Here is a 113762-nt window from a genome sequence, read left to right on the forward strand (position 1 = left end):
GAAGAGGAGAAGCTCCATTTCGAAGCGCATCCGGCGCTGGCATCCGCGAACCGGCCGTTGCTGGAGCTGCGGACGATGACGTTCCGCGATTATTCGGCCGCGCCGGCACATGGGCTGCCGACGATCGTCGATGCGCCGTACGCGGGGCACAGCGCGATGATCGCCGACTACCAGCCGGGGCAGAGCCTGATGCAGACGCTGCGCGAGCACGGCGTGACGCGTCTGTACCTGACCGACTGGCGCTCGGCCACCGAGGACATGAAGGACCTCGAGATCGACCAGTATCTGGCCGAGCTGAACGTGTGCGTCGACGAACTCGGCGGCCGCGTGAATCTCGTCGGCCTGTGTCAGGGCGGCTGGATGTCCGCGATGTACGCGGCGCGTTTCCCGCACAAGGTCGCGAGCCTCGTGCTGGCAGGCTCGCCGATCGACACCGATGCGGGCGACGGCCCGATCAAGCGGATGGCGCACACGTATCCGACGTCGTTCTACGAGGAACTCGTCGCGATGGGCGGCGGGCTGATGCGCGGACGCTTCATGCTGCGCGGCTGGAAGAACATGCATCCCGACCAGCACTATCTCGCCGAGCACGTCGACCTGTACGAGCATCTCGACGATCCCGAATACCTGCGCAAGCGCGAGGTGTTCGCGAACTGGTACGAAAGCCCGATCGACCTGCCGGGACGCTGGTACCTGCAGGCGATCGGGCAGATCTTCAAGGAGAACCGGCTCGCGAAGGGCTCGTTCGTCGCGCTCGGGCGCACGCTCGACCTGAAGGACATCGCATGCCCGGCCTATCTGCTCGCCGGCGAGGCCGACGACATCACGACGCCGGAGCAGGTGTTCGGCGCGCGCGATCTGCTCGGAACGCCTGCGTCGAGGATCGAGAGCCGGCTCGTGCCGGGCGGCCATATCGGCCTGTTCATGGGGACGCGCACGCTGAAGACGGTGTGGCCCGACATCGCGCGATGGATCGCGGCGCAACGCTAGGCCGGCGGGGGGCGACATGACATTGCGACACAAGCGGGGGCTCGTCGTCGGCATCGCGAACGAACGGAGCATCGCGTGGGGATGCGCGCGCGCGTTTTGCCGGGCGGGCGCCACGCTCGCGGTGACCTGGCAGTCGGACAAGACCTTGCCGCACGTCGAGCCGCTGTTCGCGCAACTCGACGCGCCGATCCGGATGCCGCTCGACGTCGGGCGGCCGGACCAGATGGCGGCGGTGTTCGACGCGCTTGCGGCGCAATGGGGCGCGATCGACTTCGTGCTGCATTCGGTCGCGTTTGCGCCGAAGGCCGATCTGCAGGGCCGCGTGGTCGACAGTTCGCCGGAAGGGTTTGCGCTCGCGATGGATACCTCGTGCCACTCGTTCATCCGGATGGCGAGGCTGGCCGAGCCGTTGATGACGCGCGGCGGGAGCCTGATGGCGATGAGCTATCTCGGCGCGGAGCAGGTCGTCGCGAACTACGGGGTGATGGGGCCGGTCAAGGCCGCGCTCGAGGCGAGCGTGCGGTACCTGGCGGCCGAACTCGGCGGCGCGGGCATTCGCGTCAACGCGATTTCGCCGGGCGTGCTGCCGACGCGCGCGGCGTCGGGCCTGCCGGACTTCGGCCGGCTGCTTGACGACACCGCGCGCCGGGCACCGCTGCATCACGCGCTCGACATCGACGACGTCGGTGCGTTCTGCGCGTTTCTTGCCAGCGACGGCGCACGGGCGATCACGGGCGGCACGCACTATGTCGATTCCGGTATGCACATGCTCGGTTAGGCTTCCGCATGCATATGAGGCGATCGTCGATCGAGATCCTGCCTCGAAGAGCAGATCCGCTCCGCCGTGCTCACGATGCTGGCCGAGGCGGGCGACAGCGCGCCGGCTAGCAGTACCGTAACCGACTGAATCGCCCGGAAAATGCCGGTTAGCGCGGAAGAAAGATAAAAGATCGAGGGCTCGCGAACAGGCCGATTGCGTGCAACCCCAATAGCGGCAAGGGCCGGCTGCAGGCAACTCGGCACCCTGAAGTCGCCACATTTCGCATGAAAAGGACGCATACCCCGCCCGCGTCATCAAGGGCCAAACCAACGAACAAACGCTCGGGTTGCGACAAATTGCACCGGATACGCCCTTGATTCAAGGGGAAGCGCTACGGGTTTGCACTCGAATCAATTGCAATGCGATTATTTGTATTCCATTGCAATTTTGATGATCCTATCCTTCGCAACATGAATTGACCGGCGGCAACGGCAACCGGTGCAACCTGGCGAGGAATGGAACATGGAAGTCGAGGTCGGACTGATCGCAGCACTACAAGCGAAATTGGGCGCAGATGCGGTGCTGACCGCCGAAACTGACATGGCGGGCTTCGTCGAGGACTTTAGAGGGCGTTACAAGGGCCGCGCGCTGTGTGTCGCGCATCCGTCGTCGACGGAGCAGGTCGCTTTCATCGTCAGACAGTGCGCCGCGCACGGCGTGTCGGTCCTGCCGCAAGGCGGCAACACGAGTCTGTGCGGTGGCGCAGTGCCGCGCAGCGCGGGTCCGGCACCTGTGATCGTCAGCCTCGCGCGCATGCGGCGCATCCGTGCGCTTGATGCCGCCAATCGCTCGATGGAAGTCGAAGCCGGTTGCATTCTGAAGACCGTGCAGGACGAAGCGGCGGCGGTCAATTGCCTGTATCCCGTGAGCCTGGGCGCGGAAGGTTCCTGCCAGATAGGCGGCACGCTGTCGACGAATGCCGGCGGCACGAGCGTGCTGCGTTACGGCAATACGCGCGACAACGTACTCGGCTTGGAAGTCGTGCTCGCCGACGGCAGCATCTGGAACGGGCTGCGTAGCCTGCGTAAGGACAATACCGGTATCGATCTCAAACAGGTGTTCATTGGTGCGGAAGGCACGCTCGGCATCGTCACCGCCGCGACGCTCAAGCTGCATCCGCTGCCCACTCACCACGCGCTCGCGTGGTTTGCACCGGTCAGCCCCGAAGCGGCTCTGCGCGTACTCGGCATGTTCCAGACAAACTGTGGATCGCGTCTGTCTGCTTATGAATTGATGAACGCGCGGCAATTGCAGCTCGTGGTCGAGCGCGTGTCGGACCGTCGCAACCCGCTGGCGGAAACGCATGCGTGGCACGTACTGGTCGAATTGTCGGATACGCGCGATGGCGCGGAGATGGAGGCCATCCTGCAGCGCACGCTCGAGGAAGCCGCAGAAGCGGATCTGATCGAGGACGCGATCATCGCCATGAGCGACGCGCAGCGCGCGAATCTCTGGGAAGTGCGCCACAGCGTGACCGAGGCAAACAAGGGCGCGGGCGTGGGCTTGACGACAGATTGTTCGGTGCCGATCTCCGCCGTGCCGACCTTCATCGACGATGCCACGCGCGCCGTGCATGAGATCGCGCCAGATCTGGACGTGGTGATCGTCGGGCACATGGGTGACGGCAATATTCACTTCATCCCGATGTTTTCCTTCTCGGCATGGCAAGCGCTGGCCGATGCGCCGTCGATGGGCAGTGCGCTGCGTCGCGCCGTCAACGACGTGGCGCATCGGCTCGGCGGTTCGTTCAGTGCGGAGCATGGCATCGGCGAAACCGGTCTCGTCGAAATGGCGCACTACAAGTCGTCGGTCGAACTGGCCGCGATGCGCGCCATCAAGCAGGCGCTGGACCCGAACAATCTCATGAATCCGGGGCGTCTCATTCCCTGAGCTTGGCGGATGTGATCGGAGCGCAGGCCAGCTCGTCAATCGGTCGATTACTGCGTTCAATGATTAATACGTAGTACAAATCTTTGGAGTTCACGATGAAGTCGAAGAAATCCGAGCACTGCACGATCGAAAATCCGGCACGCCGAAGCGTGATGAAACTGGCGGCCGCCGGTGCGGCGTCGGTGGCGTTTCCATTTGTCTGGACTCCGGCGCGTGCAGCGAACAAGCGCATCGTCGTTCGAGACGACGGTGGGATCTATACGAAGGCGTACCGGGCCGTCTACTACGAGCCGTTCGCCAAGGCGACCGGCATCGAGGTGGTCGGCGTGCAGGCGAACGCGGAACCGACCGCGCAGATCAAGAGCATGGTGGACGCTGGCAGCTACACCTGGGACATGGCGAAGATCAGCCAGCCGGCCGTGCTGATGCTCACGGCGGGCGGCAAGGAATATCTCGAGCGCCACGGACTCGAAGCCGATCCGGCCGTATCGAAAGTCCCCAGCCAATATATGTCGCCGTTCGCGGTGGGCACGAACGTGTATGCGACCGTACTGGCGTATCGCGCCGATGCGTTCAAGGGCCGCAAGGCGCCGTCGTCGTGGGCCGATCTCTGGAACGTGAACGAGTTTCCGGGTCGCCGCGCCATGCGCAAATATCCGTTCGACACCATCGAGGAAGCACTGATGGCGTCGGGCGTTCAACCCGGCCAGGTGTATCCCTGCAATCTCGACCGCGCGTTCGCGAGCCTCGACAAGATCTCGAAGCACGTCGATGTCTGGTGGACGACGGGCGCACAGGTTGAGCAGATGCTCGGCTCCGGCGAAGTCGCGATGGTCGCGACCTGGGCGTCGCGCGCGCAATCGGCGATGGCCAACGGTGCACCGGTTTCCATCGTCTGGAACCAGAACATCTGGGGCTGTGACAGCTGGGCGATCCTGAAAGGCACGCCGAACGCGAATGCCTGCCGCGAATTCATCAAGTTCGCGACCGATCCGAAGCGCCAGGCGCAACTTGTCGATTACTTCCCGGCGGGCCTCACACTGCCTGCGGCGTTCAATTATGTGAAGCCCGAAGTCGCGAAAAATTGTCCGACCTTTCCGGACAACATGAAGACTGGTGTCCATATCGATGCGAAGTACTGGCTGCAAAACCAGAGTACTGCGCTGGAACGATTCAACCGTTGGATTCTTTCCTGATCTTTCAGCACTTTCCGGATTTCGACGCGAATGTCAGCTACCAATCTCACTGTCAACGGACTCAGCAAGCGCTACGGCGATTTCGTCGCGCTTGCCCCGACGGATCTCGACGTCGCCCAGGGCGAATTCCTGACCCTGCTCGGGCCGAGCGGATCGGGCAAGACCACTTTGCTCAGCCTGATCGCGGGGCTGTCGCATCCCGATAGCGGCAGCATTCACATCAACGGGACCGACGTAACCTACGGCGCGCCGTACGAACGTGACATCGGCATGGTGTTTCAGAACTATGCGCTGTTCCCGCACATGACGGTGGGCGAAAACATCGCGTTCCCGTTGCAGATGCGCAAGGTCGACGCCGCCGCGACGCGTAAGCGCGTCGCCGAAGCACTGGAGATGGTGCATCTTCCGCACTTGGCCGGGCGTTATCCGCGCGAGCTGTCCGGTGGCCAGCAGCAGCGGATCGCGCTGGCGCGTTGCATGGTGTATCGCCCGTCGATCATCCTGATGGACGAGCCCCTGGGCGCGCTCGACAAGAAGCTGCGCGATCACATGCAGCTCGAAATCAAGCGCATTCACCGCGACCTCGGCACCACGATCGTCTACGTGACACACGATCAGGAAGAGGCGATGACGATGTCGGACCGCATCTGCCTAATGAACGCCGGCGCGATCGCACAACTTGGCACGCCTGCTGATCTGTATTTTCGGCCCAAAAGCGTGTTTGTGGCCGATTTCCTCGGCGAATCGAATCTGCTCGACGCCACGGTGTCGTCGCGCGACGACGAACGCGTGGGTATCGCCATCGGCGGGCGCCACTGCGGTCACGCGATGGCGTACGACGGCAGCCTGCGCCCCGGCAGCAAGGCGCGGATCATGATCCGTCCGCAGAACCTGCATGTGGAAGCCGGCAACATCGGTGCGGACCAGCCGAACCAGGCGGAGTCGATGCAGGCGCGGCTCACCGACATCATGGTGACCGGCGGCATGACGAAGCTGTATTTGCAGGCCATCGAGCCCGTGAACGGCGGCACGGAAGTGATCGCCGCGTTCCCGACCAACCGGCTCGGCGAGCAATACGAGATCGGCCAGGCGCTGCGCCTGCGCTGGTCGGCGTCCGATGCCGTCGCGATTGCGGAGTAAGTCATGAATCCTTTCGCGCTCACTGTTCCCGCCGAGGCGAACCGCACTGGCCTGCAACGGCTGCGCTGGCGCCGCGCGCTGCGCATCGCCGCGATGGTCGCGCCGATCGTCGTGCTTCTGGCGGTGTTCCTGATTTACCCCGTCGGGCAATTGCTGCTGCTGAGCATTCGCGACGACAGCGGCTTCTCGCTCACCGAATACCGACGGCTGTTCGCGTCGCCCGTCTACATCGAAGTGCTGTGGGTGACGATGAAAATCTCGCTGCTCACGACGTTCTTTTCAGTGCTGACCGCTTATCCCGTCGCGCTGTTCATTTCGACGCTCACGCGCGAGCGCAAGAGCAAGGTGTTGTACTGGGTGCTGCTGTCGTTCTGGACCAGCTTTCTCGTACGTACGTTCGCATGGGTGGTGCTGCTCGGGCGCAACGGCGTCATCAACTGGACGCTGATGCATCTCGGCATCATCGATCAGCCGCTCGATCTCCTCTACAACCTGTCCGCCGTGATCGTCGGCATGGTGCATGCGCTGATGCCGCTCGCGATCCTCACGATGCTTTCAGTGATGGAGAATATCGACCGTCGCCTGCCGACCGCTGCGGCGACGCTTGGCGCGCGCCCGGGCACCGTGTTCTGGAAGGTGTATTTCCCGCTCTCGCTGCCGGGCGTCGCGTCGTCGGCGCTGATGGTGTTCGTCACCGCGATCGGCTTCTTCATCACGCCGGCGCTGCTCGGCGGCCGTCGCCAGACCATGATCACGCAGCTCATCATCGACCAGGTGATGCAGGCGCTGAACTGGCGCTTCGCTGGCGCGATCTCGGTGCTGTTGCTCGTGGTGGTGCTGGTGGTGTTCGTGGTCTACGACCGCATGGTGGGCCTTTCGGCGATGGCCGGCGGCAGCTCCACGACGGGCACGCCGCAGAGCGGCCGCCGCTGGAGCCGAAAGGCAGGCGACGTCGTGCTGACCGCGCTCGGAAATCTGACCGACGCCGTGTTGCATATTGTGCCGACGCCGCGCCGCAGCGCGAGCGGCGACAAGCAGCGTTCGCTCCGCACGGTGGTCTGGCTGATCCTGATCTTCTTGAGCGCGCCCGCGTTCCTCATGATTCCGCTGTCGTTCGACTCGCTCTCGGGTCTCGCGTGGCCGCCCCACGGCTTCTCGTTGCAGTGGTATCAGCAGGTCGCGGATTCGCCGCTCTGGATGCAGGCCGTCACGCGGTCGCTCTTGGTCGGCGTGGGCACCGGCGTGCTTTCGATGGTGATCGGTACACCCGCCGCGTTCCTGCTCGTGCGCGGCGGCCTCAAGTGGAATGCGGCGATGCTGGCCTTCGTGCTCGCGCCGATTGTGGTGCCGCGCATGATTCTGGCGGTCGGGGTGTTCTACTTCTTCGCCCGCATCGGCCTGGTCGGCTCGTCGTTCGGGCTGATACTCGCGCATACGGTCGTGGCTGTGCCCTACGTCGTCATCACGATGATGGCGGTGCTGCGCAACTACGACGTGCGTCTCGATCTCGCCGCGCAGAGCATGGGCGCACGCCGTTTCACGACACTGCGCCGCGTGACGTTCCCGATTCTCGGCGCGGGTTTGATGTCGTCGTTCCTGTTCGCGTTTGCCACGTCGTTCGATGAACTCACGATTGCGCTGTTCACCTCGGGCGGTTTGAGCACGACGCTCCCCAAGCAGTTCTGGGACGAGACGACCATGCAGATCTCGCCCGTGATCGCTGCCGTCTCGACGTGCTTGTTTGTCTTCATTTCGGTGCTGATCGCGGTTGCAGACCGCCTGCGCCGCCGCAGTCTGGCTTCCTGACTGGTTTTCCTTGAGAGATTGATTGAATGATCACTTCACAAAATCTGCGCGGCATCCTGCCCGCGATCCCGACGCCGGTCCATGCGGATGACACGATCGACGTCGACGCCGCGCGCAACCTGCTGCGTTACCTGCTCAAACAGGGCATCGACGGTCTGGTTCCGCTCGGCGGCACTGGCGAATACGGCGCGCTCCCGCGTGCTGAACGCATCCGCATGGCCGAGTTGTCGGTCAAGGAAGTCAACGGCGACGTGCCGGTGATCGCAGGCGTGCTCGACCCGGGCTATCACGACGCATTGCAGGCCGGCAAGGAGTTCGCCGCCGCGGGCGCGGACGGGCTGCTGGTGCTAACGCCGTACTACACGAACCCGACCCAGCAGGGCATTCGCGACTACTTCTTGCGCTATGCGGACGAGTCGCCGGTGCCGATCCTGATCTACGAAATTCCGTACCGCACGCGCATTGCAATCGCGCCGGAGGTGCTGCACGAGTTGTCTCGTCACGAACGCATCATCGGCATGAAGGCATGCAACACGGACATGTGGCACTTCCTGCGCACGGTGGCGGGCGTCGACGAATCGTTCTCCGTGCTGAGCGGCGAGGACACGCTGTTCCCGATGCACCTCGCGGCAGGCGCGCGCGGCGGCATCGTCGTGACCGCGACGCTGTTGCCGACCGCGTGGCGCAAGATTCAGGAACATGTCGAGAACGGCCGCATCGGGCAAGCGCTCGAATTGCATCGGTCGCTGATTCCTCTCATGAATCTCGCGTTCGCGGAGACGAATCCGGGGCCCATGAAGGCAGTGATGGATCTGATCGGCGTCGACGCGCCGCATATGCTCGCACCGCTCGTGAAGCCAGATGCCGCGCTGGCCACGAAGCTGCGTTCCGAGCTCGCGAAGCAGCTCGCCCTGTTCGAGCCGGGGGTTGCCGCCTGAGCGGCGCTGCTACGTCAGCGACGGAAAGTGGAAAGCCGTGACTTCGAAATGGAAGTCGCGGCGACCTGAATGTGTTTGGCGAGTTCGGCTTCGGCGCGCTCGATCGACCAGCGCGAGGTGGGCACGGCGATGTTGATGGCGGCGACTGCGGTGCCACCATGATCGGTGATCGGCGCGGCTACGGCGATGTCGCCCAGCACGGTTTCGTTCTCGACGATGGCATAGCCGCGCCGCGTTGCGAGCCGGATGCGTTCGAGCAACTTGTCGGGATTGATTTCGGTGTAGGGCGTGATCGGTTCAAGGCGCGTCTGGGCGAGGATGCGTTTGACCTGCGCCTCGGGCAAGCGCGACAGGATAGCGATACCGGATGCGGTGAACATGGCTGGCAGGCGCGCACCCACGACGATATCGACATTGACGAGGTGACGGCCCGGGAAGCGCGCGACGAACACGATTTCAGTGCCGTCGAGCTCCTGGAGATTGGTGGTCTCGCCGATTTGTCGGCTGATTTCGAGGAGATAGGGCGACGCCTTGTCGACGAGTTCATTGGCGCGAATGTAGTTGTATGAAAACTGCAGCACCTTCGAGGTGAGACCGTAATTTCGGGTGTCCGGCACGCGATAGAGATAGCCGAGTTCCTCCAGCGTATGCACGACGCGCTGGGTGGCGCTGCGATCGAGATCGGCTACGCGCGCGATGTCGCCTAGCGTCATGTGACGGCTCGGTCCGTCGAAGGCGTGCAGCACGCGAAACGTCTTTTCGGTCGAGCCGATGAACAGCGACGAACGCTCGGCTTTGCGTGCGCTTTCCGTTTTGCGCGGGGATTCGGAGGTAGTTTTCGGCATGGACAGTCCGTAGGAGACGGATGGCGGCCAGGTGGCGACGCATCGATTTTCAATCAGTGTAATTGTAATGCAATTATTTTCTCTCGGAACTTCAGGGGCCGACATGCTGGCTTGTATTGACGATTACCGCCGTGCCGCTCGGGCACGCCTTGCCGGGATTGCATGGGATTACCTCGAAGGCGCGGCCGAAGATGGCGATTCGATGCGCGCGGCGCGCAACAGCTACGGGCGATGGCAGTTCAGGCCGCGTGTCCTGGCGAATGTGGCCGCGTGCTCGCCGGCCACTTCGATATGGGACCGCGAAGTCGCTGCACCGATGATCGTCGGACCAACCGGGCTCAATGGCCTGTTCTGGCCGAGGGGCGACGAGATACTGGCGGCGGCCGCAGCCGAAGCGGGTTTGCCGTTCGTCGTGTCCACGGCGGCAACGTCGTTGCTGGAGGACGTGCGTGCCGCTGCACCGGATGCGGATCTGTGGCTTCAGTTGTACGTGCAGCGCGACCGCGCGATCGCCGAGGACATGATGCGGCGCGCGAGCGATGCGGCGTTCAGCACGCTGGTGTTGACGGTCGATACGCCCGTTCATGGCAATCGCGACCACGATGTGCGCAATGGCTTTCGCATGCCGCTGAGGCCGTCGGCGAAGTTGTTGCTGGACTGCGTCCGGCATCCGCGGTGGTCGTGCCAGATGCTGTGGCACGGCGTGCCGCAACTGCGCAACATCGCGAAGAGCGTGGGCGAAGCCGAGAACCTGGACCGGCAGGCCGCGTTGCTGAGCCGAGAGATGGACCTGGCGTTGCAATGGTCCGATGTCACGTGGATACGGCGTCATTGGCGCGGGCGCGTGGTCGTTAAAGGCATTCTGGATGTCGATGACGCACTTCTCGCTCGCGACGCCGGCGCGGATGGCGTCGTGCTGTCGAATCATGGCGGCAGGCAGCTTGCGAGCGCGCCTGCGCCGCTCGACGTGCTGCCGGAGATTCATCGGCAGGTGGGCCGCGATCTGCGCGTTTTCGTCGATGGTGGCGCGCGGCGCGGTTCGGACGTCGTCAAGGCGGTCTCGCTTGGCGCGACAGCGGTGCTGCTCGGACGCGCACCGCTCTACGGGCTGGCCGCGCGAGGCAAGGGCGGTGTCTCGCATGTGCTCGCGCTGATGAAAGCGGAAATGAATACGACGATGACTCTGCTTGGACGAACCCGAGTCGAGAGCTTGAATCGCGAGTGTGTACGGCCTATTGGGACTTCATTGGCGGAAGTCGATTAAGCGAGTCTGACGAATACTTTTGTACTTGTCTCGCTTATTCGCTTAGATCTACTTATGCGCAGAACTGCGTGCACTGCAAGACCTGCGACATCAAGGACCCCACGCAGAACATCGTGTGGGTCACGCCGGAAGGCGGCGGCGGGCCGAATTACCCGAATATGTAATGACGCAGCCCACCGATCGCGCTGCGTCGAAATCAATGAACACCTCATCCAGATAGCGAGCCACTCATGAAGATTGCATTTATCGGCGCAGGAAATATGGCGAGCGCGCTTATCGGCGGATTGATCAGCCGTGGTGCCGCTCCGGGCGATATCGCCGCGATCGACCCGGGCGCGGAAGCGCGCGCGAAATGCAGCGCGACGTTCGGCATCGACGCGCACGAACGCATCGATTCGGGGCTGTCGGAAAGCGACGTGATCGTGCTGGCCGTCAAGCCTCAACAGATGCAGGCAACCTGTGCATCGATCTCGCCACTGCTGCGGGGACAGCTCGTCATTAGCGTTGCTGCGGGCGTTCGGGTGCGGGAACTGTCGAACTGGCTGGGCGGGCACACACGCGTGGTGCGCGCCATGCCGAACACGCCCGCGTTGATCGGTTTGGGCGCTACGGGTCTTTTTGCATCCCCGGAAGTCGGTGGCGATGATCGCGAAGACGCATCGACGATTCTCGGCGCGGTGGGCGTTGTCAGCTGGTTCGACGCCGAGGACGATCTGGATTCGGTGACGGCGATCTCGGGTAGCGGGCCCGCTTACGTTTTCTATTTCATCGAAGCGATGCAGGCGGCCGCTGAAGAGTTCGGATTCTCGGCGGCGCAGGCACGCGCGCTGACGCTTGCGACATTCAAAGGCGCCGTGCAACTTGCGTTCGAATCGACCGATCCAGTGAGCGTGCTGCGCGAACGCGTGACCTCAAAGGGGGGGACAACGGCTGCTGCGCTCGCCGCATTCGCGCGGGCCGATGTCGCCACGAGTATCAAGCGCGGTGTGCTCGCGGCGAAAGTTCGCTCGAAACAGCTCGGCGACGAATGGGTTTCTGTATAACGACGCGATTCGCCGGCAGAGTCGAAAGATCCAAAGCGAAAAATTGCGCATTTCCACCCGACAAGCGGCTTTGTCACGTGTTCGAGCGCGGCGTGATCTAAGCTATGAAACGATCCGCCGTTGGTGCGACAAGTTCGGCGTCGGTTTCGCCCATCGGATCAAGGCCAACCGGCGGCGCCTTGGAGCCACCTGGCACCTCGACGAAATCTTCGTGACGCTGCGTGGCGAGCCGCATTCGCTGTGGCGCGCGGTCGACGAGCAGGGCACCGAAATCGACATCTTGCTGCAGAATCTACGCAACAAGGCCGCAGCCAAACGCTTCTTTCAGCGAGTGCTGCGCTCGTGCTCCGCACCGAACAAGATCGTCACCGATCAGTTGCGCAGCTATCCGGCGGCCAAGGCAGATGTTCCGGAACTCGTAAACGCGGAGCATATTTTCGTCAAAGCGGCTGCCCGCGTGAACAACCGAGCGAGAACAGTCATCAGCCTACACGCGAACGCGAGCGCCGCATGCGAGGTTTCCGGCTTCCGACTGCCGGAGCGCACGCAGGCATTCCTGGGCATTAATTTTACATAATGCTGATGATCAACTTTTTTGTGTGTAGCAGCTATATCCTAATGTCGTGTTCGGGGGTTTCGGCGCGTGCTGGCGGCGGTTCGAACTGCCGGAGCGCATCGTGGGGCAACCTGGAGTGCTCAGGGGTAAAAGTGTGCGGTTTAGAGCGGTTTACATCCCGGGCGTATAGATTTTTTACCTCACATTTCAACCACATACATCATTTCGGGACAAAAAATATCACATTCCAACCACATAGATTTCCGCATCGTTGATACGGTCGATCCATTCACATGGTTGACGGCACCAGATCGCCCGCAGGATGGTTCTCTCGTCTGAGCGCTGCGCGTGCAGCCGGCAACGACTGCGATGTGATTCCGCGTTAGGAGGAGCCGAATATTGGACAGGGCATCAGTATCGATTGGACGGTTGTGCAGATGAGGCCAGCGTTTTGCAGAACCGTTGCACGAGCGGCGCAGCGACGGGCTGCGACGGTAGCTGGAGTGACGACGAACAGGCGGTCGAGAAAATGTCCTTGAGATGGTGGAACATATTGAAATCGGATGACGTAGTGCCCAGCAAGGGAGCTTGCCGGCCGATAACCGTGGAACAGTCGATGAAATGACTGTTCCATTCCGAGACATTGGCCGTGGACAAATGGCATCCTATGTTGCCGGGACGGGCCGGGACGGCAATTAGCGCCACGGTGGTATCAAGTGAGTGGCGGAATTACCTCAAACTCACCGTTGACAAACCAGTCACTATTTTTGATCTGTGCCAAAGCTGCAGTTGGGTCAGAAGACCAGAGTACCAGTGCCAACGACTCTTGTGCACGGCTGCAAGTCACGTACAGGAGGCGCAGCGAGCGATCAATAGTTGTTTCCTTGCCGCTGTCAACATTCTCCCAGTCCCTGCTACTGAGCTTCGACCCTCCAAAAATCTTGTCATAGGAAATTTGGTTGCCATTGGCCACCTTGTCGTCCATCACCACCATGACATGGCGGAATTCAGAACCTTTGACGACCTGATGAGTGGCAAGTGTCGAATTTCCTTCAAGATACTTTCGGTACTTCTGGAGCTGATTCCAAGGAGCAGCAAACAGCTTGCACCATCCGCGACGCATTCGATCTTGCTTGGACTCCTCTTCTCCTCGACCGGGGGCAGGAGGTGGGGGAGACTTGTCGGCGTATGCGACTAAAAGGCGATCGTCAACTTCAAACAGATTTGCGCTCAAAACCGTTGCGAGCACATCGCTCACAGTAGATTTCGGGTCTGTGCAAACGGTGGCGAAAGCGGTGACGGCTTGACGAATTTCGTCGACACGGCATGCGCGTAACGCTGCGTCCTCGGGCATATCGTCGAGGCGACCAGCGCATAGCGCCCTGGTTTGAGACGTCGCACTTTGGTGGCCTCCTTCCTGAGGTCGCGCAGCAGCCCGGCCAACCCCGTACGAACATAGTGCTTGACCTGGACGATCGTGCTCGTCGCGGTGCCTGCATAACGCAGATCTATGCCGCGGTCCTTGCCGGACTTGAAGTCTTCGATGCTGACGCCCCACTCCGCTTGCAGCAGGTCACGGGCAAGCAACTCCAGATCATGAGGGGATAACTGATGGAAATCGTACGCGGCCATTCTTGTTCTCAGATGTTGTTGTGTTGACATCCCGTCATGGCTACGCCTAGACGCGTAGGAACTGCGCGTGGCACTTTGCCGTCTCGACCCACACCCGGCGCCGCTCGGCGGTGACATACATGCAAGCGACCCACGATTCGACCCAAGACATCTTCCTACCTTGATCTCTCGGCGCGCCCAAAACAATACCGACGTGCGACAAACGTATCACTGACGTCGCGGCACGGCTAGAAGCATGGGAGGGATGTTGGCCGTGACGGTGCGACCCTAGCAGCCATTTTTGGCCGGTTGCCGACGAATGCAGCCGGCGCTTGCCGGGGCACGTCTTCGCAGAAATCTGCTTAAACACCGAAGCCGAAGATTCAAACAGCGATTTGGCTACTCGACATTGATCCCCCGCAATTACTTTTCAATTACTGATAGCTCTAGACTTCGTGCAGCGCTTCATGCGAGCAAAGGTAAAGCGAAGAACTAGCGCGGTGAGGTCACACCGGCACGACGGGTACGAGCTAATACCCTCTCAACCACTTGCTCAGTTCAACGCCAGTATTGCGCTTCTCGTCAATAACCATCCAGACTTCCTTCTGATATCCGTCGAGCTTTCCCCAGACGATGCGGTCGTACAGCCCGAGATACTCCCACGACGCCCATGCCTGATCGAAGCTGGAGTCTGACGCTGGAAACAGCGCAATCTGCGATGGAGTCTTCGTACCATCGGCGATGCCGAGTTCCCAAGGCACCCATTTGCTATCCCTGCTGTTCTTGCTGGCGAGAAGTACGAATCGGCTGGTGTCGCGGATCCGCGTCTTCAATAGTGCCGCTGTTTCCTCACTCGTGTAGGGAGGCATCTCCGGATCGATTTCATCGACGTAGACCTTTGCGCCGTGATTCTCGAGCACCCGGATCGCACCCGCGACAAGCTCATCGTCCTTGCTGGAGTGGGAGAGGAAGGTTGCGCCCGCCAGCGATCTCGAAGCTGCGTTTCGGCGCAATCTCGCTGCCTCAAACCCACCCAGTTCGGCAGCGAAACTGCGAAGTTCGCCCCGAGTAATATATTGCGCCATTGCTTTTTTAAACTCGTTTATCGATCCGCGCGAGAATCGCAGACACTAAATTCACGATCTCCCCAATGCAAATGTCAGGGCGCGCCAGTTCCCTGAGTTCCTCGTCCGTGGGACGCATCGCATTTCTCCCCGACGCGTCGACTCCCGAACCGATGAGACGATCGGAGATGTGAGCCGCAGCGCCGCCGGTCGTGCCAATGGGAATAACAAAACTGTCTGCCGCCATCGCGGCCTCAAATTCATCGAGAACGCCATCAGCCATCACCGTGGCGCCGGTATCGGAATCGATCTTCATGCCACCGACGAACACCACGACGCCCGCTATCCGCGCCAGCTCCGCACGCAGGGCGGCCCACTGGCCACGATCCGGCGCCGCACCAGAGATCGGCTGGGGAAAAGGACGGGCAATGAGCCGGCGCTCAAGGTCCCATCCGCCGTCGGAGCGAAGGGCATCAAGAAAGCCCGCGATAGAGGCTGATCCGACAACGACACCCGTCCCGCTGACGAGATCGCAGCCGCGGGCCCCCACGAGTTGACCGATGGCGTGCGCGACGCCGTAGACTTTGGCGATGTCAGCGCTGGCCTCAGGGGGCCAGCTACCGCTAACCCATACCCGCCGCGCGGCCACGCGCCGTTCGACCTGGCGCAGAAGCTCGGGCACCTCCGCATAATCGTCGATCTCGACCACTACTAGGCCATAGCGCTTCAGATCGCGGCTCCAGAGCCTGTGCTGAGTGCTGCGCGCTTCGAATTCGGCCTCCGATTTGTAGTCGTCGCGCTGCGGCGGCCGCACGATGGCGAAGTGCTCTGGCGGCGCGGACGTAAAGCTCTCGCGGATCAGCGATAGCACGTGCCGGATGTTCGGATCCGTGAAGCTAATTCCGAGGAAGAGCATCGACATGCTCGAGAGATGCGCGTGCAGGAGCGGGAGGAATGCTCCGCGCTTCGACCGATACAGTTCATAGTCGTCGGTGGAGATTACTACGTCATCGAGGCGCTCGACCGAGCCATGCATCTTGAAAAGGCGGGAAGCGCCGGGCGTCGCACGTAGGGCAAGGTCGGCCGCTCCGGAGACGGTGTCGATCGGCCGGTTTACCGCGCCGAATGCGCGTTCGACCAGTCGATCGTAGTTGGTCGTCCAAATATACTTGACCGGCAGTCTCGAGATGATTTCGAGGGTCGGAGGAATGGGATGTTCGACGCCGATCTGCGCCTTGATCACGTTGCGGACCTGCGTAGCCGACCCGTTCTCCTGGATGCTCCACTGGGCTAGCGCTGCTAGATCGTGCAGCTCACCCGACTTTACACCCAGTTCTTCGCCGACCTCAGTCAAGAGCGACGCCCACGACGGATAGCCCGCGCCCATGGAAACCCCGGCACCGACGAAGACTGCACCGCCCCCTCCGATGAGAGCCTCGGTATAGTCCTTCAGGAATCGCTTCGTCGTCGCCGCGACCATCATTCGCCCTCCTACTTGTTAGTTGCGGTTGCGGATGGCGATCGCTTCCTCGATCCACTTCTCTATGCCGTTCGAGATTGAGGCGTAAACGGCCTTGCTGTCGTTGCCTTTGGGAGTAATCAGCGGCACAACAGAGGAGAGCTTGCGACTCGAATTGCGAAAGGTGATCGCATCGAACGGGTTGGCGCCCGCAGCAGATGTCTGGCTGTTGCGGTCGAGCAGCCTGTCGACGCGGATGCCCAGGACGCCCCGCTTGTCGTTCCAAGCTTTTACGATCTCATGTTGGACCCAAGGGCGGTTGGCAGTCTGGGAGCCGACCAGCACGACAACGCAGCTCTTGCCGTCCATGTTGTCGGCAATCCATTTCTCGATAGCAGCGTTGCCCTTTCGCTTCACTTCCTCCCATGCGTTGGGGGTGCACAGCGACTGCCCCTCGAGAGCTCCCATGTTCCGAATCTGCTGGGTGCGCCAGTAATCGTTGTCAAAGTGGAAGCTGAAGAAAACACGACGTGTCACGCAAATCTCCCTATTTGTAATCAACGGTCAGGGGCTACTTATCGCTCATCATATCCACCTTGCTCGCGGCCTAGGATATCCGATGAGCCGGGTCACCAACACAGCTGAGACGTTGAAAGCTTGATAGCAATGATAACCCAACAATTGGATTGTTATACGCGGAAGAGATTTTTCGACGGATCTAGATAATCACCTATTGCTCAATAGTTGTACAAGTGAGGCGTTGTTCGATGATGGTTGATTCCTAGCAAAGAGCACAGTCCCAGTTACCTCCCGCTGTCCAATTTGGTCGATGAACCATCCGCGAGTTTGCCCGTTCCAGTGACTGCTTTCGATGTTCTACCACCGCTTAACTGTCCACCCGCAGCTTAGGTTGAACATCGCTCCATGGCTGATTATCGACGAATCCAGCCAGCCGTCACTGCTCGTGAGCGGCTCTTCGGGTTAGCCGGAAATTTGTGACGTCTTTTTTGATATCCAACAGCCGTTCGTCCACTCGCGTGTAGGAATCAAAACAGCACTGCCCTTCCGGAAGCCCAGCGGCGACATGAGGACCAGGTCGTGCCACAATTCGCGTGCACGGACACCAACCTTGAACGGAATCTCATTCCTTGACCTCTACGATAAACGACGGAACCCACAATATGAAAACCTCTCCCGAGGTTGAGCAGCGCGTGCAGGACTTGATACGTGGCCTCGAAAAGGACCCAGCCATTAACTGTCCTATTACGTTTAACTGGCACGGTAATTCCGACCTCGCTAACGCAGCGAGCATGCGCGTGCGGGTGTTCGCGCAAATGATGCGTGATGAGCGCAAGGGCGTTTCCTTCAAGGGCCTCAAGGGTATAACGTTCCACCACGATTATGAGCAAGGGCTGCGTGACGCGGTCGGCAACGCAACCGGCGTCCCAAAGCCCACTCGCGAAGCCAGTGGTTTGAGCATCGGAATGATGGTCGTCACCGCGGCCGGCCCGGAGCTTGTGCTTGATGAATCAGTTGCGCTGGCATTGGCCGCCTATGACGAACCAGGCAACGCGTGGGCCGAACAGACTATTCGGCACGAGCTGTGCCACGTCGACGATTTCATATTCAAGAAGCAACTTCTAGACCTTTATCCCGAGCAAAGCACGCTCACACGCTTCGAGAACAACTTCTACGGTCCCGCTCTCACCATGTGGGATGAGTTCTACGCGAACCGTTATTCATTCGGCAGTTGGTCCGAACCCCGGCTCTTTCTCGACCTGCTCCGGGACTCCGTCAACGACGTGCGGCCGCAACTGATAACTGAAATTCGGCGCTACCGAGGTCATCAGAGACTCGATGACCTGCTCGCGTTCGCAGTACCGAAAATGAAATTTCTGGCCCAGTGCTTTGGGTACGCGGCTGGGGTACTGGCTGCACAGCACACGACGCTCCTCGAAGAGGCCCCGCTCGAGCATGCCTTGCTCAAGAAATACGGGATGCTTGATGCCTGGGAACAATGCTACGTGACGCTGCTGGACCTGGACGCACGGCGCCCCGACTGGCAATCGATTCTCGAGCTTAAAGCACTTTTCCCGTGCTGCTCGGCCTTGTTTGCGAGTCTCGGCTTTGAATACCGGCCACACGGGACCGAAACGTGGGTTTCCATTCCCGAGACGTCAGAAACCGACCCGCGGCTCGCAGCCCTCGCCGAACTCCGAAAATAGGCAGCGCACGTTGCCGCGTACCCCGTAAGTTGATGAATTATGAGGCAGAAAAGCGCATGAGATGATTAAAATATGGTGGCTTTTGAAGCCCAAGATGCCCGAGTGCAAAAGGGGTACCTCGCTTCGTCGTATAGGTAGTCCTGGAAGCAATGGCAAAACGGGTTGCCACTCCTGCTGATGCAATTCCACGAGGGTCGTAGCCAGTACACCTGCTGAGGCACTCGATGCGCTCAGCAGGTCAACGCAAAGCTGCTCGAAGTTTGCAAAGTGTAATGTTGAGGTTGCTCTGTCAAGTCGGCAAACTACTCGGCGAGATGCCTCGAAGAGGAAGTCGCGGAGCAAAACGAGCCTCTGCCGACCATCCAAGACCTGTTCCACACTCCAACCGCATAGATTTTCAACCCCAAAGCCCGTCTACATCCCAACCGCATACTTTTGTTCGACGGAAAAAAGACGTACATCTCAACCGCATAGTCTTTCTCGTCGTGCCGAGTCAAACGTGCCGCGGAGCAAAAATATGTGCGGTAAAAAACCATGTGGTTTAGGTTTCCTCCTACCCGCAAACCCTTGTCGCTGCGAGATCCACACACTCACACTTTTCCTCCGGAGCACTCCTGGACTGATCACCATGAGCATGCGGGAGCTGGATCGTCTGAAGGTCGTGGAAGCTGTGGTCGAGCAGCGTCTGATGCCTTGGCGGGCCGCGGAGCGGCTCGGGATCAGTCGACGGCAGATTGAACGGCTGGTCGCCCGGTATCGGGCTGCTGGCCCGGCCGGTCCGATTTTTCCAGCGTAGGAGACTCCCAACGAACTTCGTAGCTTCCATCCATTGCGTTTACTGCCGAGGCGGCGCCAATTGCCACGCTCGCAACACTGCACGCCATGAAGAAAGCTTTTTCAGCTTGTACACCTGCTTCGGCTGCCGGCCGTGCGGAGCACTGGCTAGCGCGCCAGGTTGGTTTCCTGTTTATCGGCTTGCACGGCGATTACTTGATCAACTGCATCCCTGCGACCTTGGCGGCCCCGACATCAAAGGTAGCCGTGTACTCACAATCGGCTGCATGGCCGGAACGCTCGATCAGGCAGTCTGCGAAATCCGCCTTTGAAGATGCCGCGTACACGCGAAGTGCCTTTCGCACCGTGTCCGCACCTTCAACTGCCAGTTCCTTGGTGCCGATCATCGAGTCGATGATGTCCTTCATCTGCTCGCGCTCAACGCCGTAGCACCGCCCGAGCACCCACACAACTTCGACCAAGGCGACCTGCGAAACGTATCCCGGCCGCTCGGTCGACAGAGACTCCATCAGCGCCGTCGCCTTCCTCGACTGTACGTCGTCGTCCTGGGCGAAGTAGCGGACCAGCACGTTCGTATCCAATCCGATCATTTCGCGGATGCTCCTTGGTCCGCGATGGCTCGATTCATTTCCTCGATCGACACCGGTTTCGCGGGCTTTTTCACGATGCCCTTGAGCGACGCAAGCGACCGCGTGGCCGGATAGACCTCATACCTGCCAGTTCCCTCGTTAAAGCTGAACTCGATCCGGTCGCCGGCCTGCAAACCAAGCTGATTGCGCACGTCCACGGGAATCGTGACCTGACCCTTTGATGTGATGGTTGCTGCTGTCATGATGGTACCTCCTATATTCCTTACTTTAAGGTAAGGCGATCGCTCACGCAAGGGCAAGATCGATGCATCCACCACACTCGGTCCGACAGGTTCGGCGACCGTCGCACCTTCCCCTGGAAGCCGTTGTCCGGCCCGGGGCCGCCGGCACCCTCCCGATTCTTCCTGGAGCACGTCCATCATGAAAATTTCGTCCACCCGCAGCGGCGCCGTTTCCGAACACACGCAGGACAGCCCGGCCGGGCATCCCGCAGGAAAACCGCGGGCGCCTGCCGCATCGTTAGGATAGCTTTCCGATTTGTCAGCGATGGCTCGCCCGAAGCGGGGTGCAGGTGCAACGGGCCCCGCGATGGGTGCGGACAATGGCACCACGCCGTTTCATGCCGGCACGCAGAACGATTGCGGCCTGCATACCATCGCGTCCCTGACCGGCTGGTCCGAACCCACGGTGGTGCAGAAGCTCGGGCTGTCGGAGCAGGACGTGAACGACATCAGTGCGCACGGCATGCAGCCCGATACGGTGACCGCCGCGTTCAAGCACATCAACAACGGCAACGTCGAGCATCGCCAGGGCACCGCCGACGATCTCGTCAAGGGGCTGGCTCAATTCCCGGAAGGTCACCAGTTCGCGCTCGGCATGCAGCGCGATTCGGGCATCGGCCACCTGGTGTCCGCGAAACGTGTCGGCGACCGCCTCGATATCACCGATCGTCAAATCAACCAGACGACGTCGGTCCGCAGTGAGCAGGAGCTTCAGCAATACCTGCAGCAACAGGGCGCGTCGAAAATCCACACCTGGTACGACAAGTAAACGGGGCACCGGCAACCGGTGCCCTGCCCGATGCCGGCCGGGCATCGCCGAGCAGCGCCTCGGCGGCGGCTCGCGGCTTCCATCTGCCGATCATGCGCCGGACAGGGAGAACGGCATGCCACGCCTATCGTCCGCCGTGACCTGCATCTGCAAGCGCGCGGATGAGCCGGTTCTATCTGGTCGGCGTTCAATGGGAGAAGCCCGGGCGATCCAGGACGCGTTGACCCGACACTCCATGGACGGACGCATGCCGGACCGTGCGATGCTCGATCGAGGCTGACACGACGACATCGGGCTGCGGAACCCGTTGCCGATTCGACACGAGCAATTCGTGCGTCGACAATGGGAAGCCACGACTGCGGAGCGGGAAACACTGAGTCACGCGGGTGCGCAGGCAGACCGCCTTTCCGCGCGCTACGATTCGATCGTCGCATTGCCCGACGCGCTGTCGGGCAACATCCGGCATCAAGGGACCGGACCATTCGTCCGCGTTCGCTTGACCGCGATTCAGCGCGACGGTGCGCCCGCATGCCGTGCTCGCGAGCGCACCGCCCCTTCCATTCGACAATACGCTCGGCTCTACAGCCCCCTCCCCTCGTCCAAGCTGAAAAACCGACACGACCTCCACGAGTTCCCGGGACTGCTGACGCAGACTGATGGCCGCTGCCGCCGTTTGCTCGACCAACGCGGCGTTTTGCTGCGTCGTACGCTCCATCTGGCCGACGGCTTCGCCGATCTGGGCCACGCCGAGCGATTGCTCGGTGCTGGCGGCGCTGATTTCGCTCATCGTCTCGGTGACGCGACGGATCGAGTTCACGACTTCGGTCATCGCCACCCACGCGCGCTCGACTTCCGCCGAGCCTTGAGCGACGCGCCCCGCGCTCGAGCCGATCAGCTTCTTGATCTCCTTGGCCGCATCGGCCGAACGTCCGGCCAGGCTGCGCACCTCGCTGGCAACGACCGCGAAACCTCTGCCCTGCTCGCCGGCACGCGCAGCCTCGACCGCGGCATTCAAGGCCAGGATGTTCGTCTGAAAGGCAATGCTGTCGATGACACCCGTGATATCCGAGATTCGATGGGAACTGTCGTGGATGCCCTTCATGGTCGCCACAACCTGGTTGATCACTTCGCCGCATTGCGCGGTAACCGTGGACGCGTTCACGGCCAATTGATTCGCTTCGTGAGCGTTATCGGCATTCCGGGCCACCGTGGAACTCAGTTCTTCCATGGACGCGGCGGTTTGCTCGAGCGCACTGGCCTGGCTCTCCGTGCGGGAGCTGAGATCGTCGTTGCCCTGTGCGATTTCGGCACTCGCCGCCGCCAGGTTATCCGAGCCGCGGCGCACATTGGAAACCACGCGAAGAAGTGCAGCCTGCATGTCACGCAAGCTGCCGAGCAATTGGCCGAGTTCGTCCGTGCCATGAACATCGACACGAACGCTAAGGTCGCCTCTGGCCACTCGATGCGCGACGTCCGTCGCGCGCATGAGCGGCCGGGTAATACTGCTGGTGATCAGCCATCCACATACCACGCTCAGCAGCATGCCGACCACGCCGAACGCGATCATCAACGTGCGCCCGAATTGATAATTTGCGTCGATCTCGGCCGCGAGTCCATCGATTTCCACGCGCTGGTACTTCACCAACGCGTCGACTTTTTCGACCAATTGCCGCGCGGTCGGTATGAACTGCTGTTCGAGCAACTGGTCGGCCTGTTCCGCTTTTCCTTCTTTCTTCAACGCATAGATCCGATCCCGGATAGCGAGGAAAAGCTCGCGTTGTTCGCCGATGGCAGCGAACAAGCGCTTTTCCGTGCCCGACGTCATCAGCGCCTCGATGGCCGTTTGCTTCGCCGCAGACACTTTCGATGCAGCAATGGCTTCGTCGTTGAAATAGCTGGCCAGCCCCGGATCGGCACTCTTGGCAATCGCGGTAGTACGCGTAACCGCGACGCTGATTTGCCGGGACCAGTCATTGACCAGCCGTTCGGTCTGCAACGGCTTGGCGACCAGGTCGCGGGTTGCCTGGGCAACGGAAGACAAACGCATCAGTCCGATGACGATCCCGATCAACGACATCGCCAATACCAAGGCAAAACCGAGCCCCAGCCGCTTGCCGATGTTCAACTTCGAAATAACGGTCAACATACCTTTCACTCGTTCATGTTGATGAAAAATTGATGAATTCAAGACACGTGATTAATTCGGTTTACTGAGTATTTTTATTATCGTCACGCATCGAATAAACGTGAGGAAAGATGCCGTTCTGGACAAGATCCGCGCTTTCCCGTAGCGCCACTCCAGGCGGACATATGTTCTGCCCGCGAAGCGCGGGCGCGTACCCGGCACTTCGCGCGCATCGTCATGCCGATTACCAGGTGTCGACTGAACCGATCTCGCCTCGGAACGAGAATCGTCGAATATCTTTCAAGCCAACTCGGCTATTCGAGGCGTTGCATCGAGTCCGCTGCCCGTCATGCGTAAAACAAGCCGACATCGCGTGTAGCGGGATACCTGGTCGCGCATGTCGTTCCTGCATACACGCAGGAATCCCGTAGCGACCGGGCCCGTTCTCCGTCATTGAAATGACTCGAATAAATCCAGAAAACCACACTCCGAAGCAAGACCATTTTTATCGCATCAGTAAATTAATACGTGCTCGGCGATCGCCTGCTTCAACTCCTTCAAAACAAGCGTGAGAAGACGAGATACTTGCATTTCGACCCCGTCGCCCTCGACGGTAACGAGAGCACTCACCCTGTTTCCTTCGATGCTGCCGAGCCAGTCGAGGTCTTGCGGACGTGTCGACCACAATAGCAACGGCACGCCTCGCGGCAATTGACTCAACCGGTCATCCCCGCTCGTCTTCGACGCATTGGACATGCTGCCCGACATCAGCGACTCGCTCCATGCACGGTGTGCATCAGCGGGATCGTCAATCTGGAGAAGCGCCACCTCCGGCACCGCCGTCAAGGAGGCTACGGTCGCTGAAACCGCGGCCACGCCAGGGCTTGGATCAACGACGACACACACGCGGGCCCGCTCCGAAGGCGGCAACAGCCAATTCCACATCGAGGCCTCCAACGATACCGCGTCCAGTTTCCTTGCACTCATTCCGACCTCGCCTCGCATTTCATCGAAACAGTCTCGGACCGCATCCGGTGAAGCAATCGCTCGATGCGCTGCCTATCGAAGATTCAACATCGATCGGCATCCCCGCAATGCACTCAAACTCAGCACGCCGAGCAGCATCAGGTAAAACGCCGGCGATGCCAAATTGCCTGTCTGATGTATCAACGATGCGACGATCAGCGGCGCGAAGCCGCCAAACAGCGTGACGCCGATGTTGTAGCTGATAGCCATACCGGTCGCCCGGGTTCCTGTCGGAAATACTTCCGACATCAACGCGGGTAGTGCGCCAAAATAGACCGCCTTCAGCGTCCCGATCCAGGCCATCATCGCAATGAGCCTTCCCAGATCGGGATGCGCCCCAAGCAATTTGAAGACCGGATAAATGGTCAAGATAAATGCTGTCCCGGCCCAGGTCATCAGTCTAACGCGGCCGATCTTGTCCGAAAGATAGCCAACGAACGGCGTGACGAACGTCAGGATGCCGCCGGTCAACATCGTTGCGATGAAGCCGAAACTGGCAGGCAGATGAAGCTCGCGTACCGCGTAGGTCGGAATATAAAGAATGACGTAACTGGCGCCAGTGGAAAGGACGAGCGTACCGATCGCCAACAACATTCTGGTTTTCTGATTGACGAACACCTCCCTTACCGGGAACGATTCTGGCCTTTCATGCCTTGCGCCATCGCTCTCATGCACGTGCTTTCGCAAGTACAGGCCGACGGGACCGATCAGCACGCCAAAGAGAAACGGCACGCGCCAACCCCATGAGTCGATCGCGTCTCCATCCAGGGTCAAGGTGAGGAGAACACCAAAACCGGCCGCGAGCATGTAGCTCAATCCCTGACTCGCGAACTGGAAGCTGGCGAACAATCCCTTGCGTTCGGGACACTGCTCCACCAGAAAGGCCGTTGTACTGCCAAATTCGCCACCCGCGGAAAAACCCTGAAGCAATCGAGCGCAGATCACCAGGATCGGTGCGGTCACCCCGATCGACTCGTAACTCGGCGTCAGTGCGATCGTCGTCGTGCCGACCATCATCGTAACAATCGAAACCATCATCGACGCCTTGCGACCGCGACGATCCGCATACGAACCCAGCACGAGCGCGCCGATCGGCCTGGCCAAATACGAGATCGCGAATGTCCCGAAGGTCAGAAGCAGGGATACCCCACTGCTCGACGCCGGAAAGAAAGCCTTTGAGATCGAGATGGCGAAGAATCCGTAAATCAGTATGTCGAACCACTCCAACGCATTGCCGACGGTTGCGGCAGACACCAGTCGAAAAACGTTTGGCGCTCGTTCCCTTGCCGGCGCGGCATCCACCATTTCCATCGTACGCATCTCATTCTCCGTTAACTTACGATAACAAGTGCATTAAAAATGGGCGTCTTATGCCCGGTCGATACGTGCTCCTTCCCTGCGTCGATCTCGGACGGCGGATGCCGACTCCCCGAGATCCCAGAATATGCCGGCCATGATCTGCAGCGCCTCACGAGCGACGCTTCCAAGCAGGTGTTCGTTCGGGGCATGCTGGGAGCAGGCTCCGTACGAGTGCGGAATCCAGATCGTTGGAAGGCCCAGAACCTCGGAAAAGACGTCGTTTGGCAGAGACCCGCCAAGATTGGGAAGCAAATCGGGATGCTTTCCCGTCGTCTGCTCGATTGAATCGAGCGCCCATGCGACCCACGGATCTTCCGGCGGCAGACGCGTGGCGCCCATCCGCTCGCCGATCGCAACCTCGACCCTGTCGAAGCCGCACGCGTCGAGGCGACGCCGTAGAACTTCTTCGATACGCTCGCAATCCGTACCGACGACGTATCGGAGTTGGCAATGCGCATGCGCAACGGGAGGAATCGCCCCGATCGGGCTGGTCGGGTTACCGGTGGTGAAGGCCAGTACCTCAAGGGCGTTCCATGCATAGACACGCTCTTGAGCCGTCAAGCCAGGTTCTCCCCAATTACCGTCGATCTCAGGATCGTTGGAACCGCCGCCGACGGCAATATTCTTCAGCGCTGTTTGTACCGCAACCGGAATAGGCTTCGGCAACAGCGCGTCGACGAGGATCCGCCCACGCCCGTCGACGAGCGATGAAATGGCGTTGGCGAGTACGGTTCCGGCATTGCTGAGCGCCCCTCCCCAATTTCCGGAATGATGGGCGCCCGAACGGAGCCGGACGGAAAGCGTGAAGTTGACGAATCCGCGAGACCCAAGAAAAACACAGGGGATATTCGATCTGGCCCGGGGGCCGTCCGAAGCGATCAGAAGGTCGGCCGCGAGAAGGTTCTTGTGCTGCTCGCACACCGTGCGTAGCCCAGGCGATCCTGTCTCTTCCCCCATCTCGAGCAGCAGCGTCGCATTGAAACCCAGACGTCGATTCCTGGCCTCGATGACTTGCTCCAACGCGGCCAGGTTGATGGTGTGTTGCCCTTTGTTGTCCGCCGTGCCCCGCCCAAACCACCGGTCTCCTTCAACCGTAATGTTCCATGGCGACATCTGGTCCATCCACTGTCCGTCATAACCACGAACGACATCACCGTGCCCGTACATCAGCATCGTCGGAAGCGAGGGATCCTCGATACGCGTCGCAATCAAAAACGGCGCATGCCCTTCAACGGGGTTTTCGACAATACGCGACTCAAAACCAATACGGCCAATCGATGGGGCAATCTCGTCGACGAGGTATGCTCGAAGCTCGTTCAATCTTCCGGAATCCTGACTTTCCGTCATCATGTGGACGCGACGCGCGAGATCTTTCAGGAATCCACCCGAATCGAAATAGTTTGTGGCAGAGTCGATTGCTTGGCGGCGCGTCATCGTGATCCTCGCGTGTATCGTGGAAGAGCGGTGTGTTCAACCCTGATGAGTCAAGCGTACGGAACCAAAATGCGCACTACAATTGACTTTTTCGCCTGCCCCGCTTTCCGATAACGCAAACTTGGCGGCCCGTCATGCACAACGCTGCACTCCGATACTTCCTTGCCGTTGCAAACACCGGTTCGCTGAGCGAGGCGTCCGACAAGTTGCACGTTTCGATCTCGGCGATCAGCCGCCAGATCACGAAGCTCGAGGAGGAGATCGGCTGCCCGCTTTTCGAGCGTCAGGCGCGTGGCATGGTCCCCAACAAGGCCGGGGAGCTGCTGGCCGCGCATGTCCGGAGAACCCTGCTCGAAGGTCAGCAGGTGATCGAGGAGATCAAGGCGCTGAACTCATTCGATCGAAGCACCATCCGCGTCTCGGCGTCGGAAGCGTTTGCCCGGGATGTTCTCCCTCGCGCCATCACGCAATTCCTGGAAAGGTCACCCGGTACCTGTTTCGAGGTCGCAGTGACTGCGCCTGGCGATGTGACGGCACACGTACGGAGTGGCGAAGCGGATATCGGTCTGACCTTCGGTGTCGTACGAGAGCCGGAGATCAACGTCGAGTACACGCAAAGCGCGCCCATTTGCGCCGTCGTGCCTCGCACTCACGCGCTGGCCGGGCACGCGACCGTGTCGATGGCCGAGTTGCGGAATTTCCCGATTGCCCTGCTGGACCGCGGCACGACGATCCGCCAACTTTTCGATACGACCGCCAGCCTCGAGAATCTGCTCTTTGAGCCCGTTCTGACCTGCAACAACTCGAGCACGCTGTATGCGTTCACTCAAATGTCCGGTGTGGTGTCGCTGACTAGCCGCATGACGGTGCAGGCACGTCTGACGGCGGACGGCCTGGTAGCAATTCCGATCGATCATCCGGGGATGTCGTTACGCGCGATCCAGATCCAGACGCTGGCCGGACGCGTGTTGTCCACCGTATTGGCGGACTTCGTTGGCGAATTGATCAAGCAGTTGCATACGGCCGAGTAGATACGCGGCGGCTTCGTACCGGCTCGTCGCCACCCAGTGCCGGCATGTCACGAACCGCGGCCGATCAAGAGAACACGAACCTGGGCAGGCCCCGTTGGCGTCTGCCCAGGGACGCGCCTTTCCTTTGGTTACCTTTCCTCGGAAGACAAGGAAAAGTGACCGCCGCCCCGCGTAGGGGCGACGCGAATAGACCGTCAGTCGGTAGACCGAATTGTCTGTATGTCCATCGCTTCCGACTCCATCTTGCAGGCGGAACGCAGCCAAGCCTTAACCGTTCTTGAACAAGAAGCTGTAGGCGTTCAGTGCGGGGACGCCGCCGAGATGCGCATACAAAACCCGGGATCCTTCCGGAAACTCGCCCCGGCGCACCTTATCGATCATCCCGTGCATCGACTTGCCTTCATAAACCGGGTCGGTCAACATCCCCTCGGTCTTCGCGCTCAGTCGAATCGCTTCGAGCGTACCTTCCGACGGGAGGCCGTATTCGGGGCCCCCGTAGCGCGTGTCCAGCACCACATCCGCGTCCTTGATCGGCCGATCGAGTTCCACGAGGTCGGCGGTTTGGCGTGCGATGCGAAGAATCTGCTCACGCGTCTGCTCGGGTTTGGCCGACGCATCGATCCCGATCACGCGATCCGCGCGTCCGTCCGCCGCGAACCCGACGACCATGCCGGCCTGCGTACTGCCGGTCACCGAACAAACGACGATGTAATCGAACTTGAATCCGAGTTCAGCTTCCTGGGCGCGGACTTCCTCCGCGAAACCGACAAACCCCAGGCCGCCGAGCCGATGCTCGGAACAACCGGCGGGGATCGGATACGGCTTCCCTCCCGCCTTGCGAACGCTCTCCATTGCGTCTTCCCAGCTGGGACGAATGCCGATGTCAAAACCGTCGCTGACCAGCCGAACGTCAGCGCCCATCATGCGAGACATCTGAATATTGCCGACGCGGTCATACACGGCGTCCGAGTAGTTGACCCAATTTTCCTGAACCAGCACGCATTTCAGCCCAAGATGAGCCGCGACTGCCGCGACCTGACGCGTCTGGTTCGACTGGATGCCGCCGATCGATACCAGCGTGTCGGCTCCGCTCGCCAGAACGTCCGGAACGATGTACTCGAGCTTCCGCGTCTTGTTGCCGCCGAACGCCAGACCGCTGTTGCAGTCTTCGCGTTTCGCATAGAGATGAACCTTGCCACCCAGCTCGGTGCTGAGACGGCGCAACTCATGGATGGGGGTGGGGCCGAAGGTCAACTTGTGGCGAGGAAAGCGATCGAGGTTCACGGAAGTTCTCCGAAAGATGGGTCGGTGGGTTCCGACGCCTGATGTCGTCAGGGCGACCGGGCACGATGAAATTCTAGTTAATTGACCACGAAACGTGCTTGCAAACATGCGTTCGTTGTCGTGCCTTGAAATGCAATTTCCGCCATCCGTACGAATGGTTATTTTTTTGAATCGATGAAATAGACAACAAAATTTCTCGACAAATCTCACCCCGATGACGCGAGCCGCGTCGCGCTTGACCGTACGGAAAAAGCGATCCTGCGAGCCCTTCAGAAGGACGCATCGATCTCGAACGTTGCGCTGGCGGCGAAGGTGAATTTGAGCGCGCCGGCCTGTCTGCGCCACGTGGAACGACTCAAGAGTCTGGGTCTGATCCGAGGAATCGTCGCGTTGCTCAACGCTCCTGCCCTCGACACAGGCATGGTCGTCCTCATCGGCGTCGTGCTGGATCGGTCGACTCCCGAATCCTTTTCCGCGTTTGAAAAAGCGGCCCAGAACGTATCCGGATGCGTGGAATGCCACGTGGTGACCGGCGAGTTCGACTACTTCATGATGCTGTGCACCCGCGGTAGCGAAAGCTTCAACCGACTCCATGCCGAGCAGCTTCTTTGTCTTCCCGGCGTGTGTCAGATTCGGACTTTCATGGTGCTCAAACAGGTTTTTCCTTCGACCCGGATCGCTATATAGCGGACGAGACAGGCAGCCATTTCCCGCACACCGGGGTGCAACAACCACGGCGGTCGTGCCACGACCGGTTCACCCAGGCCGCACGCCCGTGGCGGAAGCGAAAACACCGTCGCCCCGTGCCGCAGCGAACACGGCATCAGACCGGGCCGCCTGTTGATACAGCGAGCCATTCCGTTTTCGGAACATGACTTGCCGAGGAACAAAAATACGTGTGGTCGAAAACGATGTGGTTCATGTTTCCTTCTGCCCGCAAAACCTTGGCTTGACGAAGGTCAAACCCGTGAAGACCGCCCGTGCGAAAAATTGCATATGCACGATCGCCGGTTGCCCGCGGGAGACATTCATGAGCACCAGCACTTCCCCCTTCCACGCGGCACCCGCTCTCCAGCGGGTGCTGATCGCCGTCGACGGTTCGACGGCATCCGCTCACGCGCTCGCGTATGCCAAAGCGTTCCTCCCGTCGAATGCAGCGGTGCACATCATTAGCGTTGCGGAAAATCCGAGAACGCTCGTCCCGCTCGGATCGAAAACCATGGCGTTCCTCGAATCTGCGCGCGCCGAGTTGCTCGGGGATGCATCTGATACGGTGTCGCGCGCCAAAGCCGCAATGGATCGCGGCGACCTCGTCGTCGACACGGAAGTCATCGACCTCGCCACGCGTGGCGGGGATGTCGTGGATGCGTTGGCCGACAGCGCACAAGCCTGGCAGGCCGACCTCCTGATCGTCGGCACACGTCAGCATCACGGCCTGCTCGGCTGGATCGAAGGCACGGTTTCCGGCCCGCTCGGCAAGCTCGTCGGCTGCCCGCTGCTGATCGTTCCGGACGGTTTCGCGTCGGTTGCCGAACACCTGCCGCGGCGGATGGTGTTCGCCGTCGACGGAAGCGCGATTGCGTTCCACGCATTGCGAACGGGGTTGAAATTCTCGCGACCCGACACCGAATGCCGGGCAATCTACGTGCTCGATCGCCCGACATCGCTGGGTGATTTCGTCCCCGTCGAGACGCTGGAAGGCGCGTTGATCAGCGAAGGCAATCACGTACTGAAAAAGGCCATGACCCTGCTCGACGGCCCACCCGCCGGGCGCGCGCAGTCGCAACTGATTCGAACGGATCGCACCGGTGCGGACGTGCCTCACCTGATCGTGCAAGACGCGCTCGAATGGCATGCGGACCTGATCGTCCTGGGCACCCATGGGCGGCGCGGCGTCACGGGCTGGCTCGTCGGCAGCGTGGCCGGACGCGTTGCACGCATCGCGAAAACGCCGGTTCTTCTGGTGAGTGCGCCGCATGCGTGATGCGTTTCGCCGTCACGCATCCGCTCCGACGGCGTGGAACAGCTCCTCCTCCTGGGCGCAATGCAGGCGCACGATCGCTTCCAGTCCGTACAACAGGCGCTGTATCGCCTGCACCTGCATGGCGTTCGTGCCGTCGCGCGGCAGGTCCGCGACCATCTGCCGGAGCGATCGGACCATCTTGAAGATTTCCCGGTGCGCGCCGCTCATCGCAGCCAGCGGGTCCTCGCCGCCGAGAAGCGGGGCGAGGCGCGCGTAGACGTCCCGATCGTCGGCGCGTTCGTGCGGCAGCAGCCGTTCGTCGAGCGAGTCGATCATCTGGACCAGCTCGCTGGCGACGGCGGCCCCGGATAGTCGCGGCAAGCGATCCGCGAGATCCCTGATCTGGTCCAGCAACGGTGACAATGCCGTGTGCTCGCGCCTGAGCCGCTCGACGTCGGCATCGTCGAGCCGGGCGTTCGTCGGCCTCGGGCGAACCAGCGACACGCGCAACGCATTGACGATGACGACGACGTCGATGACTTCCTGAATCACCGCGCCGGCAATCGGCTGCAGGAATCCGGCCGCCGCAACCATCATCGCGGCGACCGACAGCGACATGCCGGCCACCACGCTCTCGAGTGCGATTCGGCGCGACCGTCGTGCGATACGGATCGCATCCACGAGTCGGTCCAGCCGATCGACCAGCAGTACCACGTCGGCCGCTTCGGATGACGCGGCCGCCCCCCGCGCCCCCATCGCGATACCGACGTCGGCGGCCGCCAGCGCCGGTGCGTCGTTCACGCCGTCGCCGACCATGATCATCACGCCCTCCTTGCGCGCGGCCTGGATCGCGACGAGCTTGTCCGTCGGCGTCTGCTCGGCACGCACGTCGGTGACACCCAGCAACTCGCCGACGGCCTGGGCGATGTCCCGCCGGTCGCCGGTGAGCATGACGAGGCGCTCGACGCCTTCTCGTTTCAACAGCCGCAACGCCCGCGGCGTTTCCAGCCGCACCTGGTCGGCCATCTGGATCGCGCCGATCATGATGCCGTCGACGCCGACGAACACGGCAGCCCCGCCCTCGTTGCCGACCCGCTTGAGGAATGCGTCGCTCCACGGCGCGATCGTCGAACAGGCGGACACATACCCGAACTTGCCGATCGCGACGGTCCGGTTGCCGACCCGGCCCGTCACGCCCTCGCCCGCCGTTTCCACGACGACCGACGGCGGCGACAGATCGATCCGGCGTTCCCGTGCGGCAACCGTCAGCGCATCCGAAATCACGTGCCCCGAAGCCTGGCCCAACGACGCCGCGAAACGCAGCACCTCGACCGCCCCGACGTCCGTCTCGCATTCGATCGCCACGATGCGGGCCCGCCCTCCCGTCAGCGTCCCGGTCTTGTCGAAGAACAGGATCGTCGCTTGCGCGAGGCGTTCCAGCGCGCCCCCGCCCTTGACCAGGATGCCGCGCTTCGAACAACGCGACATGCCCGACACGATGGCGACCGGGACGGCGAGGATCAACGGACAAGGCGTGGCCACGACGAGCACGGCGAGCGCACGGGTGACGTCCCCGGTCAGCACCCAGGTGATGCCGGCGACGAGCAGCGACGCGAGCACGAAGAAGGCGGCATATCGATCCGCGAGGCGCACGGACGGACTGCGCTCGCGCTGCGCGCGGGCGACCATGCGGACGATACCGGCAAACGTGCTGTCGCCCGCCGTCGTGCGGGCAACCATGTCGAACGGCGCGCCGGCGTTGACCGCGCCGCTGCATGCGTTTTCCCCCGAGCGCCGCCGCTGGATGGACGACTCGCCCGTCAGCATGGATTCGTCAAGTTCCGCGTCATCCGTCAACGTGCCGTCGACCGGCACGCATTCGCCGCTTCGTACGAGCAACCTGTCACCGGGAACGAGGGTCTCGACGGCAACGGAACGCCATTCGCCGTTCTCGAACCGGGTTGCCTGCCGGGGCGCGCGAGCGAGCAGCGCGGTCATCTCGCGTTGCGCGCGGTCTTGCGCATACCGCTCCAGCGTCCGGCCGCTTGCCAGCATCAAGGCAATGACCGCGGCAGTCAGGGTCTCGTCGAGCGCGATCGCCAAACCGATCGCGAGCCACGCCAGCACATCGATGCCGGCTTGCCGCCTCGCCACGGCCCTGCCAACGGATACCGTCAACGCGAACAAGACCGGCAGCGCGCCCAGCAGCCAGACGACGCGTGCGAACGAAGGCAGGCCGAACGCAATGCACGCGCCTCCTGCAGCGAGCGTGACGGCCGCCAGAATCAGCAACGCAAGATCGATCGACCAGGGAATGCGCGACATGACGATTGTTCCGATCGCCGTGCATGGAGGCGTTCACTGCATCCTGTTCAGGTTGCAGACGGCGTGACATCAGTCTAGGGAGCGTCGCGGTTCGACCGTTGACATGGGTCAGCACGATGCGCGTCCCGCGACATGCCGGCACGGCGCGTTGCTTGACGTGAGTCAAGCCGCCGGCCCCTTTCGTCAGCAAAATTGAACCGTGACACCGGATGGCCTGGAATCGAAATCGTGCTGACGCTGGCTATACTTTTTCTGCTGATTCTTCTGCTGAATCTCATGCCTGCGTTCGCCCCGCCTACCTGGATGGCGATGTCGTGGGTCGGGTTCAACCTGCCGGACGGCAATCCGTTGATCTTTGCCATCGTGGCGGCCGGCGCGGCAACGACCGGCCGCGTGATTCTGGCGACCTTCGCACGATCGCTCGTCCGCTCCCGCTGGATGCGGGAATCGGATCGCGAAAATATCGACGTCGCCGCACGCTGGCTGAGAAGGCACCGAACGCTCACCACCGGCGCGTTCTTCTTCTATGCGTTGAGCCCGCTTCCGTCGAACTATCTGTTCATTGCGTACGGACTGTCCGGGTTGCCGCTCAGGATCATCGCGGCGGCCTTCTTCTTCGGCCGCGCGACGACCTATGCGATCTGGGCGCATCTCGGCCGCTTCGCGTCGACCCGGCTCGACGTGGAATCCGAACTTGAAGGCACTTATCTCGGCGGATACTTCGTCGTCACGCAACTGGTGTTGCTGGGTCTCGTGTTCGTGTTGATGAAGCTCGACTGGCGCGCGCTTTTCAACGAACGCCGGTTGACGTTTCGGCGCGGCCATCGCCCGCGCAGCTCCGGTTGACATCGCAGGCAGACTTGCCTGCCCATGCCGCGGCAGGCGTTCCTGCCTCAATACAGCAGGAACGACGCCCGCTCGCGCGCGAAAGCGGCGTTTTGCGCCTCGACCACGCGTTCCATCTCGTCGAGCGACCGCCCGCCTCCAGCATGTCCGCCACCTCGCGCGAGCCGATCGATGCGCGGATCGCGTCGATCCGGAACTGCACCGGGTAACGCCGGTGCAGCGCCAGCGCGAGTGCCAGCCCGATCACGCCCGGCCGTGCCGGGCCCTGCGGCCGTTCGATGCGCACGCCTTCGCATATCCTGCCGCGATGCGGCTCCTCCGTCGGCACGAAGCGTACTGGCGAGAACGTCGCGTCCAGCCGCATCGCGCGAAGATCGTCGGTGAGGACGTGCCCATCGATCCACGGCGCGCCGACCACGCCGAACGGTGTCGCGGTGCCACGCCCGACGCTGACCGCCGCCCCTTCGACGAGCCCTGTCTCCGGGTAGAGCGACAGCGCGGCGTCATCGCGCAGGTTCGGCGATGGCGGCACCCGGCCGGGCCCGGTGTCGTCGAAGCGCATCGCACGGGCGTAGTTCGCCATCAGCACCACGGTCAGTGCCGCGCCGGTATGCAGGCGGTCGTTGAACAGCCGCGCCAGTTCGCCGAGCGTCATGCCGGGCTGAAGCGGCAACGGGAAGTACCCGGTGAACGTGGCCGGCCCGGCATCGGCCACGGGGCCGCCGAACGTATCGCCGCCCAGCGGGTCCGGGCGGTCGAGCACAAGCACCGGGCGATGCGCGGCGGCGCCCGACACGACGACCGCACCGGCAAGACGGCCGTCGGCGATCTCGGCGGCGATCGCCTCGTCGATCGTTGCGGCCGTGCCGGATTCCGCCCGCACGTCGGCCGGGGCAAGCGCGAACAGCAGCGCGCCGGTCAGCGCAGCGGCGCAGCGGCGCAGCGGCGCGGCGGCGCAGCGGGACCGTAGCGATCGAGCCGGTTTCACCGCATCCATTTCTTCGTGCCGACGAAACCGGCGCTACCGCGTTCGGCACCGAAATCCGCGACGCCGACGGCGCGCACGCCGCGCATTGCCGCTTCGCCGGTCGCGATCGAAAGTACGGCTAGCGCGCCGGTTGCTGCTGCGATCCGGCACACCCGCTACACAGACGCATCGCCCCTTGCCGTTCGGGGTCGTGCCAGTAGAAGCGCACGTCGACGGCGCCGCGCGCCGGTACGACGACGTGCCGCACCTCCTGAACGCCCCGGTCGTGCGCGGACACCGTATATCGCCCCGGCGGCACGCGGGCGAACAGGAACGGCCCGCTCGTATGCGCGTCGAGCATCGTCGACTTGCCGGACGACAGCGTGACGTCGACATCGGAAAGATAATGGCCCCGCTTCGAGGCGAACGTGATCCGCAGGTTGTATCGCGGTGCGACGTCGCGAAACGCGGCGACCTCGTCCTGACCGATGCCGCCGGTGACATAAGCGACGCCGTTGCGCACGATCGGCTCGGGCGATGTTTCAGCCAGCGCGTTCGCCACGAGATTCAGCAGGCAGGCTGCCAGCAGCAGCCTCTTCACGGTTCCGGTCCACATCTTCACTCTCCTGATCGAGCACGCAGGGCTGCCATGCCGCCCGTCCGGTCGCGGAACGGGGCGCGTGCGGTGACGTCGCTCGGGCGAGCCGACGACGCTGTCAGCGTCGCGCGGAACGTCGATTTCCCGTTGACTCAAGTCAAGTGCGCGTCTCTCGAAGCCGGGTGATGCGGGACGGGCGCGCGAGACGGTCATCGCGCCCGACCCGCCCCGAACGCGCGGCAAACCCGAAAACTCGGGGAAACAGCATGCGGACGGCGCAATCGTCCGTGACGGCTGTCAGCCGATATTGCAGGGCTCGTCGGAAATTTCCGACACGGCGGCCCGACGTCGGACAGCAAGCTCAGGCCACGCTGATTGTTCCGCGAAGCGTTGCTGCCAATACTGGAAACGTGACAGGACGCAATGCTTTCGCGGCCGGCGCCTGGTTCTTCCACCCCGCCGCCGCAGGACCGAGGAGCTGGCGATGATGGATCCGACCGCAGCACGCGCCGACGACGCCATGCCGGATGGCGAACCACCGGTCGGTGCGCACCTCGCGACCCGCCGCCCCGGTTACGTGCATCACGGGATCTACATCGGCGACGGCAACGTGATTCATTACGCGGGATGGTCGCGCCGTGCGAGCGGCGGCCCGGTCGAGGTCGTCACGCTGGACGGCTTCCGGGCCGGTTTCGGGCTCGCGGTCATCCGCCACGCGCGCACGCCGTACGACGGAACGGAGGTAGCGCGCCGCGCGGCATCGCGCCTCGGCGAATGCCGCTACCGGCTGCTCACGAACAACTGCGAGCACTTCTGCCTGTGGTGCCTGTTCGGTGTGGGGAGAAGCGAGCAGGTCGCGTCGTGCCTGCGCAACCCGGTGCACGGCATCGCGGTCGCCGTCATGCTCGCCGCGTGCATGCTGGCCGCGCGGTGGCATCCGGCGATGACCGCGCGCGAATGTCCGGTGCGGTGTACGGCCCAGTTTTGACGGCATGGCGGTCGTGCAGCCACGCGTCACGTTGACCCGCGCGAGCGCCCGCGCAAGTCGGCGCGCGCATCCCCCCACCGTTTCGCCCGCGCGATCGCGATGCGGCTCGCGCTGCCTTCGGTCCGCCCCTGCCGCAGCAGCGCACTGGCCATCTCGATCGCCTTGCCGCGAACCGGCGGCGGCAGATGCCGCATCGAAGGCGGATAACGTTCGTCATTCCACCGCATGATCGATTCGTCTCCTGAACATTCGCGCCGCCTTGCCCGTGCCGCTCAGCGCGGCAACGCGGCAGGATCGTAGCGATTGCGCGGGTTCCACAGCATCCAGCCGTCCGTGCCCGCCGCGTCGGCCGCGTCGACCTGTGCGCGGATCTCGTCGGCATCGAACGGCCGGCGATCGAACGCATAATCGCGAAACGCCTGGAGCCACGGCCGAAACCGGACATCGCCCAGGCCGGTCCGGCGCTTCGCCTCGGCCAGCGACCGCGCAACGATCTCGCCGGGATGCTCGGTCGGCTTCCGGCAGCCGGGCAGGCCCCACGTAAAGCCGGACGGATACAGCATCGGCGACACATAGTCGACGACCGGTCCGAGCGCGTCGAGCCGCTGCCCGATCGCGGTGTCGTCGGCGTTCCAGCAGACGTACCCGAAGATGTCGGCCGACACGTAGAGGTTGTACGGCCGCAGCCGTTCGCGCGCGCCGGTCAGGAATCCGGTGATCGCCGCGACCCGGTTGGCCTCGGTATTAGGCTCGGCGAACCGGAGACCGTTGGCGTCGGGGAAACGCAGGTAGTCGAACTGGATTTCGTCGAAACCCATGCGGGCAGCCTCCTCGGCGATATCGTAATTGTGTTGCCAGGCCGCCCGCGACGTCGGGTCGATCCAGCGCTGATGCTCGCGGTCCTGCCAGATCCCGCCCGCCGCGTCGCGCACGGCCCATTCGGGATGCGCGCGCGCCAGCGGGTCGTCCTTGAACACGACGATGCGGCCGATCACGTAAAGACCGCGCGCGTGGAACGTCCGCAACAGGTCCGGCAGATCGGGCGGACGAACGATGGCACCTTCGGTATTGCTCGCGGCACCGGAGATGTCGCGCGCCTGGCTGCGATAGGGCGTCACGCCGCTGTCGCCCTTCACGTCGACGACGAGCGCGTTGATCGCCGTCTTGTCCTGCAGGGACAGCGCCGCGTCGCGCAGCGTGTGGTCCGCCACGCCGTAGGCGGACAGATACACGGCTTTCGGACGCACCGGCGTCATCCGGATCGTCTGCGCGCCCTCGGCGGGCGCGAGCGTCGCTTCGGTTCGCGCGTAGCCGGGCGCCCGCACGCTCACGCGTGTCCCCGCCGCGTCGATCTCCAGTGACAACGCGCCGTCGCGATCGGCGGTCCGGTTCGCGCCCGCCGCATGGCCGATCGCGCCCGCCGCATGGCCGATCGCGCCCGCAAGCGGCTGCCCGTTCGCGGCATCGACGACGGTGATCGTGACGGGCGCCGCCCGGGCGGCGAAGCCGGCGAGCGATACGAGCAGGCAGACGATCAAGCGTTCAATCACGGTTTCCCCCGGCGGTTCTCAACAATCCGTTCATGCACCGTGTGTCGCAGTCGTCCGTCATCAGATAGCGCGGCAACGCCATTGCCGGGTCGGTGACGCGCACGGGGCGCGCGTCGAGCGTGAACGCCGCGACGTAGCCTTCGCGGGCGGCCAACTGGTCGGTCTGCGCATCATGGACGCCGAACGGCCAGGCCAGCAGCCTCACCGGCTTACCGGTTTCCGACTCGAGTCGATCTCGTGACCGGATCAACTGGAACGACACGAAGCGCCGGTAGTCGTCCGGCGTGAGCCGGGCACGCTCGGTGTGGAAATTCGGATGCCAGTACGTATGGGACTCGATGTCGAACCCGCCGGCCTGCCCGAGCGTGCGCAGCTGGTCCCATGTCATCGCGTAGCTGGCGTTGGAGATGGCGGACGGATAGATGAACAGCGTGACCGGCATCGGACGGGCGGCCAGCAACAGACGCAGCATGTCGTAGACGGAGCGATGACCGTCGTCGACCGTGATCGCGACCGCACGCGCCGGCACGGCATCGGCCTGGCCGCCGTGCCAGCGCACGACGTCGGCAAGCGGCACGATGCGGTAGCCGTTCGCGTCGATTGCCTGCAGCTGATGGCGAAAGGTTTCGGTACGCACCGTCATCGAATCCAGGCGCGTGGCGGCGAACCGGTGATAGACGAGGATCAGCACGCGCGGCGGTGGCGAGTCGACGGTTGCGACGTCGGCGGACGACACCGCCGACACGCACGACAGCAGGAGCAGGCAGGCGATCGAGCGAACGGCCATGGCGGACCTCGTGGAATGGCTGCCCCATTTTTCGCGATCGCGGCGCGAATACCGCTGAGCCAGATCAATGATCGATCGCGCATCGACGCGATCGTGCTTGCGTCCAGCCGGCGAACCGTCAGCTTGCCTGCGCAACCAGTTCGGCATGAATCCGCTCGATGTCGTCGCGGGTGCACAGCGCCGTCCCCGGATGCTCGACCGACGCGGACGATGCCGCCAGCGCGTAGCGGCACGCGTCGTCGAACGGCACGCCGCGCGCCAGCGCCCAGACCATGCCGCCGACGAAACTGTCGCCGGCGCCGACCGTGCTGCATACCGCCGTCGGCCTGGCGGGCAGGCGCAGCGTGCGGTCGCGCGTGACGACCCAGGCGCCGCGCGCACCGAGCGTCAACGCGACGATGTCGGCCTGGCCTCGCGCCACGAGTTCGCTCGCCTTGCGGCAGGCCGACGTGTCGTCGAGCGGTTCGCCGGCCAGCGCGCTCAGTTCGCCGAGACTGGGTTTCACGAGATGAACGCCGGCCTCGAGGGCCGCTTGCAGCGCGCGGCCCGCCGCATCGACGACCACCCTGCTTCCCCGTGCCCGGGCCGTTCGCGCGAGCGTCGCATACAGGTCGTCGGGCGCGCCGGGCGGCAGGCTGCCGCTCAGCACGAGGTAGCGCGGCGCGGGATGCACGGCGTCGATGCGGGCCGCGCAGTCCCGCCACTCGGCCTCCGTGACCGGCGGCCCGGGCATCAGGAAGCGGTATTCGCGTCCGGTCGCGGTCTCGGTCACGCACACGTTCTCGCGCGTCTCGCCCGCGATCCGGATGCGCACCGCCGGCAGGCGCTCCGCTTCGAGCAGCAGCGTCAAGACGTCGCCGGTCGGCCCGCCGGCCAGGTACAACGCGACGCAATCGCCGCCGAGCCGGTGAACGGTCCGGGCGACGTTGATCCCGCCGCCGCCGGGGTCGCGCCGCGGCCGTGCGCAGCGCAGCTTGTGGGTATCGACGATGTGCTCGACCGACGTCGAGACATCGACGGCCGGATTCAGCGTGACGGTCACGATATCGGTCATGGCAGGTTGCTCGTAGTCGATGGCAGGCGCGCAGGATGTCGGCGTGGCTCCACGTTACGTCCGACGCCGGTGACGGCGTTGACCGCCATCAAGCGGTGCCGCGAAAGCGCCCGGTTGCGCTCGATCAACGGCACGGCCGGGCAGGCGCCTACATTGAATCATTCGTTGTCGCCGAGCCCCGCCATGGATGAGCAGCCGCTTTGCACCACCGTGTTCGCCGAACGTTATGCGCAGCCCGGCGAAACGTCTCGCGCGGCCGTCTTCCGTCGGGTCGCGCATGCGCTGTCGCTCGCCGAGCCGACCGGATTGCGTGCGCAGATGGAGCAGGCGTTCTTCCGGAACCTGCAGCACGGCGCGATCGGCGCCGGCCGCATCCTGGCGAACGCCGGCGCACGGACGGGCGGGACGATGATCAACTGCTTCGTCCATCCGCTTGCCGTGTCGCCCGACCGGCCGGTGCAGACCGTCGACGCCGCGCTCGAGCAGGCGCTCGACGACGCGCGGCTCACGCTGTTGATGGGGGGCGGAATCGGCTACGACTTCTCGCCGGTGCCGCCCGCCGGTGCGTACGAACGGCGCCTGTCAGCCGAACGAGGGGCATGCGCGGCCATCGACCGCTTCGATGCCATGTGCGGCGCCCTGCCGTTCACCGGCCCGCGCCGCGGCGCGCAAATGGGCGTGCTGCGCTGCGATCATCCGGATCTCCTCGCGTTCGTCGCCGCCAAGCGCGCACGCATGCGCTGGCCGACGTTCAACCTGTCGGTCGGCATCACGGACGCGTTCATGGAAGCGGTCGCGCACGATCTGCCCTGGGCGCTCGTTCATCACGCGCCGCCCCGCGCCGCATCCGGTGCATCGATCCGGCGGCTGGATGGGCGCTATCTTCATGCAACGGTGCCGGCCCGCGCGCTCTGGCACGAGATCGTCCATGCCGCACGCGACAGCGCCGAACCCGGGTTGCTGTTTCTGGACACGATCCGCGAGGCGAATCCGATGCGCGCGCACGAGCGGATCGACGCGACGAATCCGTGCGGCGAGCAGCCGCTGCCGTCCTACGGCAGTTGCGTGCTCGGACCGATCGACCTGTCGCGGTTCGTCTCTCACCCGTTCGGTGTCGACGGCAAACCGCGCTTCGATGCCGCGGCGCTCGCCGACGCGGTGCGCATCCAGGTGCGCCTGCTCGACAACGTGCTCGACCTGACCGCGTGGCCGCTCGCGGCGCATGAACGGGAGGCGCGCCGGATGCGGCGCGTCGGCGTGGGCGTCACCGGGCTGGGCGACGCGCTGACGATGCTTCGGTTGCGCTACGACAGCATCGACGCGCGTACGGTGGCGGCCGGCATCGCGCGGACGATGCGCGAGCATGCGTTTGCCGCGTCCGCTGCGCTTGCCGCCGAGCGCGGCGCATTTCCCGCCTACGATCCGGCCGCCTATCTGAGCGGCCCCGCGTACCGCATGCGCCTGCCGCTGAAGGTCCATCACGCGATCGCGCGGCACGGGCTGCGCAACAGCCATCTGCTGTCGTTTGCGCCGGCCGGCAGCGTGAGCCTCGCCTTCTGCGACAACTGTTCGAACGGGATCGAGCCGGCCGTCGGCTGGACGCAGCGCCGCATGGTGCGCACGGCGGACGGGCGGATCCGTCCGTTTCGCGTGGAGAATCACGCTTACCGGCTGTTTCGCGAGCGGCACGGCGAGCACGTCGCGTTACCGGACTACTTCGTCACGGCGGCGGATATCGCACCGGCCGATCACGTCGCGATGCTCGCCGCATTGCAGCCGTGCGTCGACGCCGGCATCTCGAAGACCGTCACGATGCCCGGCCAGTGTTCGCTCGCCCAGGTCGATGCGCTGTTCTTCCAGGCCTGGCGCGACCGGCTCAAGGGCATCACCGTCTTCCGCCCCGATCCGCAGCTTGCGTCGGTCGTCGCGGATGACGCCGCACGACCGTGCAACGCCGTCTGCATCAGCTGTTGACCGGCACCATGGCCGACGGCAGGCGTCCGGCGTCGTTCCGGCGCTCGATCGCTCAGGCGGAGACGTCGTTGACGGCTTCCGTATCGGCTTGCGCCGGGCGGTGCTCCCCGTCGCCATCGTCCGGCGGCCCCATGAGGGCCACCAGCCTGTCGTGATCGATCGATTCGTGCTGCAACAGGCTCTGCGCGATCCGTTCGAGCGCATCGCGACGCGCGCCGAGCGTCGCCGCAACCCGCGCATGCGCGTCCTCGAGCAGCGCGCGCACTTCCCCGTCGATCAGTTGCGCCGTGTGCTCGCTGCAGCGACCGTCGCCCGGCGTCCACACGCCGGGCGACCCGCCCGGCGATGCCGCGTCGTCGAGCGTCATCAGGCCGATCGCGTCGCTCATCCCGTACTGCATGACCATGTGCCGCGCCAGCGCGGTCGCGCGTTCGAGATCGTTCTGCGCGCCGGTCGAGACGTCGCCGAACGCGATTTCCTCGGCCACCCGGCCGCCCAGCAACACGTCGAGCCGGTCGAGCAGTTCGCTCCGGCGCAGCACGTAGCGATCCTCGGTCGGCACTTGCTGCGTATAGCCGAGCGCCGCGATGCCGCGCGGGATGATCGACACCTTCTTCACCGGATCGCAGTGCGCACGGCTTTGCGCGACGAGCGCGTGCCCTGCCTCGTGGTAGGCGATGGTCCGCTTCTCCTGTTCGTTCATCACGCGGCTCTTGCGCTCCATGCCCGTCATCGCGCGATCGATCGCCTCGTCGAAGTCGGCCATGCCGATCGCTGGCTTGCCGAGTTCGGCCGCATGCAGCGCGGCTTCGTTGACGACGTTCGCGAGATCGGCGCCGACGAAGCCCGGCGTGCGCGACGCCAGCTCGGCCAGATCGACTTCCGGCGCGAGTTTCACGCGCTTCGTATGCACGGCCAGGATCTGCTTGCGTCCGGTCAGGTCCGGCCGGTCGATCGCGATGTGGCGGTCGAACCGTCCGGGGCGCAGCAGCGCCGGATCCAGGATCTCCGGCCGGTTGGTCGCGGCCATGATGATGACGCCCGAATTCGCCTGAAAGCCGTCCATCTCGACGAGCAGCTGGTTGAGCGTCTGTTCGCGCTCGTCGTTGCCCGACATCAGTCCGACGCCGCGCGCCTTGCCGAGCGCGTCCAGTTCGTCGATGAACACGATGCACGGTGCCTTCTGCTGCGCCTGCCCGAACAGGTCGCGCACGCGGGCCGCGCCCACGCCGACGAACATCTCGACGAATGCCGACCCGCTGATCGTGAAGAACGGCACGCCCGCCTCGCCGGCAACGGCACGTGCCAGCAGCGTCTTGCCGGTGCCCGGCGCGCCGACGATCAGCACGCCCTTCGGAATCTTGCCGCCGAGCCGCTGATAACGTTCGGGGCTGCGCAGGAACGCGACGATCTGCTGCAACTCGGCCTTCGCCTCGTCGATACCCGCGATGTCGTCGAACGTGATGCCGGTTTCCTGCTGCACGTACACGCGGGCCTGGCTTTTGCCCATGCCGCCCAGGTCCCTCATCCCGCCCGGCCGCCGCATCATGAAGTTCCACACCAGCAAGAACATGATCATCGGAAACATCCACGTCGCGAGCGTCGCGATCCAGCCCGAATCCGGCATCCCGCGATAGCGGATGCCGGCGGCGGTCAGCGCGGCGACCAGATGATCGTCGCCGACGCGGTTCGTCGTGAAGCGCCACGGCGGCCCGGCTTGCTTGACGGCGACCGCGTCGGAAGCCGGCAGCAGCGCGCCGGCTTCAGGCATGCGCAGCGCACCCGCGATCGACGACTGACCGATTTCGAGCTCGTCGACGAGCCGCGCGTCGACCAGCCGATGAAAATCGCTGTACGAAATCGATGTCGTCGCCGGCTGGGCCATCAGCAACTGATAGGCGATCAGGATGGCGAACGCGATCGGGATCAGCAACGCGGAGTAGTCGAATGGCTTCTTCATGACGTCGCGCCTGTGCGCCGGACTCGCGACCGCTCAAGCCGCGTCACGCGTCCAGCTCGCGCGCAGCAGGTCCTCGCTGTCGCGATAGTTGAATGCCAGCGCGCCGTGATGCGCATGCAGCAGCGCCTCGCCCATGCGCCTCACCACGTGCACGCCGGTGGTTCGAATCACGAGCGTGTCGCCGGATTGCTCGATCTCCATGATGCGTTCGAGCGCGTGCTCGCTCATTTCCAGACCGGCTTGCCGCTCGAGCAGTTCGAGGATCGCCGAGCGATGCTTGCGCATGTATTCGCCGCGCAGCACCAGTTCGCCCGCCGGCGCGTTTTCCCGCATGCGCTTGCAGGCCGGGCATTCGAGCTGACGCCGGTCGAGCGGCGTCGCGTACCAGGTCCAGCGGCCGGCATCGCAGACGGCCCCGCATCCGTCGCAGATCCGGTCGCCCGGCGGCCGTTTCGGCTCGCGGTAACTGTCCTTCGTGTGCGGTTGCATGCGCTTGTCGCGGCGCAAATAGTGGCGGCCGGGGCCGGAATGCGAGCGATTCATGGCTGCTTCTCCGTGGTAATGGACCGTACGGGCGCGACGCTCACGCGACGGTCAACCGGTCGACGACCTCGCGCACGCCCCTGACCGACGCCGCCGCGCCGCACGCGGCGCGTCGTTCCGCCAGCGACGCGACCGTGCCCGTCAGCGTGACGATGCCGTCGTCCGCATCGATCGAGATCCCGGCGGATTCGCGCTGCGCGCGACGGGCCAGTGCTTCGGCGATCCGGGTGCCCACGTCGGGCACCGTATGGTCGGCGCGCACCCGAATGCGGTTCGCGACACCGACGACGCCTTTCATCCGGCTCACCATCTTTTCCGCTGCGCGGCTCTGGTATGCATGATCGACCTCGCCGTCGAGCGTCACGCAGCCGTGATCGACCTCGACGCGAATCGCGTGATCGCGCAATGCCTCCTGCCAGCCGAGCGCGAACGTGATCGCGATCGCCAGTTCGTGGTCGGCACAGGCATCCTCCGGCGGCTCGACGTTCAGCTCGAGCACCAGCGCGCGCGCATCCGCGACATGCAGCGCGGTTTTCTGCGCCTCGAGTTTCTGGGCCCAGCTGTCGACCGTGCCGCGCAGCGTCACGATCCGGTCGCGTACGTCGACGTCGATCCGGCGCGCATCGATCGCCGGATTCCAGAACAGCGCCTGCTCGACATCCTGCTTGAGTGCTGCATCGGACTTCATGTCGGTCTCCCGTCCGGGCGCGTGCCGATCGCGAAGCGTGCGACCGGAAGCGTGCCGTACCCGATTCAGCATCGCGCATGGCGGCGCCGGCGGCTTGACGAGGATCAATCAACCGCGGGCTTGCCGGCACGGCGCGCGCATGCGTCACCGCTGAATTCGTCTGTTGATGCAGATCAACGGTGCGCCGCGGCGCGACTCGATCATGACCGGAGACGCCGCGAACGCCGCGACAACGCCGGCAGGTCGCGTCGAGAGGGTAGAACCGCTTCCCGGGAGACCGTCATGAACCGAAAGCAGTACCGCATCGCACTCGCGACGCTGAGCGTGTTCATCGCGCTGGCATCGCTGGCCGGCATCGTGCACGGCATGCTGTTCGACGAACGGGTGTTCAGGTATTCGATCGTCACGTTGATCCTGAGCATCCTGTCGTTCGTCGTGCTGCTGAATCTCGCGCCCGGCGACCGCCTGTAAATGGCGCATCGGCCGGACGATCTGGCGCTTGCCTGTCAAGCGAGGGTTCACTCGAAACGCATTACAGCGGCAGTGATGCAGATCAAGGGGGCGCGCGGCAATCGTCGGATATAAGTGAACCCGAAGCGGCGTCGCCATGAAGGCGGCGTCATCCAGTGTTCGCGTATCCGATGGGAGATCCCATGCGCGCCGTCGCGCTTCCGCCGCTGTTTCAGCCTGCCTTCGCGCGGCGCATGCGTCTCGTTGCGCTGGCCGCCGGTGCGGCCCTGCTGTCCGGATGCCTGTCGTTCGCGCCACCCGACGAACGTCCGGCCGCCCCGATCCCCGCCGCGTTCCCCGATCCGTCGGCTCGCGGCCCCGCCATTGCACAAGCGCCGCCTGCCTGGCAAGACTACTTCGTCGACGCACGCCTGCGCGCGTTGATCGAGCAGGCGCTCGCCAACAACCGCGATCTGCGTGCCGCCGTGGCCCGCGTCGAACAGGCGCGCGCCGTCTACGGCATCCGCGGCGCGGATCAGTGGCCGACGATCGGCGCCGGCGCGGCCTATGCGCGGTTTCGCACGCCCGGCGGCTTCCTGACGCCCGCGCCGATCGTCGGCCAGGTCTACGAGGTCCAGCTGGCCGAGACGCAATGGGAGATCGATTTCTGGGGCCGCGTGCGCAACCTGAAGGCGTCGGCGCTGCAGCGCTATCTCGCGAGCGACGCGGCCCGGCAGGCGATGGCGTTGAGCGTGATCACCGGGGTCGCGAACGCCTACCTGACCCTGTGCGAGATCGATGAACGGATCGCGCTGACGCGCGCGACGATCGATACACGACGCGAGTCGCTGCGGATTTTCCGGCTGCGTCATGCGGCCGGTGCGATCTCGCGCCTGGACCTCACGCAATCGGAGATCCTGCTGCAGCAGGCCGAGTCGCTCGGCACGCAGCTGGCGCAGGCGCGTGCATCGGCTGCCGATGCGCTGGCATTGCTGGTCGGCGCGACGCCGGAGCGGGCGGACACGCCGCTCACGCTCGACGACGGCGCCGTGATGCCGTCGCTCGCCCCGGGCCTGCCCGCCTCGCTGCTGACCCGGCGTCCGGACGTGATGGCCACGGAGCACGAACTGCAGGCGACGCGCGCGAATATTGGCGCGGCCCGCGCGGCGTTCTTCCCGCGCATCGCGTTGACGAGCGCGATCGGTTCGGGAAGCAGCGCGCTGCACGACCTGCTGTCGTCCGGAGCGGGCGTGTGGTCGGTGATTCCGAACGTCACGCTGCCGCTCGTCGACGGCGGCCGCAACCGGTCGAATCTCGCCCTCGCGCGCGCGCAGCGCGACGAGGCCCTCGCGCAGTACGAGCAGACCGTGCAGCGCGCATTTCGCGACGTGTCCGATGCCCTCGCCGCGCGCTACTGGCTCGCCGATCAGGTCGCGATCGAGCATGCCACGCTCGTCTCCCAGATGGAGCGGGCGCGCCTCGCGAAGCTGCGCTACGACAGCGGCGCCACCCGCTTTCTCGAAGTCCTCGATGCACAACGGGACCTGATGAACGCGGAGCAGCAATGGGTCATGACACGTCGCGCGTTGCTGTCAAGCCGCGTCGCGCTGTACGGCGCGCTCGGCGGCGGAACGACCGATACCGGCAAGACCGCCGCCGCACCGGACCACCTTTCCACCGATTCGGGTTCCCGACAATGAAAACCATCAAGCACCCTCTTCTGATCGGTGCCGGTGCGGCCGTGCTCGCGATCGGCCTCACGTATTACGGGTGGACCCGCTGGCGCGACGGACAGTCGGATGCGGGCCTCGTCAGCGGCAACGGCCGCATCGAGGCGACCGAGATCGACGTCGCGACCAAGCTGCCGGGACGGGTCACCGCGATGCTCGTCGACGAAGGCGACTTCGTGACGGCCGGTCAACCGCTGGCACGCATGGACGTCGTCGTCCTGCAGGCCCAGCTCGACGAGGCGCAGGCGCGGGAGCAGCAGGCCGTGAACACCGCGGCGAGCATCGACGCGCAGGTGGCGCAGCGCCGCAGCGACAAGGCGGCCGCCGCCGCGCTCGTCGTGCAGCGCGAAAGCGAGCTCGACGCCGCGATGCGACGCCTCGCGCGTTCCGAAACGCTGTCGCGGGACGGTGCGTCGTCGCTGCAGGAACTCGACGACGATCGCGCCCGCGCGGGCAGCCTGAAAGCGACCGTGAATGCCGCGCGCGCCCAGGTGGACGCCGCCCAGGCCGGGATCGACGCGACCCGCGCGCAGCTCGTCGCGGCGCGCTCGGCCGTGACGGCCGCGCAGGCGACGGTCGCACGCGTGCGGGCCGACATCTCGGACAGCGAGCTGACGTCGCCGCGCGACGGGCGCGTCCAGTATCGCATCGCCGAATCCGGTGAAGTCCTGCCGGCGGGCGGCAAGGTGCTCAATGTCGTCGACCTGTCCGACGTCTACATGACGTTCTTCCTGCCCGAAACGGTCGTCGGCAGGGTGCCGCTCGGCGCCGACGTGCGGATCGTGCTCGATGCGGCACCGGAATACGTGATTCCGGCCCGCGTGTCGTACGTGTCGAGCACCGCGCAATTCACGCCGAAGACGGTCGAGACGGCCACCGAACGGCAGAAGCTGATGTTTCGGGTCAAGGCACGCATCGACCGCGACCTGCTGCAGCGCCACCTGAAACTCGTCAAGACCGGCCTGCCGGGCGTCGCGTGGCTGAAGACCGATCCGGGCGCAGGCTGGCCGGCCCGCCTCGCGATCAAGGTGCCGCAATGAAGTCGACGTTGCCCGTCGACACCGGGGCCGGCGCGGCGGAAGATCCGCCGGCGTCCGCGCCATCGGGCATGGTCGCCCGGCTGTCGGGTGTCTCGTTGCGCTACGGCGCCACGTGCGCGCTGGACGACGTGACGCTCGACATCCCGGCCGGCCGCATGATCGGGCTGATCGGGCCGGACGGTGTCGGCAAGTCGAGCCTGCTCGCGCTCGTGTCCGGCGCGCGGGCGATCCAGCAGGGCCGGGTCTGGACGCTCGACGGCGACCTGTCGTCGCGCCGCCATCGCGCGCGGGTATGCCGGCGCATCGCCTACATGCCGCAAGGCCTGGGCCGGAACCTGTACGCGACGCTGTCGGTCGAGGAAAACCTGCAGTTCTTCGCGAGACTGTTCGGCCACGATGCGGCCGAGCGGCGCCGCCGCATCGACGCACTCACGCACAGCACCGGCCTTCATGCGTTTCTCGACCGCCCTGCCGGCAAACTGTCCGGCGGCATGAAGCAGAAACTCGGCCTCTGCTGCGCGTTGATCCACGATCCCGACCTGCTGATCCTCGACGAGCCGACAACCGGGGTCGACCCGCTGTCGCGCGCCCAGTTCTGGGAACTGATCGAACGCATCCGCGCCGCGCGCCCTGCGATGAGCGTGCTCGTGGCAACCGCCTACATGGACGAGGCACGGCGGTTCGACCGGCTGATCGCGATGGACGCCGGCCGCGTGCTGGCGACGGGCAGCCCCGCGGAGCTGCTCGCCCGCACCGGTTGCGACACGCTGGAAGACGCGTTCGTCGCGCTGCTGCCGGAAGCGCGGCGGCACGGGCACCAGCCGGTCCGGCCGACGCCGTTCGAGCCTGGCGCGGCCGCGGACTACGCGATCGAGGCCGACGCGCTGACGATGCGCTTCGGCGATTTCGTCGCGGTGGACCACGTGAGCCTGAAGATCCGGCGCGGCGAAATCTTCGGGTTTCTCGGCTCCAATGGCTGCGGCAAATCGACGACGATGAAGATGCTCACGGGCTTGCTCGCCGCGTCCGAAGGCACGGCGACGCTGTTCGGCCGGCCGGTCACCGCGAACGACATCGACACGCGCAGGCGGGTCGGCTACATGTCGCAGGGGTTTTCGCTGTACGGCGAGCTGACCGTCCGGCAGAACCTCGTGCTGCATGCGCGCCTGTTCGGCGTGCCCGAACCGGACCTGCCCGCGCGGATCACCGAAATGGTCGGGCGCTTCGGGCTCGCCGAGGTGCTCGACGCGCTGCCCGAACGCCTGCCGCTCGGCATACGCCAGCGGCTCTCGCTTGCCGTGGCGATGGTCCACAAGCCCGACCTGCTGATCCTGGACGAACCGACGTCGGGCGTGGATCCGGTGGCGCGGGACGACTTCTGGCGCTTGATGATCGCGCTCGCGCGCAACGATCGGGTCACGATCTTCATTTCGACGCACTTCATGAACGAGGCCGCCCGTTGCGACCGCATCTCGCTGATGCACGCGGGCCGCGTGCTGGCGAGCGCCGCGCCCGACGAACTGGTCCGCCAGCGCGGCGCCGGCACGCTCGAGGAGGCGTTCATCGGCTACCTGAGCGACGCGCAGCGTACCGACGCCGCGGACGGCGCGGACGGCGCACCGTCCGACGCCGGCTGGCTCGCCCCGCCGCCCGCGGCGGCCGGTGCGGGCGGCGGCGCCCATGCGGCGGCGTGGTTCAGCCCGGCGCGCGCCGGCAGTTATCTGTGGCGCGAAGTGCTGGAGCTGCGACGCGACCCGTTGCGCGCGACGCTGGCGCTGTTCGGCTCGCTCGTGCTGATGTGCGTGATCAGCATCGGGATCAGCCTCGACGTCGACAACCTGACGTTCGCGGTGCTCGACCGCGATCAGTCGATCCTGAGCCAGGACTATGCGCAGAACCTCGCCGGTTCCCGCTACTTCGTGCCGCGCGCGCCGCTCGTCGACGATCGCGACATCGAGCGCCGCATGCGCAACGGCCGGCTGTCGCTCGCGATCGAGATCCCGCCCGGTTTCGCTCGCGACGTCGCGCGCGGCCGCCGCGTCGAGATCGGCGCATGGGTCGACGGTGCGATGCCGATGCGCGCGGAAACGATCCGCGGCTACGTGGCCGGCATGCACGAGAACTGGCTGCGCGACCAGGCGAAGCGCCGGCTCGGCATGTCGCTCGCGCCGGCCGTCGACATCGCGATCCGCTATCGCTACAACCCCGACGTCAAGAGCCTGCCGGCCATGATTCCCGCGATCATGCCGATGCTGCTGCTGATGCTGCCCGCGATGCTGACCGCGCTCGCGGTCGTGCGGGAGCGCGAGCTCGGCTCGATCGTCAACCTGTACGTGACGCCCGTCACGCGGGCCGAATTCCTGCTCGGCAAGCAGGCGCCGTACGTCATGCTCGCCATGCTGAACTTCCTGCTGATGGTCGTGCTGGCCGACGTCGTGTTCGGCGTGCGGATCAAGGGCAGTTTCGCGACGCTGGCGGCCGCGGTGCTGATCTTCAATGTCGTGGCCACCGGCATCGGGCTGTTCGCGTCGACGTTCACCCGCAGCCAGATCGCCGCGATCTTCATGACGATCGTCGGCACGCTGATTCCCGTCGTGCAGTTCTCGGGCCTGCTCACGCCGCTGTCGTCGCTCGAGGGCAGCGGCAAGTGGGTCGGCACCGCCTATCCGGCCACCTACATGCTCGCGATCAGCCGCGGCGTCTACAACAAGGCGCTCGGGCTGGCCGACCTGTCGTCCCAGTTCTGGCCGATGCTCGCGGCCGTGCCGGTCATCATGGTGGCGACCGGCATCCTGCTGCGCAAGCAGGAGCGGTGATCATGTCACGCCTGCTCGTCATCTACCGGCTCGGCATCAAGGAACTGTGGAGCCTCGCCCGCGACCCGATCCTGCTCGCGCTGATCGTCTACACGTTCAGCGCATCGATCTACGTCGCCGCCACCGCCCGCCCGGAAACGCTGCACAAGGTGCCGATCGCGATCGTCGACGAGGACGCGTCGCCGCTGTCGGCGCGCATCGCGGCGGCGTTCTTTCCACCGCAGTTCGCGCCGCCGCCGATCGTCGGCGCCGGCGCGGCCGATCGCGGTCTCGACAACGGCGACTACACGTTCTCGCTCGACATTCCGCCGGACTTCCAGCGCGACGTGCTGTCCGGCCGCCGCGCGACGATCCAGCTCAACGTCGATGCGACCCGCATGACGCAAGCGTTCACCGGCGGCAGTTACGTCCAGCAGATCGTGGCGGGCGAGATCGATGCGTTCGTGCGCCGCCATCGCGGCACGTCCTTGCCGCCCGTCGATCTCGCGATGCGGATGCGCTTCAACCCGAATCTCGACGAAGTCTGGTTCGGCGCGCTGATGGAGCTGATCAACAACGTGACGATGCTGTCGATGATCCTCACCGGGGCCGCGCTGATTCGCGAGCGCGAGCACGGCACGATCGAGCATCTGCTCGTCATGCCGGTCACCGCGGCCGAAATCATGCTCGCGAAGGTTTGGTCGATGGGGCTCGTCGTCACGGTGGCGGCCGTCGCTTCGCTGACGTTCGTCGTGGGCGGCGCGCTGCACGTGCCGATTCCCGGGTCCGTGCCGCTGTTCGTGGCCGGGATGGCGTTGCACCTGTTCGCGACGACGTCGATGGGGATCTTCCTCGCGACGCTCGTGCGCAGCATGCCGCAGTTCGGCATGCTGCTCGTGCTGGTGCTGCTGCCGCTGCAACTGCTGTCGGGCGGACTGACGCCCCGCGAGAGCATGCCGCCCGTCGTGCAGGACATCATGCTGGCCGCGCCGACCACCCATTTCGTCGAACTCGCGCAGCGCATCCTGTATCGCGGTGCCGGGCTTGATGCGGTATGGACCCAGTTCGCGGCGCTGTTCGCGATCGGCTGCGTGCTGTTCCTGCTGTCGTTGACGCGGTTCCGCAAGACGATCGGCCAGATGGCGTGATCGGGGCATCGCCCCCGTGACGCCGGGATTCGTCCGTTGATACAGATCAAGCGGGCGGGCGCGCGGCACGCGATCATGAGGCCATGTGTTGCGCAATCCGCGGCCGCTGCGTCGACGGCAACGCCGTCCGCGGCGGCCGCCTCCCGGGAGAACGTCATGATGGGTCTGCCATACCGAAGCGCGCTCGCGACGCTCTGCGTGTTCGTCGCGCTCGCGTCGCTGCTGGGCGTCGTGCACGCGATGCTGATCGACTCGCGGGTCGTTCCGTACGCGGCCGTCGCGCTGGTTGCCGGCATCGTCGCGTTCGTCGCGCAGCTGGATCCCGCGTCGGCCGGGCGCTAGCGGCACGGCCGGGCGCGCGGGATTCGCGATCATGAACGGCATCCTCCGGCTCGCCCGGCCCGCACGCGGATCCCGCCATCCCTGATTTCGATCAACCGCCGCGCGCGCGTTCGGGATGTAATCGACCTACTGTTCCGTCGACTCGCGGTGAGGCAATCCATGAAACTGACTTTTCTCGGTGCGACCGAAACGGTGACCGGCTCGAAGTATCTGGTCGAGCACGGCAGCCGGCGCGTGCTGGTCGATTGCGGCCTGTTCCAGGGGACGAAGAACCTGCGGCTGCGCAACTGGCGGCCGCTGCCGCTCGCGGCCGACACGCTGGACGCGGTCGTGCTCACGCACGCGCACCTCGATCACACCGGCTATCTGCCGGTGCTCGCGCGCGAAGGGTATCGCGGGCCGGTCTACTGCACGGCGGCCACCGCCGAACTCTGCGACATCATGCTGCGCGACAGCGCGCGGCTGCAGGAGGAGGAAGCCGACTTCGCGAACCGGCACGGTTACTCGAAGCATCATCCGGCGCAACCGCTCTACACGCTGGACGACGCGCAGCGCGCGCTGCGCCTGCTGAAGCCCGTCGCCTTCGACGAATGCACGGCGCTGGGCGGCGGCGTGTCGTTCCGCCTGCTGCCGGCCGGGCACATCCTCGGCGCGGCGAGCGTCGTGATGCACTGGGATCACAAGGTGCTCGCGTTCTCGGGCGACCTCGGCCGGTACCACGACCCGATCATGCAACCGCCGCGCCCGCCCGCTCATGCGGACTACCTGGTCGTCGAGTCGACGTACGGCGACCGGCTGCACCCGGCGTCGGACCCCGAGAACGAACTGGCCGCGCTGTTCGACAAGACCTTCTCGCGCGGCGGGGTCGTCGTGATGCCCTGCTTCACCGTCGGCCGCGCGCAGGAAATCCTGCACTACATCGCGCGGCTCAAGGCGTCCGGCCGCATGGCGCGCGTCCCGGTGTTCCTCGACAGCCCGATGGCGACCGACGTGACCGAGCTCTATCGCCGCCATATCCTCGAACACCGGCTGACCGTTTCCGACGCGAACGCCCTCGGCCACGCGGCCACGATGATCCGCTCGGTCGACCAGTCGAAGGCGATCGCCGAACACCATGGCCCGATGGTCATCATCGCCGGCAGCGGGATGGCGACGGGCGGGCGCGTGCTGCACCACCTGACCCGCTACGCGCCCGATGCGCGCAACACGATCGCGCTGGTCGGCTACCAGGCGGCCGGCACGCGCGGCGCGGCGCTCGCCGCGCACGAGCCGACGCTGAAGATTCACGGCGAATACGTCCGCGTGCGCGCGCAGGTCGAGTCGATCACGACGCTGTCGGCCCACGCCGATTACGAAGAGATTCTGAACTGGCTCGGCACGATGCAGGGCGCGCCCGTGCGGACGTTCGTCACGCATGGCGAGCCCGCTGCCGCGGATGCGATGCGCCGGCGCATCTCGGAGCGCCTGCATTGGCCGTGCGAGGTGCCGACCTACGAGCAGTGCGTCGATCTCGACGAAGCCGAATCGCGCGGCACGCAGGAACCGGCCGCGCTGTCGTCCTGACCGCCGGCGAAGCGCCGGCCAGACGCCCGCCGCGCGTGACGGAGCCCGCAGCCTCCGCGGTTCCCGCCGCACGCGGCCCCGGGCGCGACACTCAGCCGATCTCGATGATGACCTTCAACGCGCGGGTTTGCGCGGCGCGCCCGAACGTGTCGTACGCGCTTTCCACGTCGTCGAGCGAAAACCGGTGCGTGATCAGGCGCGCCGGATCGAGGCGTCCGGCCCCCACGGTCTTCAGCAGCATCGGCGTGCTGACGGTGTCGACGAGCCGCGTCGTGATCGAGATGTTGCGATCCCACAGCTTCTCGAGGTGCAGGTCGGCCTTGACGCCATGGACGCCGACGTTCGCGACCACCCCGCCGGGCGCCACCAGCGACGTGCACATCTCGAACGTCGCCGGAATGCCGACTGCCTCGATCGCGCAATCCACGCCCACGCCGTCGGTCAGCTTCATCACGCCCGCTACCGGGTCGCCGTCGCGGCCGTCGAGGCAGTCGGTCGCGCCGAAGCGCCGCGCGACGTCGAGCCGATGGCTGTCCGGGTCGATCATGATGATCCGCGCGGGGGAATAGAACTGCGCGGTCAGCAACGCGGCCAGCCCGATCGGCCCGGCCCCGACGATCGCGACCGAGCAGCCCGGCTGCACCTTGCCGTTCAGCACGCCGCATTCGAAGCCGGTCGGCAGGATGTCGGACAGCATCACGAGCGCGTCCTCGTCCGCGCCGGCCGGAATCCGGTACAGGCTGGTCGCCGCATGCGGGATGCGCACGTACTCGGCCTGCGTGCCGTCGATCCGGTTGCCGAGGATCCAGCCGCCGGTCGTGCAATGCGAATACAGGCCGCGGCGGCAGTATTCGCAGCGGCCGCACGACGAGATGCATGAAATCAGCACGTGGTCGCCCGGCTTCGGCGAATCGACCGCCGCGCCGACCTGCTCGACGATGCCCACGCCTTCATGGCCGAGAACGCGGCCCGGTTCGCAGGTCGGCACGTCTCCCTTGAGGATGTGCAGATCGGTGCCACAGATCGTCGTGCGCGTCACGCGGACGATCGCGTCGGTCGGCGACTGCAGTTCCGGCCGGGGCCGCTGTTCGAGCGCCTTGCGCCCGGGCCCGTGATACACGAGTGCTTTCATCGCGATTCCTCCATCGAAAGGGGGGCCTGTTCAGGCATCGGGGCGGCGTCGTGCCGGACTTGCGCCAGCAACACCGCGAGCGCGCAGGAGGCGAGCCGGACGGCGACGCCGTCGGCGCGGCTCGTCAGCACGATCGGCACGCGCGCGCCCACGACGACGCCCGCGTTCGCGGCGCCGCCCAGGTATTCGAGCTGTTTCGCGAGCATGTTGCCCGCTTCGATATCGGGCACGACGAGGATATCGGCACGGCCGGCAACCGGCGAGTCGATCCCCTTCTCGCGCGCGGCGCGCTGCGATATCGCGTTGTCGAACGCGAGCGGGCCGTCGACGACCGCCCCCGTGATCTGCCCGCGCTCGGCCATCTTCGCGAGCGCGGCCGCGTCCAGCGTCGAACGCATCGCCGGATTGACGGTCTCGACCGCGCACAACACGGCCACGCGCGGGCGCGCGACACCGAGCGCATGCGCGACGTCGACGGCGTTCTGCGTGATCGCCGCCTTCTGCGCGAGATCCGGTGCGATGTTCACCGCCGCGTCCGTCAGGATGAACGGCCGCGAATACGCGGGCGCGTCGATCAGGAAACAATGGGACATGCGCTTGTCCGTGCGCAGGCCCGATTCCGCGGCCACGACGGCCTCCACCAGCTCGTCCGTATGCAGGCTGCCCTTCATCAGCGCGCCGGCGCGGCCTGCCGCCGCGAGTTGCACCGCGCGGGCCGCCGCCGCATGGCTGTGCGGCACGTCCTCGATCGGCCATTTCGCCAGATCGACGCCCGCCTCCGCCGCCACGCGCGACACCTTCGCGCGCGGCGCGACGATCAGCGGTTCGATCGATGCGCCCAGCGGCGACGCGGCGAGGGCGGCGAGCGCGACGAGGCTGGCCGTGTCGCACGGATGCACGACGGCCACCGTCAGCGGCGGCGCATGGCACGCACGCGCGATCAGGTCGGGCGGCGCGCCGTCCGCGCGCGGCAACAGGCCGGGCAGGCACGCGTCGGCGGGCGCTTCCGGAGGCAGGTTCATCTTCGGGTTCAGGTTCATGTCTCGAGCACGTAACTGCCGGGCGCGGCGCCGAAGCCGGCGGCCGGCACCCGTGCCGGCACGTCGCCCGACGAATGCACATGCAACCAGTCGCGCCAGCACGTCCACCACGAGCCGTCGACCACTGGCGTTGCGCTCGCGAAATCGTGCCGGCTGCGGTATGGCGCGCCGGGCTCGCGCGTCGCGCAGCGATAGTGGCGTCCCGGATGGCCGGGTTCGGACACGATCCCGGCATTGTGGCCGCCGGAGGTCAGCACGAACGTCAGCGCGTGGTGCGTGAGCAGATGGAGTTTGTAGACGGAATGCCAGGGCGACACGTGATCGCGCTCGGTCCCGACCGCGAACGTCGGCACGTCGATATCCGACAGCGCGACAGGCCGCCCGTCGACGCAGTAGCGGCCGGCCGCGAGATCGTTGTCGAGGAAAAGCCGCGTCAGGTATTCGGTATGCATCCGATACGGCATGCGCGTGGTGTCCTCGTTCCACGACATCAGGTCGTTCGGCTTGGTGCGCGTGCCGAACAGGTATTCGCTCATCATGCGCGACCAGATCAGGTCGCGCGCGTTCAGCAGCTGGAACGCGGCGGACATTTGCGCGCCGTCGAGGTAACCCTGCCGCCACATCAGCGCATCGAGCGCGGACAGTTCGCTGGCATCGATGAAGAGGCCGAGCTCGCCGGGCTCGCTGAAATCGGTCTGGGCGGCCAGCAACGTGACGGAGCGCAGTACCTCGTGTTGCCGCCCGTCGCGCGCGAGCGCCGCCGCGCCGATTGCCAGCAGCGTGCCGCCGAGGCAATAGCCGACCGCGTGAACGGCCTCGGCGCAGATCGAGCGGGCGGCGTCGAGCGCCGCCATGCACCCGTCGCGCAGGTAATCGTCGAGCCCGAGCTCGCGCGCTTCCGCGCCCGGATTGCGCCACGATACGGCAAACACCGTGTAGCCGGCGTCGACCAGGAAGCGAATCAGCGAATCGTGCGGCTGCAGGTCGAGGATGTAGTACTTCATGATCCACGACGGCACGATCAGGATCGGCTCGCGTGCGACGTCGGCCGTCGTCGGGTCGTATTGCAGCAGCTCGCACAGCGCGTTGCGCCAGACCACGCGGCCCGGCGTGATCGCCACGTCGCGCCCCGGCAGATAGGTGCGTGTGTCGCGCGCCCGCGTGCCGCGCGTGCGTTCGAGCAGCGCGTGCGCGTCGTCCAGCCAGTGCCGCAGCCCTGCCGCGAGATTCGCGCCGCCGCTGCGCATCGTCGCGTCGAGCACGACCGGGTTGGTCGCGAGTAAATTGCCCGGCGAGCATGCATCGAGCCACTGCCGCGCGGCGAATCCGACCAGTGCCTCATGGTGCCGTTCGACGCCCGGCACGCCGCGCGTCGCGTCGCGCCACCAGCGCTGGATCGACAGGAAGCCGTCGCGGTACGCGCAAAACGGCCAGCCGGCCCATGCGGGCGCGACGAAGCGCGGATCGGCCTGCCCGGCGTGCACCGCCAGGCCGCTCGTGTCGGCGGCGTCGGCCTCGTCGTCGCCCGGGTTTGCCGCCGGTGCGGCGGCGGCCAGCCACGCCTGCGTCGCAAGCTCGAAGCATTTTCCCGGCGACACGGCCAGATGCGCGCCCCAGTCGAGCACGGCCAGCGCGAGCGACACGGGCGACAGCCCGAAGGTCATCGCGGCCACGTTCGCATGCGCGGCGCGGTTCCATTGGTCGGCGGGCGACGGCCGGGCCGGCATGCATTCGGTCGGGTTCGACGCCGGTGCGTGCGTACCCGTTGGCCGTTTCGGCTCGTGCTCGACCGGCATGCGCGTGACGGATGCTTTCATCGCATGTGCATGCCGCCGTTGACGTCGAATTCCGCGCCGGTCGCGAAAGCCCCCGCATCGGAACACAGGAAGGCGACGAGCTCGGCGATCTCGTCCGGATTGCCCAGGCGGCCGACCGGAATCTGCGGCAGGATCTTGGTGTCGAGCACTTCCTTCGGCACCGTCGCGAGCATCGCGGTCGCCAGATAGCCGGGGGCAACCGTGTTGACCGTCACGCCGTGGCGCGCGAGTTCGAGCGCCAGCGCCTTCGTGAAGCCATGGATGCCGGCCTTCGCCGCCGCGTAGTTCGCCTGCCCGTACGCGCCGCGCGAGCCGTTCACCGAGCCGATGTTGACGATCCGCCCGAAGCCGGCCTCGATCATGCCCGGCACGAACGGCTTGGTCATGTTGAACATGCCGTCGAGGTTGGTGCGCAGTACCGCGTCCCACATGCTCTTGGTCATCTTCACGAAGGTCGCGTCGTGCGTGACCCCCGCGTTGTTGACGAGCACGTCGACGCGCCCGAACTCGGCCAGCACGCGCGCCGCGCAGTGCTGGCACGAATCGTAGTCGGAGACGTCGACTTCGAAAGCGTGGAACGTCCTGCCCGCGTCGCGTTCCTGCGCGAGCCACGTCGCGACGTGGTCGTTGCGCTCCGTATGCGACACCGCCACCGTCATGCCCGCGTCGTGCAGGCGCCGGCCGATCGCCGCGCCGAGCCCGCCCATTCCGCCCGTGACGAACGCGACACGATCAGCGCACATGATCGTTCTCCCGGGCGTCGGTCACGCCGTTCAGACGGCGACGGGCAACCGGCGCCTCGTCGTTCGCGTCCTCGAGCCCGCGTTCCAGTGCCGTCATCCATTCGGCCCACGGCATGCTGGCTTCGTTGACCGCGGCCAGTCGTCCCAGATCGGGCAGCCAGTCGGTCTGATAACGCGACAACGCACCCGCGCCGTATTCGCGCAACCAGTTGCGCCACGCGCCGGCGTTCTCGAACTGCGCACGCATGCCCAGCTCGACGGCATCCTGCCAGATCGCGACGCTCGCGATCGCGTAGTCGCGCATCACCTGCCGGGTCGCCTCGCCGAACGCCGTCCATTCTTGCGTTTCAGCCAACGCCTGCTGCAGGTGGCCCACCGCGGCGCGGTCCCGCTCGATGCGCCGCCCGGCCAGCGCATGCCATTCATGCTGCCAGTCGCGGTTCAGCGCGGCCATGCGCAGCGCGAGATCGCAGCCCGCGCGGCAAACGTCGTTCGGTGTCGTCCAAGCGTACGTACTCATCGGCTTCCCTCTTTCGATCCGGTCAATGGGTTGGCATCGCGCCACATGCCGCCTGCCCGGGATCGGCATCGCGACCGCTTCACTGTGCGGGCATCGCGCGCGGGAGCCGTTGATCTGAGTCAAGCACGCGGAAACCCTGCTTCGTAGACTGGATTGCACTGGCGGTTCCCCCGTCGATGGAGCGATTCCGATGAGCTACAAAAGCATGCTCGTGCACCTCGATACGAGCGCCCGCGCGCATTCGCGCCTCGAGTGCGCGTTGCGTCTCGCCCGGCGCTTCGGTGCGCATCTCACCGGGCTGTTCGCGGTCTACACGCCCGAGCCCTACTCGTTCTACGTGATGGCCGGCTCCGCCGACTATTTCCACGCGCACCGCGAACAACGCGACGAGCGGCTCGCCGCGCTGGAACGCCTGTTCCATGCGGAGACCGCCCGGGCAAAAGTACCGGCCACCTGGGTTCGCGCGGACGAGCGCGCGAACGTGGCCGTGCCGCGCGCCGCCCGTCTCGCCGATCTGGTGATTGCCGGCCAGAGCGACCCGAACGACCCCGAGACCTATATCGACGACCAGTTTCCGGAGAACCTCGTGTTGTCCGCCGGCCGCCCGGTGCTGTTCTGGCCGTACACCGGCGAATTTCCGTCGATCGGCGAACGGGTTTTCGTCGCATGGGACGGCAGCCGCGAAGCCGTTCGCGCCGCGCACGACGCACTGCCCTTTCTGGAGCATGCGAAGCGCACGACGGTCGCCGCCGTGGTCGACGGCAACTCGGAAGCGGCGACCACGCGCATTCCGGCCGCCGATGCCGCGCTGATGCTGGCCCGCCATGCACGCGACGTGAACGTGCTCGACATCGATGCCGGCGCCGGCTCGGCGGTCGGCGACACCTTGCTGTCGCGCGCGTATGAAACCGGGTCCGACCTGCTCGTGATGGGCGCCTACGGCCATTCGCGCTGGCGCGAGCTGGTGATGGGCGGCGCCACGCGCACGGTGCTGGCGTCGATGACGCTGCCGGTACTGATGTCGCACTGAGGGCGGCCGATGCGTACGCTCGCCCTGCTCGTCGTCAATGCCGGCTCGTCGAGCGTGAAGTTCGCGGTCTTCGCGTACCCGCCCCGCACGGCGCCCCCGCGCGGCGGCCGCTGCACGAGGGCGAAGCGGTCGCTGCCGGCCACCGCGTATCGATCCGCTTCGACGCCGAGCCCGACGGTTCGCTGCCGCTCGGCACGCGGGAAGACCCCTACCGCGCGGTGCTCGCGCGGATCGCGACGTGGATCCGCACGAAATTGCCGCATGTCGCGCTGGGTGCGATCGCGCATCGCGTCGTGCACGGCGGCGCGCGATACGTGGAGCCGGTGCTCGTCGACGACGACGTGCTGGACGCGCTGCGCACGCTGACGCCGCTGGCGCCGTTGCATCAGCCGCACAGCCTGGATGCGATCGACGCGCTGCGCGACGCGTTTCCGGACGTCCCGCAGATCGCCGTGTTCGACACGGCGTTTCATCGCACGCTGCCGCGCACCGAGCAGCTGCTGCCGCTGCCGCACGCGTGGTTCGACCAGGGCGTGCGCCGCTACGGATTCCATGGACTGTCGTACGAATACCTGTCCGTCGCGCTCGACGAGTCGTTCGGCGCGCGTGCGCACGGCCGCGTGATCGCCGCCCATCTCGGCAGCGGCGCGAGCCTGTGCGCGCTGCGCGACTGCCGCAGCGTCGCGACGACGATGGGCTTCTCCGCGCTCGACGGATTGATGATGAGCACCCGCTGCGGAACGCTCGACCCCGGCGTCGTCCTGCACCTGCTCGAGGCCGGCAAGCTGTCCGGCGACGCGCTGGGACACCTGCTGTATCACGAGTCGGGGCTCAAGGGCGTGTCGGGGGCTTCCGGCGACCCGCGCGTGCTGCTCGCGCGCGAGGCGGCCGGCGACGCGCCGGCCCGCGACGCGCTGGCGCTGTACGTCCATCGCATCGTGCGCGAGGCGGGTGCGCTGACCGCCCTGCTCGGCGGCCTCGACATGCTCGTCTTCACGGCCGGCATCGGCGAGCACTCGGCGGTGTTGCGCGAGCGGATCTGCGCGGCGCTCGGCTGGCTCGGCGTCGCGCTCGACGCGCGCGCGAATGCCGCCGACGCGCATGTCGTGTCGTCCGCGGCGAGCGCGGTCACGGTGGTCGTCGAGCCGACCAACGAGGCCTGGATCGCGGCGCGCGCGGCGGTGCGCGTGCTGCGCGGCAACCGGGACGCTTGATCCAGATCAGCGCGACCGGCGTGCACGCGCCGATGATGAGTGCATCGACATCCGTTCAAGGGAACTGCCATGTACTCGAACATTCTGGTTGCGCTCGACGGCAGCGACACGTCGTCCCGTGCACTCGACGCCGCGCTGACGCTCGCGTCGGAAACGGGTGCCCGGCTGACACCCGTCTACGTCGTCGATTTCCTGGTGCCGGCCTACGACATGTACGGATACGATCCGTCGATCCTGGTCGATGCATTCCGTGAAGAGGGGCTGCGCGTCACCGAGGACGCGGCGCGACGCATGAAAGCACGCGGCGTGGCCGGCACGCCGCAGATCTCCAACGTCGCGCCCGCGGGCGAAACCGTCCCGCACCGGATCGTCGGTCTCGCCGGGGAGATCGAGGCCGACCTGATCGTGATGGGCACGCACGGCCGTCACGGCTTTCAGCGCCTCTTCCTCGGCAGCGTGGCCGAGCGCGTGCTGCGTCAAGCCACCTGCCCGGTCCTGATGATTCCGGCGAGCTGCCCGTCGGAGCACCCCGCCGAATCCCCCGCCGCCTCAACCGAAAAGGTACCGTCATGAGCTACAAGACCCTGCTCGTTCACCTCGACGACAGCGAGCGTTGTGCGACGCGAGTCGACCTCGCGCTCGAACTCGCGGGACGCTGGAACGCGCATTTGATCGGCCTCTACGTGGTCTGCCAGGATCTCCTCGAGCCGTTGCGCCGGCCCGACGAGCCGCTCAAGCTTGCCGTCTACGAGCGCCTGTGCGACCAGCGGCGCAAGGAGGCGGAAGAACGGTTCCTGACCGCCGCCGAGCGCGCGGGACGCAGCGTCGAATGGCAGGCGCCGGCCGGCGACCCGATTGCCGCCACGATCCTGCATGCTCGTCACGCGGATCTGCTGGTGCTCGGCCAGGAAGATCCCGACGACCGCATGACCTACGTGGCGCGCCGTTTCGTCGAGGATGTCGTGATGGGCAGCGGCCGTCCGGCGCTCGTCGTGCCGTATGCGGGCGACGTGCGCACGCTCGGCGAGAACGTGCTGGTCGGCTGGGACGGCGGGCGGGAAGCCGCGCGCGTGATGGCCGACGCGCTGCCGCTGCTCGCCCGCGCACGCTTCGTCAACGTCGAGACGGTTGTCCGCGGCCAGCCCGATCCGGACAAGACGCCCGCCGGCGTCGACGTCGCCGCGTATCTCGAACGGCACGGCGTGCGCGCATCGTTCTCGACGACGCCGCGCGATCGGTCGGTCGGCGTGGGCGCGACGCTGCTGAACCGGGTGACCGACCTGCATGCGGATCTGCTCGTCATGGGCCTGTACAGCCATACCCGCGCCCACGAGCGCGTGCTGGGCGGCGCGACCCGCACGATCCTCGAAACGATGACGGTGCCGGTCCTGCTGTCTCACTGAGCCGGCGCGAACGGGCAGCCACTCGCGGCTGCCCGCTTCCTTCCCCTCACAACACGCCGGCGCACGCGTCCGGCCCCTCCCGTACGACCAGCACCGGCCGGTCCGCGATGCGCACCAGCGACTCGGCGACACTGCCGAGCAACGCGCGGCGCACGCCGCGCCGGCCATGCGTGCCCATCACGATCAGGTCCGCCTCGCATTCGGCCGCGGCGCGCGCCAGCACGTCCGATATGTCTTCTCCGCACGCGTCGATGGTTTGCGCGACGCCGCGCACCCCCGAGAGCCGGAACGCCGTTTCGGCGTCCGAGACCGCTGTCGCGGCCCGGTCCGCGTCCAGCCCGGCCGGATCGCGCTGATCGATATAGCCGCTGTCGACGTCGGCGAGCCGCGGCGCATCCGACACCACGCACATGGCGATGACCAGACTGCCAGACTCGCGGGCGAGCGAGATCGCCTCGTCGAGCGCGAGCCGCGCGCCACGGCTGCCGTCGAGTGCCGCAAAGATCCTGTGATACATGACGCCTCCCAGTTGTCGTCCGGGTTCGACCGGTTCATGAAGCCAGTCTGATCCCGGCAGGCGCCGGTCCGTTGACACGGGTCAAGCACGCGCGGCGTCGCCCCCTTGCGCATCGGTCCCGATTGGCGAATGCCGACAAAACGCGCACAATTCAGGGCGATATCGTGGTTGCGGCCCGCTCCGCCCTTCGTGCCCGGCGTCCGGCCCGCCGCCAGCCCGCCGTCGACGAAATCCGTCAGGATGAACGGCAATGACCGTGAATGCGCCCCCCTTCCGGGCCGGACCGGCTTCGCAGCCGATTCGGCCCAGCCGATATGCGACCGTTGCCGTGCTGCTGACGCTGGTGCTCGGCGTGGCCGCCTCGTTTGCCGCATCCCGGCTGCTGCAGCATCGGGCGGAGCAAGCCGCCCAGGCACGCTTCGCGCAAACCGCGACGCGTGCGACAGCCGACCTCCGCCGCAGCCTCCTCGGTGCCGCCGTCGTCCTGCGCGGCGCCCGGGAATTCGCGTCGGCACTGCCCGCGCCGCCGGACGGCGGCGCGTGGCGCCGGTATCTCGCCGGTCTCGATCTGGACGGGTTGCAGTCGCCGGTCCGCAGCCTCGGGCGAATCGAGCCGAGCCTGGCGAACAACGATCAGCCGACCCGGCAGGCGCTGCAGCGGGCGGCGGAAACCGGCAAGGTCGCGCTCGCCGCGAACGCCATTCAGGACGGCACCGATGCGGCGATCGCCCGGACCGAACTGACGCTGTACTTGCCGATCGATGCACAGGGTGAAGACCGCACGTCGCCCGGCGCGCGGCACGCAACGGCGGCCGGGTACGTGTATGCGGCGCTGAATCCGGCTCGTCTCGTCGATCCGTCCCTGCTCGAACGGCTGCGCCTGGAAATCCTGGCCGACCATCCCGCGGCGCCCGTGTATTCCGGCGGTTTCGGCGGAAGCGACGCATTCGACGCCGGCGCGACGTTCGAGCGGACCGATGCGCTGACGTTCGGCGGCACGCCGCTCTCGCTCCACTACAGCGCGCCGCGCGCCGCGACGGACGCGGCCGCGACGGCCGTGCTGCTGGCGGGCATCGTACTGTCGCTGACGCTGGCCGCGCTCGTGCGGCAGGCCGTCGCGAACCGAACGCCGGCGCCCGCCGGCGACAGCCAGCCCACCGAGGCCCGGATGATGGGCATCATCCGCTCGTCGATGGAGGCCATCATCACCGTCGACGAAAGCCAGACGATCGTGATCTTCAACCCGGCCGCGGAGCGCGTGTTCGGCGTCTCCGCGATGGAGGCGGTCGGTGCGCCGCTGTCGCGTTTCATCCCCGAGCGCTTTCGCGCCGTGCATGCGCGACACGTCGAGCAATTCGGCGTGACCGGCGTGTCGGAGCGCCAGATGGGCCGGCAACGCGTGCTGTTCGGCTTGCGCGGCGACGGCACCGAGTTTCCGATCGAGGCGTCGATCTCGCAGATTCGCGACGGCACCGGCAAGCTGTACACGGTCATGCTGCGCGACGTGACCGAGCGGGTGCGCGCGGAAAACGCCCTCAAGCAGTCGCGCGAGGAACTGCGCGACCTGTCCGCCAACCTGCAGAACGTGCGCGAGGAAGAGAAGACGCGGATCGCGCGCGAACTGCACGACGACCTCGGCCAGCAACTCACCGCGCTCAAGATGGATCTGTCGGCCGTCGAACTGGGGCTCGCGGGCGTCGTCGCGCCCAACCCCGGCGTGCGCGAGCAATTGGGCGGCATGCACCGCCTGATCGATTCGACCGTTGCGTCGCTCCGGCGCATCGCGGCCGATCTGCGGCCGGTGATGCTCGACGACCTGGGCCTCGTCCCGGCGATCGACTGGCTGGCGAACGATTTCACGCGCCGCTACAGAATCACGGTCGACCGGGACATCGCCCCCGGCGACATCGCGTTCACCGGCGCGGGAGCGACCACGCTGTTCCGCATCGTGCAGGAGGCGCTGACCAACGTCGCGCGGCACTCGGACGCGACGAACGTGAAACTGTCGTTGAAAGCGGAAGACGGTTATTGCATGCTGCGCATCGCGGACAACGGTCACGGCGCGCCGGCGCCCCCCCGCGATGCGCAGGACCGTCCGTCGTTCGGCCTGATCGGCATCCGCGAGCGCGCGCACATGCTCGACGGCACGGTGACGATCGACAGCCAGCCGGGCAAGGGATTCACGATCACCGTGGCGCTGCCGCTGCACGCCATCGAGCAAGGAGAGATGCGGTCATGATCAGGGTACTCATCGCCGACGACCACGCACTCGTCAGGGACGGTCTTCGGCACATCCTGCAGAGCGCGAGCGGGTTCGAGGTCGTCGGCGAAGCGCAGGACAGTGCGTCGACGATCGCGCTCATGCGCGGCACGGACGCCAACGTGCTGGTGCTCGACCTGTCGATGCCCGGCCGCAACGGGGTCGAGCTCATCAAGCAGATCAAGGACGAGAAGCCGGGATTGCATATCCTCGTGCTGACGATGCATGCCGAGCAGCAGTACGCGGTGCGGGCATTCCGCGCGGGCGCCTCGGGCTACATGACCAAGGAAAGTGCCAGCGCCGAACTGGTCGCCGCCCTGACCAAGATCGCGGCCGGCGGCGTCTATGTCAGCCTGACCATGGCCGAGCAGTTCGCGCAGAGCCTGAACGAGCCGACCGATCTCCTGCCGCACCAGCGCCTGTCCGACCGCGAGTTCGACGTGTTCCGGCGCGTCACCACCGGCGAGTCGATTTCCGAGATCGCGCAGGCGCTCTGCGTCAGCGTCAAGACCGTCAGCACGTACAAGACGCGGATCCTCGAAAAAATGCAGATGCCGAACGACACGGCACTCGTCCGCTACGCGATGCGCCACAAGCTGTTCGAGGACCCGGACGAGCTGTGACGCCGACGGCGGCATCGGGCACGGCCGCTTCCCCGCGCGGAGGGACCGGACGCATCGGCGCGGCGAAGCGCCATCCGCCGTCCGTGTCCGGCGCACGCCGGCGACGCTCGCGACAAGATGCCGCAGCGCTGTAGGAAACGTCCTACAAGGCTTCCCTCTCCCCTACCGCAACTTCAATTCCGGCTGATTTTCTTGACGCCGCGCAACCTCCATACTTCGCATCAAGAAAAACGAGCAAACGTGCCTCCCGGAGCCAGGGCAGCATCATCGACGAGACCGGCGTAGCGGTCTCCGGCGCGTCCGGCGGGCTTTCCCGACAGGAAGGCGGCAGACACCAAGACCGCCGCTACAACGGCCAGCGCGATCCCGCCCGACGGCGAACCGCCGCTGCCGCCGAACAGGAGCCGATCATGCAGAGCAGTGCCGAAGTCCCGACGACCATGCCGTTACCCCCGTTCATCCCGCTGCGCTCCGTCGAGCCGGCGGATCAGCCCAAGCGCGCCGCGTCCCGCTGTTCGACATGCGCGTTGCGTACCGTCTGCATGCCGCCCGATCTTTCTCCCGACGATTTCGCGCGCGTCGACGCGATGATCTGCACGACGCGCCACGTCCGGCGCGGCGAAACGCTGTTTCGCGCGGGGGACGCCTTCACCAGCATCTATGCGGTGCGGACCGGGTCGTTCAAGACCATCATGATGCATCGCGACGGCGACGAGCAGATCACCGGCTTCCAGATCGTCGGCGAATCGCTCGGGCTCGATGGCGTGCACACCGGGCATCACAACGGCGACGCGGTCGCGCTCGAGGACAGCACGGTCTGCATCATCCCGTTCGGCCAGCTCGAGCAGCTGTGCCGCGAAGTGCGGCCGATGCAGCATCACGTGTACCAGATGATGGGCGGCGAGATCGTGCGCGAATCGTCCCAGATGCTGCTGCTCGGCACGATGAGCGCCGAGCAGCGGGTGGCCGCGTTCCTGCTCAATCTTTCCGCGCGCTTCAAGGCGCGCGGCTACTCGGCCGCGGAATTCGTGCTGCGGATGACGCGCGACGAGATCGGCGAATACCTCGGCATGAAGCTCGAAACGGTCAGCCGCATGTTGTCGAAATTCCAGCACAAGGGGCTCGTCGCGGCGCAGGGCAAGCAGATCCGGATCGTCGATTCGGAAGGCCTGCGGCAAATCTGAGCGCGCCGCGGCGCCGTCGGGCGGATCAGCCGCGCATGCCCAGCACGGCGGCGCCCGATACGCGTCCGCCGCGCAGGTCGTCGAGTGCGCGGTTCGCGTCGGTCAGCGCGTAGCGCACTGCCTCGACCCGCAGCGGCATCGCGGCGGCGACCCGCATGAATTCGACTGCGTCCGCACGGGTCAGGTTGGCCACCGACGCGATGCGGCGTTCGCCCCACAGCCACGCGTACGGAAAGGCCGGGATGTCGCTCATGTGAATGCCGCCGCACACGACGATCCCGCCTTTGTCGACCGCGCGCAGCGCGGCCGGCACCAGCGCGCCCACCGGCGCGAAGATCAGCGCCGCATCGAGCGGCTCCGGCGGCGTTTCGTCGCTGCCGGCGGCCCATGCGGCGCCCAGCGACAGCGCGAGCTGCTGCGCGTCCGTGTCGCCGGGCTTCGTCAGCGCGAACACCTCGCGTCCTTCGCCATGCGCGACCTGCGCGACGAGATGCGCCGCCGCACCGAAGCCATAGATGCCGATGCGGCGCGCGTCGCCCGCCATGCGCAAGGTTCGGTAGCCGATCAGGCCCGCGCACAGGAGCGGCGCGGCTTCCAGGTCGGCATAGCGCCGCGGCAGATGCACGCAATACCGGTGATCGGCGGCCGCACGCTCGGCGTAGCCGCCGTCGATCGTATAGCCGGTGAATCCGGCGGTGTCGCACAGGTTCTCGCGGCCGGACGTGCAATACGCGCAATGCCCGCACGTCGAGCCGAGCCACGGAACACCCACGCGGTCGCCCACCGCGAAGCCCGTCACGCCCGCACCCATCGCGCGCACCGTTCCGACGATTTCGTGCCCCGGAATCAGCGGCAGCTTCGGATGCGCGAGCTCGCCGTCGACGACGTGAAGATCCGTCCGGCACACGCCGCATGCATGCACGTCGATCAGCAGTTGGCCCGGCGCGGGCGACGGATCCGGCACGCGCGCTTCGCGCAAGTGCGGCGTCGTGCCGTCAAACATCATCGCGAGCATGCTCCCCTCCCTGCGCGATCGGTCTCGCGCGTTTCGCATTCCAAGCGTAGCCGCACCGCAACGCGCGCGGCTCGCCCGATGACGGGGGCTTGACGTGGGTCAACGGCCGCCGGTCGGTTGCTGACACGATGAAGTGGCATGACGCCGCCCGCGCGGCAACCAGGAGATGATCGATGATATCCGTTCCCCCGCTTGCCGCAAGCGCCCATCCCGACCAGCAACTGAGGGAGCTGCTGGGCTACGCGGTGCTGGCGCCGTCCAGCCATAATTCCCAGCCGTGGCGCTTCCTGGTCAACGGCACCACGATGTCGGTCTGCGCGGACCGCGTCCGCGCGCTGCCGGTGGTCGATCCGTTCGATCGCGAGCTGATCATGAGCTGCGGCGCGGCGTTGCTCAACCTGCGAGTCGCGCTCAATCACGCCGGGCTCGCCCATACGATCCGCACGTTTCCGTCCGAAGTCGATCCCGATCTACTGGCACTCGTCCGGGTCTGCGACGACGGTTATTCCGATGCGTCGCTCGGCGCGCTGTTCGATGCGATTCCGGAGCGCGTCACCACGCGCGCGCCGTTCGAATCGACGGCCGTGCCGGACGAGATCCAGCAGGCGCTGATCGCGGCGGGCGTCGCGGAAGGTGCCGACGTCGCGTGCGTCGACTCGATCGCGCATCGCGCGCGCGTCGCCGAGCTGGTGGCCGAGGCCGACCGTCAGCAGTTCGCGGACCCGCGCTTTCGCCGCGAGCTGGCGAGCTGGATCGATCCGCGCCGGCACGTCGACGGCATGCCGGCCTTCGCGGCCGGCGTGCCGTCGTTGCTGGACTTCGCCGCGCCCGTCGTGACGATGGCGGTACGGACCTTCGATCTCGGCAACGGGCTCGCCGCGCTGCATCACCAGCTCGTCGGTGCGTCGCCGCTGATCGTGTGCATCGCGACCGTGCGCGACGATCGCGAAGCGTGGCTCGCCGCCGGCCAGGCGCTCGAGCGCATCCTGCTCGTCGCGACGCGCGCGGGTTATACCGCGTCGTACCTGAACCAGCCGATCGAGACGGCCGGCCTGCGTGCCCACCTCCGCCACATGCTCGGGCTGCGCGGCGAGCCGCAGTTGCTGCTGCGCGTCGGGCGCGGTCCGCATACGCCGCATTCGCCGCGTCGCCCGCTCGACGACGTGATCTCCTTCACCTGACCTCGACGAGGAACCGAACATGAACGTCATGCGTTGCGCCGCCCTCTGCGTGATCGCCGGCGCGGCCGGCGCGGCCGCCGCGCAGACGACCGTGCCCGAGCCGACCGAACTCGTCAATGCCCAGCACTGCATGTTCTGCCATACGCTCGACATGACGTTCCTCGGGCCGTCGTTTCACGAGATCGCCGAGCGCTACCGCGGCGATCCGCACGCCGCCGCGGAACTGGAACGCAAGCTGCGCGTCGGCGGCCGTGCGCATTGGGGCGACACGCCGATGCCGTCCGCCGTCGATCGCGGCGGGCCGCTGTCTCCCGACGACGCGCATCAGCTCGTGCAATGGGTGTTGAGCCAGTGATCGGCGCGCGGCACTTCCGTTCATGTCGACCCTCGTGAAACGCGCGCCCGCCGGCATGGCAAGAGGCCGCGCACGCCGCCGCCCCGCATCCGCCGCGACGCTCGCGAAGGCCCGCGCCAAACGGCCGCGCGCGAAGCCCGAGGCCGTCGCCGGCAAGGCCGCCGGCGGGCGCACCCCGCGCCGGCCGCGGCGCGGCGCCCATTCCCTGAACCGGCCGCCGGCCGAGGAAGACGCGACCCTTCTGCAGGGTGCCGGCATGCGCGGCATCCGGCTGCAATTCGATTACTGGAAAGCCGAGGAGCGGCTGCAGAACGAGCGGATCGGCCATGCGGTCGTGATCTACGGCAGCACGCGCATCGTCGCGCCGTCGGTCGCGAAGGCGCGGCTGGACGAAGCGAATCGCCTGCTGGCGGAGCGTCCGTACGACGCGGGCCGGCGGCGCGCCGTCACGATCGCCAGCCGGCTCGTCGAATACAGCGTGTATTACCGCGTCGCGCGCGAATTCGGGCGCATCGTCGCGCATGCCGACCGCTGCACGCGCACCGCGCGCCTCGCCATCGTCACGGGCGGCGGTCCCGGCATCATGGAGGCCGCCAACCGCGGCGCCTACGAACGCGGCGCGCCGAGCATCGGCTTCAATATCGAGCTGCCGCGCGAACAGGCGCCCAATCCGTACATCACGCCGGCGCTCGGCTTCCGGTTCCACTATTTCGCGATCCGCAAGCTGCACCTGCTCGAGCGCGCGAAAGCGGCCGTCTTCTTCCCCGGCGGCTACGGCACCTTCGACGAACTGTTCGAGGTGCTGACCTTGCTACAGACCCGAAAGATCGCGCCGCTGCCGGTCATCCTCGTCGGCGAGGCGTACTGGCGCCGCGCGATCGACCTGGCGTTTCTTGCCGACGAAGGGATGATCGACCGCCGCGACCTGGAACTGTTCACGTATTGCGAATCCGCCGCGGCGATCTGGCAAGCGATAGGCGGCTGGTATGCGCGGCGGCGCGAACGCGCGCCGGCACGCTGCAACGCGGCTTCGACGCCACGTGCCGTGTAGGAATCGGCCGACGGAACGGGCGCGATTCCTACCGCGACTTCGGGGCAGGCTGATTGAACCGCGGGCGCGCGGCAACGATACTGAAATCACGGGTACCGGCCGACCGGCACGCCGATCGCGCAACCACCAGGAGAGACGTCATGTCAAACGCCGACTATCGTTCCGATTCGGGGATGCGGGTTGCCGCGTCCGACACGGCAGCGCTCGACACGCTGGCACTCGTCGCCCTCGCCCGGGACGCCGGCATGCTGGTGATACTCGACGGACAGATCGGGCGCGAGCGGTACGAAAGCGTGACGGGATCGATCGCCACGCTGGCCCGCTTCGCCCAGGCGCTGCAGCTTGCCGCGCTCAAGGCGGCGTGATGCCCGGCATCGCGGCGGCGGGCATCGGCAGCCGTCGCCGCTGCGACGGCCGCTGTCGCCGCGCGGTGTCGCGCGTCCGTTCGGGAGCGGCCACCTTTCAATGAACGGCTGCCTGTCCGGGCACGGCAACCCTTGCGCCCCGACCTTGTCCCGATGAAGCCGCGATGAACCGCCCGTTTTCCGGAAGGGTTGCCCGCATGCTTCCGGGCGTGGCGCTGCTCGCGCACTATCGGCGCGCGTGGCTCGCGCGCGACCTGTACGCGGGAATTGCGCTTTCGGCCATCCTGGTGCCGGTCGGCATGAGCTACGCGCAGGCAGCCGGGCTGCCCGCCATTACGGGCCTCCATGCATCGATCGCCGCATTGCTCGCCTATGCGCTGCTCGGCCCGAGCCGGATCCTCGTTCTCGGCCCCGATTCCGCGCTGGCGGCGCTGATCGCGGGTGCCATCGCCCCGCTCGCCGCCCATGATCCGCAGCGCGCGATCGCGCTGTCGGGCGCGCTGGCGCTGTCGGCGGGCGCGATCTGCATCCTGTTCGGTGCGCTCGGTCTCGGTTTCGTCACCGACCTGCTGTCGCGCCCGATCCAGTACGGTTACCTGAACGGCATCGCGATCGCGCTCGTCGTCGGGCGGTTGCCCGAATTGTTCGGCATGCCCGTGTCGGGCAGCGACGTGTTGTCCAGCTTGCCGCGCATCGCGCACGCCTTCGCCGACGGCCGTTTTTCCCTTGCCGCCGGCCTGCTCGGCGCCGCGGTGCTGGCAGCCATTTTCCTGATCAAACGCGTGACGCCGCGCGGGCCCGGCATATTGGTCGCCGTGCTGGCGGCAACGCTCGTCGCTCGCCTGCCGCCGTTGCACGGCGTCGCGACGGTCGGCGCGTTGCCGGCCGGCCTGCCCGCCCCGCACCTGCCGGCCGTCTCGCTGGCCGACGTGGGCGCACTCGCGTCCGGCGCGATCGCCGTCGCGCTGGTGTCGTTCGCCGACATCAGCATGCTGTCGCGCGCGCTGTACGTACGGGCGGGCGATGCGCCGGACCGCAACCAAGAGCTGATCGCACTGGGCGCGGCCAATCTGCTGGCCGGCGTGACGCAGGGCTGCGCGGTCAGCAGCAGCGCGTCCCGCACGCCGGTCGCGATCGCCGCGGGCGCGCAAAGCCAGGTCACGAACGTCGTCGCCGCCGCGTGCATCGCGATACTGCTCGTTGCCGCGCCGATGCTGCTGACGTTCGTCCCGCGCACCGCGCTGGCCGCGGTCGTGATCTACGCGGCGTTCGGCATCGCCGACGTCCGCGGCGTCGTCCGGCTGTACCGGATGCGCCGCGGAGAATGCCTGATCTCGATGCTGTGCTTCGCCGGCGTGATCGGCATGGGCGTCGTGCCAGGCATCCTGCTCGCCAGTGCACTGTCGCTGCTGTCGTTCGTCTGGCGGGCCTGGCACCCGTACGACGCGGTGCTGGGCCGGCTGACCGGCGTGCGCGGCTATCACGACGTCGCGCGGCATCCCGACGCCGTGCAAACGCCGGGGCTCGTGCTGTTTCGCTGGGATGCGCCGCTCTTCTATGCGAACGTCGAGATCTTCTGCGAGCATCTGGATGCCGCGATCGCACGAGCGGCCGGCCCGGTCACGCGAATCGTGATCGCCGCCGAGCCCGTCACCGACATCGACGTCAGCGCCGCGGACCGGCTCGTCGCGCTGCGCGAGGAACTCGGGGAGCGCGGCATCGCGATGAATTTCGCGGAAATGAAGGGGCCGGTGAAGGATCGCCTGCGCGCCTACGGCCTGTTCGACGCATTCGGCGCGGCCAGCTTCTTTCCGACCGTGACCGATGCGGTCGCCCGTCATGTCCGGCAGCCGGAACGACATGTGCGTGCCTGCCGGAGAAAGCGCGCGCGGCACCGGCGCGTCTCGCGCAAGACGCGGCAAACGCAATAGTCGGGCGCGGACGACCCGGGCGCGCAGCGAATCCGTCGCGGCTTCGCGCTCGATCCCGTGCGTCCCGCCGTGCTCGAACGTCCGCCCGCGGATACCGTCCGGTGATTCGAGCGTGACGTGGGGCCGGCAGCGGAAGCCGCCCGTTGCGGCCGCGACCGTCTCGATCGCAACCGCCCCGCCCGTTTCGTGAAGTGCACCTGAAAGCGTCATCCGGCGACCCTGCCGGATCGCCGTGGACCGCCCGTCCGCCTGCCGGACTTACTCGACCACCAGGTCGTCGACGACGGCACGCACGCCGCGCGCGGACCACGCGGCACCCCGCACGGCCTTGCGTTCGGAAAACGAGCCGACCTTGCCGGACAGCCGCACGGTACCGTCGTGCACGTCGATCGCGATGTGCTTCGCCTCACGCTCCGCGTGACGCATGATCGCGCGCTTGATGTTGCCGCCGATGTCGTCCGAACCGACCGTGCCCTGCACCGCGATGTGGTCAGTCACGCCCGTCACGCTGCGCATCTGCGAGATCGCGCGCACGGCCAGGTGGCTCTGGTACGCCCAGTCGACCCTGCCCGACAACGTGATCCAGCCGCGCTCGACCTGCACCTTGACCGCGTCGTCGTGCAGCCCGACCGTCCAGTGCAGCACCGAACGCACCGCTTTCGCGATGTCCTCGTCGGTGCGCACGTCGTCGTCCGGCAGATGCACGGTCATGTCGACGACGAGCGCCTTGACGCCGCCCACGCGGTTCGCCGCACGCTCGATCGCCAGCTTCTCCGCGTAGCTCGGCGGATGACCCGAAAGCGTCACGATCCGGTCGGCCACCTCGACGCCGATGCGGGTCGAATCGATCGACGGGTCGGACTCCAGTTCGTCCTGGACATCCTGCTTCAACTGCTTGTCGGTTTTCATCGTCTGCTCTCCTGTGAGCCGCGGCGCGCCTGTCCGCCGCACGTCGTCAGCGTTGCACACGCGCGGCGCCCGGTCGCTGATGCAGGTCAACGGATGCCGCACGCCGCAAGTCGTGGCCGGCCGGTGCGCTGCTTGACGGAAATCAAGCCGATACGGCCCAGCCGCCTTATCGTGAGATCGCCGATGCGCGAGGTTCCAGGCACGCGCAATCACGCTTCAAGGAGACTCGCATGACCGCACCGCACCTGTTGGCCTATTCGCCGGCGCCCGCCGCGCGGCCGGCGTCGCCCGAGGGCGACTCGCCGGAGATCATCGACCTGCCGCGCCCGATGCTCGACAACGACGTGCCGCTGATGGCCGCGCTCGCGACCCGCATGAGTTCCCGCGAATTCGCCGCCGCGCCGCTCCCGCCGGTGACGCTCGGCACGCTGTTGTGGGCGGCGGACGGCATCAACCGGCCGGCGAGCGGCGGCCGAACCGCGCCGTCCGCGCACGCGTTCAACGAAATCGACATCTACGTGGCGCTGCCTGGCGGTGTCTATCGTTACGATGCGCCCGCGCACCGGCTCGTGCTCAAGCATGCCGTCGATGCGCGCAACCTGACCGGCTATCAGGACTTCGTCGGCCGCGCGCCGCTGGATCTCGTCTACGTCGTCCGGACGGCCGCGATACTCGACATGCCGCCCCAGCAACGCGACGTGTTCTCGGCAATCGCGGCCGGCGCCATCGCGCAGAACGTCTCGCTGTACTGCGCGGCGGCCGGCCTCGGCACCGTCGTGCGCGGCTGGATCAATCACCGCACGCTCGCCGACGCGCTGCGGCTGAACGAGGACGAGTTGCCGATCCTCGCGCAGACGGTCGGCTATCGGACCGGCAGTGCGCCCTCGCATGCGTGAGCGCGGAGGCGGCCGCGCCTGCCAGACGGCGCGCGGATCGCTCCGCGCGCCGGATCCTCCCGATGGGCGACGCGTGCCCGCATCGCCCGTTGCCCGTCGTCCGATCAGCTGATCGCGAGTTTCTTCTGCCCGACCGGCGCCTTCTTCGGCAGCGTCAGCGACAGCACGCCATCCTGATAGGTCGCCTTCGCGTTCGCATCGTCGATGTCGCCGGACAGCGAGAACGAGCGGCTGATCGCACCGCTGTAGCGCTCGCGCCGGATCACGCGCTCGCCGTCCTTCTGCTCGTTGTTGCGCTCGATCTTCGCGTGGATCGATACGGTGTTGCCCGTCACCTGGACGTCGATGTCGTCCTTCGCGACGCCGGGCAGCTCCGCGTTCACCGTGTACGCCTTGTCGTTTTCCGTGACGTCGATCTTCATCGATGCGAGATCGGGCTCGTCGGCCAGCGTCATGCCGCGCAGCGGCCTGAACAGACCCTGGAACAGATCGGCCACGGGTTCGATCGAAAACGGATCGTAACGCGTCATGTTGCTCATGATTCGCACTCCTCATAGGGATGACGTGCAGCCGGTGCGCTCGTCCCGACAGCAGCGGCCGCGATGAAGACCGGATGGCGCGGCACCCAATGCCGCGCGTGGGACGAATGATCTTTCGAATTCCAGCGTACCTCCGCGCCCCGGCACGCGCTTGAAGCGCGTCAAGGGCGGCGGCCGATTACGTGCAGAACCGGAAATGGCCGCTATGGAGCAGGATCGGCCGTCCGCCGATTTCCTCGAGCAGGCAGCGCGCGGCGCGCTCGATCGCGGGACGATGGCGTGCGAATGCGTCGACGAGGTCCGGCTCGCGAGGAGATGCCGCGCGGAAATGATCTTCCAGCGCGGCCGCGGTGATCGCGCAGCGTACGCGGCGGCCCTCGACGAGCGCCGGAAAGCTCAGTGCGGAATCGAGGTCGCAATACGTCGGATGTTCGGAAGGAAACGAGATCTGCATGATGATCACCTGGGCGGGTAACGCACGGGCCGACGGCGGGACTAGGCCGCCGCGACCGTCGCGTGCGCGGCATCCTCGCCGCGCACGAGCAGGACCGGGCAACGCGATGCGCGGAGGAAGCGCTCGGCAACGCTGCCGAGCACCAGCCGCCGGACACCGCGTCGACCATGCGTGCCGACCACGGCCAGATCGATCGAATGATCGACGACGTAGCGCTGCAGGCGCTCCGCGACATCCTGACCGAAATCGGTCTCGACGAGGTCCGTCTCGCCGTTGACGGCGGCGCGCGCGATCGTCCGGTCGGCATCGTGCAAGATCGCGGCGCCGTGGCGCCGGATCTCGTCGAGCAAGGCTTCCGGCTCGATGCGGCCGCGGTAGGCGAGCAGCGCGGATTTGTCGACGACGAACACGGCGACCAGGCGGGCGCCGCACACTTTGGCCATTCTCAGGCCTGCGTCGAGCGCCTGATTCGCCGTAGGACTGCCGTCCGTCGCAACCATGATCGTCGTGTACATGCGGGCCTCGCTGAGGAACGGACGCGCGAGCGGCGTCCGGATTCGCTTCCATCATCGGCGCTCGCCGCCGGCGCGCGTTGACCGGGGTCAACGGTTTGAAACCGCGATGAAACCGGCACGCGTGGAGACTGGCGGCAGCCGCGGCATGCGGGCCCGAGCGGCCGGCATCCGGCCGACCGGGAGGCGCGGCACCGCGTGGCCCGGAATCGGCGGCATCCGACGCTAGCTCGGCGGGTTCTCATCAGGCCGGAAGCCCTGCTCGATTTCAAGGATCTTCCGCGCGCACACATCGTATTGCCAGCCGGGGCCGCCGTCGGTGTCGTACATGCCCTTGCACATCGCCTTGAGCCGGATCACCGCGCCGCCGCCGCCCGATTCCACGCGCGACGCCCAGAGATAGACTTGTCCCGCCGCATACGGTTGCGCCGTCTCGATCCGGTCCGCACCGAATCGCGTGATCCGGGTCGACGAATGCGCCTGGACGTAGCGCCGCGTGCGGCTCCACGCACGGTCGCATTCGGACGGTGTCGAACACGGCAGCGATGCGGCCTGACGCATCGCGAGCAGTCGTGTTTCCATCGTCCTGAATGTCGCGGATCGCTCCGCGCCGGCGCAGGCGCCCAGCGCGAGCAGCACGATCATCGCGAACGCTCGTCGTTTCATCGTCAATGCCTCTCGGGCCGTGAATGAGGCCGTGAATGCCGCACATGGTCGCGCGCCGCTTGACGCAGGCGCCACAGCCGACTGTATGCGCCGCGTCGGCGGCCGCCGTTGACCTGCATCAAGCGCGCTTTCGCGCCTCCGGCTTGACCGGCATCAAGCCGGAATGCGCCGCGCTCGGCTGCAATACGGCTCATCGAGTCGGCAATGCCCGGCCTGCCGGTCCGGCGACATCGGGCAGACGGGAGCGCGCAGGCTCGTGTCGAATCCAACCCGCCGGGTGCGGCAACGCGCAGACGCACCCGTACAACCCATTCGTTCATCATGTCCCGAGCGCCGCATCCCCCGTTCGTGCCGAGTCGCGGAAACACGCGACGACAGTCGACGCAATTCGATCGCGCCATGCGCCGACCTGCCACCTATCCGCACCCCGCGGGCCGGATCGAGCGGATCGAAACCCATCTGTCCGTCGTTTATCTGGCCGGGCGCTATGCGTACAAGCGCATCAAGCCGGTGCGCTTCGCCTTCGTGGATCTCGTGCGGCCGGCGCGGCGGCGCCGCTGCGCGCTCGCGGAGTGCGTGCTCAACCGGCCGTTTGCCGGCCCGTTGTACCTGGGCGTCTGGCCGCTCCTCGCGCACGGCCGGCGCTGCGCGTTCGGGGCACCGGTGCCGACCGGCGGGCGCCGGCAGCGGACGGTGCCGGGCGAGTACGTGGTGCGCATGCGCCGTTTCGACGCGCACGCGATGTTGTCGGCTCGCAGCGCATCGCACGACGACGGTCTCGCGGATGCGGACGCCCTCGCCGATACGCTGGCCCGCCACCATCTGCATGCGCCGCGCCGTGCGCCGCGCGGCCATCCCGGTAGCGCCGCCGGCGTCGCGGCCCAGTGCCGCCCCTTGCTCGACACGCTCGACGTCACGGTGCCGGACGAAGCCGCGCTGCGCGCCTGGTACGACGCCGAACTGATCCGCATCGCGCCGCTGCTCGCCGCTCGGCAGTCGCGCGGTTTCGTGCGCGCGTGCCACGGGGATCTGCATCTCGACAACATCGTGCGCTGGCGGAACCGGATCCTGATGTTCGACTGCATCGAATTCGACGACGCGCTGCGCTGGATCGACGTGGCGAGCGATCTCGCGTTCGCGCTGATGGATTTCTCCGCCCGCGGACGCGAGGATTGCGCCCGGCGCCTCCTTTCCGGCTGGCTGGCACGCACGGGCGACCCCGCGGCACTGGGCGTGCTGCCGTGCTACTTCGTCTACCGTGCGCTGGTGCGCGCGCTGACCGCCCGGCTGCGCGGCGACGAAGCGGCGCGCGAGCGCTATCTGCGCACGGCGTCGGCGATGGCCGACGCACGACGCGATGCGCAACCGGTTTTGCTCCTGTGTCACGGGCTGTCCGGCTCGGGCAAATCGCTGGCCAGCCGCGCACTGGCCGAGCGGCTCGGCGCGATCCGGTTGTCCAGCGACGACACACGCAAGCGCGTGGCCGGCGCCTCGGCCGGCACCCGCCTGCCCTCGAATGCGTATTCGGACACGGCGATCGACGAGATCTACGACGGACTGCTTTCGACGGCTCGCGTAGTGCTCGACAGCCGCTACACGGCGATCGTCGACGCCACGTTCCTGCGCGGGTGCCACCGGGCAGCGTTCATCGCGCTCGCCGCACGGCTCGGCGTGCGCGTCGCGATACTGGATTTCACCGCGAGCCCGGCAACGCTTGCCGCGCGTGTCGCTGCCCGGGCGGCACGCGGAGGCGATGCCTCCGATGCCGACACCGCCGTGCTGGCCCGGCAGATCGAGCACGCCGATCCGCTGACCGAAGCCGAAGCGGCGATCGCCGTCCGCTTCGATACCGACCGCGACGCCGCCGAATATGGCAGCCGCGCGTTCTGGTCGCCGCTGCTCGCCGCACTGCGCGCGTAGGCGCGCGGGGCGAATCCCGCCGGCACACGGCCGGGCCGCCCCATCGCCGTGACGGTCAGCGGCCGAACGTGCGGGTGTGGTCGTCGTAGTCGAACAGTCCCGCGTAACGGCCCCAGTCGGTCACGACCCGCAGCGCCTGGTCCGCGCTGCGCGGATCGAGACGATCCTCCAGTTCGAGTTCGAAACGCTCGCGCGGCGCGCGACGCCCCTCGCGTTCGCCGAGCACTTCGTCGATATGCTCGGCGAGCGGCACGAATCGGACGACGTGCTCGCGAAACAGGCGCCGCCGCGCATCGTCGTCGCTTTGCGCGAACACCTGGCCCGCGGCGCTCAGCCGGATGGTCCGGTCGCGCCATTCGGCGAACGCGAGCAGATGGAGCGCGGCCGCCGTCGAATGGAGCGCGTCGACCCGGAGCGCGAGCGCCGCTGCAATCGTGCCGAGTTCCGCATGCCCGTCGTACGGCGCGGCCGCGAGCGTCTCGACGAATCCGGCGAGGTGGTGACTCGACACGTTAGGCAGTTTCATGGCCAGCGCACCGCCCGTCGCTGCGCGGTCGGCCGTCGCATCGGCGATGCGTGCCGTCAGCGCCGCATAGATCTTGCCGACGATCGCCTGCACGGCCGGATCGTGCCGGCTGCGCGGGCGCGGCAGCGGCACGTTCAGCGTCGCCTCGACGTGCGCCGGGCCGCCGCCGAGCACCAGGATGCGATCGCACATGAGCACGGCTTCCTCGATGTTGTGCGTCACCATCAGCACCGACCGCGTCGACAGCTGGTGCGCATCCCACAGGTCGAGAAAGTCGGTGCGCAGCGTTTCGGCGGTCAGCACGTCGAGCGCGGAGAACGGTTCGTCCATCAACAGCAGCACGGGTTCGCTGACGAGCGCGCGGGCGAAACCGACCCGCTGACGCATGCCGCCCGACAGTTCGCGGGGAAACGCCGATTCGAACCCGTCGAGCCCGATCAGCTCGATCGCGGCGGCCGCGCGGGCGCGGGCATCGCCCGGCGCAAGACCCAGCGCGTCGAGGCCGAGCTCGACGTTTTCGAGGACGGTCAGCCACGGATACAGCGCGAAGGTCTGGAATACCACCGCGATGCCGTCGGTCGGACCGGCGAGCGGCGCACCGCGATACGTCACCGTCCCGGACGAGGGTCTGACGAGCCCGCCGGCGATCCTCAACAGCGTGGATTTGCCCGAACCGGAGCGGCCCAGCAGCCCCAGGATCTCGCCCGTGTGCAGCGCGAGGTCGATGTCGGCCAGCACGTGCCGCGGCTCGCCGGACGGCTCCGTGAACGATCGGGATACGGCCCGCATCTCGAGCACGACCGCCGCCGGGTCGGGCGGTGGCGCCGCCGCGTGCGTGACGTTGCGTTCGGTGTCTTCGCTGAGGTTCGGCACCCGCGTCTCCCGTGCGTAAAGGATCGGTTGAGGGCTCAATCGAGCCGCGTGCGGCGTTCCGCGAACGCGACCATCGGGCGCCACACGAGCCGGTTGGTCGCGATCACGAGCAGCGACATCGCGGCGACGCCGAGCGCGATACGCGGATAGTCGCCGGCGTCGGTCATCCGCGCGATATAGGCGCCGAGTCCGCCGGCATCCAGGCGCGTGCCGCCCCAGCTCACGGCCTCGGCGACGATGCTCGCGTTCCATGCGCCGCCCGACGCGGTAATCGCGCCCGTCACGAAGTACGGCAGGACGCCGGGCAGCATCACGTGTCGCCACCAGGTCGCCGGCCGTACCCGAAAGCACGCGGCCGCTTCGCGCAGGTCGGCCGGGAACGCGCTCGCCCCGGCGATCACGTTGAACAGGACATACCATTGCGCGCCCAATATCATCAGCGGGCACAGCCAGATGCGGGGTTCGAGCCGCAGGTGCACGATCGCGAACACCGCGACCGGAAACAGCAGGTTGGCCGGAAACGCGGCGAGGAACTGCGTGACCGGCTGGATGCGGGCGGCTACGCGCGGCCGCAGACCGATCGCGATGCCGACCGGCACCCAGATCGCCGACGCGATCGTGACCAGCACGGTCACGCGCACGAACGTCAGCGCGCCTTCGCTCGCGACGACACGCAGGTCCGTCCACGTGAGCGTCGCACGTCCGTGCCGGTACAGTTCGACCGCCGCATACACGCATCCCGCCCCGCACAGTGCAAACCCGAGCACGTCGCCCGCGTGGCGCGGCAGCGCGATCCGGGCGCGCCATGCCGGCACGAACCCGCACAGCCGCGCGCGCGCCGCCCGGCGCAACACCGCCCGGACCGGGCCGACCCCACGGGCGATCCATGGCGATCGGTGGAACAGGTCGAGCATCCAGCTGCGCGACGCGACCGTGGGCGACGCATCGCCATAACGGAACCGCTCCGACCACGCGACCAGCGGCCTGAACAACAACTGGTCGTACAGGGCGATCGTGACGCTCATCGCGACGATCGCCCAGCCCACGGCCGCGAGGTCGCGATTCGCGATCGCCTGCGCGACGAAGGCGCCGACGCCCGGCAGGTCGACGCGCCGGCTGCCGACCGCGATCGCCTCGGCCGCGACCACGAAAAACCAGCCGCCCGACATCGACATCATCGCGTTCCAGACGAGCCCCGGCATCGCGAACGGCACGTCGAGGCGCCAGAAGCGCTGCCATGCCGACAGCCGGAAGCTGCGGCTGGCCTCGTCGAGATCGAGCGGCACGGTGCGCAACGCCTGGTAGAAGCTGAACGTCATGTTCCACGCCTGGCTGGTGAAGATCGCGAAGATCGCCGCGCACTCGGCGCCGAGCATCCGCCCCGGAAACAGCGCCAGGAAGAACGGCACGGTAAACGACAGGTAGCCGAGGATCGGCACCGACTGCAGCACGTCGAGCAGCGGGATCAGCACGCGCTCGGCGCGACGGCTGCGCGCCGCGGCGGTCGCATAGACGAACGTGAAGACGATCGACGCGAGCAGTGCCGCAAACATGCGCGCGACGGTGCGCAGCGCGTAGCCGGGCAGCGCCGCGGGCGACAGCGAAATGGCCGGGGGAGGCGCCACCGCCAGCGGGCCGGCCATCTGGTGCGCCGAGAGGCCGGCCAGCAACAGGAACCCGACGACGATCAGCATCGCGGCGAGATCCCGCCAGCCCGGCGCCGGCAGCGACCAGCGCCCGCCCCGCAAACCCTCCGCATGGTGCTCCACGACGCCCCTCCCCGCCGATGATGGCGGTTCATCTTCGCGGGCGGGGCGGCCGGCGGGCTTGACTTGCGTCAAGCGCGCCGCAACGGGCGGCGCCATGCATGCGGCGAGTGGTCAGAGGCGATAGATCCGTTCCGCATTGCCGATGAACAGCGCCTGCCGTTCCGCATCGCTCGCGCCGGCGACGATGTCCGCATACGCTCGCCAGAGCGCCGGATAGCCGGCATGCAGCCGGTCGATCGGAAAATTCGACGCGAACATGCATCGCGCGGCGCCGAACGCGTCGATGCCCTCGAGCACATAGGGCCGGAAGCTCTCGACCGTCCACTGGTGATCGAACATCGCAAGCCCGCTCAGCTTGAGCATGACGTTCTCGCGGCGGGCGAGCCCGTGCAGCCCGGTACGCCACGCGCGATAGCCGTGCACGCTGTCGCGGTCGACGAACATGCCCGCGTGATTGACGATGAAGACCGTGTCCGGATGCGCGTCGACCAGGGCCAGCGCGGCCTCGACCTGGGACGGATAGAGCTGCAGGTCGAACGACAGCCCGAGCCGGGCGAGCCACCCGAAATGCGCGCGCCAGCCGGGATCGTCGAGATAGTCCCGGTCGACGTAGTTGTACCAGGGGTTCGCGTGACGGTTCAGCACCTGACGAATACCGCGCACGTTCGCGCAGGCGGCGGCCGCCTCGAGCCGCGCGGGCGCGTCGGCACGCGACAGGTCGACGCCCGCGACGATGCCCTCGGGCATGCCGCCGCTCGCCGGCGCATCCGCGAGCGCCTGCAGCCATTCGACCTCGCTCGGCGTGGTCCACGCGTCATGGATCGCCTCGACGTGCACGACTTTCAGGACATCGATCTCGCCCGCGTCCGCGCGCAGGTCGGCCGGGCCATAGGCGCGCGGCAGCGCGGCCACCGGCCCGGAGAACGCCGGCTGCGCGCGGTCGAGCCAGCCGTAGCTCAACGCATCGGCATCCCAGAAATGCACATGTGGATCGACGACCTGCATGGCGCCTCCTGACGGTCACGCGAGATGGAACATCGGTTCCAGCGGTTTTTCGAGCGGCCGCCCGTCCTCGTCCGTCGCCATCAGGTCGGCCATGTACGCCCACCACCGGCGCATCACGTCGGCCTGCGCGAGCTCGGCCATCCGGTGCCCGGCCGGGCGTTTCAGGACGGCGAACAGGCAATCCGTTTCGTCGTCGAGGAAAATCCAGTAGTCCGCGATGCCGGCCGCGCGCAGCGCGTCGGCGAGCGCCGGCCAGATCGCGTCGTGGCGCCGCCGATACTCGTCCTTGCGCCCGCGATGCAGCCGCATCCTGAACGCGATCGTCTCCATGTCCGCCCCCTTCATTGCAGGTTCACGTACAGGCCGCCGTCGACGAGCAGCGCCGCGCCGTTGACGTAGCGTGCCAGGTCCGACGCGAGGAACACCACGCAGTCCGCGACGTCGTCGGGCTCGCCGAGGCGGCCGAGCGGAATCCGCTGCTCGAAGTACTCGGCCTTGCCGGGCGCCGCGAGATCCGCTTCGTTGATCTCGGTGCGGATCGTGCCCGGCAGCACGGAATTGCAGCGGATCCGGTGCGGGCCGAGCGCGACCGCGCACGACTGCATCAGCGCATGCACGCCGGCCTTCGTCGGCGTGTAGTGCGTCTGCATGCCGCCGCCGACCAGCGCGCTGATCGAACTGGTCGCGACGATCGCGCCGCCGTCGCCTTGCCTGGCCATTTGGCGCGCGACCGCCTGGGTCACGTGGAACGCGCCGTGCAGGTTGACCTCCATCGTGCGTCGCAGCAGGTCGGCGGGCAGGTCGAGGAACGCGTGGAACGGGCAGATCCCCGCATTGCTCGCCAGCACGTCGATCCGGCCGAACGCAGCGACGGCCCGCTCGACCAGTTCGTCCGCGGTGTCCGGCCGCGCGATGTCGCCCGGCACCGCGAGCGCGCGCCGGCCGGTCGCCCCGATCTCGTCGATCAGCGCGTCGAGCGCGTGATCCGACTGCGCCGGCAGCAGCGGGTTGGCCCAGTAATTGACGACGACGTCGGCGCCATGCCGCGCGCATGCAAGCGCGATCGCCCGGCCGATGCCGCGCGAGCCGCCGGTGACGACGACCACCTTGTTCTCGAGCAGTTTCATCGCGGCGGCTCAGTGCGTGTAGGGCCGTTCGGTGCGCACGGCCGGATTGAGCCGCACACCGAACCCGGGCGTGTCCGGCACCTTCATCCGTCCGCCGCTCGGCACCGGTTCGTCGAGCAGCAGCGGATCGAACATCGGCACGACGCGATCCGCCTGCGGCGCCATCATCAGGAATTCCGCGAACGGGCTGTTGTGCCGCGTCGTCACGAAGTGATAGCTGTAGACCGACGAGCCGTGCGGCACCACCAGCACGCCATGCGCGTCGGCGAGGGCCGAAATGCGGACGAGTTCCGTCATTCCGCCGCACCAGCCGACGTCGGGCTGGATGATGTCGCAGCAGCCCATCTCGAGCAACATGCGGAAGCCCCAGCGCGTCGCCTCGTGCTCGCCCGTCGTCACGAGCAGATCGGGCGGCGCCGCGCGGCGCAATTGCGCATACCCCCAGTAGTCGTCGGGCGGCAGGCACTCCTCGATCCACTTGAGCCCGTAGGCGTGCGCCTCGTGCGCGAGCCGGGTTGCATAGCGCACGTCGAGGCTCATCCAGCAGTCGAGCATCAACCAGAAATCGGCGCCGACACGCTCGCGCATCGTGGCCAGTTCATCGAGGTTGCGGCGCAAGCCGTCGTCGCCCTCCGCCGGACCATGATGCAGCGGCAGCTTGCCGCCGATGAACCCCATCTCCTTCGCGAGGTCCGGCCGCGCGCCGGTCGCGTAGAACTGCAGTTCGTCGCGCACCTTGCCGCCGAGCAACTGGTGCACCGGCTCGCCGCGCACCTTGCCGAGCAAGTCCCACAACGCGAGGTCGACGCCGGAGATCGCGTTCAGCACCACGCCCTTGCGTCCGTAATAGAGCGTCGCGTGGAACATCTGATCCCACATCTTCTCGATGTCGGTCACGCGCTGACCTTCGATGAAACGCGCCAGATGGCGCTCGACGATGAACGCGCCGATCTCGCCCCCCGTCGTCACCGCGAAACCGACCGTGCCGTCGCTCGCCTCGATCTCGATCACGAGCGTGCCGAGCACGTTGATGCCGAACGACTGCCGGCTCTGCCGGTATTCGGGGTAACGCGCCATCGGCGTCGCGATGTGATCGTCGATCCAGTGGTCCGCGCCCTGGTCGTGGTAGTCGGCGCCGCCGCCGCGCACCGTCAGCGCGCGGATGTGTCGTATCGTGGGCATGCTCATCGGGACATTCCTCGCAGGGGAAAAGGAAACAGGCAGGCGCGTCAGCGCGCCCAGCGCAGCACGCACGCGTCGAGCCGCCGCGCGATCTCCACGAGGCCCGCGCGCGTCTGCGGGTGCAGCGGCACCAGCGGGCGCCGCGGCGCGTCCGACGCGATCACGCCGCCCGCCTTCATCAGCGCCTTGCAGGCGAGCAGCCCGGCCTGGCGGTTTTCATAGTTGATGAGCGGCAGCCACTTCTCGTAGCCGGCCACCGCCTCGTCGCGACGGCCGGCGCGATAGGCGGCCAGTATCGGCTGCAGGCCGTCCGGATACCCGCCGCCGAGGATGCTGCCGGTCGCGCCCGCGTCGAGATCGGCGAGCAGCGTGATCGCCTCCTCGCCGTCCCACGGCCCCTCGATCGCGTCGCCGCCGAGCGCGATCAGCTCGCGCAGCTTCGCCGCCGAATGCGGCACCTCGATCTTGAAATAGCGCAGGTTCGGAATCGTGCGCGCGAGCCGCGCGAGGAACGCCGCCGATACCTGCGTGCCGCTCATCGGCGCGTCCTGGTACATGATCGGAATGTCGATCGCGTCGGAAACCTCCGAGAAGAACGCGCCGATCGCCGCCTCGCCGCAGCGGATCGTCGCGCCGTGATACGGCGGCATGATCATCACCATCGCCGCACCGGCCGCCTGTGCGCGCCGGCTGCGTGCCGCGCAGATCACCGGATTGAAGTGGGTCGTGGTCACGATCACGGGCACCCGCCCCGCGACGTGCTCGAGGATCATCCCGGTGAGCCGCTCGCGTTCGTCGTCGGACAGCGAGAACTGCTCCGAGTAGTTCGCGAGGATGCACAGCCCGTCGGCGCCCGCGTCGATGATGAAGTCGACGCAACGCATCTGCCCTTCCAGGTCCAGTTCGCCCGATTCGGTGAAAATGGTCGGCGCGACGGAAAACGCGCCCGTATAGCGGCGAGTGGCCTGCGTGTCGTGAATCATCTTGTCCGCCTCTATTATTTAGGATTACATAAATGATGAAACGATATTTCGCACGTCGTCATACGTTGGTTCAGACCCTGCCGTACCGGCCGCGCAGCCCGTCCGTCACGCCGCACAGAATCGCGTGCAGCTTGGTTCGCTTGTCGCGGGCATGCAGCAGGATGAACGCCACGTGCTTCAGCGTGATCAGGTTGATCAGCAGCATGGCCGGATAGCGGCGCCAGTAGTCGCGGGCGACCAGGATGCAATTGCGGGCCGCGTAGTAATGGCGCAGTGCGCTCTGGTCGAAGATCTCGACGCGCGGCCAGTGCTGCCGGGCCGACGGACTGCCGAGTTCGTGCGGCAGCGACACGTCCGCGTTCACGCGCACCGGCACGCCGTTCGCCTGCGCACGCATGCAGTACTCGGCATCGACATGGTCGATGAAGAAATCCTCGCGAAACCGCCCGAGGGCGCGATAGGCGTCGAGCGAGATCGCGGTGCCGGACGAGATGATCACCGAGCACGGCAGCAAGCCGTGCGCGCCGTCGCCGATCGGCGTGATCCGCGCGGACCAGCGGCCCACGGTGAAGAGCGGCAGGTTGCGCCGGAAGTTGCGGTTGAAGATCCGCGGCCCGACCAGAAAGCGCGTATCCCCGATCGTCGCGCACCCCGCGAGCATCCGCTCGAAATAGTCGGCGGGCACGGTCGAATCCTGGTCGAAGATGAAGAAGACGTCGCAACCGCGGCGGATCAGAAACTCCACGCCGGCGTTGAACGCGCCGGCGATCCCGCCGCGGTTGTGGTTCGCAACCACGTCGACGCCGTGCGCGGCGAGCCGCGCGTGCAGTTCGCGATCGACGACCGGCGAGTTGTCGACGGCAACGACGGCCGGACTGTACGCGGGCAAGCCCAGCAAATGATCGATCTGCGCCGCGGACGGCTTGTACAACGTGACCAGCGTGCCATGTTTCATGACGGCACCTCGTAACGAAAGCGTGGCGATGCGCCGCACCGGGTTGCGGGCGGCCCGTCCTCCTTTGCCTTGCGTCTCGTCGGTACGGCCTCGCGATGCACACGTGCATCGCGGGCCGCCCGTTATTTCGCGTACAGCTTGACGACGCTCGCTTCCACGACCCGCGTGATTTCCTCCATCCGCCAGCGGATGTGCGTGTCGGTCAATGCAACGCAACGTTCCGTGTCGCGCGCGGCGAGCGCGTCCAGGATCTCCAGGTGCTCGGTGAAGGCCTCGTCGCGCCGCTGATCGACGTCGACCCACCGCACGTAGTGAATCCGCGCGTTGATGCCCTGCAGCACGCGTCCGATCTCCGCATTGCCCGACAGCGCGGCAAGCTCCAGGTGAAACAGTTCGTCCTTCAGGACGAGCTCCGACGACGGCATCCGCGATGCGCTCTTCATCACCTGCCGCCAGAAGCGGCGCAGGGTCTTGATGTCGTTGTCGGACGCCCGCTCGCATGCGAGCATCACCGCGGTCGACTCGATCGAACGCCTCAGCTCAAAGAGATCGAACACGTCTTTCCCTTCCAGTTGGCGGATGAAGAATCCGCGATTCGGCACGAAGACCAGCAGGTTCTCCGCGACGAGACGGTTCAGTGCTTCCCGGATCGGCGTGCGGCTGACGTCGAACCGCTCCGCCAGTTCAAGCTCGTTGACCCGCTCGCCCGGCCGGATCTTGTACAGCACGGCCATCTGCTTCAACTGCTCGTAAATCTCGTTGACCGTCAGGCCCGCGCGTTTCGGCGCCAGTGTCTCGCGGCCGCCAAGCACGGAATTCGCTGCCATTTCGCCTCCTCCTTCGTCTGTCGGCGACCGTCATTATCGGCCATGAACCGGCCTGCGGGCGCCTCGGGTGCTGCGGCCACCGTCATTGCATCAACAGGCGCCCGAAACCCGGCACCGGATCGTCGACGCCCGCGAGCCGCAGCGCATGCCACGCAAGCGCGTGATTGCTCGACAGGACCGGCTTGCCGGCGCGCGCCTCGATCTCCGCGAGCGCGTCGACGAGCCGGAGGCTCGTGCACGACACGAACACCGCGTCCACCGCCGGATCGGCGGCCAGCGCGAGCACCGCGCGCTCGATCGACGCGCGGTCGATCCGCGCCACCTCGTTGTCGTCGCGATGCTCGAACGAGCCCGCCCTGACGACGTCGACGCCACGTGCGCGCAGGTAGGCGGCCATGGCTTCGTTGATCGAGCGCTCGTACGGCGTGAGCAGCGCGACGCCGCGCGCGCCCAGCGCACCGAGCGCGACCCGTGCCGCGGTGATCGGCGTCGTGCACGCGACGCCCGGCCGCGCTTCGCGGATCCGCTCGAACACGCGCTCCTCGCCGAGCACCGTCGACGCGGACGTGCAGCCGAACGCGACCACGTCGAGGCGTTCGCCGGGGCGGATCAGCTCGACGGCCGCCGCGATCCCGCCGTCCATCCGCGCGAGCGTCTCCGCGGTGATGTCGGCGGAGTTCGCGATCCGGCTCTCGTAGAACGCGACGCCGTCGAGCGCGAGCACGCGCCGCCATTCGTATTCGATCGTATGGTCGGTCGCGAGCACGACGAGCCCGATCGCCGCGCGGCGCGCGATGCCCGCATCGAGCGAGAAGCCGAAGCGCGCGTACGAACCGGCATCCTGCTGCATGGGGGTCGTAAGAAGTTCGCTCACTGGAGTGTCATCCCGGTAATGTCGATGTCGGGCTGCCGGCCGTGGATCAGGTCGGCGACGATTTTCGCGGTACCGCACGACATCGTCCAGCCCATGTGGCCGTGCCCGGTGTTGAGAAAGAGATTGCGATGGCGGGTCGCACCGATGATCGGCGTGCCCTCCGGCGTCATCGGCCGCAATCCGGCCCAGTACGACGGCTTCGTGTAGTCGGCGCCGTTCGGAAACAGCGCCCGCGCGGTCGCCAGCATGTGCGCGAAGTCCGCGGGCGTGTGGGTCGTGTCGTAGCCGCTGAATTCGGCCGTCGCGGTCAGGCGCAGCCGGTCGCCGAACCGCGCCCATGCGACGAGCTGGTTTTCCTCGACGCCGCCGAGCGTCGGCGGTTCGTGGCGTGCGTCGATCGGCAGCGTGACCGAATAGCCTTTCACCGGATAGATCGGCAAGCGGTAGCCGAGCCCGCGCGCGACGAACGGCGAGTACGCGCCGAGCGCGAGCACGTAGCGGTCGCCGCTCACGCGGCCCTGCGACGTCTGCACGTAGTCCACCGCGTCCGCGCTCGCGCGCATGCCGTCGATCGTGGTGCCGAAACGGAACTCGACACCGAGCGCGCGGCAGCGTTCGGCGAGCGCCCGGGTGAACAGGTGCGCATCGCCGCTCTCGTCGGACGGACAGTAGATCGCACCGGCGATCGCATCCGCCGCGCCGGCAAGCGCGGGCTCGCGCTCGATCACCGCGCGCGAATCGAGCGTCTCGAGCGGCAAGCCGTTCTCGGACAGAATCCGCATGTTCGCGATGCCGCGCTCGAACGATGCGGGATCGCGGTACAGATACAGCAAGCCGCTGCTGATCCGGTCGTACGCGAGCACCTCGTCGCGGGTCGCGGACTGCAGCTGCTGCTGCGCGTAGCGGCACAGCCGCACCTTGATCGACGTGTTCCGGCGCGAGCGCTCCGCCGTGCAGTTCCGCAGGAACAGACGGCACCACGCCCACATCCGCCAGTCCGGCGACCACTTCAGGCGCAACGCCTGCCCGTCCGAAAACAGCGACTTGAGCAGGATCTTCGGCGCGCGCGGGGAGGCCCACGTATAGGAATGCCCCGGCGCGATCAGTCCCGCGTTCGCGAAGCTCGTCTCGAGCGCGACGCCGTCGCGCCGGTCGACCACCACGACCTCGTCGCCGGCCTTCGCGAGAAAGTACGCGGTCGTCACACCGACGATGCCGCCTCCGAGCACGACCGTCTTCATCGCGCGTCCCCCGCTAGCACGCGGCGATCGCCGCGATTTCGACCGTGTATTCGGGAAACGCGAGCGCCGACTCCACGCAGGCGCGCGCCGGCGCGTCGCCCTGCGGCACCCACGCATCCCAGACCCGGTTCATGTCGGCAAAGCTCCGGTGATCGGCAAGCCAGATGCTCGCGGACACGATCCTGCGCTTGTCGAGCCCCGCGCCATCGAGCAGCCGGTCGATCTTGTCGAGGATCTGGCGGGTCTGGCCGGCGACGTCGAGCGCGGTGTCGTCGGCCACCTGTCCGGCAATGAACGCGAAGCCGCCCGCGACCACGAGCTGGCTCATCCGTTCCCCCGCGCCATAACGCTTGATTTCCATCGCACCGCCTCCGCTTCCGTGTCGAGTGGGTTGAATTCTAAGCATCCATATTCACGACTGTATACACTTTTTTCAAAAAGATTCGACGCTGAGCCAATTTGGCGCACGTGCCCGCAGCTGGTGTTTACTGTCGCCCGTATTGTGCATTTCATGCGCTAAAACAACGCATTTTCTTGTGAATTCCGGGGCGCTTCGCGAACCGCTCGAGATTCGTCCAAAAAATGTTTGCCAACGATTTTTGTTCTGTGATTCTGTCGACACTTTTGTATTTCAAACGCGATTCAACATCGATTCAGGAGCGCAAAAATGAAGCTGGGTTGCTGGAGTCTCGGGATCTGCGTCGCGCTCGGCGCGTGGGCAACGTTTCCTGCATATGCGGACGTCAGCGTCGGCGCCGTGTTGCCGCTGACCGGCGCAAGCGCGTCGATCGGCGAGGACCAGCGGCGCGGGATCGAGCTCGCGGTCGCGAAGATCAATGCGCAAGGCGGCGTGCTCGGGCAGAAGCTGCAGGTACGGATCGAGGATTCGGGCGGCACCGCGAACACGGCGCTCGACGCCGCCCGCAAACTGGCGACCGTCGAGCGCGTGCCGCTCGTGCTCGGCGAATTCTCGTCGTCGGTGACGATTCCGGTCGGACAATTCCTCGTGCGCCAGGGCGACGTGCACGTCAACATCGGTTCGTCGAGCCAGCAGGTCCGCAAGATCGGCGCGGGTTCGTTCAGCACGATCGGGCTCGACGACCAGTCCGCGCGCTTCGCCGCGCAGGACGTGTACGACCGCAAGCTGCGGCGCGTCGCACTGATCGCGCCGAACAACGGTTACGGCCAGGGCATCGCCACCGAGTTCAAAAAGCGTTTCGAGGCGCTCGGCGGCACGATCGTCTCGACGGTTCTCTACACCGAGGGCCAGTCGACCTACCGGCGCGAGCTGGAACAGGCGTCGCGTGCGCAGCCCGACGGCTACGTGTACAGCGCGTACGGACAGGAAGCCGCGACGTTGAACCGGCAGGCGTTCGAGATGCGTCTCAACCAGCGGCCGTGGTACGGCATCTACCTGACGATGTGCACGAGCGATACCCCCGCCCAGATCGCGCAGGGGCAGATCGGCCTGGAGGTCGCGGCGCTCGGCGGCAGCGCCGCCGCGTACGCGGCGGCCTATCGCGCCGCGTACCACGAGGCGCCGCGCTCGGCCTTCGGCAGCTACGCGTACGACGCGACGATGCTGTCCGCCGCGGCAATCAATCGCGCGCGTTCGGCCGATCCGGCGAAGGTGCGTGCGGAACTCGCGGCCGGCCAGCCGTATGACGGCGTGACGGGCACGATCGCGTTCGACGCCGACGGCCAGCGGCTGGTGCAGCCGTACGAGAAGGTCGTGTACCGGCAATCCGTCGTCGCGCAGTAGCCACCGGGAGCCTGCGATGCTGCAATTCCTGATCGATGTCCTGATGCGCACGTCCGACCTGTTGCTGGTCTCCGTCGGCCTGTCGACGCTGTACTCGCTGATTCGCTTCCCGAACATCGCACACGTCCAGTACGCGATGGTCGGCGCGTTCGCGACCCTCGGGTTCGAGCGCGTCGGCATGCCGTTCGCGCTCGCGACCGCCGTCTCGTGCGCGCTGGTCGGCCTCGCCGCGACGCTGCTGAACCTGTTCGTGTTCACGCGCCTGCTGCGCTCGGGCAGCGCGGTCGCGATGATCGGCTCGCTCGCCGTGTCGCTGCTCGCCGTCGCGCTGATGCTCGGCACGGCCGGCTCGCGGCCGCTGCAGTACGCGCAGGCGGTGCGCCCGCCGCTGATGGTCGGGGGCGTCGCGATGTCGTCCGCGCAGGCGGCTTCGATCGCGTGCGGTGGCGTCGCGCTCGCCGTGTTCGCGCTGCTGCTGTACCGCACCCGCCTCGGCCGGGCGATGCGCGCGCTCGCATCGAATCGCGCGCTCGCGCTCGCGACGGGCATCGATGCGCAGCGCGTGACCAACGTGATCACGTTCGCCAGCGGCGTGCTCGCGGCGCTCGGCGGCACGATGCTCGGCGCGACCGAAAGCGTGCACGTCAACCTCGGTTACGGGCTGCTGATCCCGGTGTTTTCCGCCGCGATCCTCGGCGGCCTCGGCAATCCGCTCGGCGCGGCGGCCGGCGCTTTCCTGATCGCGCTGGCCGAGACGATCGCGCTCGACGTCGACTTCGGCGGGCTGGTCGGTCGGCCGCTCGCGTTCTTTCCGGTCGAATACGTCGGCGCGGTGTCGTTCGCGATCCTGCTCGTCGTGCTCGTGTTCCGGCCGTATGGCCTCTTCGACGGGGAGGTCCGTCGTGTCTAGTTTCATCGTCCATCTGCTGACCGTCACGTGCCTGTACGCGACGATGGCGCTCGGCCTGAACCTGCAGGCAGGCTACGCGGGGCTCGTCAATTTCGGCTTCGTGGCGTTCGCGGGGCTCGGCGCCTACGCCGCCGGCATCGCGTCGCAGCTCGGCTGGCCGCTGCCGGCCGCCCTCGCGCTCGCGGCGGGCGCGGCGAGCGTGCTGGCCGTCGCGATCGCGCGGCTCGGTCGTCACCTGTCGGCCGACTACTGGGGCATCGCGACGCTCGCGATCGCCGAGATCCTGCGCACGTTCGCGCTGAACGAGGGCTGGTTGACGGGCGGCGCACAGGGTATCGGCGGCATCGCGCCGCTCTTTCCCGGATTGCGCGCGCCGTGGGCCGATCTTGCGTTCCTCGCCGTCGCGGCCGGCGGCCTCGCCCTCGCCTATGCCGCCTGCCGGCTGCTGACCACCGGCCGCTTCGGCCGCGCGCTGAAGGTGATGCGCGAGGAGCCCGCGCTCGCCGTCTGCTTCGGCTACGACCCGGTCGCGCTGAAGACCTGGGCGAGCGTCGCGGGCGCGCTGCCCGCGGCGTTCGCGGGCGCGCTGCTCACCTGGTACATCAGCTACGTCGGCCCGGACGCGATGGTGGCGTCGGAAACCTTCGCGCTGTGGACCATCGTCATGGTCGGCGGGCTCGGCAGCCATGCCGGCGTGCTGGCCGGCGCGCTGATCGTCCAGGCGGTGTACGCGTTCGCGCCGTTCCTGAAGGACTGGCTCGGCGTCGGCAGCGACCTCGCCGGTGCGGTGCGCCTCGGCCTCGTCGGCCTGATGCTGCTCGCGTGCGTGCTGTGGCGCCCGCGCGGCCTTGTGCCGGAACGACTGGAGGTTCATCCATGAGCGCGCTGCTCGACCTTGAAGGCGTCACGATCCGCTACGGCGACAATGCGGTGCTGTCCGGCCTCTCGCTGTCCATCGGCGACGGCGAGATCGTCGGGCTGCTCGGCCCGAACGGCTCGGGCAAAAGCACGGCGCTCAACGCGATCACGGGCTTCGCCCCCGTCGCGGCCGGCGCGATCCGCTTCGCCGGGCGTCGCATCGACACGCTTGCGCCGCACCGGATCGCACGGCTCGGCATCCGCCGGACGTTCCAGTTGCCGTCGATGCCCGCGCGCATGTCGGTGCTCGAACTGGCGATGGCCGCGTCGTCGGCCCGTCACGGCCCCGTCGCGGCGCTCCTGCGCAGTCGTGCGACCCGCACGCTGGAAACCGCGACGCGCGCACGCGCCACCGCGCTGCTCGAGGAACTGAAGCTCGCGCACGTGGCGCAACTGGGCGCCGCGGCGATCTCGGGCGGCCAGAAGAAACTGCTCGGCATCGCGTGCGCGATGATGACCGAGCCGAAGCTGCTGCTGCTCGACGAGCCGACCGCGGGCGTTCACCCGAACCTGCGCGGCGAACTGGTCGCCGAACTGCGCCGCATCCGCGGGCTGGGCGTCACGCTGGTCGTGATCGAGCACGACATGCACTTCATCCGCGAGCTGTGCGACCGCTGCATCGTGCTCGATCGCGGCGCCGCGATCGCCGACTGCCGTCCCGCCGAACTCGAAAGCAACCGCCGCGTGCTCGATGCGTACCTGGGACGCGCCCATGCGCGCCGCCTGATGGAGGCGTCATGATCGACGTTCGCGACCTGGTCGCCGGCTACACGGCCGACATCGACATCCTGCACGGCGTATCGCTGTCCGTCGGGCCGGTCGACATCGTCACGATCCTCGGCCCGAACGGCTGCGGAAAATCGACGCTCCTCAAGGCGATCGCCGGCTTCGTCCTGCCCCGCGCCGGCACGGTCACGATGCATGGCCGCGACATCGCGCGCGTGCCGGTACACCGCAAGATCCGCGAACACGACATCGGCTTCGTGCCGCAGACCGACAACGTGTTCGGCGCGCTGACGGTCCGCGAGAACCTGATGCTCGGCGGCCACGCGATGTCCGCGTTCCCCCGCGAAACGCGGATCGAGGAGCTGTGCGAGCAATACCCGGTGCTGCGGCGCCGCTACCGGTCGCCCGCGGGCGCGCTGTCCGGCGGCGAGCGGCAGATCGTGTCGCTCGCGCGCGCGCTGATGTCGCGCCCGGTGCTGCTGTTGCTCGACGAGCCGTCGGCCGGCCTGTCGCCGAAAATGGTCGACGAGGTATTCGACGCGATCGTGCGGATGCGCGATACCGAGCACATCGCCGTGCTGATGGTCGAACAGAACGCGATCGAGGCGCTGCGCATCGCCGATCGCGGCGTGGTGCTGACGATGGGCCGCGTCGCGCTGACGGGCACGTCGGCCGACCTGCTCGACAGCGACGAGATGCGGCGTCTCTATCTCGGCGGGCGCGCGGCATGAGCACGAACACCGCTCCCGCCGCCGGTGCGGCCGGCGCGCCAGCCGCGCGGCCGGTGCACGTGATGGTCGCGCTTGCCTGCGGCTTCGTGATGGCGATGCTCGACGTGACCATCGTGAACGTCGCGCTGAAGGCGATGCAGGCGAGTCTCGACATGTCGCTGACCGCCCTCGTCTGGGTCGTCGACGCCTATACGCTCAGCTTCGCCGCGCTGCTGCTGTTCGGCGGCGCGCTCGCGAACCGTTACGGGCCGCGGGCGATCTACGTCGCCGGGCTCGCGCTGTTCGTCGCCGCGTCGGTGCTGTGCGCGGCCGCGCAGACGAGCGGCATGCTCGTCGCCGCGCGGCTGCTGCAGGGCGTGGGGGCCGCGCTCTTCATGCCGAGCTCGCTGAGCCTGCTCACGCTGGCGTTTCCGGCCGGACCGCTGCGCACACGGATGATCGGCATCTGGGGCGCCCTGGTATCGGCGGCGATGGCGATCGGGCCCTGCATCGGCGGCATCCTCGTCGACGCGATCGGCTGGCGCGGGATCTTCTGGGTCAACCTCCCCGTCGGGCTCGCCGGCCTGTGGCTCACGCGCCGCCATGTCGGCCATTCGCCGCGCCATCCCGGCCCGCTGAACACGCTCGGCCATCTGCTCGGCGCGCTCGCGCTCGCGGCACTCAGCTATACGCTGATCGAGGGGCCGGGCGCCGGCTGGCGCTCGCCCGCCATCGTCGCCGGTGCGGCCGTGACGTTCGCCGCCGGCGCGGCATTCGTCTGGCGCGAACGTGGCGCCCGCGACCGGATCCTGCCGCCCGCGCTGCTGCGCAACCGGCGCTTCGTCGCGGGCGGCCTGCTCGGGCTCGCGATCAATTTCGGCATCCTCGCGGAAATCTTCCTGCTGAGCCTTTACCTGCAGCAGGTGCGCGGTGCAAGCGCGCTGCGCGCCGGCTTCGAGCTGTTTCCGCTCATGGCGATGTTCGGCATCGGCAATCTCGCGTCCGCCCGCGTGAGCGCGCGGCTCGGTCCGCGCGGCACGCTGCTCGCGGGCCTGGCGCTCGCCACGCTCGGCAGCGCCGCGCTGATCGGTATCGAGGCGCTCCCTTACACGGCGCTCGCGATCGCGGTCGGCATCGCGAACTTCGGTGCGGGCCAGGCCATCCCCGCGATGAATCTCGTCGTCATGCAGTCGGCCGGCCCCGCGGACGCGAATCTCGCCGCCGCATCGCTGAACGCGAGCCGGCAGATCGGCTCGCTGGTCGGCGTGGCGATCGCGTCGGTCGTGCTTCATGCGATCGCCAGCCCGGACCGCGCAACCGCGGCCGGTTTCGCCGTGATCGCGCTGGTCTACCTGGCCGGCTTCGCGATCGTGTTCGGACGCATCGACCCGGGTTGACGCGCACGCGGGCCCGCCCTTCTTCATGACAGCGAGGACATCATGCACACAGCGACTGGCCGTAAGGGATTGATTCTGGCGGGCGGATCCGGCACCCGGCTCCATCCGCTCACGCATTCGGTATCGAAGCAACTGATGCCGGTGTACGACAAGCCGATGATCTACTACCCGCTCAGCACGATCATGCTGGCCGGCATCCGCGACGTCCTGATCATCTCGACGCCGCGCGATCTCGACGCGTTCCGGCAACTGCTCGGCGACGGCGAACAATGGGGCATGAATTTCTCGTACGCGGTGCAGCCGAGCCCGGACGGACTCGCGCAGGCCTTCGTGATCGGCGCGCCGTTCATCGGCAACGACGCCGCGACGCTCGTGCTCGGCGACAACATCTATCACGGTCCGGCGCTGTCGGCGCTGCTGCAGCGCGTCGCCGCGCGCACGACGGGCGCAACTGTGTTCGGTTATTACGTGCGCGACCCGGAGCGCTACGGCGTCGTATCGTTCGACGAGCACGGGCGGGCGATCGATCTCGAGGAGAAGCCGCGCGACCCGAAATCGCACTACGCGGTGACGGGGCTTTACTTCTACGACAACGACGTCGTTTCCCTCGCGAAGGAGGTGCGCCCGTCCGCGCGCGGCGAGTTGGAGATCACGGACCTGAACCGCGCCTATCTGGCGAACGGCAAGCTGAACGTCGAGATCCTCGGCCGCGGTTATGCGTGGCTCGACACCGGCACGCACGAGTCGCTGCTCGACGCGGCGAATTTCATCCAGGTGATGCAGGCCCGCCAGGGGCTGCAGATCGCCTGCCCCGAGGAAATCGCGTACCGGCTCGGCTGGATCGACTCGCAGCAGCTCGAAGCGCTCGCGCACGCGCTGTCGAAAAGCGGTTATGGCCGTTACCTGCTCGACGTCCTGAACAAGGAGGTCGCCGCATGACGTCCGTCATCGAGACGACGCTGCCGGGCGTGCTGCTGATCGAACCGGCGAGCTTCGGCGACGCGCGCGGCTTCTTCGTCGAAAGCTATCGCGAGTCGTGGCTGCGCGACGCAGGTGTCGATGCAGGTTTCGTGCAGGACAACCACTCGCGCTCCCGGCGCGGCGTGCTGCGCGGCCTGCACTACCAGTTCCGGCATCCGCAGGGCAAGCTCGTGCGTGTGTCGCGCGGCGCCGTGTACGACGTCGCGGTCGACATCCGGCCCGGTTCGCCGCATCTCGGACGCTGGTTCGGCACCGTGCTCGACGACGTGTCGCATCGCCAGCTGTGGATTCCGCCGGGCTTCGCGCATGGCTTCTGCGTGCTGTCCGACGAGGCCGACTTCGCGTACAAGTGCACCGCGTACTACGATCCGTCGTCGGACGCGGGCGTACGCTGGGACGATCCCGACATCGGCATCGAATGGCCCGCGCTCGACGTGCCGTTCGAGCTGTCCGACAAGGATCTCCGGCAGCCGCGCCTGCGCGACCGGCCGCCGGCGGTGCCCGACCTTCACGGAGCCGCGCGATGACGATCCTCGTGACCGGCGTGCTCGGCCAGGTCGGCCGTGAGCTCATGCTGCGCGCGGGAGGACGCCCGGCAATCGGGCTGTCCCGCGAGCAGCTCGACATCGCCGATCGGCAGGCGGTGCGTGACGCGCTCGCCACGCACCACGCGACGCTCGTGATCAATGCGGCCGCGTGGACGGCCGTCGATCGCGCGGAAACCGAACCCGACGCCGCCTGGCGCGCCAATTGCGCCGGCCCGGCGGCGCTCGCCGACGCGTGCGCCGCGGCCGGCATCCCGTTGCTGCACCTGTCGACCGACTACGTGTTCGACGGCCGCGCGCCAGGCGCGTACGACGAAACGGCGGATGTCGCGCCCCTCGGCGTCTACGGACACACCAAATGGGCCGGCGAGGAAGCCGTCCGCCAGCGGCTGCCCGATGCGCATGTGATTCTCCGCATTGCGTGGGTATTCGGCGCGCACGGCGGCAATTTCGTGCGCACGATGCTGCGGCTCGGACGCGAACGCGACGAACTCGCCGTCGTCGCCGATCAGTACGGCGGCCCGACGCACGCCGCCGCGGTCGCCGACGCGCTGCTCGCGATCGCGGATCGCCATCGCGCGGGCGCCGCGATGCGCTGGGGCACCTACCACCTGTGCGGCACCCCCGTCACGACCTGGCACGGCTTCGCCGAGACGATCTTCTCGCAGGCACGGCGCGCCGGCCTCATCGATCGCCTACCGCTCGTGCGCCCGATCCGCACGGCCGCCTATCCGCTGCCGGCGCCACGGCCGGCAAACTCCGCACTCGACTGCACCCGCATTCGCGAGCATTTCGGCATCGACGCGCCGTGCTGGATCCCGGCGCTCGCCGACGTGCTCGATACCTGGAAACGAACCTCATGAGCCATCGACCGAAACATGTCCTCGTCACGGGCGGCGCCGGGTTTATCGGCGCCAACTTCGTCCATCACCTGCTCGCGACGGATCCGCTGGTCCGGATCGTCAATCTCGACCTGCTCACGTATGCCGGCAGCCTCGACCATCTCGCGGGCGCGGAAAGCACCGACCGCCACCGGTTCGTGCTCGGCGACATCTGCGACCGGCCGCTCGTCGAAAGCCTGTTGCGCGACCATGCGATCGACACGATCGTCCACTTTGCCGCCGAGAGCCACGTCGACCGCTCGATCACCGGCCCCGGCGAATTCGTCCGCGCGAACGTCGTCGGCACCTGGACGCTCCTCGAAGCGGCGCGCACGGTCTGGATGAACGGGCCCGACGCCGACGCGCGCGCGCCGCGCCGCTTTCATCACATCGGCACCGACGAGGTATACGGATCGCTCGCCCCGACCGATCCGCCGTTCTCGGAAACCACGCCGTACGCGCCGAATTCGCCGTATTCGGCCAGCAAGGCCGGCTCCGACCATCTCGTGCGCGCGTACTTCCACACGTACGGGCTGCCGGTCACGACGACCCACTGCTCGAACAACTACGGCCCGCGCCAGCACGCCGAGAAGTTCATCCCGACGGTGATCCGCAACTGCGTCAACGGCACGCCCATCCCGCTCTACGGCGACGGCGCGAACGTCCGCGACTGGCTATTCGTCGACGATCACTGCCGGGCGATCGATGCCGTGATCCGGCGCGGCACGCTCGGCGAAACGTACAACGTCGGCGGATGCAACGAGTGGCGCAACGCCGACATCGTCGACCTGATCTGCTCGCTGCTCGACGTGCGGCGGCCGCAGGGCGCGCCGCACGCGCGCCTCAAGCACTTCGTCGCCGACCGCCTCGGCCACGACCGTCGTTATGCGATCGACGCCGGCAAGCTCGAACGCGAACTTCAGTGGCAACCGACGGAAACCTTCGAGACAGGCATCGTGAAGACGCTCGACTGGTACCTGTAGACGTCGCGATGGGTTGACGCGGCCCCGAAAGTCGATCCCTGGGGGAGGTAAAAAACCGGGGGGCGGCAGGCGCGCCGCGTCTCGCTCGAAAACCTGAAGAACCTGAGGGAAGGGTCCGGCCCATGCGGATGGCCGATCAGCCGCACGAGACGCGCAAACGCGTACGACCGCGCGGGTCCGCCTAGCCAAGCCAGCGCGCGTCGGGCCAATGGCCCTGCTCGAACGTGGTCTTCACGCAGTCGAGCAGCACGCCGACCACGCAGCGAACCGGCGCGCTCGCCTGCCGGCTGCCGGGCGCCGCCAGCACGATCGTGCGCCGCGGCCCGGGCGGCGCGAGCGGCGCCGCGCTCAGCGTGCGCTGCGCGATCTCCTGCGTGACGGCGACGACCGGCAGAATCGTCCACCCGTGACCTCGCGCGACCCGTTCCTTCTGCACGCTCAGCGCATTGGTTTCGGCCACCACCCGCAGCGTCACGTCGGCCTCGGCCGCCGCGTGCTCGATTGCCGCGCGCAGGCCCTGCGGCGCGGACAGATCCGACGTGCTGGCCTTCCGGCATCGGAATGTCCGCGCAAACAGACAAGGTCATCCACTGGCTGCTCTCCGGCCTGGAACCCGGAAGCCAATCCGAATGCCTGCGCCGTCGCCGACGGCCGCCCCGCCATCCGCTCAGTTCCACGCATGGCGCGCCGGACGCACGCCGTTCAGGTAGTAGTTGCCGACGAGGTGGTATTTCCAGCGCACCGGATCGTGCAGCGTATGCGTGCGCGCATTGCGCCAATGCCGGTCGAGGTTGTGCTCGGCGAGCGTCGACTGCGTGCCGGCCAGCTCGAACAGTTTCTCGCCCGCGAGCAGCGCGACCTCGGTCGTCAATACCTTCGCTTCGCCGACCGCGACCGATGCGCGCGCGACGTCGTCTTCGGTCACGTCGCCGCGCGCCGCGATCTCGTCGAGCGTGCGCGCCGCGCGTTCGAGCAACGCCTCGGCCGCGTGCAGCTGGATGTGCAAGTGGCCGATCTCGCGAATCGTCAGCGGATCGTCGACCGCGCGCTCGACACCGCTGTCGACCCACGGGCGCGTGCGGGTCCGCACGAACGCCAGCGTATCGTCGATGGCCGCCTTCGCGATGCCCGCGTCGATCGCGGCCTGGATGATCTGCGACAGCGGACCGTTGAGCGTCGGCACGTCCGACACGCGCTGCGCGGGCAGCACGTGCGACGCCGGGAGGCGCACCGCGTCGAGCACGACCGTGCCGCTCGCGGTCGTGCGCTGCCCGAATCCCGACCAGTCGTCGATCACGGTCAGCCCGGGCGTCGCTCGCGGCACGTATGCGAGCCACGCCTGGTGCGCGTCGTCGAGGCCGAGCACCGGCACGTAATGCGCGAACAGCGCACCGGTCGAGTAGAACTTCGTCCCGTCGACGATATAGTCGTCGCCGTCGCTGCGCACGCGCGTCTTCAGGTCGAGCACGTGCTTCGTGCCCTTCTCCGAAAACCCGTTGCCGAAGCGCTTGCCGCTCAGGATTTCCGCGAAGAAATGGCGCTTCTGCGCGTCGGTGCCGGTCAGCGTGATCACGTCGACCAGCCCGAAATGATTCTGCGGCAGCTGCCCGAGTGACGGATCGGCCGCCGCGACGATCTTGACGACTTCGGTCAGCGTCACATGCGACACGCCCGCGCCGCCGTATGCCTTCGGCACCGTGATCGCCCACAGCCCCGACTGCGAGAACCATTCGATTTCGTCGCGCGGCAGGCGGCGGTCCCGATCGCGCTCGGCCGCGCCTTCGGCGAGCCGTTTCGCCAGCGCGTGCGCGGCTTCGATCGCCTGTGCGTCGTTGGCGATCACGCGGGCGGCATGCGGTTGCGCATCGGCGGGACGCTCCTGAATCGTGGCGCTCGTGTCTGACATCGGACTCTCCTGTCGAATGACGAAAGCATTCAATCTAGCAGCGCGGCGCGAGCCGGAAAAACGAGCGATTCTCGGAACGATATTCCTTGGGATAACAAACGACCGCGCGATTCGCGGCGGCTTCGCGCCGGCGACGTCGTGCTGATGCATCGCAATCGACGCGTCAGCGTCGGTGCGCCTCCGCGTGCCCGAAGTAATACGCATCGACGATAACGATCTGCGAATCCGTTATTGGAACGCGCACGCCGCGCTTCCTATACTGGCCTCCCGGCGCAATCGGCCCCGCTCTTCGAGGAACACCGCATGACTTCGTCGCACGCAGCTCCCGACCTTTCCACCGGCACCGACCACGACGCGCTCGCGAGCCGGCTCCGGCCGATCCTCGAGCGCGAACACCGCCGCGAATCGGCGCACGAGGCAATCGGCTGGCGCGCCGGCGCGGCAACGGGAGCCGCGCGATGAGCAAGACCATCCGCTTCAACGCGTTCGAGATGAACTGCGTCGGCCACCAGTCGCCCGGCCTGTGGGCGCATCCGCGCGACCGCTCGTGGCAGTACAAGGATCTCGACTACTGGACCGACCTCGCGCGCGTGCTCGAACGTGGCATCTTCGACGCGATCTTCATCGCGGACGTGATCGGTTATTACGACGTCTACAAGGGCAGCAACTATCACGCGCTGCACCAGGCCGCGCAGATTCCGGTCAACGACCCGCTGCAGCTCGCCGCGCCGATCGCGATGGCCACCGAGCATCTCGGCATCGGCATCACCGCGTCGACGACGTTCGAGCACCCGTACACGTTCGCGCGCCGGCTGTCGACGGCCGATCATCACACGAAGGGCCGGCTCGCGTGGAACATCGTCACGTCCTACCTGGAGAGCGGCGCGAAAAACGTCGGCGATCACGGCCTGCGCACGCACGACGACCGCTATGCGGTCGCGGCCGAATACGTCGAGGTGCTGTACAAGCTGTTCGAGGGCAGCTGGGAGGACGGCGCGGTGGTGCGCGATCGCGACGGCCGCGTGTTCACCCATCCCGAGAAGGTTCACGAGATCGGCCACAAGGGCCGCTTCTTCGACGTGCCCGGCTACCACCTGTGCGAGCCGTCGCCGCAGCGCACGCCGGTGCTGTTCCAGGCCGGCGCGTCCGGCCCCGGCAAGGCGTTCGCCGCGCAGCACGCGGAATGCGTGTTCGTGGCCGCGCCGACCCGCGAGCAGCTCGCGCGCTACGTGGCCGACGTGCGCGCGCAGGCAGCCGCCGCGGGGCGCGATCCGGCGAAGGTGCTGATCTACAACCTCGTCACGGTGATCGTCGACGAGACCGACGAGAAGGCGCAGGCCAAGTTCGACGAATACCGTCGTTACGTGTCGTACGACGGCTCGCTGGTGTTCATGTCGGGCTGGACCGGCATCGACTTCGGCCAGTATGCGCCGGCCGATCCGGTGCGGCGCGTCGAAACGAACGCGATCGTGTCGGCGGTGGAGCATCTGGCGGGCGGCGACACCGCGTGGACGATCGAGGCGCTGGCCACGTGGGGCGGCATCGGCGGACTCGGTCCGGTGTTCGTCGGCTCGGCCGCGACCGTCGCGGACATCCTGCAGGAATGGGTGGCGGCGACTGACGTCGACGGCTTCAATCTCGCGTACGCGGTGGCGCACGAAACCTTCGAGGATGTCGTGCGTTATCTCGTGCCGGAGCTGCAGCGGCGCGGCGTGTACCCCACCGCGTATGCACCGGGCACGCTGCGCGAAAAACTGTTCGGCGGCACCGCGCGGCTGCCGGACACGCATCCGGCCGCACGGTTTCGCGACATCGAGCAGGTCAAGCGCGCGGCCGAACAGGAGGCGGTCAGCGCGTAGTGAAAGGGGGAAGCCGGTCGGCCCGCGTGCGCGTCGACCGGCTTCCGTGCAAAACGAAACGGCTTCGTGCGGTCCGGCGAAGCCGTTTGCGTTTTCCTCGGGGCGCCGCTCACGCGCCGGCGGGTGTTCAGGCGATGCTTTCGTCGTCGATGTCGCGTGCCGTCGGCTCGTAGCGCACGATCAGCAGGAACACGATCGGCGTGACCGCGCTGATCGCGACAACCCAGAACATGTCCGTGCCGAGACGGGCCTGCAGGATCGGCAGCACGAACAGCGCGAGCGCCTGGCCGATCCCGCACAGCGACCGTCCGAAGCCGACGCCGGTTCCGCGGATCGCGGCCGGATAAGACAGCGTCGGATAGATCATCATCTGCGCGCCGGGCCCGAACCCTTCGGCGAACAGCCACGTGCCGAGCATCAGCAGCACGACGCCGACCGCCAGCGCGCCGTGCGGATGCCCCGCCAGCGCGAGCGCGACGAGTGCGACCGTCTGCAGCGCGAAGCCCGCGATCGCGACATGGCGCGACGGATAGCGATACGCGAGGCGCATGCCGAGCAGGCCGCCGGTGAACGCGAACAACACGTTCAGCGCGAGCGACGCCGCGATCGTCTCGAACACGCCCGCGCCGAGAAACTGCGACAGGATCGACGGCAGGAAGAACGCAATCGCGGTGTATTCGAACGGAATGCACAGATTCATCACGCTGGCGACGATCGTGCGCCCGAGATACGGGCGCTGGAACAGCACGCGGATTCGCACGGGCGGCGGGCTCGGCTCGCGGCGCGCATCCTCGGCTTCGTGCGCGTGAATGCCGTACGATTCGCGCAGGATGCGCGCGGCATTGGCCAGGTCGCCCTGGTTCGCGGCCCACAGCGGCGATTCGTTCATGAACCGGTTCCGGAACAGGATGATGACGAGCGCGGGCACCGCGCCGAAGATCAGCGACGCGCGCCACAGCCATCCCGCGTGCTCGGCCGGCAGCAGGAAGTACAGGCCGAAGATCAGCAGGAAGCAGACCGACGACGCGACGTACCACATCGGGCACCACGCCGCGAGACGCGACGCCTTGTTGCCGCGCCCGTTGAACTTCGAGAATTCGGCGAGGAACGCCATCGCGACCGGCAGGTCGATGCCGACGCCGAGCCCCATCACGAAGCGTGCGCCGATCAGCACCCAGACGTTCGGCGCGAGCCCGGCCGCGAGCGCAGCGACCACGAAGAACAGCATGTCGGCCATGAACACCTGGTAGCGGCCGATCCGGTCGGTCAGCCAGCCGCCGATCAGGCTGCCGAAGATCGTGCCGATCATGATCGCCGATCCGACCAGCCCGGTCAGCGCGGGCGTCAGGCCGAACTCGCGCGCGACGTCGTCGATGCCGTAGGACAGCGTCGTCAGGTCGTACGCGTCGAGAAACACGCCGCCCAGCGCCAGCAGCACGATCATCCGTGCATGGCTGACCGAACTGTCGACCGTGTTGATCAGCCGCGCGACGTCGCTGGCCGAGCGGATGGGGGAAGAAACCGGCGTGATCGCGTTCAGATCGATTGAACTCATCGCATTCCTTAATGGGTCGCCGGATGACCGGCGATGCTCGCAAGGTGCAGGAGCTGACGCGCGCATTCGCGATCGACATCGCATCGAGCGAATGCCGGCTCGACGATACGCGCAGCCGTCGACTCCCGGAAGCGGGCATTCTGTTCCCCGGCCCCTCGTATCCCAAGCGATATAAAGCGATAAATTAATCGGCCTGGGTCATAAAGTTGCCCGCCGGGTCCCTTAGCAGCAGCACGCATGTTCAAACGCGGATTTCTTCGTTAACGGATCGCGGGCGCTTCGTTACATTAGTCGGTCACCTGCCTGTTCGCGGCGCATTGCCGCCCTTCCGGAGATTCCCCGATGAAGCTGTCCTGGTCCCGCGCGTGGCAATCCGCGGCCCTCGTCGTTGCCGCGCTTGCCGGTCTCGTATCGATTCAGGCGCACGCGGCGACGCCCGCCGAAATCCGCGTCGACTACGCGTACTACTCGCCCGAGAGTCTCGTGATCCGCCACTTCGGCTGGCTCGACGACGAGTTCAAGGCCGACCGCACGTCGATTCGCTGGGTGCTGAGCCTCGGCAGCAATCGCGCGCTCGAATACCTGAACAGCGGTGCGGTCGATTTCGGCTCGGCCGCCGGGCTCGCATCGGTGCTCGCACGCGCGAACGGCAACCCGATCCACGCGGTCTACGTGTTCTCCCGCCCCGAATGGACGGCACTCGTCGTGCGCAAGGATTCGCCGATCCGCACGCTCGCCGACCTGAAGGGCAAGAAAATCGCCGCGACCCGCGGCACCGACCCGTTCCTGTTCACGCTGCGCGCGCTGCACACGGCCGGCCTGACGCGTGACGACGTCGAGATCGTCAACCTGCAGCATCCGGACGGCCGCACGGCCCTCGCGAACGGCCAGGTCGATGCATGGGCTGGGCTCGATCCGCACATGGCCGCGGCCCAGCTCGACGACGGCGCGCGTCTGCTGTACCGTAACGTCGCCTTCAATACGTACGGCTTCCTGAACGTGCGCGACGGGTTCGCCGGCCAGTATCCGCAGGCGGTCGCGCGCGTGCTGAAGGTCTACGACCGCGCGCGCCAGTGGATCGTCGCGCATCCTGCCGAAACCGCGCAGATCGTGGCCGACGAATCGAAGGTGTCGCTGCCGGTCGCGAAGCTGCAGCTGCAGCGCAACGATTTCAGCGACCCGGTGCCGGGCGAAGCGCAGCGCGCGGCGCTGAAAGCCGCGGCGCCGGTGCTGACGGCCGAGCAATTGACCAAGCCGGGCGTCGATCCCGCGAAGATCGTCGATACGCTGATCGATCCGTCGTTCGCGCGCCCGCTCGTTGCCGCGTCGCAGTGAGGTTGCCGCGATGACGGACACCGCGGCCCGTGGCGATGCACTCGCGCAGCGTCACGCCGTCTCGCCCCGCGCCGGCCGGCGCGATGCGCTTCGCGCGTGGCGCATCGCCGGCCTCGTGCTGCCGTTCGCGGCGCTCGTGGTGCTGGAATGCGTCGTGCGGCGCGGCTGGCTGCCCGACCATCTCGTCCCGGCGCCGAGCGAGATCCTCGATACGCTCGCGCGGATGGGCGTCACGCGTGTCGCACGGCATGTCGGCGCGAGCACGCTGCGGGTCGCGGCCGGTTTTGCGGCCGGCGCCGGGCTCGCGCTCGTCGTCGGCGCGGCGATGGGCCTGAGCCGCCGGATCGACGCGCTGCTCGAGCCGACGTTCCAGGCGCTGCGCGCGATTCCGTCGCTCGCATGGGTGCCCGTGCTGCTGCTGTGGCTCGGCATCGACGAAGCGCCGAAGATCACGCTGATCGCGATCGGCGCATTTTTCCCGGTGCACCTCGCGGTGGTCGCCGGCATTCGAGACGTCGACCGCAAGCTCGTCGAGCTCGGCGCGGTGTACCGGCTCGGCCCGCTGACACTGTTCCGCCGCATCCTGCTGCCGGCCGCGTTGCCGCAGATCGTCACCGGCCTGCGTACCGGCCTGAGCCTCGCGTGGATGTTCATGGTCGCCGCTGAACTGATCGCGGCGACGCGCGGCCTCGGCTTCCTGTTGAGCGACGGCCGGGAAACCGGGCGACCCGATCTCGTGTTCGGCGCGATCCTGCTGCTCGCATTGCTCGGCAAGCTGAGCGACGGCGCGATGCGGCGCATCGAGTCGCACTGGCTCGGCTGGCGCGATGCCTTCGACGGCGCGGCGCGCGAGGGTTCGAATTGAGTACGACCGCTTCCGCGGCTTCCGCGCGCACGACCGAGGGTGCCGATACGCCGCTGCTTGACCTGCGGATCACCCGCAAGCAATACGGCGACCGCACGATCCTCGCCGACATCGCGCTACACGTCGCGCGCGGCGAAATCGTCTGCGTGGTCGGCCCGAGCGGCTGCGGGAAAAGCACGCTGCTGCGGATCGTCGCCGGGCTCGACACGCACTTCCGCGGCAACGCGAAGCTCGACGGCGTCGCGCTCGACGGGCCGTCGGCGCGCGTCGGCGTGATCTTTCAGGAACCCCGGCTGCTGCCGTGGCTGTCGATCGCGGACAACGTCGGCTTCGCGTCCGGCCCGCACGGCGGCCGCGACCCGAGCGTCACGCGCCTGCTCGACGAAGTCGGCCTGGCCGGCGTCGCGCGGCAACTGCCGGCCACGTTGTCGGGCGGGATGGCCCAACGCGCCGCGATCGCGCGCGGGCTGTTCGGCGAGCCGGATCTGCTGTTGCTCGACGAGCCGTTCAGCGCGGTCGACGCGATCACGCGGATGCGCCTGCAGACACTGCTGCTCGACGTCGTCCACCGGCACCGGATGGCGGCGATCGTCGTCACGCACGATCTCGACGAAGCGCTGTATCTCGGCGATCGCGTGCTGATGCTCGCGCCGAACCCGGGGCGCGTCGACGACGAGATCCGCGTCGACCTCGCACGGCCGCGCGATCGGCGCGACCCGTCGCTGGCCGCGCTGCGCGCCCGACTGCTCGGTGCGTTCCAGCGCTTTCACGATCATGCGGATGACGCGGAATAAGCCACGATACGCGGCCTGAACGTTCGACCACGGTCAATCCACGCGCTTCTTTGTCGTCTGAACAAGTGGCGCGGGGAAAACCGCCTTCTCCCGTGCGCGGGCCGCTGCCACGCGCTTGCCCATCCATCGAACTCGATCGGCTCCACCGGGGCCGGCGCTGGACAGCCGTGCGGCCCGAACGATTCGAGCAGGCCGCACTGGCCGCGACGACCGGCGCTCGCGTCAATCGTCGAACGTGCCTTGATACTCCGGCGCGGCATCCGCGCGCGTGTTCAGCTCGAACATCACGCCGCCCGGCGCCCGGCAAAAGAATCGCGAACCGCGCCCGTTGTTGAAGATGTCCGTCTCCATCGCGACGCCCTCGTCCCTGAAGCGTTCGAACAGCGCGCGAACGGCTTCGAGGCTCGGCAGTTCGAACCCGACGTGGAAATTCGTCGGCCATGCCGGTACGCCGTCGCCGACGTGATCGATCACGACGTCGAAGCCCGGTCGCTTCAGGATCCAGGATTGGTCCCAGCTTCCCGCGATCGTGAAGCCGAGGTAACGCTCGAAGAAACGGGCCGTCGCCAGCGTATCGGCCGAAGGGAAGCTCAAATGGTTGAGCTTCATCGTGGGTGTCGTTGCGGTCATGGTCGTGCGCTCGCATGCGGTGATGGGCGGAGGCCCCATGCCGTTCCGCCCGACGACTTCAGAATACGAGCCGGCGCCCGCATGCGACAACTCGCATTGCGCAGGCATCCGGACCGCGCGCGAAACCCGCGCCGCACGGCGGTGAGCGCGTGGTCGACGATCGCCGCGGGCGGCGCCGCTCGCATTCCGGGCATGCCCCCTTGACGCGAAAGGCCCGATCGGCGATCGGCATCGAACGCCGCTGGCCCGAGGTCCGCGGACAGACCGCGGGCCACGCATGTCCCGCTGGCGACCGGTCGAACCGCGAATCCCCGGATGCCGGCGGCGCTCGACGCTACGGCTGCGGCCTCAGAACTGATAACCCGCGCCGACCACCGCGCCAAAGTCCGAGCGCGTGTTGCCCGTCACCGACGCCTTGACGACCCAGCGGTTGCTCTCCGTCACGTACGAGTACCCTGCCGCAAAACCCTGCTGGCCGTGATAGTTCGACGTCGCCGCCGACACCATCGAGCGGCCCGCGCCCGTCGGCTGCGGCAAGCCGGCCACCGCCATCGCCGATGCAACGCCGCCGTACATGTCCTTCTTCAGGTCGTTGAAGGCGTTGTACACCTGTCCGATGCGCTGGTCCGTGTAGCCCTTCGCCTGCGTCGACGCCGCCGACAGGTTGTCGTTGAGCTGCTGCACGTTCACCGCGTCGGTCGGCGCCGTCCCGGCCGCGACGTTCGTGACCTGGCGCTCGCTGCCCTTCGCGCCGACCGAGAACGAGTTGTCGCGATCGGCGACCGAGCCCTGGCCGACCGCCACGGCGTTCTTGCCGGTTGCCGTCGCCGTCGACCCGATCGAACCGGCATCGGCGCGCGCGATCCACGACGTGTTCGCATCGGTGGCCGCCGCGTGGATCTTGTCGTTGGCCGCGACATTCTGCAACGCGGTGTTGAACTGGCCCATGTTGACCGCGTCGTTCGCATTCACGCCCGCCGCGACGCCGGTCAGCACGCGGTCCCCTGCCGTGCCGGTGAAGTTCACGCTGGTGCCGCCGCTATCCTTCCCGACCGTGATCGCGCCGTTCGGATCCTGCTGCTGCACGAGGCCGGCCTTGCCGTTCGCGATATTGGTTACGCTCCCCTGCAGGTTCGAGATGTCGGTGGTGTTCTTCGATACCTGCTGGTTGGTCGCGTACAGCTGCGAGCCGTTCACCGCATCCGTGCTGGTGGCGCTCAGCGTGCCGGCCTGCACGTTGGTGATGCGCGTGCCGCCGGCGCCGCCGAGCGTGATCGTGCTCTTCGAGCCGTCGTCGTACTGCACCGCGAGCGCGCCGAGCTGGTTGAGGTTCGACTGCACGTCTTTCAGCTGCTTCACGTTCACCGCGTCGGTATCGCTGGTGCCCGCGGCAACGTTCTTGAGCACGACCGCCGAATTGACGTCGCCGCCGACGAGCGACACGGAATTCAACCGGTTGCCGTTCGGGTCGACGTCGTATTTGACGACGTTCTTCACGGCCTCGCCGGCCTGGTTCGACACGTTCGTGATCTGCTGTTCGAGCGCGGTTTTCACGCCCGACAGCTGCCCGCCGTTCACCGCATCCGTGCTGCCCGCGGCGACGTTGCCGTCGGCCACGTTCGTCAGCTTCGTCGGCGCGCCGCCGCGCGCGGCGCTGTACGCGCCGAGCGTCGGGTCGAACTGCAGCGCGTCCTGCTGCAGCCCGGCGATCGCGGCCGTGTTGCCCACGATGTTCGTTTCGGCATTGCCGAGGCGCGTTTCGTGATTCTCGAGCGTCGTCGTGTTGCTGCCGACGCGGCCGTCGAGGTTCGTCAGCGCGTCGCCGACGTTGTTGAACGAACCGCCGCCAACCTTGTAGGACGGCGCGCCGATCGAGCCGTCCGGGTTGACGGTCGCGCCGCCGCCGAGCGCGGCCGCCGTCCCGTCGATCGCGCGGCGCAACTGCGCGCCGTTCACCGCATCCGTGCTGCCGGCCGCCACGTTGCCTTCCGCGACGTTGGTCAGGTGCACCGGGCTCCCGCCATTGCCGGCGCCGAGCGACACCTGGCGCTTGCTCGCATCGTCGTACTTCACGGCCAGCGCATCGAGCTGGCTCGTGCCGTCGTGAATCGCGGCGGTCAGCTGGTCGACGTTGACCGCGTCCGTGCCGTTCGTGCCGGCCGCGACGTTGCCGATGCGTTGCGGGCCATGGCCGCCGTGGCTCGCGTCGTAGGCGCCGAGGCCCGGGTTCCACAGGAGCGCATCCTGCTGGAGCGACGCGATGTTGCCCGTATTCGTCGTCACCTGGTTGCCGACGGCCGTGATCGACTGGTTGAGCGTGTCGGTCGCCTTGCCGAGCTGGCCCACGTTCACGGCGTCGTTCGCGGCCACCCCGTCCGCGACATTGTGCAGCCCGACCGGCGCCGCGGCTCCCGTCCCCCCGAACGTGACGCCGCTGTGCGCGTCGCTGTCGTACTGCACGGCGTTCTTCGTCGCGTTGCCGATCTGGCTGGTGATCGACGTGCTCAGGTTGCCGAGCGTCGTGCTGAGGTTGTTCGTCACGCTCGTGCTGAGCGATGCGAGGCCGCCGCTCAGTTGCCCGACGTTGACGGCGTCGTGCGCGTCCGTCCCGTCGGCGACGTTGTGCAGCGTCGTGCCGTTGGCGCCCGCGAACGTCACCGAGTCGAAGCCGCTCGCGCCGTCGTACTTCACGTTGCGTGCGTCGGCCGCCTGCAGGCTGCCGATGTTCGCGCTTGCCGTGCTCAGCGATGCGTTGATGCCGGTCACGCTGTTCTGCAGGTTCGTGATGGTCGAGGCCGCCGTCGAGATGGACGTCTGCAGCGGCGCGACGCTGCCCTTCAGCTGGCCGACGTTGACGGCGTCGGTATCGGCCACGCCGGCCGCGACGCCGCCGATCGTGGTGCCGCCGGCGCCGTCGAGCGCGATCGCCGCGTGAGTGTTGTCGGTGTACTTCACGACGTTCTGCGTCGCCGTGACGATGCTCGTGCTGAGGCTGTTGCCGACACTGGTCACGCGCTGGTCGACGTTCGAGATCGTGGTCGACAGCGAATTGCCGACCGACATCACGCGTGCGTCGACGTTGCCGATGCCCGTGCTGAGCGTGCTGTTCACGTTCTTCAGCTGCTGGACGTTGACGGCGTCCGTATCGGCCGCGCCCGCCGCGACGTTCTTGAGCTGACGCTCGCTGCCGGTTGCGCCGAACGATACCGCGCCGCCTACCGGTGCGGCCGTGCCGCCGAACACCGGCGCGCCCCCGTTGCTCGCGCCGATGCTGCCGGACCCGATCGCCACCTGGTTGTTGCCGTTCGTCTGTGCACCGGCCCCGATCGCCACCGATTGCGTGCCGCCGGCACGCGTCTGCGTCGCCGCGTCGTATGACGCGCCGGCCGACACGCCGTCGCTCGACGTCGGGTTCGCGCCGCCGATCGCGATCGAGCGGTCGCCGCTGGCCAGCGCCGAGTGGCCGAGCGCGATCGAGCTCGTGCCGTGCGCATCCGCGACGTTGCCGAGCGCC

At 66.9% G+C, this 113762-nt stretch carries 102 protein-coding genes and 6 pseudogenes (2 of these 108 only partly in view); 56 read left to right on the forward strand and 52 right to left on the reverse strand.

Annotation, left to right across the window (positions count from 1 at the left end; translation table 11 throughout):
• From HWX00_RS11870 to dapA, 7 genes are all read left to right on the forward strand, one after another.
• Positions 1 to 990 carry the 3' portion of an alpha/beta fold hydrolase gene (locus HWX00_RS11870; RefSeq protein ID WP_059561043.1) on the forward strand. 132 nt of this gene lie to the left of the window's left edge, so only the last 990 of its 1122 coding nucleotides appear in the window; its start codon lies beyond the left edge, outside the window; the stop codon is at positions 988 to 990.
• A gap of 16 nt (positions 991 to 1006) precedes the next feature.
• Positions 1007 to 1768: an enoyl-ACP reductase FabI gene (fabI, locus tag HWX00_RS11875; protein ID WP_034190077.1), complete on the forward strand. Its 762-nt coding sequence runs from the start codon at positions 1007 to 1009 to the stop codon at positions 1766 to 1768.
• A 504-nt stretch (positions 1769 to 2272) separates the two neighbouring features.
• Positions 2273 to 3700, forward strand: coding sequence for an FAD-binding oxidoreductase (locus HWX00_RS11880; protein ID WP_049032567.1), 1428 nt, complete (start codon positions 2273 to 2275; stop codon positions 3698 to 3700).
• A 95-nt stretch (positions 3701 to 3795) separates the two neighbouring features.
• Positions 3796 to 4896, forward strand: coding sequence for an ABC transporter substrate-binding protein (locus HWX00_RS11885; RefSeq protein ID WP_175028213.1), 1101 nt, complete (start codon positions 3796 to 3798; stop codon positions 4894 to 4896).
• 30 nt (positions 4897 to 4926) lie between these two features.
• Positions 4927 to 6036: an ABC transporter ATP-binding protein gene (locus tag HWX00_RS11890; protein WP_034190079.1), complete on the forward strand. Its 1110-nt coding sequence runs from the start codon at positions 4927 to 4929 to the stop codon at positions 6034 to 6036.
• Positions 6037 to 6039: 3 nt separating this feature from the next.
• The gene (locus tag HWX00_RS11895; protein ID WP_175028212.1) at positions 6040 to 7842 is read left to right on the forward strand and encodes an ABC transporter permease subunit; all 1803 of its coding nucleotides are present in this window, start codon (positions 6040 to 6042) and stop codon (positions 7840 to 7842) included.
• 26 nt (positions 7843 to 7868) lie between these two features.
• Positions 7869 to 8780, forward strand: coding sequence for a 4-hydroxy-tetrahydrodipicolinate synthase (dapA, locus tag HWX00_RS11900; protein ID WP_049028609.1), 912 nt, complete (start codon positions 7869 to 7871; stop codon positions 8778 to 8780).
• Positions 8781 to 8794: 14 nt separating this feature from the next.
• Here dapA and HWX00_RS11905 read toward each other — a convergent pair whose 3' ends face one another.
• Positions 8795 to 9625, reverse strand: a complete 831-nt coding sequence (locus tag HWX00_RS11905) for an IclR family transcriptional regulator (protein ID WP_034190081.1) — start codon at positions 9623 to 9625, stop codon at positions 8795 to 8797.
• 103 nt (positions 9626 to 9728) lie between these two features.
• On the opposite strand from HWX00_RS11905, the gene HWX00_RS11910 reads away from it, so the two are divergent.
• The 4 genes and pseudogenes from HWX00_RS11910 to HWX00_RS11925 all read left to right on the forward strand — a co-directional run.
• Entirely contained in the window at positions 9729 to 10889 is a 1161-nt protein-coding gene (locus HWX00_RS11910) for an alpha-hydroxy acid oxidase (protein WP_175028211.1), read from the forward strand.
• 56 nt (positions 10890 to 10945) lie between these two features.
• A pseudogene (locus HWX00_RS11915) lies at positions 10946 to 11053 on the forward strand (4Fe-4S dicluster domain-containing protein); the annotation flags it as partial.
• Positions 11054 to 11119: 66 nt separating this feature from the next.
• Positions 11120 to 11932: a pyrroline-5-carboxylate reductase gene (gene proC, locus HWX00_RS11920; RefSeq protein ID WP_175028210.1), complete on the forward strand. Its 813-nt coding sequence runs from the start codon at positions 11120 to 11122 to the stop codon at positions 11930 to 11932.
• 77 nt (positions 11933 to 12009) lie between these two features.
• A pseudogene (locus HWX00_RS11925) lies at positions 12010 to 12463 on the forward strand (IS6 family transposase); the annotation flags it as partial.
• A 737-nt stretch (positions 12464 to 13200) separates the two neighbouring features.
• Here the strand turns inward: HWX00_RS11925 and HWX00_RS11930 are convergent.
• The 5 genes from HWX00_RS11930 to HWX00_RS11950 all read right to left on the reverse strand — a co-directional run bounded on the left by HWX00_RS11930 (position 13201) and on the right by HWX00_RS11950 (position 17159).
• On the reverse strand, positions 13201 to 13746 hold the full coding sequence (locus HWX00_RS11930) for a hypothetical protein (RefSeq protein ID WP_226193839.1): 546 nt from the start codon (positions 13744 to 13746) through the stop codon (positions 13201 to 13203).
• Positions 13743 to 14120 carry a restriction endonuclease gene (locus tag HWX00_RS11935; RefSeq protein ID WP_175028209.1) on the reverse strand — a complete coding sequence of 126 codons (378 nt, stop codon included), beginning with the start codon at positions 14118 to 14120 and terminating at the stop codon, positions 13743 to 13745. The genes HWX00_RS11930 and HWX00_RS11935 overlap by 4 nt, the downstream gene beginning before the upstream one ends.
• 509 nt (positions 14121 to 14629) lie before the next feature.
• On the reverse strand, positions 14630 to 15184 hold the full coding sequence (locus HWX00_RS11940) for a toll/interleukin-1 receptor domain-containing protein (RefSeq protein WP_034192157.1): 555 nt from the start codon (positions 15182 to 15184) through the stop codon (positions 14630 to 14632).
• A gap of 7 nt (positions 15185 to 15191) precedes the next feature.
• Positions 15192 to 16646, reverse strand: a complete 1455-nt coding sequence (locus HWX00_RS11945; RefSeq protein ID WP_226193838.1) for an SIR2 family protein — start codon at positions 16644 to 16646, stop codon at positions 15192 to 15194.
• Positions 16647 to 16661: 15 nt separating this feature from the next.
• Entirely contained in the window at positions 16662 to 17159 is a 498-nt protein-coding gene (locus tag HWX00_RS11950) for a TIR domain-containing protein (protein ID WP_034192156.1), read from the reverse strand.
• Between the two features lie 644 nt (positions 17160 to 17803).
• Between HWX00_RS11950 and HWX00_RS11955 the strand changes: the two genes are divergently transcribed.
• Both HWX00_RS11955 and HWX00_RS11960 read left to right on the forward strand, forming a co-directional pair.
• Positions 17804 to 18847: a hypothetical protein gene (locus tag HWX00_RS11955; RefSeq protein WP_175028208.1), complete on the forward strand. Its 1044-nt coding sequence runs from the start codon at positions 17804 to 17806 to the stop codon at positions 18845 to 18847.
• A 628-nt stretch (positions 18848 to 19475) separates the two neighbouring features.
• Positions 19476 to 19625 (forward strand): annotated as a pseudogene (locus tag HWX00_RS11960) (helix-turn-helix domain-containing protein); the annotation flags it as partial.
• Positions 19626 to 19833: 208 nt separating this feature from the next.
• Here HWX00_RS11960 and HWX00_RS11965 read toward each other — a convergent pair.
• Complete coding sequence (locus tag HWX00_RS11965) at positions 19834 to 20232, reverse strand: PIN domain-containing protein (RefSeq protein WP_034192154.1); 399 nt, start codon at positions 20230 to 20232, stop codon at positions 19834 to 19836.
• Positions 20229 to 20474, reverse strand: a complete 246-nt coding sequence (locus HWX00_RS11970) for an AbrB/MazE/SpoVT family DNA-binding domain-containing protein (RefSeq protein ID WP_034192153.1) — start codon at positions 20472 to 20474, stop codon at positions 20229 to 20231. Before HWX00_RS11970 ends, HWX00_RS11965 begins: the two co-directional genes overlap by 4 nt.
• A gap of 346 nt (positions 20475 to 20820) precedes the next feature.
• Between HWX00_RS11970 and HWX00_RS11975 the strand changes: the two genes are divergently transcribed.
• Positions 20821 to 21282, forward strand: a complete 462-nt coding sequence (locus tag HWX00_RS11975; protein WP_175028207.1) for a hypothetical protein — start codon at positions 20821 to 20823, stop codon at positions 21280 to 21282.
• Positions 21283 to 21469: 187 nt separating this feature from the next.
• Here HWX00_RS11975 and HWX00_RS11980 read toward each other — a convergent pair whose 3' ends face one another.
• The 4 genes from HWX00_RS11980 to HWX00_RS11995 all read right to left on the reverse strand — a co-directional run bounded on the left by HWX00_RS11980 (position 21470) and on the right by HWX00_RS11995 (position 27226).
• Positions 21470 to 23428, reverse strand: a complete 1959-nt coding sequence (locus HWX00_RS11980) for a methyl-accepting chemotaxis protein (protein ID WP_244131168.1) — start codon at positions 23426 to 23428, stop codon at positions 21470 to 21472.
• A 492-nt stretch (positions 23429 to 23920) separates the two neighbouring features.
• Complete coding sequence (locus HWX00_RS11985; protein ID WP_124669478.1) at positions 23921 to 24394, reverse strand: hypothetical protein; 474 nt, start codon at positions 24392 to 24394, stop codon at positions 23921 to 23923.
• Positions 24395 to 24466: 72 nt separating this feature from the next.
• A complete protein-coding gene (locus HWX00_RS11990) occupies positions 24467 to 25753 on the reverse strand; it encodes an MFS transporter (protein WP_034192150.1) in 1287 nt (428 codons plus the stop codon).
• Between the two features lie 48 nt (positions 25754 to 25801).
• Entirely contained in the window at positions 25802 to 27226 is a 1425-nt protein-coding gene (locus tag HWX00_RS11995) for a M20 family metallopeptidase (RefSeq protein WP_175028206.1), read from the reverse strand.
• Positions 27227 to 27360: 134 nt separating this feature from the next.
• Here HWX00_RS11995 and HWX00_RS12000 point away from each other — a divergent pair, with 134 nt between their 5' ends.
• On the forward strand, positions 27361 to 28257 hold the full coding sequence (locus HWX00_RS12000; RefSeq protein ID WP_175028205.1) for a LysR family transcriptional regulator: 897 nt from the start codon (positions 27361 to 27363) through the stop codon (positions 28255 to 28257).
• A 267-nt stretch (positions 28258 to 28524) separates the two neighbouring features.
• Here HWX00_RS12000 and HWX00_RS12005 read toward each other — a convergent pair whose 3' ends face one another.
• Positions 28525 to 29541: a 1-aminocyclopropane-1-carboxylate deaminase gene (locus tag HWX00_RS12005; protein WP_034192147.1), complete on the reverse strand. Its 1017-nt coding sequence runs from the start codon at positions 29539 to 29541 to the stop codon at positions 28525 to 28527.
• A 219-nt stretch (positions 29542 to 29760) separates the two neighbouring features.
• On the opposite strand from HWX00_RS12005, the pseudogene HWX00_RS12010 reads away from it, so the two are divergent.
• Together HWX00_RS12010 and HWX00_RS12015 are read left to right on the forward strand one after the other, a co-directional pair.
• A pseudogene (locus HWX00_RS12010) lies at positions 29761 to 30228 on the forward strand (Lrp/AsnC family transcriptional regulator); the annotation flags it as partial.
• A gap of 343 nt (positions 30229 to 30571) precedes the next feature.
• Positions 30572 to 31525, forward strand: coding sequence for a universal stress protein (locus HWX00_RS12015; protein WP_034192145.1), 954 nt, complete (start codon positions 30572 to 30574; stop codon positions 31523 to 31525).
• Between the two features lie 12 nt (positions 31526 to 31537).
• Here the strand turns inward: HWX00_RS12015 and HWX00_RS12020 are convergent, their stop codons facing one another.
• Entirely contained in the window at positions 31538 to 33829 is a 2292-nt protein-coding gene (locus tag HWX00_RS12020) for a heavy metal translocating P-type ATPase (protein WP_175028204.1), read from the reverse strand.
• Between the two features lie 228 nt (positions 33830 to 34057).
• On the opposite strand from HWX00_RS12020, the gene HWX00_RS12025 reads away from it, so the two are divergent.
• A complete protein-coding gene (locus tag HWX00_RS12025; RefSeq protein WP_175028203.1) occupies positions 34058 to 34675 on the forward strand; it encodes a hypothetical protein in 618 nt (205 codons plus the stop codon).
• A 47-nt stretch (positions 34676 to 34722) separates the two neighbouring features.
• On the opposite strand, the pseudogene HWX00_RS12030 reads toward HWX00_RS12025, so the two are convergent.
• Positions 34723 to 35468, reverse strand: a pseudogene (locus tag HWX00_RS12030) (exo-beta-N-acetylmuramidase NamZ domain-containing protein); the annotation flags it as partial.
• Between the two features lie 313 nt (positions 35469 to 35781).
• A complete protein-coding gene (locus HWX00_RS12035; RefSeq protein ID WP_034192142.1) occupies positions 35782 to 36258 on the reverse strand; it encodes a hypothetical protein in 477 nt (158 codons plus the stop codon).
• 466 nt (positions 36259 to 36724) lie between these two features.
• Here HWX00_RS12035 and HWX00_RS12040 point away from each other — a divergent pair, with 466 nt between their 5' ends.
• Positions 36725 to 37228, forward strand: coding sequence for a lecithin retinol acyltransferase family protein (locus HWX00_RS12040; protein ID WP_175028202.1), 504 nt, complete (start codon positions 36725 to 36727; stop codon positions 37226 to 37228).
• A 26-nt stretch (positions 37229 to 37254) separates the two neighbouring features.
• Here HWX00_RS12040 and HWX00_RS12045 read toward each other — a convergent pair whose 3' ends face one another.
• From HWX00_RS12045 to HWX00_RS12060, 4 genes are all read right to left on the reverse strand, one after another.
• Positions 37255 to 37455 (reverse strand): hypothetical protein, encoded by a 201-nt coding sequence (locus tag HWX00_RS12045; protein ID WP_069706194.1) that lies wholly within the window; start codon positions 37453 to 37455, stop codon positions 37255 to 37257.
• A gap of 45 nt (positions 37456 to 37500) precedes the next feature.
• On the reverse strand, positions 37501 to 38778 hold the full coding sequence (locus HWX00_RS12050; RefSeq protein WP_175028201.1) for a putative glycoside hydrolase: 1278 nt from the start codon (positions 38776 to 38778) through the stop codon (positions 37501 to 37503).
• Positions 38771 to 39565: a polysaccharide deacetylase family protein gene (locus HWX00_RS12055; protein WP_175028200.1), complete on the reverse strand. Its 795-nt coding sequence runs from the start codon at positions 39563 to 39565 to the stop codon at positions 38771 to 38773. Before HWX00_RS12055 ends, HWX00_RS12050 begins: the two co-directional genes overlap by 8 nt.
• A gap of 118 nt (positions 39566 to 39683) precedes the next feature.
• Positions 39684 to 40619, reverse strand: a complete 936-nt coding sequence (locus HWX00_RS12060) for a 1-phosphofructokinase family hexose kinase (RefSeq protein ID WP_175028199.1) — start codon at positions 40617 to 40619, stop codon at positions 39684 to 39686.
• Positions 40620 to 40802: 183 nt separating this feature from the next.
• Here HWX00_RS12060 and HWX00_RS12065 point away from each other — a divergent pair, with 183 nt between their 5' ends.
• Positions 40803 to 42593 carry an adenosylcobalamin-dependent ribonucleoside-diphosphate reductase gene (locus HWX00_RS12065; RefSeq protein ID WP_175028198.1) on the forward strand — a complete coding sequence of 597 codons (1791 nt, stop codon included), beginning with the start codon at positions 40803 to 40805 and terminating at the stop codon, positions 42591 to 42593.
• 52 nt (positions 42594 to 42645) lie between these two features.
• Here the strand turns inward: HWX00_RS12065 and ftsH are convergent, their stop codons facing one another.
• The 3 genes from ftsH to HWX00_RS12080 are packed head-to-tail and all read right to left on the reverse strand — an operon-like array spanning position 42646 to position 45784.
• The gene (gene ftsH / locus HWX00_RS12070) at positions 42646 to 44553 is read right to left on the reverse strand and encodes an ATP-dependent zinc metalloprotease FtsH (protein WP_175028197.1); all 1908 of its coding nucleotides are present in this window, start codon (positions 44551 to 44553) and stop codon (positions 42646 to 42648) included.
• A 33-nt stretch (positions 44554 to 44586) separates the two neighbouring features.
• Positions 44587 to 45096, reverse strand: coding sequence for a BCAM0308 family protein (locus tag HWX00_RS12075; protein ID WP_034192134.1), 510 nt, complete (start codon positions 45094 to 45096; stop codon positions 44587 to 44589).
• 40 nt (positions 45097 to 45136) lie between these two features.
• Complete coding sequence (locus HWX00_RS12080) at positions 45137 to 45784, reverse strand: BON domain-containing protein (protein WP_034192133.1); 648 nt, start codon at positions 45782 to 45784, stop codon at positions 45137 to 45139.
• 282 nt (positions 45785 to 46066) lie between these two features.
• Here HWX00_RS12080 and HWX00_RS12085 point away from each other — a divergent pair, with 282 nt between their 5' ends.
• The 7 genes from HWX00_RS12085 to HWX00_RS12115 all read left to right on the forward strand — a co-directional run bounded on the left by HWX00_RS12085 (position 46067) and on the right by HWX00_RS12115 (position 54852).
• On the forward strand, positions 46067 to 46255 hold the full coding sequence (locus HWX00_RS12085) for a DUF2964 family protein (protein ID WP_034192132.1): 189 nt from the start codon (positions 46067 to 46069) through the stop codon (positions 46253 to 46255).
• Positions 46256 to 46437: 182 nt separating this feature from the next.
• Positions 46438 to 47934, forward strand: a complete 1497-nt coding sequence (locus tag HWX00_RS12090; RefSeq protein ID WP_175028196.1) for an efflux transporter outer membrane subunit — start codon at positions 46438 to 46440, stop codon at positions 47932 to 47934.
• Entirely contained in the window at positions 47931 to 49004 is a 1074-nt protein-coding gene (locus HWX00_RS12095) for an HlyD family secretion protein (protein WP_034192130.1), read from the forward strand. Before HWX00_RS12090 ends, HWX00_RS12095 begins: the two co-directional genes overlap by 4 nt.
• Positions 49001 to 51820: a ribosome-associated ATPase/putative transporter RbbA gene (rbbA, locus tag HWX00_RS12100; protein WP_279612807.1), complete on the forward strand. Its 2820-nt coding sequence runs from the start codon at positions 49001 to 49003 to the stop codon at positions 51818 to 51820. Before HWX00_RS12095 ends, rbbA begins: the two co-directional genes overlap by 4 nt.
• A 2-nt stretch (positions 51821 to 51822) precedes the next feature.
• The gene (locus tag HWX00_RS12105; protein WP_175028195.1) at positions 51823 to 52947 is read left to right on the forward strand and encodes an ABC transporter permease; all 1125 of its coding nucleotides are present in this window, start codon (positions 51823 to 51825) and stop codon (positions 52945 to 52947) included.
• 156 nt (positions 52948 to 53103) lie between these two features.
• Entirely contained in the window at positions 53104 to 53289 is a 186-nt protein-coding gene (locus HWX00_RS12110; RefSeq protein ID WP_034192127.1) for a DUF2964 family protein, read from the forward strand.
• Positions 53290 to 53448: 159 nt separating this feature from the next.
• Positions 53449 to 54852, forward strand: coding sequence for an MBL fold metallo-hydrolase RNA specificity domain-containing protein (locus HWX00_RS12115; RefSeq protein ID WP_124608279.1), 1404 nt, complete (start codon positions 53449 to 53451; stop codon positions 54850 to 54852).
• 91 nt (positions 54853 to 54943) lie between these two features.
• Here HWX00_RS12115 and HWX00_RS12120 read toward each other — a convergent pair whose 3' ends face one another.
• From HWX00_RS12120 to HWX00_RS12140, 5 genes are read right to left on the reverse strand one after another with little or no spacing between them, the layout of a single operon-like run.
• Positions 54944 to 55984: a zinc-dependent alcohol dehydrogenase family protein gene (locus HWX00_RS12120; RefSeq protein WP_175028194.1), complete on the reverse strand. Its 1041-nt coding sequence runs from the start codon at positions 55982 to 55984 to the stop codon at positions 54944 to 54946.
• A complete protein-coding gene (locus HWX00_RS12125; RefSeq protein ID WP_226193832.1) occupies positions 55981 to 57024 on the reverse strand; it encodes a bifunctional enoyl-CoA hydratase/phosphate acetyltransferase in 1044 nt (347 codons plus the stop codon). The genes HWX00_RS12120 and HWX00_RS12125 overlap by 4 nt, the downstream gene beginning before the upstream one ends.
• Entirely contained in the window at positions 57021 to 58841 is a 1821-nt protein-coding gene (locus HWX00_RS12130) for a PHA/PHB synthase family protein (protein WP_175028193.1), read from the reverse strand. Before HWX00_RS12130 ends, HWX00_RS12125 begins: the two co-directional genes overlap by 4 nt.
• Entirely contained in the window at positions 58838 to 59584 is a 747-nt protein-coding gene (locus HWX00_RS12135; protein ID WP_034192122.1) for a beta-ketoacyl-ACP reductase, read from the reverse strand. Before HWX00_RS12135 ends, HWX00_RS12130 begins: the two co-directional genes overlap by 4 nt.
• Positions 59574 to 60104 carry a hypothetical protein gene (locus tag HWX00_RS12140; RefSeq protein WP_034192121.1) on the reverse strand — a complete coding sequence of 177 codons (531 nt, stop codon included), beginning with the start codon at positions 60102 to 60104 and terminating at the stop codon, positions 59574 to 59576. Before HWX00_RS12140 ends, HWX00_RS12135 begins: the two co-directional genes overlap by 11 nt.
• Positions 60105 to 60294: 190 nt before the next feature.
• On the opposite strand from HWX00_RS12140, the gene HWX00_RS12145 reads away from it, so the two are divergent.
• From HWX00_RS12145 to HWX00_RS12160, 4 genes and pseudogenes are all read left to right on the forward strand, one after another.
• Positions 60295 to 61134, forward strand: coding sequence for a universal stress protein (locus HWX00_RS12145; protein ID WP_034192120.1), 840 nt, complete (start codon positions 60295 to 60297; stop codon positions 61132 to 61134).
• Between the two features lie 9 nt (positions 61135 to 61143).
• Positions 61144 to 62348: pseudogene (locus HWX00_RS12150) on the forward strand (acetate/propionate family kinase).
• Between the two features lie 69 nt (positions 62349 to 62417).
• On the forward strand, positions 62418 to 62921 hold the full coding sequence (locus HWX00_RS12155; RefSeq protein WP_175028192.1) for a universal stress protein: 504 nt from the start codon (positions 62418 to 62420) through the stop codon (positions 62919 to 62921).
• Entirely contained in the window at positions 62918 to 63751 is an 834-nt protein-coding gene (locus tag HWX00_RS12160) for a universal stress protein (protein ID WP_034192117.1), read from the forward strand. The genes HWX00_RS12155 and HWX00_RS12160 overlap by 4 nt, the downstream gene beginning before the upstream one ends.
• A gap of 46 nt (positions 63752 to 63797) precedes the next feature.
• Here HWX00_RS12160 and HWX00_RS12165 read toward each other — a convergent pair whose 3' ends face one another.
• Complete coding sequence (locus HWX00_RS12165) at positions 63798 to 64268, reverse strand: universal stress protein (protein WP_034192116.1); 471 nt, start codon at positions 64266 to 64268, stop codon at positions 63798 to 63800.
• A gap of 250 nt (positions 64269 to 64518) precedes the next feature.
• Here HWX00_RS12165 and HWX00_RS12170 point away from each other — a divergent pair, with 250 nt between their 5' ends.
• The 3 genes from HWX00_RS12170 to fnr all read left to right on the forward strand — a co-directional run bounded on the left by HWX00_RS12170 (position 64519) and on the right by fnr (position 68335).
• A complete protein-coding gene (locus HWX00_RS12170; protein WP_175028191.1) occupies positions 64519 to 66507 on the forward strand; it encodes a PAS domain S-box protein in 1989 nt (662 codons plus the stop codon).
• Positions 66504 to 67151 carry a response regulator gene (locus HWX00_RS12175; RefSeq protein ID WP_034192114.1) on the forward strand — a complete coding sequence of 216 codons (648 nt, stop codon included), beginning with the start codon at positions 66504 to 66506 and terminating at the stop codon, positions 67149 to 67151. Before HWX00_RS12170 ends, HWX00_RS12175 begins: the two co-directional genes overlap by 4 nt.
• A gap of 410 nt (positions 67152 to 67561) precedes the next feature.
• Entirely contained in the window at positions 67562 to 68335 is a 774-nt protein-coding gene (gene fnr / locus HWX00_RS12180) for a fumarate/nitrate reduction transcriptional regulator Fnr (RefSeq protein WP_175028190.1), read from the forward strand.
• 25 nt (positions 68336 to 68360) lie between these two features.
• Here the strand turns inward: fnr and HWX00_RS12185 are convergent, their stop codons facing one another.
• Complete coding sequence (locus tag HWX00_RS12185) at positions 68361 to 69350, reverse strand: zinc-dependent alcohol dehydrogenase family protein (RefSeq protein ID WP_059560953.1); 990 nt, start codon at positions 69348 to 69350, stop codon at positions 68361 to 68363.
• A gap of 173 nt (positions 69351 to 69523) precedes the next feature.
• On the opposite strand from HWX00_RS12185, the gene HWX00_RS12190 reads away from it, so the two are divergent.
• The 5 genes from HWX00_RS12190 (at position 69524) to HWX00_RS12210 (ending at position 74233) form a co-directional block, all read left to right on the forward strand.
• Positions 69524 to 70531: an Acg family FMN-binding oxidoreductase gene (locus tag HWX00_RS12190; protein ID WP_034192111.1), complete on the forward strand. Its 1008-nt coding sequence runs from the start codon at positions 69524 to 69526 to the stop codon at positions 70529 to 70531.
• 19 nt (positions 70532 to 70550) lie between these two features.
• A complete protein-coding gene (locus HWX00_RS12195; RefSeq protein WP_175028189.1) occupies positions 70551 to 70886 on the forward strand; it encodes a c-type cytochrome in 336 nt (111 codons plus the stop codon).
• Between the two features lie 22 nt (positions 70887 to 70908).
• Entirely contained in the window at positions 70909 to 71937 is a 1029-nt protein-coding gene (locus tag HWX00_RS12200) for an LOG family protein (RefSeq protein WP_226193830.1), read from the forward strand.
• A 173-nt stretch (positions 71938 to 72110) separates the two neighbouring features.
• Positions 72111 to 72302, forward strand: coding sequence for a hypothetical protein (locus HWX00_RS12205; RefSeq protein ID WP_226193873.1), 192 nt, complete (start codon positions 72111 to 72113; stop codon positions 72300 to 72302).
• Positions 72303 to 72466: 164 nt separating this feature from the next.
• Positions 72467 to 74233: a SulP family inorganic anion transporter gene (locus HWX00_RS12210; RefSeq protein ID WP_175028267.1), complete on the forward strand. Its 1767-nt coding sequence runs from the start codon at positions 72467 to 72469 to the stop codon at positions 74231 to 74233.
• Between the two features lie 258 nt (positions 74234 to 74491).
• Here the strand turns inward: HWX00_RS12210 and HWX00_RS12215 are convergent, their stop codons facing one another.
• Complete coding sequence (locus HWX00_RS12215) at positions 74492 to 75142, reverse strand: BON domain-containing protein (RefSeq protein WP_034192176.1); 651 nt, start codon at positions 75140 to 75142, stop codon at positions 74492 to 74494.
• A 230-nt stretch (positions 75143 to 75372) separates the two neighbouring features.
• On the opposite strand from HWX00_RS12215, the gene HWX00_RS12220 reads away from it, so the two are divergent.
• Positions 75373 to 76038, forward strand: a complete 666-nt coding sequence (locus tag HWX00_RS12220; protein WP_034192106.1) for a nitroreductase family protein — start codon at positions 75373 to 75375, stop codon at positions 76036 to 76038.
• Between the two features lie 104 nt (positions 76039 to 76142).
• Here the strand turns inward: HWX00_RS12220 and HWX00_RS12225 are convergent, their stop codons facing one another.
• From HWX00_RS12225 to HWX00_RS12240, 4 genes are all read right to left on the reverse strand, one after another.
• A complete protein-coding gene (locus tag HWX00_RS12225) occupies positions 76143 to 76577 on the reverse strand; it encodes an Hsp20/alpha crystallin family protein (RefSeq protein ID WP_049030574.1) in 435 nt (144 codons plus the stop codon).
• Between the two features lie 178 nt (positions 76578 to 76755).
• Positions 76756 to 77031: a DUF1488 family protein gene (locus HWX00_RS12230; protein WP_034192175.1), complete on the reverse strand. Its 276-nt coding sequence runs from the start codon at positions 77029 to 77031 to the stop codon at positions 76756 to 76758.
• A 41-nt stretch (positions 77032 to 77072) separates the two neighbouring features.
• Positions 77073 to 77546, reverse strand: a complete 474-nt coding sequence (locus HWX00_RS12235) for a universal stress protein (protein WP_175028268.1) — start codon at positions 77544 to 77546, stop codon at positions 77073 to 77075.
• 222 nt (positions 77547 to 77768) lie between these two features.
• Positions 77769 to 78209: a hypothetical protein gene (locus HWX00_RS12240; protein WP_069706180.1), complete on the reverse strand. Its 441-nt coding sequence runs from the start codon at positions 78207 to 78209 to the stop codon at positions 77769 to 77771.
• Positions 78210 to 78530: 321 nt separating this feature from the next.
• Between HWX00_RS12240 and HWX00_RS12245 the strand changes: the two genes are divergently transcribed.
• Positions 78531 to 80129, forward strand: a complete 1599-nt coding sequence (locus tag HWX00_RS12245) for a bifunctional aminoglycoside phosphotransferase/ATP-binding protein (RefSeq protein ID WP_175028269.1) — start codon at positions 78531 to 78533, stop codon at positions 80127 to 80129.
• A 55-nt stretch (positions 80130 to 80184) separates the two neighbouring features.
• On the opposite strand, the gene HWX00_RS12250 is transcribed toward HWX00_RS12245, so the two are convergent.
• The 12 genes from HWX00_RS12250 to HWX00_RS12305 all read right to left on the reverse strand — a co-directional run bounded on the left by HWX00_RS12250 (position 80185) and on the right by HWX00_RS12305 (position 91852).
• The gene (locus HWX00_RS12250) at positions 80185 to 81444 is read right to left on the reverse strand and encodes an ABC transporter ATP-binding protein (RefSeq protein WP_175028292.1); all 1260 of its coding nucleotides are present in this window, start codon (positions 81442 to 81444) and stop codon (positions 80185 to 80187) included.
• 119 nt (positions 81445 to 81563) lie between these two features.
• Positions 81564 to 83297, reverse strand: a complete 1734-nt coding sequence (locus tag HWX00_RS12255; RefSeq protein WP_175028270.1) for an ABC transporter permease — start codon at positions 83295 to 83297, stop codon at positions 81564 to 81566.
• A 111-nt stretch (positions 83298 to 83408) separates the two neighbouring features.
• Complete coding sequence (locus HWX00_RS12260) at positions 83409 to 84302, reverse strand: amidohydrolase family protein (protein ID WP_175028271.1); 894 nt, start codon at positions 84300 to 84302, stop codon at positions 83409 to 83411.
• A 15-nt stretch (positions 84303 to 84317) separates the two neighbouring features.
• Positions 84318 to 84632 (reverse strand): L-rhamnose mutarotase, encoded by a 315-nt coding sequence (gene rhaM, locus HWX00_RS12265; RefSeq protein ID WP_049032029.1) that lies wholly within the window; start codon positions 84630 to 84632, stop codon positions 84318 to 84320.
• Between the two features lie 11 nt (positions 84633 to 84643).
• Positions 84644 to 85429 (reverse strand): L-rhamnose 1-dehydrogenase Lra1, encoded by a 786-nt coding sequence (locus HWX00_RS12270; protein WP_175028272.1) that lies wholly within the window; start codon positions 85427 to 85429, stop codon positions 84644 to 84646.
• Positions 85430 to 85438: 9 nt separating this feature from the next.
• Entirely contained in the window at positions 85439 to 86617 is a 1179-nt protein-coding gene (gene rhmD / locus HWX00_RS12275; RefSeq protein WP_034192099.1) for an L-rhamnonate dehydratase, read from the reverse strand.
• Between the two features lie 41 nt (positions 86618 to 86658).
• Positions 86659 to 87594 carry a dihydrodipicolinate synthase family protein gene (locus HWX00_RS12280; protein ID WP_175028273.1) on the reverse strand — a complete coding sequence of 312 codons (936 nt, stop codon included), beginning with the start codon at positions 87592 to 87594 and terminating at the stop codon, positions 86659 to 86661.
• A gap of 70 nt (positions 87595 to 87664) precedes the next feature.
• Positions 87665 to 88549, reverse strand: coding sequence for a glycosyltransferase family 2 protein (locus HWX00_RS12285; RefSeq protein WP_034192097.1), 885 nt, complete (start codon positions 88547 to 88549; stop codon positions 87665 to 87667).
• A gap of 122 nt (positions 88550 to 88671) precedes the next feature.
• Entirely contained in the window at positions 88672 to 89376 is a 705-nt protein-coding gene (locus HWX00_RS12290; RefSeq protein ID WP_034192096.1) for a GntR family transcriptional regulator, read from the reverse strand.
• Between the two features lie 82 nt (positions 89377 to 89458).
• Positions 89459 to 90226 carry a maleate cis-trans isomerase family protein gene (locus HWX00_RS12295; RefSeq protein WP_034192095.1) on the reverse strand — a complete coding sequence of 256 codons (768 nt, stop codon included), beginning with the start codon at positions 90224 to 90226 and terminating at the stop codon, positions 89459 to 89461.
• Between the two features lie 20 nt (positions 90227 to 90246).
• Positions 90247 to 91491 carry a D-amino acid dehydrogenase gene (locus HWX00_RS12300; protein WP_049032443.1) on the reverse strand — a complete coding sequence of 415 codons (1245 nt, stop codon included), beginning with the start codon at positions 91489 to 91491 and terminating at the stop codon, positions 90247 to 90249.
• Between the two features lie 13 nt (positions 91492 to 91504).
• Positions 91505 to 91852, reverse strand: coding sequence for a RidA family protein (locus HWX00_RS12305; RefSeq protein ID WP_034192093.1), 348 nt, complete (start codon positions 91850 to 91852; stop codon positions 91505 to 91507).
• Between the two features lie 306 nt (positions 91853 to 92158).
• Here HWX00_RS12305 and HWX00_RS12310 point away from each other — a divergent pair, with 306 nt between their 5' ends.
• Genes HWX00_RS12310 through rfbB form a run of 10 tightly spaced genes read left to right on the forward strand, consistent with a single transcriptional unit; the run spans position 92159 to position 101304 of the window.
• Positions 92159 to 93253: an ABC transporter substrate-binding protein gene (locus HWX00_RS12310; protein WP_049032445.1), complete on the forward strand. Its 1095-nt coding sequence runs from the start codon at positions 92159 to 92161 to the stop codon at positions 93251 to 93253.
• 16 nt (positions 93254 to 93269) lie between these two features.
• Positions 93270 to 94163: a branched-chain amino acid ABC transporter permease gene (locus HWX00_RS12315; RefSeq protein WP_059560921.1), complete on the forward strand. Its 894-nt coding sequence runs from the start codon at positions 93270 to 93272 to the stop codon at positions 94161 to 94163.
• Entirely contained in the window at positions 94156 to 95043 is an 888-nt protein-coding gene (locus HWX00_RS12320; protein WP_082744754.1) for a branched-chain amino acid ABC transporter permease, read from the forward strand. Before HWX00_RS12315 ends, HWX00_RS12320 begins: the two co-directional genes overlap by 8 nt.
• On the forward strand, positions 95040 to 95822 hold the full coding sequence (locus tag HWX00_RS12325; RefSeq protein WP_175028274.1) for an ABC transporter ATP-binding protein: 783 nt from the start codon (positions 95040 to 95042) through the stop codon (positions 95820 to 95822). Before HWX00_RS12320 ends, HWX00_RS12325 begins: the two co-directional genes overlap by 4 nt.
• Positions 95819 to 96538: an ABC transporter ATP-binding protein gene (locus HWX00_RS12330; RefSeq protein ID WP_034192088.1), complete on the forward strand. Its 720-nt coding sequence runs from the start codon at positions 95819 to 95821 to the stop codon at positions 96536 to 96538. The genes HWX00_RS12325 and HWX00_RS12330 overlap by 4 nt, the downstream gene beginning before the upstream one ends.
• Positions 96535 to 97914, forward strand: coding sequence for an MFS transporter (locus HWX00_RS12335; RefSeq protein ID WP_069706174.1), 1380 nt, complete (start codon positions 96535 to 96537; stop codon positions 97912 to 97914). The genes HWX00_RS12330 and HWX00_RS12335 overlap by 4 nt, the downstream gene beginning before the upstream one ends.
• A gap of 42 nt (positions 97915 to 97956) precedes the next feature.
• Complete coding sequence (rfbA, locus tag HWX00_RS12340) at positions 97957 to 98853, forward strand: glucose-1-phosphate thymidylyltransferase RfbA (RefSeq protein WP_175028275.1); 897 nt, start codon at positions 97957 to 97959, stop codon at positions 98851 to 98853.
• On the forward strand, positions 98850 to 99422 hold the full coding sequence (rfbC, locus tag HWX00_RS12345; RefSeq protein ID WP_049029918.1) for a dTDP-4-dehydrorhamnose 3,5-epimerase: 573 nt from the start codon (positions 98850 to 98852) through the stop codon (positions 99420 to 99422). The genes rfbA and rfbC overlap by 4 nt, the downstream gene beginning before the upstream one ends.
• Positions 99419 to 100303, forward strand: a complete 885-nt coding sequence (rfbD, locus tag HWX00_RS12350) for a dTDP-4-dehydrorhamnose reductase (RefSeq protein ID WP_124608295.1) — start codon at positions 99419 to 99421, stop codon at positions 100301 to 100303. The genes rfbC and rfbD overlap by 4 nt, the downstream gene beginning before the upstream one ends.
• The gene (gene rfbB / locus HWX00_RS12355; protein ID WP_034192083.1) at positions 100300 to 101304 is read left to right on the forward strand and encodes a dTDP-glucose 4,6-dehydratase; all 1005 of its coding nucleotides are present in this window, start codon (positions 100300 to 100302) and stop codon (positions 101302 to 101304) included. Before rfbD ends, rfbB begins: the two co-directional genes overlap by 4 nt.
• Before the next feature lie 181 nt (positions 101305 to 101485).
• Here rfbB and HWX00_RS12360 read toward each other — a convergent pair whose 3' ends face one another.
• A complete protein-coding gene (locus tag HWX00_RS12360; protein ID WP_425129240.1) occupies positions 101486 to 101881 on the reverse strand; it encodes a LysR substrate-binding domain-containing protein in 396 nt (131 codons plus the stop codon).
• Positions 101882 to 101971: 90 nt separating this feature from the next.
• Positions 101972 to 103210 (reverse strand): SfnB family sulfur acquisition oxidoreductase, encoded by a 1239-nt coding sequence (locus HWX00_RS12365; RefSeq protein ID WP_175028276.1) that lies wholly within the window; start codon positions 103208 to 103210, stop codon positions 101972 to 101974.
• A gap of 303 nt (positions 103211 to 103513) precedes the next feature.
• On the opposite strand from HWX00_RS12365, the gene HWX00_RS12370 reads away from it, so the two are divergent.
• Both HWX00_RS12370 and HWX00_RS12375 read left to right on the forward strand, forming a co-directional pair.
• Positions 103514 to 103672, forward strand: coding sequence for a hypothetical protein (locus HWX00_RS12370; protein ID WP_404823795.1), 159 nt, complete (start codon positions 103514 to 103516; stop codon positions 103670 to 103672).
• Positions 103669 to 105069, forward strand: a complete 1401-nt coding sequence (locus HWX00_RS12375) for an LLM class flavin-dependent oxidoreductase (protein ID WP_175028277.1) — start codon at positions 103669 to 103671, stop codon at positions 105067 to 105069. The genes HWX00_RS12370 and HWX00_RS12375 overlap by 4 nt, the downstream gene beginning before the upstream one ends.
• A gap of 127 nt (positions 105070 to 105196) precedes the next feature.
• On the opposite strand, the gene HWX00_RS12380 is transcribed toward HWX00_RS12375, so the two are convergent.
• Entirely contained in the window at positions 105197 to 106624 is a 1428-nt protein-coding gene (locus HWX00_RS12380; RefSeq protein WP_059560897.1) for an MFS transporter, read from the reverse strand.
• Between the two features lie 342 nt (positions 106625 to 106966).
• On the opposite strand from HWX00_RS12380, the gene HWX00_RS12385 reads away from it, so the two are divergent.
• The 3 genes from HWX00_RS12385 to HWX00_RS12395 are packed head-to-tail and all read left to right on the forward strand — an operon-like array spanning position 106967 to position 109618.
• On the forward strand, positions 106967 to 107959 hold the full coding sequence (locus tag HWX00_RS12385) for an aliphatic sulfonate ABC transporter substrate-binding protein (RefSeq protein ID WP_034192079.1): 993 nt from the start codon (positions 106967 to 106969) through the stop codon (positions 107957 to 107959).
• 10 nt (positions 107960 to 107969) lie between these two features.
• Complete coding sequence (locus HWX00_RS12390) at positions 107970 to 108824, forward strand: ABC transporter permease (protein WP_175028278.1); 855 nt, start codon at positions 107970 to 107972, stop codon at positions 108822 to 108824.
• Entirely contained in the window at positions 108821 to 109618 is a 798-nt protein-coding gene (locus HWX00_RS12395) for an ABC transporter ATP-binding protein (RefSeq protein ID WP_175028279.1), read from the forward strand. The genes HWX00_RS12390 and HWX00_RS12395 overlap by 4 nt, the downstream gene beginning before the upstream one ends.
• Positions 109619 to 109840: 222 nt before the next feature.
• Here the strand turns inward: HWX00_RS12395 and HWX00_RS12400 are convergent, their stop codons facing one another.
• Positions 109841 to 110248 carry a VOC family protein gene (locus tag HWX00_RS12400; protein ID WP_175028280.1) on the reverse strand — a complete coding sequence of 136 codons (408 nt, stop codon included), beginning with the start codon at positions 110246 to 110248 and terminating at the stop codon, positions 109841 to 109843.
• A gap of 348 nt (positions 110249 to 110596) precedes the next feature.
• Positions 110597 to 113762, reverse strand: the 3' portion of a protein-coding gene (locus HWX00_RS12405; protein WP_175028281.1) for a YadA family autotransporter adhesin. It continues 428 nt past the right edge of the window; 3166 of the gene's 3594 nt are visible here — the last part of the coding sequence; its start codon lies beyond the right edge, outside the window — the gene reads right to left on this strand; its stop codon occupies positions 110597 to 110599.

This window comes from Burkholderia seminalis DSM 23518 (assembly GCF_902832885.1).
GTDB classification, from domain to species: domain Bacteria; phylum Pseudomonadota; class Gammaproteobacteria; order Burkholderiales; family Burkholderiaceae; genus Burkholderia; species Burkholderia seminalis.

Coding starts and splice junctions, on each gene's coding strand:
- fabI (WP_034190077.1), top strand. CDS start 1,007: ATGACATTGCGACACAAGCGGGGGCTCGTCGTCGGCATCGCGAACGAA.
- HWX00_RS11880 (WP_049032567.1), top strand. CDS start 2,273: ATGGAAGTCGAGGTCGGACTGATCGCAGCACTACAAGCGAAATTGGGC.
- HWX00_RS11885 (WP_175028213.1), top strand. CDS start 3,796: ATGAAGTCGAAGAAATCCGAGCACTGCACGATCGAAAATCCGGCACGC.
- HWX00_RS11890 (WP_034190079.1), top strand. CDS start 4,927: ATGTCAGCTACCAATCTCACTGTCAACGGACTCAGCAAGCGCTACGGC.
- HWX00_RS11895 (WP_175028212.1), top strand. CDS start 6,040: ATGAATCCTTTCGCGCTCACTGTTCCCGCCGAGGCGAACCGCACTGGC.
- dapA (WP_049028609.1), top strand. CDS start 7,869: ATGATCACTTCACAAAATCTGCGCGGCATCCTGCCCGCGATCCCGACG.
- HWX00_RS11905 (WP_034190081.1), bottom strand. CDS start 9,625: ATGCCGAAAACTACCTCCGAATCCCCGCGCAAAACGGAAAGCGCACGC.
- HWX00_RS11910 (WP_175028211.1), top strand. CDS start 9,729: ATGCTGGCTTGTATTGACGATTACCGCCGTGCCGCTCGGGCACGCCTT.
- proC (WP_175028210.1), top strand. CDS start 11,120: ATGAAGATTGCATTTATCGGCGCAGGAAATATGGCGAGCGCGCTTATC.
- HWX00_RS11935 (WP_175028209.1), bottom strand. CDS start 14,120: ATGGCCGCGTACGATTTCCATCAGTTATCCCCTCATGATCTGGAGTTG.
- HWX00_RS11940 (WP_034192157.1), bottom strand. CDS start 15,184: ATGGCGCAATATATTACTCGGGGCGAACTTCGCAGTTTCGCTGCCGAA.
- HWX00_RS11945 (WP_226193838.1), bottom strand. CDS start 16,646: ATGATGGTCGCGGCGACGACGAAGCGATTCCTGAAGGACTATACCGAG.
- HWX00_RS11955 (WP_175028208.1), top strand. CDS start 17,804: ATGAAAACCTCTCCCGAGGTTGAGCAGCGCGTGCAGGACTTGATACGT.
- HWX00_RS11965 (WP_034192154.1), bottom strand. CDS start 20,232: ATGATCGGATTGGATACGAACGTGCTGGTCCGCTACTTCGCCCAGGAC.
- HWX00_RS11970 (WP_034192153.1), bottom strand. CDS start 20,474: ATGACAGCAGCAACCATCACATCAAAGGGTCAGGTCACGATTCCCGTG.
- HWX00_RS11975 (WP_175028207.1), top strand. CDS start 20,821: ATGGGTGCGGACAATGGCACCACGCCGTTTCATGCCGGCACGCAGAAC.
- HWX00_RS11980 (WP_244131168.1), bottom strand. CDS start 23,428: ATGTTGACCGTTATTTCGAAGTTGAACATCGGCAAGCGGCTGGGGCTC.
- HWX00_RS11985 (WP_124669478.1), bottom strand. CDS start 24,394: ATGAGTGCAAGGAAACTGGACGCGGTATCGTTGGAGGCCTCGATGTGG.
- HWX00_RS11990 (WP_034192150.1), bottom strand. CDS start 25,753: ATGCGTACGATGGAAATGGTGGATGCCGCGCCGGCAAGGGAACGAGCG.
- HWX00_RS11995 (WP_175028206.1), bottom strand. CDS start 27,226: ATGACGCGCCGCCAAGCAATCGACTCTGCCACAAACTATTTCGATTCG.
- HWX00_RS12000 (WP_175028205.1), top strand. CDS start 27,361: ATGCACAACGCTGCACTCCGATACTTCCTTGCCGTTGCAAACACCGGT.
- HWX00_RS12015 (WP_034192145.1), top strand. CDS start 30,572: ATGAGCACCAGCACTTCCCCCTTCCACGCGGCACCCGCTCTCCAGCGG.
- HWX00_RS12020 (WP_175028204.1), bottom strand. CDS start 33,829: ATGTCGCGCATTCCCTGGTCGATCGATCTTGCGTTGCTGATTCTGGCG.
- HWX00_RS12035 (WP_034192142.1), bottom strand. CDS start 36,258: ATGTGGACCGGAACCGTGAAGAGGCTGCTGCTGGCAGCCTGCCTGCTG.
- HWX00_RS12040 (WP_175028202.1), top strand. CDS start 36,725: ATGATGGATCCGACCGCAGCACGCGCCGACGACGCCATGCCGGATGGC.
- HWX00_RS12045 (WP_069706194.1), bottom strand. CDS start 37,455: ATGCGGTGGAATGACGAACGTTATCCGCCTTCGATGCGGCATCTGCCG.
- HWX00_RS12055 (WP_175028200.1), bottom strand. CDS start 39,565: ATGGCCGTTCGCTCGATCGCCTGCCTGCTCCTGCTGTCGTGCGTGTCG.
- HWX00_RS12060 (WP_175028199.1), bottom strand. CDS start 40,619: ATGACCGATATCGTGACCGTCACGCTGAATCCGGCCGTCGATGTCTCG.
- HWX00_RS12065 (WP_175028198.1), top strand. CDS start 40,803: ATGGATGAGCAGCCGCTTTGCACCACCGTGTTCGCCGAACGTTATGCG.
- ftsH (WP_175028197.1), bottom strand. CDS start 44,553: ATGAAGAAGCCATTCGACTACTCCGCGTTGCTGATCCCGATCGCGTTC.
- HWX00_RS12075 (WP_034192134.1), bottom strand. CDS start 45,096: ATGAATCGCTCGCATTCCGGCCCCGGCCGCCACTATTTGCGCCGCGAC.
- HWX00_RS12080 (WP_034192133.1), bottom strand. CDS start 45,784: ATGAAGTCCGATGCAGCACTCAAGCAGGATGTCGAGCAGGCGCTGTTC.
- HWX00_RS12085 (WP_034192132.1), top strand. CDS start 46,067: ATGAACCGAAAGCAGTACCGCATCGCACTCGCGACGCTGAGCGTGTTC.
- HWX00_RS12090 (WP_175028196.1), top strand. CDS start 46,438: ATGCGCGCCGTCGCGCTTCCGCCGCTGTTTCAGCCTGCCTTCGCGCGG.
- HWX00_RS12095 (WP_034192130.1), top strand. CDS start 47,931: ATGAAAACCATCAAGCACCCTCTTCTGATCGGTGCCGGTGCGGCCGTG.
- rbbA (WP_279612807.1), top strand. CDS start 49,001: ATGAAGTCGACGTTGCCCGTCGACACCGGGGCCGGCGCGGCGGAAGAT.
- HWX00_RS12105 (WP_175028195.1), top strand. CDS start 51,823: ATGTCACGCCTGCTCGTCATCTACCGGCTCGGCATCAAGGAACTGTGG.
- HWX00_RS12110 (WP_034192127.1), top strand. CDS start 53,104: ATGATGGGTCTGCCATACCGAAGCGCGCTCGCGACGCTCTGCGTGTTC.
- HWX00_RS12115 (WP_124608279.1), top strand. CDS start 53,449: ATGAAACTGACTTTTCTCGGTGCGACCGAAACGGTGACCGGCTCGAAG.
- HWX00_RS12120 (WP_175028194.1), bottom strand. CDS start 55,984: ATGAAAGCACTCGTGTATCACGGGCCCGGGCGCAAGGCGCTCGAACAG.
- HWX00_RS12125 (WP_226193832.1), bottom strand. CDS start 57,024: ATGAACCTGAACCCGAAGATGAACCTGCCTCCGGAAGCGCCCGCCGAC.
- HWX00_RS12130 (WP_175028193.1), bottom strand. CDS start 58,841: ATGAAAGCATCCGTCACGCGCATGCCGGTCGAGCACGAGCCGAAACGG.
- HWX00_RS12135 (WP_034192122.1), bottom strand. CDS start 59,584: ATGTGCGCTGATCGTGTCGCGTTCGTCACGGGCGGAATGGGCGGGCTC.
- HWX00_RS12140 (WP_034192121.1), bottom strand. CDS start 60,104: ATGAGTACGTACGCTTGGACGACACCGAACGACGTTTGCCGCGCGGGC.
- HWX00_RS12145 (WP_034192120.1), top strand. CDS start 60,295: ATGAGCTACAAAAGCATGCTCGTGCACCTCGATACGAGCGCCCGCGCG.
- HWX00_RS12155 (WP_175028192.1), top strand. CDS start 62,418: ATGTACTCGAACATTCTGGTTGCGCTCGACGGCAGCGACACGTCGTCC.
- HWX00_RS12160 (WP_034192117.1), top strand. CDS start 62,918: ATGAGCTACAAGACCCTGCTCGTTCACCTCGACGACAGCGAGCGTTGT.
- HWX00_RS12165 (WP_034192116.1), bottom strand. CDS start 64,268: ATGTATCACAGGATCTTTGCGGCACTCGACGGCAGCCGTGGCGCGCGG.
- HWX00_RS12170 (WP_175028191.1), top strand. CDS start 64,519: ATGACCGTGAATGCGCCCCCCTTCCGGGCCGGACCGGCTTCGCAGCCG.
- HWX00_RS12175 (WP_034192114.1), top strand. CDS start 66,504: ATGATCAGGGTACTCATCGCCGACGACCACGCACTCGTCAGGGACGGT.
- fnr (WP_175028190.1), top strand. CDS start 67,562: ATGCAGAGCAGTGCCGAAGTCCCGACGACCATGCCGTTACCCCCGTTC.
- HWX00_RS12185 (WP_059560953.1), bottom strand. CDS start 69,350: ATGCTCGCGATGATGTTTGACGGCACGACGCCGCACTTGCGCGAAGCG.
- HWX00_RS12190 (WP_034192111.1), top strand. CDS start 69,524: ATGATATCCGTTCCCCCGCTTGCCGCAAGCGCCCATCCCGACCAGCAA.
- HWX00_RS12195 (WP_175028189.1), top strand. CDS start 70,551: ATGAACGTCATGCGTTGCGCCGCCCTCTGCGTGATCGCCGGCGCGGCC.
- HWX00_RS12200 (WP_226193830.1), top strand. CDS start 70,909: ATGTCGACCCTCGTGAAACGCGCGCCCGCCGGCATGGCAAGAGGCCGC.
- HWX00_RS12205 (WP_226193873.1), top strand. CDS start 72,111: ATGCGGGTTGCCGCGTCCGACACGGCAGCGCTCGACACGCTGGCACTC.
- HWX00_RS12210 (WP_175028267.1), top strand. CDS start 72,467: ATGAACCGCCCGTTTTCCGGAAGGGTTGCCCGCATGCTTCCGGGCGTG.
- HWX00_RS12215 (WP_034192176.1), bottom strand. CDS start 75,142: ATGAAAACCGACAAGCAGTTGAAGCAGGATGTCCAGGACGAACTGGAG.
- HWX00_RS12220 (WP_034192106.1), top strand. CDS start 75,373: ATGACCGCACCGCACCTGTTGGCCTATTCGCCGGCGCCCGCCGCGCGG.
- HWX00_RS12225 (WP_049030574.1), bottom strand. CDS start 76,577: ATGAGCAACATGACGCGTTACGATCCGTTTTCGATCGAACCCGTGGCC.
- HWX00_RS12230 (WP_034192175.1), bottom strand. CDS start 77,031: ATGCAGATCTCGTTTCCTTCCGAACATCCGACGTATTGCGACCTCGAT.
- HWX00_RS12235 (WP_175028268.1), bottom strand. CDS start 77,546: ATGTACACGACGATCATGGTTGCGACGGACGGCAGTCCTACGGCGAAT.
- HWX00_RS12240 (WP_069706180.1), bottom strand. CDS start 78,209: ATGAAACGACGAGCGTTCGCGATGATCGTGCTGCTCGCGCTGGGCGCC.
- HWX00_RS12245 (WP_175028269.1), top strand. CDS start 78,531: ATGTCCCGAGCGCCGCATCCCCCGTTCGTGCCGAGTCGCGGAAACACG.
- HWX00_RS12250 (WP_175028292.1), bottom strand. CDS start 81,444: ATGCGGGCCGTATCCCGATCGTTCACGGAGCCGTCCGGCGAGCCGCGG.
- HWX00_RS12260 (WP_175028271.1), bottom strand. CDS start 84,302: ATGCAGGTCGTCGATCCACATGTGCATTTCTGGGATGCCGATGCGTTG.
- rhaM (WP_049032029.1), bottom strand. CDS start 84,632: ATGGAGACGATCGCGTTCAGGATGCGGCTGCATCGCGGGCGCAAGGAC.
- HWX00_RS12270 (WP_175028272.1), bottom strand. CDS start 85,429: ATGAAACTGCTCGAGAACAAGGTGGTCGTCGTCACCGGCGGCTCGCGC.
- rhmD (WP_034192099.1), bottom strand. CDS start 86,617: ATGAGCATGCCCACGATACGACACATCCGCGCGCTGACGGTGCGCGGC.
- HWX00_RS12280 (WP_175028273.1), bottom strand. CDS start 87,594: ATGATTCACGACACGCAGGCCACTCGCCGCTATACGGGCGCGTTTTCC.
- HWX00_RS12285 (WP_034192097.1), bottom strand. CDS start 88,549: ATGAAACATGGCACGCTGGTCACGTTGTACAAGCCGTCCGCGGCGCAG.
- HWX00_RS12290 (WP_034192096.1), bottom strand. CDS start 89,376: ATGGCAGCGAATTCCGTGCTTGGCGGCCGCGAGACACTGGCGCCGAAA.
- HWX00_RS12295 (WP_034192095.1), bottom strand. CDS start 90,226: ATGCAGCAGGATGCCGGTTCGTACGCGCGCTTCGGCTTCTCGCTCGAT.
- HWX00_RS12300 (WP_049032443.1), bottom strand. CDS start 91,491: ATGAAGACGGTCGTGCTCGGAGGCGGCATCGTCGGTGTGACGACCGCG.
- HWX00_RS12305 (WP_034192093.1), bottom strand. CDS start 91,852: ATGGAAATCAAGCGTTATGGCGCGGGGGAACGGATGAGCCAGCTCGTG.
- HWX00_RS12310 (WP_049032445.1), top strand. CDS start 92,159: ATGAAGCTGGGTTGCTGGAGTCTCGGGATCTGCGTCGCGCTCGGCGCG.
- HWX00_RS12315 (WP_059560921.1), top strand. CDS start 93,270: ATGCTGCAATTCCTGATCGATGTCCTGATGCGCACGTCCGACCTGTTG.
- HWX00_RS12325 (WP_175028274.1), top strand. CDS start 95,040: ATGAGCGCGCTGCTCGACCTTGAAGGCGTCACGATCCGCTACGGCGAC.
- HWX00_RS12330 (WP_034192088.1), top strand. CDS start 95,819: ATGATCGACGTTCGCGACCTGGTCGCCGGCTACACGGCCGACATCGAC.
- HWX00_RS12335 (WP_069706174.1), top strand. CDS start 96,535: ATGAGCACGAACACCGCTCCCGCCGCCGGTGCGGCCGGCGCGCCAGCC.
- rfbA (WP_175028275.1), top strand. CDS start 97,957: ATGCACACAGCGACTGGCCGTAAGGGATTGATTCTGGCGGGCGGATCC.
- rfbC (WP_049029918.1), top strand. CDS start 98,850: ATGACGTCCGTCATCGAGACGACGCTGCCGGGCGTGCTGCTGATCGAA.
- rfbD (WP_124608295.1), top strand. CDS start 99,419: ATGACGATCCTCGTGACCGGCGTGCTCGGCCAGGTCGGCCGTGAGCTC.
- rfbB (WP_034192083.1), top strand. CDS start 100,300: ATGAGCCATCGACCGAAACATGTCCTCGTCACGGGCGGCGCCGGGTTT.
- HWX00_RS12365 (WP_175028276.1), bottom strand. CDS start 103,210: ATGTCAGACACGAGCGCCACGATTCAGGAGCGTCCCGCCGATGCGCAA.
- HWX00_RS12370 (WP_404823795.1), top strand. CDS start 103,514: ATGACTTCGTCGCACGCAGCTCCCGACCTTTCCACCGGCACCGACCAC.
- HWX00_RS12375 (WP_175028277.1), top strand. CDS start 103,669: ATGAGCAAGACCATCCGCTTCAACGCGTTCGAGATGAACTGCGTCGGC.
- HWX00_RS12380 (WP_059560897.1), bottom strand. CDS start 106,624: ATGAGTTCAATCGATCTGAACGCGATCACGCCGGTTTCTTCCCCCATC.
- HWX00_RS12385 (WP_034192079.1), top strand. CDS start 106,967: ATGAAGCTGTCCTGGTCCCGCGCGTGGCAATCCGCGGCCCTCGTCGTT.
- HWX00_RS12390 (WP_175028278.1), top strand. CDS start 107,970: ATGACGGACACCGCGGCCCGTGGCGATGCACTCGCGCAGCGTCACGCC.
- HWX00_RS12400 (WP_175028280.1), bottom strand. CDS start 110,248: ATGACCGCAACGACACCCACGATGAAGCTCAACCATTTGAGCTTCCCT.